Raw genomic sequence first — 109497 nt, 5'->3', positions numbered from 1 at the left:
ACGGCGATCATCGAGAAGCCGGCCATGGTGGCGGCCAGCGGCTGCGCGCCGCCCATCCCGCCCAGGCCGCCCGTGAGGATCCAGCGGCCGGAAGGATCGCCGTTGAAATGCTGGTTGGCCACCGAGAAGAAGGTCTCGTAGGTGCCCTGCACGATGCCCTGGCTGCCGATATAGATCCAGCTGCCGGCCGTCATCTGGCCGTACATCATCAAGCCCTTGCGGTCGAGCTCGTTGAAGTGATCCCAGTTGGCCCAATGCGGCACCAGGTTCGAATTCGCCAGCAGCACGCGCGGCGCGTCGGCGTGGGTGCGGAACACGCCCACCGGCTTGCCCGACTGGATCAGCAGCGTTTCGTTGTCCTCCAGGTCCTTCAGCGAGGCGAGGATCTGGTCGAAGCAGTCCCAGTTGCGTGCCGCGCGCCCGATGCCGCCATAGACCACCAGCGCATGCGGATGCTCGGCCACCTCGGGATCGAGATTGTTCTGGATCATCCGGTACGCCGCCTCGGCGAGCCAGGTCTTGCAGGTTTTCTCGCTGCCGCGCGGCGCGCGGATCACCCGCGTCGGATCGAGACGCGGATCGATGTGCTTGGGATGATTCATGACAGCCCTCGAAAGGAATAAAGCCGGATCGGCACGATCGGCTGCAGCGCAACCGGACAGGCACGAGTCTATCCGGCCAATGTTGTCTAGACAACTCGTTTTCAATAAAAAACGATGCTTCACGGCAGAACTCGGTATTTATCCCGATGCCGCAAAATCAGGCTCGAAACCCCGCAAGGACACAAACGCCAATTCACCGCACGAGCACAGTCGCGCGGCCAACTTGTCTAGACAAATCGAGGAGGAAAAAACGAAGCGCGCCACCGGCGGGCGCGCGATGAAACGGCAGGGAAACGCGGGGAAGGATGCGAAAAAAGCAGTGTGGAAAACCCGTGCTCAGACGCTGCCGGCCAGATGAAAACGCGAGGCCGGGTGCCACAGCTGCACCGAGGTGGCCACCGATTCGCCGACCCAGGTGCGCCGCCACATCATCAGGCAGGGCTCGCCGATCTCCATCGCGAGATGGCGGCGGATCGGCGCGTCGGGCTTGTTGGCGTAGATGCGGAAATCGGCGCGCTGGATCGGCGCGAGCTTCACCATGTAGCGGTTCGGCGTCTCGGCCGTGAAGTCCTGCTCGAGGTAATGCGGAAACACCAGCGGGTTCACGTAGCGATCCTCGTACTGGATCGGCTCGCCCTCCTCGTAATGCACGATCAGCGAGTGGAACACCGGCCCCTTCGACAGGTTCAGCGCGGCCAGCGCCTCCGGGTCCAGGCTGGTGTCGAGCGCGAGCACCTTGGCGGTATGACGATGCCCGCGCGAGACGATCTCGTCGGCGATGTTGCGGATGTCGAGCACGGTCGACTCGACGTCGCGCGGCGCCACGAAGGTGCCCGAGCCCTGCACGCGCTTGAGCACGCGCTCGCTGGTCAGCTCGCGCAGCGCGCGCGACACGGTCATGCGTGCCACGCCGAATTCCTTCACGAGTTCGGTCTCGGAGGGGATCATATCGCCGGGCTTCCAGGTGCCGTCCGCGATATGGCCGATCACATAGCGCTTGATCTGTTCGTAGGCGGGTGCCAGCTTGCGCGCGGCCCGGGGCTGCGTCGCGTCGTCCACTGCGTTTGTCGTCATCGTTATTCTCGACTTCCTTCGTGAGGGGCTATCGGCCCGGCCCCGCGCGCTCGGCTGCGTCAGCCGCCGATCGCGGCCGGCAGCACGTCGTTGGCCGAGGCCAGCGGGCCGCCCGCCGAAGGCGGCGCCGCATCGGCCACCAGGGTGCCGTCCACGGGCCGCACCTTGACCGGATCGGGCAGCGGCGGCGGCTCGCCATGGGCGATCAGGCCGAAGGCCAGCGTGATGTCGTCGGCCAGCGGGCGGTCGTCGCGATAGAACGCGACGTCGTGGCGGATGCGTGCGTAGAGCCGGTCCGTATAGGCCGCGCGCGGCGCCTCGACCGGCTGCAGGTCGTAGGCCTGGGCGGCGGCGAGCAATTCTATCCCAAGTATCCGGCAGCTATTTTCGATCACCGCCAGCGCCTTGAGCGCGGCCGGCGTGGCGTGACAGAGATGGTCCTCCTGCAGGCCCGAGGTGACGCCGCCGTCGAGGCTGGCGGGCGCGGCCTCGCGACGGTTCTGCGCGACCAGCGCGGCCGCCGTGTACTGCGCGATCATGAAGCCCGAGCGCGTGCCGCTGGCCTGCGCGAGAAAGGCCGGCAGGCCGCTGACCAGCGGATTGACGAGCCGGTCGACGCGCCGCTCGGCCATCGCCGCCACCTGGGCGACGGCGATCGTCAGGCTGTCCATCGCCAGCGCGATCGAGGCGCCCACCGCGTGCGCCTGCGAATAGACGCGCGGCGCCTCGGGCGTGCCGGTGACGATCGGGTTGTCGGTGGTCGAGGCCAGCTCGCGATTGACCACCTCGGCGGTGGCCGCCAGCACGTCGCGCGCGGCGCCGTGCACGTGCGGAATGGTGCGCATGCTGAGCGGATCCTGGGTATGCCGCCCCAACGCCGCGGCCAGCAGGCCGCTGCCGTCCAGGGCCGCGCGCATGCGCTCGCCCACGCGGGCCAGGCCCGGCGAGACGCGCAACGCCAGCGAATCGGCATCGAAGGCGGCCATCTGCCCGCCGAGGTTCTCGAAGCTCATCGAGGCAACCGCGTCGGCCCAGTCGAGCAGGCGCTCGGCGCGCCGCAGGGCCAGCGCGGCCAGCCCCGTCACGCAGGGCGTGCCGTTGACCAGGCTCAGGCCTTCCTTGGCCTCCAGCGAGAGCGGCGCGAGGCCGAGCCGTTGCAGCGCCTCGGCACCGCCCAGGCGCTCGCCGCGCCAGCGCACCTGTCCCGCGCCCACGCACACCAGCGCGATATGCGCCATGTGGCTCAGGTAGCCGACCGAGCCCATGGCGGGCACCTCGGGCAGGCAGTCGGCATCGAGCAGCGCCTCCAGCCGCTCGACCACCTCGGCGCGCACGCCCGAATGACCATGCGCGAAATTGTTGATCGCGGCCGCCATGATCGCGCGCGTCTCCTCGCGCCCGAGCGGCGCGCCCACGCCCACCGCGTGGCTCATCAGGATGTTGTGCGAGAGATCGTGCTGGTCGGCCGGCGACACCACCACGTCGCAGAGCGCGCCCACGCCGGTGTTCACGCCGTAGGCGCGGATCCCGCGCGCCACGATCTGCTCGACCAGGTGGCGGGCGGCGGCGATGCGCTCGCGCGCCTCGCCGGACAGGTGCAGCGGTTCCCCGGCGGCGACGGCGGCGATATCGCGCCAGTCCAGCGGGCGATCGGTACGGATGACGGCCATGGCGGTGTCCTGCGGATCAGACGAAAAACGATGTGGGTGAAAGGGCGGCCCCCGCTCGGGGCTCAGTTCGCGTTGCGGTCCTCGTGGCCCGACACGAAGCGGCGGAAGCGTTCCGACTTCTGCTCGCCGAACACCTCGTCGGGCGTGCCGTCGGAATCGACCTGCCCCTGGTGCAGGAACATCACGCGGTTCGACACGTGGCGCGCGAAACCCATCTCGTGCGTCACCACCAGCATGGTGCGGCCTTCGTCGGCCAGCGAGCGCATCACGCGCAGCACCTCGCCCACCAGTTCCGGGTCGAGCGCCGAGGTCGGCTCGTCGAACAGCATCACCTTGGGATGCATGGCCAGCGCGCGGGCGATCGCCACGCGCTGCTGCTGGCCGCCCGACAGATGCGCCGGATAATGGCCGCGCCGCTCGCCGAGCCCGACCTTGGCCAGCAGCGCCTCGGCCTCCTCGACGGCTTGCGCGCGGCTGCGCTTGAGCACGCGCATCGGCCCCTCGATCACGTTCTCGAGCACCGTCATGTGCGACCAGAGGTTGAAGTTCTGGAACACCATGCCGAGCTGCGAGCGCACCCGGTCGACCTGGCGGCGGTCGCCCGGCTGCAGCGTGCCGTCGCGGCGGCGCTTCATCTTCAGTTCCTCGCCGCCCAGCGTGACCGAGCCGTCGTCGGGAATCTCCAGCAGGTTCAGGCAGCGCAGGAAGGTGCTCTTGCCGGAGCCGCTCGCGCCGAGGATCGAGATCACGTCGCCCTCGTGCGCGTCGAGCGAGATGCCCTTGAGCACGTGGTGATCGCCGAACGACTTGTGGATGTTGTGGGCGGACAGCGCCACCGGCTTAGCGGATTGCATGCGTTTCTCCAGGATCAGGCAGGCGTTCAGGGCGCGGCGCGCCGCGTCTCGAGCGAGGCGACGGGCCGCGACACCACGGCGGGCGCGGTGCGCAGGTGGCGTGACAGGCGCGTCTCGAGGAAACCGAGCAGGCGCACCACGACGAAGTTCAGGAACAGGTAGATCAGCGCGGCGCAGACGAATACCTCGGTGGTGCGATAGGTCTGCTGGATGATCTGCTGCGCGACGCCGGTCACTTCCCAGACCGTCACCAGGCTGGCCAGCGCGGTGGACTTGACCAGCAGCACGGCCTCGGTCGAATAGGCCGGCAGGCACTGGCGCAGCGCGATCGGGCCGATCACCCGGCGCAGCAGCGAGAAGCCCGACAGGCCGATCGCGTAACCGGCCTCGATCTGCCCGACCGGCACCGCCATCAGCCCGCCGCGGATGATCTCGGCGGTGTAGCCGGCGGTGCAGAGCGCGAGCGAGAGCACCGCGCACACATAGGGCTCGCGCAGCACCGGCCACAGGAAGCTTTCGCGGATCACGCCGAACTCGCCGAGCCCGTAATAGACCAGGAACATCTGGATCAGCAGCGGCGAGCCGCGGAACACCAGGATGTAGGCGCGCGCGAAACGGTTCGGCAGCCAGTGGCGCGACACGCGCATCGCCACGATCACCAGGGACAGCAGCCCGCCGATCACCAGCGACAGGAAGAACAGGCCCAGCGTGGTCGGCACGGCGGCGATCAACTGCCGCAGGGTGTCGAGCAGGAACGGGAAATCGATATGCATGATGGGAGCCGTCCTGGGTCAGTTGCGGGCGAAGTTGCGCTTGAAGGAGCGGCCCACGTGCGCCTCGGCCTTGCCGAAGATGCGGTTCGAGGCGCCCGTCATCAGCAGGTACAGCACGCCGCCGGCGACGAAGAACAGGAAGTATTCGTGGGTGGAACCGGCCGCCACCTGGGTGGCGCGCAGCAGCTCGGCCAGGCCCGTCACCGAGATCAGCGCGGAATCCTTCAGGCTCAGTTGCCAGACGTTGCCCAGGCCCGGCAGCGCGAAGCGCAGCACCTGCGGGATCAGGATGCGGCGCGCGGCGGTCAGGCGCGGCATGCCGATCGCGCGCGCGGCCTCCAGCTCGCCGCGCGAGACGGCCAGCACCGCGGCGCGGTAGACCTCGGCCTGGTAGGCGCCGGAGATCATGCCCACCGCCACCGCGCCGATCGCGAACGGCGGTACGCCGACGAAGCCGTCGGCGCCGAACCACTGGCCGATGGTGGTGACCAGGCTCGAACCGCCGAAATAGAACAGGTAGATCACGAGCAGCTCGGGCACGCCGCGGAACACCGTGGTGTAGCAGTCGCCGAGCACGCGCAGCAGGCGAAAGCGCGAGAGCTTGGCGGCCGCCACCAGGCCGCCGAACACGGAGCCGATCAGCAAGGCGGACAAGGTCAGCACGATCGTCATCAGCGCGCCGAGCAGCAGCACGCTGCCCCAGCCTTCCGATCCGAAACCGAGCGTGGAGATGAGAGAGGACATGGCGACTACCCCAGGCAAAGCAGGCTACGCGGCAGGCGCGCGCAGCGACATCGGAGTGGCATCGCGCGCGCCGCCGGCGGCCAGGCGCGCGATGCCGCGAGAGCGCGCGAGGCTTACGGCGTCACGTCGGTCTTGAACCACTTCAGCGCGAGCTTCTTGATGGTGCCGTCGGCCTTGGCCGCGGTGATCGCCGAATCGAACTTCGCCTTCAGGTCGGTATCCGTCTTGCGGAACGCCAGGCCCTCGCCCGGGCCCCAGATCGGGCCGGCCACCACCGGGCCGGCGGGCACCACCTTGGTCTTGCCCTGGTTGGCCGTGTAGTAGGTGATGTCGTCGAAGGAGGCGTCGATGCGGCCGTTGGCGAGATCCAGGTCGCGCTCGGGCGCGCTCTTGTAGACGCGGATCGAGGCGACGTCCTTGAAGTTGTTGTTGACGAAGGCCGTGTAGATGGTGCCCGACTGCAGGCCGATGGTCTTGCCCTTCAGGGCGCGGCGCAGGTCCTCGACGGCCGGCGCGTTGCTGCGCGCGTCGTTGTCCAGGCGCAGCGCCGCCACGTTGGGGGCCGACTTCGGCAGGATCTTGGTGTCCGCCACCGCGAAGGTGGCCGGGGTGGCCGCATAGGGCTGCGAGAGCGCGAGGATCTTCTCGCGGTCCGGCGTGATCGAGATCGCATCCATCAGGACATCGAACTTGCCGGCCTGCAGGCCCGGGATCATGCCGTCCCAGTCCTGGGTGACGAGATTGCACTTGAGTTGCGCGTGCGCGCAGAGATTCTCGACCAGCTCGGGCTCGAAGCCGCCCAGCTTGCCGCCGGGCAGCGTCAGGTTCCACGGCGCATAGCTGCCGTCGAGCGCGATCGTCACCGTCTTCCAGTCCTTCGCCTGCGCGGCGCCTGCCATCATCGCGGATCCGAGAACCGCGCCGACCAGCAGCGAAACGAGACGGCTGTGCTTACTCTTCATGTCGACATTCCCCATGGGTTTGGAACTACCTGCCTAAGCTTAACGAGCGATCTTGTATAGACAAGCATGAGTCAACAAAATCACCTTGGCAAGCAATTTCGAGAAAACCGGCGGGGACCTAGGGCATACCCGGAGAAGCTTGTCCAATATGGCTTTCAGACGAATTCGCGTGGTCGATTCCGGTGCAGGATTTCGCCTTGGCGAGGCATGTTCGCCAAGCTGGGGCAAGTCATCTAGTCAACTGAACAAAGCTCGATACTGTTGCCCGAGCGGCCGACGCGCCGCGCGCGGCACGCGCCGGCCCGGTTGCACCGCTCATTGCAACCCGCGCGCGATCACGCGCTCGGCGAAGGCCTCGGCCACACGCGGCAAGGTCCGGCCGCGCCGCTTGACCAGCGCCACCGGCCGCACGAAGGCGGCATCCTCGATCGGCCGCGCCACCAGCTCGGGTTCGGCCAGCACCTCGCGCGCCGAGGCCGGCAGGATGGTCAGGCCCAGCCCGCCGCGCACCATCGCCACCGCCGTCATCATGTAGGTGGGCTCGCAGGCCAGCTCGGGCGTGCAACCCGCGCCGGCCAGCGCCGCGTCCACCACGGCGCGCACGCTGGTGCCGCGCGCGGTCAGCACCAGCGGCTCGGCCGCCACCTCGGCGGCGCTCACCCGGCGGCGCCTGGCCAGCGCGTGAGTGCGCGGGCAGATCACCACCAGCCGGTCCTCGCCGGCATGCAGCACCTCCAGCGTCGGATCGGCCGCCGCGCCGCCGGTCAGGCCCAGGTCCACCTCCTCGCCGCGCACCAGCGCCTCCACGCTGCTGGCCACCCCGTCGCGGATCTCGAAGCGCGCCTGCGGCACCTGCCGGCGGAAGTCGCGGATCAGCTCCGGCAAGGCGCTGGCGGCGAAGGTCGGCAGGCAGGCCAGGCGCACCGTGCCGGCGGTGCCGTCGCCGAGCGCGCGCGCGTCGCGCAGCACCCGTTCCATGTCGTCGAGCGAGCGCTGCAAGAGCGGCAGCAGCGCGCGGCCGGTCTGGGTCAGCGCCACGCTGCGGCTGTTGCGGTCGAACAGGCGCGCGCCGACGGTCTCCTCCAGGCGCCGGATCTGCACCGTCAGCGCCGGCTGCGAGAGGCTCAGCCGCGCAGCCGCGCGCGTGAAGTTGCCGGCCTGGGCGACGGTGACGAAGGCGCGCAATTCGCGAAGATTCAGATCCATAACGGTTCGTGATTGCTGCAATCAAATCATTTCAATTGTCTTATCGCGCTCCAAAACTTACGCTCGCCCTCACCAAAAGACAAGATCGGAGACACCATGATGCTGCCGTTACTGGGGCTCGCCACCATCGTCGTGCTGCTCGGCGCGATCCTCTCGAAACGCATGTCGCCGCTGGTCGCGCTGATCCTGGTGCCGATCGCGGCGGCCCTGCTCGGCGGCTTCGGCCTGCAGACCAGCGGCTTCGTGATCAACGGGCTGAAGAGCCTGGCGCCGGTGGTGGGCATGTTCGTGTTCGCGATCCTCTACTTCGGCGTGATCACCGACGCCGGCACGCTCGACCCGATCATCGACCGGATCCTGCGCGCGGTCGGCACGCGCCCCACCCGCATCGTGATGGGCACCACCCTGCTGGCCCTGCTGATCCACCTGGACGGCTCGGGCGCGGTCTGCTTCCTGGTGACGATCCCGGCCATGCTGCCGCTCTACGACCGGCTCGGCATGGACCGCCGGGTGCTGGCGGCGGCCGTCTCGATGGCTGCCGGCATCAACTTCCTGCCCTGGACCGGCCCGATGATCCGCGCCTCGGCCTCGCTGCACCTGCCGATCTCGGCGCTGTTCAATCCGCTGATCCCGGTGCAGGCGGTCGGCCTGGCCTTCGTGTTCGGCGCGGCCTGGTGGCTCGGCCGGCGCGAACAGCGGCGGCTCGGCGCGGGCCTGGCCGGCGGCGGCGCGATCCCGATGCCCGAGCGCGTGCTGACGGCCGACGAGCAGGCGCTGCGCCGCCCGCGGCTGTTCTGGTTCAACCTGGTGCTGACGGTGATCGTGCTCGGCACGATGGTGGTGATGGGCGAGAAGATCCCGCCCGCGCTGATGTTCATGGTCGGCTTCTGCATCGCGCTGCTGGTGAACTATCCCGATGTCGAGATGCAGCGCCGGCGCATCGACGCGCATGCGCGCGCCGCGCTGATGATGGCCGGCATCCTGCTGGCCGCCGGCGTGTTCACCGGCATCATGCAGGGCAGCGGCATGCTCAAGGCGATGGCCGCCGCCGCGGTCGGTTTCGTGCCGCCCTCGATGGCGGGCCATATCCCCGTCGCGCTGGGCCTGCTGTCGATGCCGCTGAGCCTGCTGTTCGATCCCGATTCCTTCTACTTCGGCGTGCTGCCGGTGATCGCCGAGGTGGCCGGCCAGCTCGGCGTGCCGGCCCTGCATGTCGGCCAGGCCGCCCTGCTCGGCCAGATGACCACCGGCTTCCCGGTCAGCCCGCTCACACCGGCCACCTTCCTGGTGGTCGGGCTGTGCGGCATCGAGCTGGCCGAGCACCAGAAATTCACCTTCCCGCTGCTGTTCGGCGCCTCGGTGGTGATGACGCTGGCCTGCGTCCTGTTCGGCGTGTTCGCCCTGTGAGGCGCGCCGCGATGGCCGTGGCAGCCGGCCGATACCGTCCAACCAAGTCGCGCAAGCGACCGGAATTCCCGTCATGACAGCTTCCGCATCCGCGTCTACCTCCGCCCCCTCCGCCCCGGCCGGCCGGCGCGTCCGGCTCGGCGCCGGCGCCGGCTACTCCGGCGACCGCATCGAGCCCGCCGTCGAGCTGGCCGAGCACGGCGCGCTCGACTACCTGGTGTTCGAATGCCTGGCCGAGCGCACCATCGCGATCGCGCAGCAGGCGCGGCGCGCCGTGCCCGCGCTCGGCTACGACCCGCTGCTCGGCGCGCGCATGCGCGCGGTGCTGCCGGCGGCGGCCGCGCGCGGCGTGAAGATCATCTCCAACATGGGCGCGGCCAATCCGCTGGCGGCCGCGCGCGAGACCGCGCGGATTGCCGCCGGGCTCGGCATCGCCGGGCTCAGGATCGCCGCCGTCAGCGGCGACGACGTGCTCGAGCCGGTGCTGCGCGGCGGCTTGCGTTTCGTCGAATCGGGCGAGGCGGTGGCCGACTATCGCGAGCGCATCGTCTCGGCCAATGCCTACCTCGGCGCCGAGCCGATCGTCGCGGCGCTGGCCGCCGGCGCCGATATCGTGCTGACCGGGCGCGTGGCCGACCCCGCCTTGTTCGCCGCGCCGCTGATCCACGAATTCGGCTGGCGCATGGACGACTGGGCCCGGCTCGGCCAGGCCACCGTGGTCGGCCATCTGCTCGAATGCGCGGGCCAGGTGACGGGCGGCTACTTCGCCGACCCGGGCTGGCTGGACGTGCCGGACCTGGCGCGGCTCGGCTTCCCGATCGGCGAGGTGGCCGAGGACGGCGCGGTGACGATCACCAAGCTGGCCCGCTCGGGCGGGCGCGTCAGCGCCGAGACCTGCAAGCAGCAACTGATCTACGAGATCCACGATCCGGCGCGCTACCTGCAGCCCGACGTGACGGCCGATTTCAGCCGCGTGACGGTGAGCGAGGAAGGCCCGGACCGGGTGCGCGTGACGGGCGGTGCCGGCCGCGCGCGGCCCGATACGCTGAAGGTGTCGGTGGCCTATGCCGACGGCCATATCGGCGAAGGCCAGATCTCCTACGGCGGCCCGGGCGCGCTGGCGCGCGCGCGGCTGGCCGGCGAGATCGTGCGCGAGCGGCTGAAGCTGACCGGCGTGGCGACCAGCGAATTACGCATCGACCTGATCGGCGTCGATTCGCTCTACGGCGCGACTGGCATCGACGAACGCGAGGCACACGACGCGCGCGGCGAGCCGGCCGAGCTGCGGCTGCGCGTGGCCGGCCGGTGCGCGACGGCCGCCGAGGCGGCGCGCATCGGTAACGAGGTCGAGACGCTCTATACCAACGGGCCGGCCGGCGGCGGCGGCGCGACCAAGGCGGTGCGCGAGGTGCTGGCGGTGCAGTCGGTGCTGCTGCCGCGCGAGCAAGTGCGGCCCGTATTCACGATGCTGGAGGTGGACGATGCAACTGCGTGAACTGGCGCATTCGCGCACCGGCGACAAGGGCAATACGCTGAACGTCTCGGTGATCTGCCGCGACGCGCGGGACTATGCGCACCTGCGCGAACACCTGAGCGCCGAGCGCGTGAAGGACTGGCTCGGCGCCTTCGTGCTGGGCGAGGTGGTACGCCACGAGCTGCCGATGCTGGCGGCCTTCAACTTCGTGCTCGGCGAGGCGCTGGGCGGCGGCGTGACGCGTTCGCTCGCGCTCGACGCGCATGGCAAGTCGGTCGGCTCGGTGCTGCTGGCCATCGAGGTGCCGGAGCCGCCGCGCGGCTGAACGACTGAGCTGCGCGCTCAGGAAATGGATCGCGGTGCGTGAGCCAGGGTCATGTTTTGTGCCAGGTCGTGGTTGACCCACAGGGTGGCCCCTTCCCGCTCGAGGATTTCGTCGACCCGATTCATCGAGGCGATCGATCCCAAGGCATCCGCGTTGAAGGCGGGAACGCATCTGCACTGGAAATTGCGGCGGTTGTGGGCCACGTCGCCGCTGAGCAGCACCACGCCGCTGTCCGGCAGGTTCACCATCAGCGAACAATGGCCGGGAGTATGACCGGGCGTCGAGATGATGCGAACGGCGCCGTCGCCGAACACGTCGTGATCGCCCTCGACGATCTCCGTGTCGTTGCCCAGCAGCGATGCATAGAGCTCGGGCTTGAATCCGAACGCACCGGGATCGGGGCCGAACATCGCCTCGTATTCGGCTTTCTGCGCGATCCATCTTGCCCGGCGAAACTGCCTGCAATTGCCCACGTGATCGTAGTGCGCGTGGGAAATGGCGAGTATCGCGATGTCGTCCGGATCCACGCCGATCTCGGCAAGCTGGGACTCGATGGTCCGGTTCACGCTGCCATGAATCCCGTGCGCGATGACTCTTCCTGCCGGCTCCTCGATCAGGTCGTCCTGCGTCCCGGTATCCCACAGCATCCATTGATCCCGATGCCGGATCAGATACGCGTTGCAGCTCAGCGTCATCGGCTTTCCGATATTGAAACCCGGCGAGTAGATCGACGCATCCTCGACCCGAGCGGTACCGCCGTCGAGAATATAGATGCGTTCGACCGATGCCCTGCTTTCCATCGAACACCTCCCGATATCAGGCAAATCTCACGGACAGCTCGCCCAGCCCCTCGATCGACGACACCACCTCGTCTCCGGCCGCGAGCCACCGACGCTGTTCGCGCGGACCCTTTTGCCCCCAGATCACGCCCGGCGGCGTACCCGTGAACACGATGTCGCCCGGCTCGATGCTCATGATGCTGGTCACGTAGCTGACGATCTTCCGGCAATCGAAAATCATGTCGGCGGTATTGCCGTCCTGCACCAGTTCGCCGTTCATCCAGGTGCGCAGCCGCAGCGCGTTCGGGTCCGGCACCCGGTCACGCGTCACCAGCCACGGACCGAGCGGGGCAAAACCGTCGGACATCTTGCCCGCCATGAACTGCGAGGTGATGTTCTGCAGCCCGCGCGCGCTGATGTCATTGCCGATCGCATAGCCGGCAAGCACGGAAAGGGCATCAGCCTCGGGTACGTCGCGGCATCGCTCGCCGAAGATCAGCACCAGCTCTGTCTCGTAGTCGAATTCGCGATCCATTCGCGTGGGCAGCATCACCTCGCCCCGATGGTGATTGAGGGCGTTCGCGTACTTGGCGAACAGCGGCGGCGCCTTGGGAACCGGCGTGCCTGTCTCGGCGGCATGCGCCTGGTAGTTGAAGCCCACGCAGACGATTTTTCGAGGCCGGGTGACGAGCGGTGCAAACACGACATCGGCCGCCTCCAGGCCTGCGTGGTCCCCTTCGGAGCGGACCCGCTCGACGATCGCGCGAACCTGGTCCGCCAGGCCATTCTGGAGCAGGTCGTCCATATCCGCGGGCGCCGGCAGGTTCAGCTCGCGGCCCGCGCGCGTGATGTTCACGATCCTGCCGTCGATCTCCGCGCCGAGCGCCAACGCGCCGTCGACACGCAGATTGGCCAGCCTCAGGTCGAGCGCGCCGACCTTGGCGCCATTTCCAGCGATACCCATGTGCAATCCTCGAACAAGTGCGATGAATGGGGAGCCGCATGACGACGCATGGGGATTTCTCGAAACCGCCCGGCGCGCCGCCACTCTCCTTTGGTGGATTATATCTACGATAGGAGAATTATCAAGGGGACATGATCGGACCGGATTCGTCTTGTTCCGGATCGACCTGGCCGGCGCTCAATTGAAACTTTCTCCCATAGTGGAAGATAATGATCGGCCCTGTAGACTGACACGATGGCCTTGAAAAACGATCGCTCATCCGTCCCTAACGCGAATGCCGATGCATCGAGCGAAGCGGACGAACTCTCCGAAGCCTTCGGCGCCCGGGTGCGCAAGCTCCGTGCCGCCGCCGGGATGACCCTGGAGCAGTTGTCGGATCGTTCAGGCGTGAGCCGCGCCATGCTGTCCAAGGTCGAACGCGGAGAAAAGAGCCCGACCATCGGCATCGCGACCCGCATCGCCCAGAGCCTGCGCACCTCGCTGACGGAACTGGTGGGGGGAAGCGCCTCGAAAGGCGCCACGGTGTTGATGCGCAGGGCCGCCCGTCCGATCTTCCGGGATCCCGAAAACGGTTTCGAGCGGCATATCGTGTCGCCGGCCACTGGCGGTGGACGTGTCGAACTCGTCTATCACCATCTCCCGCCCGGCGTGTCCACCGACCGCCTTCCCGCCTATCCCGAAGGAACCGAAAAGCAGATCGTGGTGACGATCGGCCATCTCGTGGTCGACTTCTTCGACGCCAGGGAGTACCTCGGCCCCGGCGATTCGCTGTTCTTCCAGGCGAACGTCGATCATGCCTTCGTCAACCAGACCGACGAGCCCTGCGGCTACTACATGGTCATATCGCGACGCGATTGAGATCGGAAGACGACGCGACGGACGGTGCGCCGGCCCATCGCCGAAGCGGGTAGCCAACCGCCTTCTCCCCGTGCGGCGCATCCGGCCAGACGCGAACTTCGGATGCGCGCCCGGCGTGCCGAACGCTCGGCAGACCGAACGAATCGGCCTCAGGCCGCCCTCGCCTCAGGCCGCCCTCGCCTCAGCCCGCCCTCGCCTCAGCCCGCCCTCGCCTCGCGCCGCACAGCCTGCGGCGGCACCCCGAAGCCGCGCACGAAGGCCTCGCGCAGATGGCGCCGGTCGCGAAAGCCGGTCTCGCGCGCGATCACCTCCAGCGAATGCGTGCCGCGCTCGATCATCAGGCGCGCCGCCTCCAGGCGCAGGCCCTCGATCGCCTTGGCCGGCGACTGCCCCGTCTCGCTGGTGAACACGCGGCTGAACTGGCGCGGACTCAGGTTCGCCGCGGCGGCCAGCTCATCCACCGAGACGGCGCGATCGAGATGCTGCCGCGCGTAGTTGAGCGCGTTCTGGATGCGATCGGACTTGGGTGCGAGCTCGAGCATCTCCGAATGCTGCGACTGGCCGCCCGAGCGGCGCTGGTGCATCACCAGCTTGTGCGCGACGCTGCGCGCCACCTCGGCGCCGAGATCGTGCTCGACCATCGCCAGCGCCAGGTCGAGGCCGGCCGTCATGCCCGCCGAGGTCCAGACCGGGCCGTCGACGATGTAGATGCGATCGTCCTCGACCTGTACCGCCGGATGCTGCTGCCCCAGTGCGCGCGCATAGGCCCAGTGCGTGGTGGCGCGCCGGCCGTCGAGCAGCCCCGCCTCGGCCAGCATGAAGCCGCCGGTGCAGATTCCGGCCACGCGCCGCGCGCGCAGGCCGGAGCGGCGCAGGAAGGCCAGCAGCGGCCCGGGCGCCGGCACCGCCAGCGGATCGATCACGCCGGCCACGATCCAGGTGTCGACGCCCGCGCGCGGCGACACCGCGCGCGTTTCCACCTGCATGCCCAGCGAGGAGCGTTGCGGGCCGCCCTCGATCGAATAGTTGTCGACCGCGTAGAAAGGCTCGCCGGCGGCCTGGTTGGCCACCTCGAAGATGGTCTGGGTGGCCAGCGCCATCATCTGGAAGCCGTCGCAGAGCAGGTACCCGATTCGATGCATGGCCGTCTCCCGGCGTCGATGTCATGAAAGATGTATTTATACACGATTCAAGACATGGCCGTGGCAAAGCGCTTCGGCCGTGCGAAGCGCAGCCGCGCGGCCGCGATACCGCTGGAACGGAACATCCTTAGCTGAAAAACTTGGTTGGATCGCCGGCGCGCGGCCGCGACCATATCGGGTTGCTTCATATCGGATCAAGGAACACGGATGACCGCCCCCCTGCCCCGCTTCGGCGTCTGGGCGCTCGTGCACGGCTCGCGCGCGGCGCTGCAGGACCCCGACGAACCCTATGACGCCTCCTGGGCACGCAACAAGGCGCTGGTGCTCGAGGCCGAACGGCTCGGCTACGACTCGGTGCTGGTCGCCCAGCACACCGTCAACCCGCACCAGCCCTCGCTCGACCAGCTCGAGGCCTGGACCGCCTCGGCCGCGCTCGCGGCGCTCACCGAGCGCATCGAGATCATCGCGGCCATCAAGCCCTACCTCTATCACCCGGTGGTGCTGGCCAAGATGGCGCAGCAGATCGAGCTGATCAGCGGCGGGCGCTTCGCCATCAACCTGGTCAATGCCTGGAACCGGCCGGAGCTGGAGCGCGCCGGCATCGGCTTCGCCGAGCACGATGCGCGTTACGCCTATGGCCGTGAATGGATCACCGTGGTCGAGGCGCTGCTGCGCGGCGAAACCGTGCGCTTCGCCGGCGAGCATTTCCGCATCGACGACTACGCGCTGCGGCCGACCGATCCCTATCGGGCGCGGCCGCGCATCTACGTGGGCGGGGAATCGGAGCCGGCGCGCGCGCTGGTGGCCGACAAGGGCGATGTCTGGTTCATCAACGGCCAGCCGCTGGAAGCCGTCGAGGCGCTGATCGCCGACGTGGGGGCGCGCTCGCGCCCGGGCGCGGCGGCGCCGCTGCGCTTCGGGCTGTCCGCCTTCGTGATCGCGCGCGATAGCGCGGCGCGGGCCGAGGCGCACCTCGCGCATCTGTTCGCGCTCGCCGAGCGCGACAAACCCTTGCGCGAGCAACAGAAGGCCAACATCGACCCGAACGCGGTGATGTTCCGCACCTTCGCGCAATCGGCGCGCGTCGGCTCGAACGGCGGCACCGCCGCGGGGCTGGTGGGCAGCCACGACCAGGTGGCCGAGCGCATCGTGGCCTTCCATCGCGCCGGCATCGAACTGTTCATGCTGCAGTTCCAGCCCTTCGAGGCCGACATGCGCGACTTCGCCGAGCAGGTGGTGCCGCGCGTGCGCTGGCTGCTGGCACGCTAGCTTCGGGCGCCCGGCCAAGCCGCCGCCGGGCGACGGCGGACTCGGGCGGCGCCCCGTCTCAGAACGGGTTGGCGATCTTGCCGGTGGGCGCCGGCGGCTCGTCGGCCAATTTGGCCGGCAGGTCGGGTACGGCCTTGAGCGTATCGACGATGCTGGCCAGCGCGGCCAGCAGCGCCTGCGCCCGCTTGAGCCCTTCCTGGTCGCGCGCGATCTCGAGATCGCCGCTGATCTGGATGCGCGACGGATCGTTGCTGACCGTCAGCGCGTCGCCGGCGATGGTGACGACGGTGCTGTCGTCGGCAAATGCGGTGAAATTCGCTTTAGACACCGGACAACCCTCCTGGCTTGTTATCCTTCAAACGTTCCGGCACGCCGGGGAAACGCAACCCGCTGGCGGCCTCCAGTTGATGCACGGTCACGATATCGTACCGTTTCGCGTCGCTGTTCTTCACCACGATCGCGAAGGCCATGTTCCGCGACGGCAGGTAGACCAGCTTGAAGATCTCGGTCGGCACGATCACGCGGCTCTCGCCGATGGTCTGCAGTTCGCTGCCATGGAACATCGGGCCCGTCACCACATAGGCCTCGCCGTCGCGCACCGCCATCGCGCGCACCGCCTGCTCGACGCGCGCCCACAGCCGGCGGTTGTTCTGCGGATTCTGCGGGATCATGTTCGCCAGCGAGAAGGACTCGGCCATCGCCTGCGGGTTCCAGCGGTCGCCGGCCGGGCTCATGTGGCCGCGGTCGAAACCGCTGCGGCGATAGTCGGCCAGCGTCGCGCCCTCGCCGGCCGGCAGGCGCCGCTCGGCGAAGAAGCGATTGGTGCGGACCTCGTCCTTCGCTTCGGCCAGGTGCGCGGCGCTCAGGTGCTCGGCCGACCACAGCGGCGTGTGGGTGATGCCCGAGTGCAGCACGGCGAAGTCCGAATAGCAGATCAGCCGGGCCTGCCGGACCATCTTCGGGTTGGTGAGTTCGGGCTCCAGGCCGGCGGGAGAGAATTGCGGACACGACGAAGCGAATGCCGTCGCGGAGATCGACAACGCGCAGAGCGCGGCGAACCATTTCATGTGCGTCTTTTTTCGGGAAAAAAGGGCGCATTGTAATGGAGGGCCCAGGCGGCGCGAAACCGGCGGCCCGGGCCCTTGTGTTGCAAGATGTATCGCGCCGTCAATCGGCGCGGAGGTCGGCCCGCAGGTCGGCGCGGCGAATCCAGCGCAGCAGCTCGCCGCCGCCCGAGAAGTAGTCGATCCTCAGCCAGTCGCCCTCGCGCGCGAGCACGGCGGCGACGTCGCCCTTCACCAGCCAGGCACGCGTGACGGCCTGCATGCCCGGCGCCGAATAGAGTGGCGCGCGCGGGCTCGCGACCGTGACGAAGCCGCGCCAGTCGCGCGCCTCGCCCAGGCTCAAGGTATCGCCCACGGCGATGGTGGGCACGTCGCAGTTCGGCAGATCGCCGAGCGCCTGCACCGTCCATGCGCCCCGCGCGTCCCGCTGCATCACGATGTGGCCGCCGCGCTCGCCCGCGAAGCCGGTGGCGAAATCGAGGCGGCCATGTTCGTCCGGCCGGCCCGTCATCAGGAAACGGCAGGTCGGGTCGCGATCGGGATTGCTGGCCGCCGGCGCGGTGGAAGGATTGTCGAACCAGCCCGTCACGAGGCCGTGGTCGACCGCGAGCCGCAGGCTGCGATAGTCGAGCTGCGCGCCGGGCAGGCTGCGCAACGCGTAGATGCCGGCGCGCGGTTCGCCGCCGGCGCGGGCGGCCGTGCTGCCCGCCAGGGCCAGGGCCGCGGCGAGGACGATGAAGATGCGCTTCACTGGATGGTTCTCCTGCTCTCCCGTTCGGCCGGGCCGCTGCCGGCCCGTGCGTCAAAACGTTTACAATACGACCCCTGCCTGACCTCACCTCGCACGCGCTTCATGACCACTGCCGACCTCACCGACGATCTCCCGCCCCTCCACGAAGACACCCTCTGGCGCGACAACGGCTGGACCGCCCGCGTGATCAAGAACGAGGACGACGACGGCTGGGCGGTGGAGATGATCAAGGACGGCGAGGCCGAGCCGGCGCTGGTCGGCCCCTGGACCATGGGCCGCGACAAGAAGAATCCGAAGCCGCTCGACGCCAATGCGTTCCGCACCCTGGTCAAGACCGCCTCGGAAGTCCTGCGCCGCCACGAGCAGCAGCGCGAGGCGATGCTGCACAAGGAAGTCACGGTGTGGACCGACGAGCGCAGCGTGTCCGTCACGCTCGACATCGTGCCCGACGAGGACCAGCCCTACGCCATCCTGAAGGCCTTCGACGAGAGCGGCGAGCAGTTGGGCCAGGCCACCGTGCAAGCCGGCTTCCGCCTCGACAAGGCCAGCGCGACGCGCTGGATCGCGCGCGACTTCGAACGTCCCGACTGAACCCGCCGCCCTCGTCGATTCCGCTTCAATCCTTCAAGGCATCCTGCAGGGCCTTTTTCTCGGCGCGGCGCGCGGGCGTCGCGTTCTCGCGCGCCGCGCGTGCCTTCAGGAAGGCCTGTTCGTCATACACGCATCCGGCCGCGTAATGGCCTTCGTCGATCGTGAAGGCCCGCAAGGCGTGATCCGCGTCGAGGTCCTTGCGCACGATCGCGTCCTGACCCATCCGCAGCTCGACGCGTAGCCCCTCGCGCGGCACCATCGCCAGCAGGTCCTCGACCGGATGCGCCGAGGCCACCACCAGGAACACCGCGCTGCGGCTGTTCAGCAGCACCGTGTCCGAGCTCACGCCGAGCGTGCTCAGCGCCGGGTCCACCTTCCACGCCACGCCGGGCGCGCCGCCGAGCGTCGTCGCCGAAGGCAGGCCGACCGCGTGCCGGTCGACCTGCTCGTTGAAGGCGGCCAGCCGATCGAAGGAGACGCGGCACTGCACGATCTCGCCGAGCAGCTTGCGCGAATCGGCGGCCGTGGTGACCCCGGTGGCCGTGGCGGCATGCACCGGCGCGGCCAGGCCCTGGGCCAGCGCGATGCCGGCCAGCAGCGCGGCCAGGCGCGGCTTGATCGACGCGCCCATCATTTCACCACGCAATCGGTCAGCGACAGGTAATCGGTGTGCAGGGTGTAGCCGATCGAGCAGATCGCATTGAATTTCGCCCCCACCGGCAGCGCGTCGAGCTTGCGCGCCTCGGCGTCGTCGAAGCCGCTCAGGCGCGCGAGTTCCTCGTCGGGCTGGGACGGGTCGCCCGCCGACAGGATATTGCCGCCCACCAGCGCCTGCGAATGCTCGACCACCACCGCGCTGAAGCGGATCCGCTTGTCGTCGCCGAACTCGGGCAGGCCCGACACCATGTTGTCGTTCTTCGCGTAACGCGAGTACAGCTCGATCAGGCGCACCTTCTTGACGACAGGGGCGGCGTGCGCGACGGGCAGCGCCATCGCCAGGGAAGCGGCCAGCATCGCGCCGGCCGAGACGAGTCGGATTCTCTTTGCAAGCATGCTTGTTCTCTCAGCGTCGGGGTTGTTGTTCTACGCGCCGGCGTCCAGCGGCATGCGGCGCGACGCGTAATGTATCAGAAGGACAAGACATCCATGACCACGCGCCGGCGCCCGCGAACCCGTTGCGCGAGCAAGCAGAAAACGAAACGCGCGACATGCCGTGGGGCATGTCGCGCGTTTCGACGAGGCGACCGGGAAACGGCGGCGCGGCCCGCGCCGCGCCGGTTCAGCAGCCGGTATTCCTCACCCGCTCGACCTCGAGCCCGAACCAGGGGCGCAGGCGCGTGCCGAGCACGTTGCCGGCGAACGCGCAGACCAGCCACAACCAGCCGTGCAGGCTGCCCGAGACGATCCCGCTGAAGTAGGCGCCGATGTTGCAGCCATAGGCCAGGCGCGCGCCGTAGCCGAGCAGCAGGCCGCCCACCACGGCCGCCAGCAGCGAGCGCCGCGGGATGCGCCAGACCGGCGCGTAGCGGCCGGCCAGCGCGGCGGCGGCCATCGCGCCGAGGATGATGCCGATGTCCATCACGGTGGTCACGTCGTGGCTGGCCGGCGCCGACAGCGCGGCCGCGTTCGGGCCCGCGAGCCAGTACTTCCAGCTCGCCACGTCGAGGCCGAGCGAGGCGAAACCCTTGGCGCCCCACAGCGCGAAGGCCGAGGTCACGCCCCAGGGGCGGCCCGACAGCGCGAGCGTGGCGAAGTTGAGCACCGCCAGCGCCACCGCACCGGCCAGCATCGGCCAGGGACCGTGCAGCCAGGGCGAGGCATGCGGCGCGCGCTCGGGCGCGTTGACCAGGCGGCCGTGGCGGCGTTTCTCGATGGCCACGGTCAGCGCGGCGATCGCGGCGAACACCGCGAGGTTCAGCACGATCGCGGGTGCCACGCCGAGCGCGTGCACCAGCGAGAGCGGCTTGAGTTGCGGCATCGAGGTCCAGAACGGCATGTGGGCGGTGGCCACCACCGAGCCGACGATGAAGGCGAGCAGCGTGACGATCATGCGCGTGCTGCCGCCGCCGACCGTGTAGAGCGTGCCCGAGGCGCAGCCGCCGCCGAGCTGCATGCCGATGCCGAAGATGAAGGCGCCGACGATCACCGAGGTGCCGGCCGGCGAGACCAGCCCGACCACCGGCTGCCCGAACAGCGACCCGGCCGACAGCGCCGGGAAGAACAGCAGCACGCCGATCGCGAGCATCAGCATCTGCGCGCGCAGGCCGGCGCCGCGGCCGTCGGCGATGAACACGCGCCAGGCCGAGGTGAAACCGAAGGCGGCGTGGTAGAGCGTCATGCCGAGCAGCGCGCCCACCAGGTAGAGCGCGGCCTGGCGCAGGCTGACGGTCTGCGCGAGATAGATCGCGCCGAGCAGCACCAGCACCAGCGCGATGCCGAGCGGCTTGGGATTGATGGAATCGAAGGCGCGCGGCGCGGGAGCCGGCGACGAGGGCAAGGTCGACATGGGCGGATACGGCGAAAACGTGAGAGGAGGAACGAGCGGACCGGCGAGGCGCGGATCGCGGCCGGCGGGATCGCGGCGCGCGGAATCAGGCGGCCTCGATCGGCCGGGGCGCCGATCGGATGGATCGGGCCGTCCAGGCGGCCGGCCTCGCGCGATCGATGCGAGGGCGGCGGGCCCAGGCTGGCGTAGGCCGGGCGCAAGCGTAGCATGAAACGCCGTTCGCGGCCGGGGCCGGAACGGCGGTGGCGGCGATGGTGGCGGCGGCGCAGGCACGCTGGACGAACGCGCGGAAGTTCAGGCTCGCGATGGTTTGCGGGCCACCACCGTCATGCGAAGCGAATCGTGGTGCACATTCCCGGCGCGTCGATGCCGCCTCGGTGCCGCTTCAGCCTCCTCAGTGCGAGCCGTCGCGCTCGAAGCTGAACAGGCGCTCGGCACGCCGCATGCCGTTGCCCTCGCGATGATCGACCATCACCATGCCCTGGTCGCGTACCGCCCAGCCGGGCCGGGCCAGCACCTCGGCGCGCGGTTGGCTGTCGATGCCGCCCAGCCCCTCGTCGGGCGGCGCGGTGCTGTCGTCGAGCGAGGCGTTCGAATGAATCACGTTGTCCTGCAGCGGCGAGGCCTCGCGACGCGCTTCCTGCCCCTTGCCGTCGACGTCGACGGAATTGTCGGTGCTCGCCATGTTGGCATTGTCGAGCGAGGTGATGCGCGCCGCCGCGCGGCGCACCGGGTCGGCATGCTGGTCGCCGCGTTCGCCTCGCTCGATCGGCGGCAGGCCGGTCGGCGTCTTGCCGGCCACCGTTTCCGGCGTCTGGTTGCGCGCGAAGCCGCTGGCCTGCGCGCTCGCGTCCGGCTGGTCCTTGCCGGCGGCCGGCGTCTTCACCGGGCTCTCGCCGACCTTCTCGTGCTGTTGCTGCGGATAGGGATTCGATTTGACCGGTTTCATTCGGGCTCCTTGCCATCACCGGGATGCAACGCCCCCGGCGTTCGGCTCGATGGTTGCGGGACGGCGCGAGGCGCCGCGGATGGCGGGCGCCTCGCGCTCTGCTCCCACAGATCACGCAAATCGCATGCCGCGCCGGCACGCCGCCAGGCGGCGGCGTCTCGCGTGGCCACTGCCTCCACTACATCCTGGTTTGCAAATCTTCCAGGGACCGGCGCCCTGCTCCGACCCCGCGCCTCAAGGCGCCTCGTCGGGGCGTCGCGTCGGGTCGAAATCGCGCCAGCGGCCATCCTGCCAGTCCCCGTCGCAACGCTCGACCGACAGGGCGCCGGTGGAACGCAGGATCTCCTCGGCGGCGCCCGCATTGGCCTCGTCGACATGCGCGGCCAGCACCACGCCGTGCTCGGTGCGCTCCAGCGTGCCGGTGCCCTCCTCGGCCCGCCCACGCATGCGCGAGAGCGCGCCGCCGAACGCGCCGACGTAGGCGCCGGCCAGCGTGGTGGCGACCGGCACCCACCAGGGCGTGTGCCCGATCGCGTAGATGACCAGCCCCAGCAGCAGCCCGAGCGCGACGCCGCGCAGCGTGCCGGCGATGGCGCCGCGGCCGCCCGGCTTGGCCGCCGAATCGGCATAGACGTCGCCGCCGATCGGAAAGCGCCCGTGCTGGCCGCTCGGGTTGAGGAAGAAGATCGAGATGTCGTCGCGCCGGAATTGCCGGTCCAGCAGGCGGCGCCGGCCGTTCTCGGCGTCGTTGAAGGTGTGGAAGTTGCCTGTCACGATCATCGCCATGATGTCCTCCTGGTTCGAGCCGGCGCCTCGCGCCCCTGCTCTCGATGCCGCAAGGGCCGTGCCGGCTGCGGCACACTCGCCTTCCGGCCTCGCGCGGCACGCGGCTTGCGCGCTCGACGTCGATCCACATGGAACCACCGGGAGGCTCGACCATGATTCGGGTAAGGGAGGTGATGTCGCGCGATGTCGTGTCGGTCGCCGTGCACGACACGATCCGGCACGCGGCGCAGCACATGGCGTATTACGACGTCGGCGCGCTGCCGGTCTGCGAGCGCGGCCGGCTGGTCGGCATCGTGACCGATCGCGACCTCACGGTGCGCGCGCTGGCCGGCGAGGTAGGCCCGGACCAGGCGATCGGCGAGGTGCTCACGCGGCGGCCGGTCTGCTGTCGCGACGACGAGGATCTCGACGCGGTCCAGCAGCGCATGGCCGAGGCGCGCATTCGCAGGACGCCCGTCGTCGACGGGCAAGGCAGGCTGGTGGGCATGCTCTCGCTGGGCGATATCGCGACGCGCGCGGGCGGCGCCTCGCGCGAGGAAGTGTCGAATACGCTGGAGCGGGTCTCGCAGCCGGGACGCTGAGACCAGGCCACGAGCGAGCTTGCAGGACGTGTCGAGCGGAGAAAACCGGGCGGGATCGGAACGGAACCGAGGCGGGGCCGAAGCGGAACGGAAAAGCGGCGCCCGAAGCGGGATCAGTAGGTCGGCAGGCCGATGCAGGCGTTCGGATCGGCCGAGGCGCAGGCGATCGAATAACCAGCCGCGCTGGTGGCCAGCATGTCCTTGCCCGCGTCGAGCGCGTCGCGCACGTCGTCGGGGCAGCGTTCGTAGGTGATGAAGGCGGTGCAGGCAACTGCTGACATCACGACCAGCGAGAAAGCGATCTTTTCGAGTACGACGAAACGGTGAGGCATCCCTCAATCCTCCTTTGAGGCGCCATTCTAGCTCAGCTCAGGGTTTTTACCTAGGGTTTCCACCTAGGGTGGCCTGCATATGCCTCGCGATGCCGCCCGTCCGCCCCGCTGGGTGCGGCGGCGCAAGGCCGCGCCGGACGCGGAGTTGCATCGAGCTGTCGGTTTCACGCAACACGCAGGTGCGCCGGCCGCCGGAAGGAAATGAGGGCGCAAAAACGGAAACGGCGCGAGCCGCCTTCGCGGGACTCGCGCCGTGGAGGCGGCAGGCGGCCCGCCCGGCCCACGGCCTGACGAGCGCGCCGCGCCGGCTCAGATCGCCTTGGTCACCGGCGCCTTGGCGGCCGGATCGGTGGTGCTGATCCGGCCCGTCTCGACGTGGCCGGCGATGCGGCGCAGCCAGGACGGGTTGTCGGCCACCGTGAACTGCAGGTCGTACCACGAGGCACTGCACGACAGGTCCCAATGCGACTCGACGCTCTTGCCGGCCGGGATCGTCAGGGTCCGCGGGGCCTGGCCATAGGCCAGGTCGACCGCCGTCACCGTCATCGCGGCACTACCGCCGTTGGCCAACGTCACGTAGACGTTGCCGTTGGCCACGTCGTAGCAGGTCGTCAGGTCCGGATGCGCGGCGGCCTCGCCCGAGGCCGAGCCGATGAAGCGGCGGAAATAGCCGTTCGGGCCATATACATGCACCACGTAGCCGCCGCCGGCGTCGAGCGCCCAGGTGTCGGAGAGCTGCTTGCCGGCCTCGACCGTGTAGGCGCGCGGCATCGCCGTGGCGTCGTTGGTGTAGACCCAGAAGTGCGCGCCCGCCGTGCCGCCGTTGGCGAAGGTGATGGTGTAGCCGGCGTTGGTCAACTGGCCGTTCACGTGCAGTTCGTAGGGCGTGGCGCGCGCCAGGCGCGTGCCGGGCTCCTGCGCGGCGATGCTCGGCGCGGCGGTGGCCGCCGGTGCCGCCTGCGAGGTCGGCAGCGCGCATTGCAGGTCGGCCGTGGCCACGTAGTTCGCGGTGTTCGGCAGGCTCGGGAAGCTCGCGTCCGACTTGGTGAAATCGAGCGTCGAGCTCAGGTCGCCGCACACCGCGCGGCGCCACGGCGAGATATTGGTTTCCTTCACGCCGAAACGCTGCTCGATGAATTGCAGCACCGAGGTGTGATCGAACACCTGCGAGCTGACGAAGCCGCCTTTCGACCAGGGCGAGACCACGAACATCGGCACGCGCGGCCCCAGGCCGTAAGGCAGCGTGTCGGCGGTATAGGTGCCCTGCTGGGTGGCCGTCACCACGTTGTGGCGCTCCAGCGACACATCCACCGTGCTCGCGCCGACGTTGACGGGCGGATTGGCGATGAAGGTCGGCGGCTGCGGCGGCACCATGTGGTCGAACAGGCCGTCGTTCTCGTCGTACATGATGAACAGGACGGTCTTGCTCCACACCTCGGGGTTCGAGGTCAGCGCGTCGAGGATCGTCGAGATGTAGTTCGCGCCGTACAGCGGCGTGAACTTCGGGTGCTCCGAGTAGGCCGCCGGCGGCAGCAGCCAGGACACCTGCGGCAGCGCGTTGGCCTGCACGTCGGCCTTGAGCTGGTCCAGCGTGCGCGTGCTGTTGCCGCGCTGCTGCAGCGAGGAGCCGGCCGGCGCGTTCACGATGTTCTGGAACGCCGCCAGCATGTTGGTGCCGTAGTTGCCGGTGAAGTTGTCGAAGCCGGTGCCCTGCTGGTAGACCTGCCAGGAGATGCCGGCCTTCTCGAGCCGCTCGGGATAGGTCGTCCACGAGAAGGGCTGGAGCTGGATCGCGTCGAACTGGTTATCGATGTAGTCCGTGTTGTCGAGCAGCGGGCCGCCGCCGGTGGCGAGCGGATCGACCATGCCCGTCATCAGGTACATGCGGTTCGGGTGCGTGTTGCCGGGGATCGAGCAGAAGTAGTGGTCGCAGACGGTGAAGGCATCGGCCAGCGCGTAGTGGAACGGAATGTCGTCCCGCACGTGATAGCCCATCGTCATGTTGGTCTTCTGCACCGCCCACTGGTCGCCGCGGCCGTGGTTGATCGCGCCGTGGGTGGTCGCCCAGGTATGCGGCAGGCCGCCGATGCACTGCGCGTTCACGGCCGGGTTGGTGGTGTCGTAGCGGAACGGCGCAATTACCTTGGTCGGATCTTCCTTGCGAGGCTGGAACCAGACCGGCTGGCCGTTGGGCAGGGTCACCGGGAAGCGGTCGTTGTAGCCGCGCACGCCGCTCAGGTGGCCGAGGTAGTGATCGAAGGAGCGGTTCTCCTGCATGAACACCACGATGTGCTGCACATCCTGGATGGTGCCCGTGACCGTGGCCGGCTCGATGGCCAGGGCCTTGCGGATCGATTCGGGCAACAGCGTGGTGGCAGCGGTGGCGCCCGCCAGGCTGGCGGAGAACTTCAGGAAATCGCGTCGGGATTGGGTGACCATGTGGGGTCCTGATGATGTCGGTCGTCGTGGTGCGGCGCTCAGGATTTCGGCGCCGTGAAGCCGGGCGGGCAATGCAGCTGGGCGGTCGCGACCGCGCCGTTGCCGCAGGCCGCCTTGGGCGGCGGCGCGTTCGGTGTGGCGGGCGCCGACGAGGTGCCGTCGCCATTGCATGCGCCGAGCAGCGCCGCGCTCGCGAGCCTGCCGGTCAGGATCAGGTGCCGTAGTGCCGGCGTCTGCATGGGTTTTCTCCGTCGAATGATATCCGGCGGACGCGGGCTCGCGTCCGGGACGCGGCACCGCTCACCCACGTTGCGCGCGCCGCGTGACGATAATGACCGATTGTTACAGCGCGGTGTTCGAGCCCCGCCAAGCCGAGCCCCGCGGGGCTCGGCGGGTGACATTGGAAGGCTTCTCGGAAGTATTTCGGAAGCGGGACGGGGCAGATCGGGACGGCAGCGGTGGATTCCCCGGCGCGCGAATCGGGGCAAACCCCGCCAGCGTTTCGCCCGCCGCCCCGTTCCGGGATCGAGGCGAATGCACTACGATGTGTGACAGGGTTCCGGCACGCATCGAGACGCTCGCGGCATGCTCGGATCGGCACCCGCATCGGCCACGACATTCAGGGAGACGAGATCGCATGTCCAGCGCCCCCCTTCCCGCTGACGAAGCCTCGCGGCTCGCGAAGCTACGCAGCCTGCAGTTGCTCGACACCCCGGACGAGGAACGCTTCGATCGGATCACCCGGCTCGCGAGACGAATCTTCGATGTGCCGATCGCCCTGGTCTCGCTGGTCGACGAGAACCGCCAGTGGTTCAAGAGCTGCTTCGGGCTCGATGTGCGGGAGACCTCGCGCGACGTGTCTTTCTGCGCGCACGCGATCCTGTCCCAACAGACGCTGGTGATCCCCGACGCCACGCTCGACCCGCGCTTCGCCGACAACCCGCTGGTGACCGGCGCGCCCGGCATCCGCTTCTACGCGGGCCATCCGCTGGCCCTGCCCGACGGCACCAATCTCGGCACGCTATGCCTGATCGACACGCGCTCGCGCGAGGTCGACCCCGACGATCTCGCCCACCTGCGCGACCTGGCCGGACTGGCCGAGCGCGAGGTGGCGGCGGTGCAGATGGCCACGCTCGACGCGCTGACCTCGCTGTCGAACCGGCGCGGCTTCGAGGTGCTGGCCCGGCATGCGCTGAACGCCTGCAAGCGCGGCGGCCGGCGCGCCTCGCTGCTGTTCTTCGACCTCAACGACTTCAAGCAGATCAACGACCGCTACGGCCATGCCGAGGGCGACCGCGCGCTGACCCTGTTCGCGCGCTCGCTGAGCACCGTGCTGCGCGAGATGGACGTGGTCGGCCGGCTCGGCGGCGACGAATTCGTGGCCCTGCTGATCACCTCGCACGAAGTGGACGCGCCCGGCATCGTCGAGCGGCTGCGCGAGAATCTCGACGCGCGCGCCGAACAGGCCTCGCTCGATTACGCTATCCGCTTCAGCGTCGGCCACGTCGACTACGACCCGCGCGAGGATCCATCGGTCGAGCAGTTGCTGGCCGAATCGGACACGCGCATGTACGCGGACAAGCATCGCCGCAAGTCGGGCGGTTCGCGCTGATCGCCTCGGCCGCGCGCCGCGCTCGCCGATTGCCACCGAATCGCGCGAGAATCCCCCCTTGTCCGCTTCATTCGTTCCACCAGGAGTCATTCGATGCAGGTTGCCGCTTCATTCGTCGCCATTCTTTCCGCGCTGATGCTGGGCGCCATGATTCCCGGGCCGAGCTTCGTGCTGGTGGCCCGCAACGCGATCGGGCTGTCGCGCCGCGACGGGCTCGCCACCGCGCTGGGCATGGGCATCGGCGGCCTGGTGTTCGCCGGCATCGCGCTGGCGGGCCTCTATACCCTGCTGCGTTCGGTGGCCTGGCTCTATGTGGGACTGAAGGTGGCGGGCGGGCTCTACCTGCTCTACCTGGCGCTGCAGATCTGGCGCGGCGCGAAGCGCGACTTCGCGTTCGACGCCGATATCGCCCGGCATGGCGGCCAGCCGTTGCGCTCCTTGCGCGTCGGCCTGACCACCCAGCTGAGCAACCCGAAGACGGCGATCTGGTACGGCAGCATCTTCGCGGCGCTGTTGCCCGCGCATCCGCCGCTCATCGCCTACCTGGTGCTGCCGCCGGCCGTGTTCGCGATCGAGATGGGCTGGTACACCATCGTCGCGCTCGGCTTCTCGACGCGCCGGCCGCGCGAGTTGTACCTGCGCGCCCGTGGCGTGATCGACCGGCTGGCCGCCGGCGCGATCGCCGCGCTGGGGCTGCGCCTGATCCTCAACGCCCGCGGCACGGGGCTGTGAGCGCGAGGCCGGCGGCAAGCCGGCCTGGCCCCGCATGCAGCCGAGGCACGCGAAGCCGGGGCCCGGCTCGCGAAATGCCGGCGCGCAGGCCATCGCGCGCCGCCCGTCGCGACGGGCACGCGTTCCACTTCATGGATGACGAGGAATGGCCAGGGTGGCGGCGACGGGCGAAGGCCCGTCAGTGCCGCTTCTGCTGCCGCAGGTCGTCGCGCACGCGCTTGGCGGCCAGCAGGGCGACGTAGTCGAGGATGCGCGCGCCGTCGCGATATTCGGCGAGCGTCTTTTCGTAGAGTTCGGAAACGGTTTCCTTCGGCATGCGGGTTTCGGAGGCGATCGATTCGACGATCTCTTCGACGTTGATCTGCGCGGCCATGTGTTGCGCTCCAGGGGATGGACGAACGAGGGACGGACAATAACGACAACGGGCCCGACGACGGCGGGAAGCACATTGAACGACGCTGCTATCCGTTGCGCAAATTGAATCGCGCTATGGATTTCGCGGTGTCATCGTCGGTAATTGCCCGAGAATCGCGCCAGGAAGCCGGGCGTTAGGCCCGGCGCGGCTCGCGCGCGGTCCGGCCCCGAGCGAGGCATCCCGCGTTCGTCGCGCGCCGTGTTCCGGCCGTCGCACGATGCATGCCTCGCCGCCGCCAGCCACCCGCCCGCGGCGCGAGCGCGGGCGATCTGCCCCCGTGCCGTTTGCCAAAGCCGCCCCAGTCAAGTACCTTGGACGCCGTTTGGCGACCCGCGCCACGTTTCCCGACCGTCCCCACCGGAGGCCGTACCACGATGGATTTCGCCGTTCGCCGCCGCCTCGTCGCGGCTTTGCCCGCCGCCCTGTCGCTCGTCGTCACGCTCGGCGCCGGCCTTGCCGCCGGCAACGCCCAGGCCGCCGACTCGATCACCGTCGCCTCGAAGATCGATACCGAAGGCAGCCTGCTCGGCAACCTGATCGCGCAGGTGCTCAAGTCGCACGGCCTGGCCGTGGTCGACAAGATCAGCCTGGGCGCCACGCCGATCGTGCGCCGCGCCCTCACGTCAGGCGAGATCGACATCTATCCCGAATACACCGGCAACGCCGCGTTCTTCTTCAACAAGACCGACGACCCGGTCTGGAAGGATGCCGCCAAGGGTTACGCCGAAGCCAAGCGGCTCGACTACTCGGCCAACCACCTGGTCTGGCTCGCGCCGGCGCCGGCCAACAACACCTGGGGCATCGCGGTGCTCGGCCCGCTGGCCAGCCAGCAGCACCTGAAGTCCTTCAGCGAGTTCGGCCGCTGGATCGCCGGCGGCGGCAAGGTCAAGCTGGCCGCCTCGGCCGAGTTCGTCAACAGCGCCTCGGCCCTGCCCTCGTTCGAGAAGACCTACGGCTTCAAGCTCAAGCCCGACCAGTTGCTGGTGCTCTCGGGCGGCGACACGGCCGCCACCATCCGCGCGGCCGCCGCGCAGACCGACGGCGTCAACGCGGCGATGGTCTACGGCACCGACGGCGCGATCGCCGCCTCGGGGCTGGTGCTGCTCGACGACGACAAGAAGGTGCAGCCCGTCTACGCGCCCGCGCCGGTGATCCGCGAGGCGGTGCTGAAGGCGCATCCGCAGATCGCCGACTGGCTCAAGCCGGTATTCGCCAGCCTCGACCTCAAGACCCTGCAGACACTCAACAGCCGGATCCAGATCAACGGTGAACCGGCCGCGCACGTCGCCGCCACCTACCTCAAGACCAAGGGCTTCGTGCAATGAGCGAGGCCGCCGCGCCCGCGGCGAACGCTGCCCCCTCCCCGCGCCTCGACCGGATCGGCGTGCTGGTCATGCTGGCCGTGCTCGGCGCGCTGGCCCTGCCCTTCGTGACCTTCCGCGCCAACCGGATCGTGCCGGGCCACGGGCTCGGCGTGCTCGCCGCCTTCCCCGGCACGCTCGCGGCGCTGGCGATCGCCGGCTGGCTGGCGGCGGCCGCCCTCGCGCTGCTGCCGGGCCGGCCGCTGCGGCGCGCGCTGGCGGGCGCGCTCGCGCTGGCCTGGCTCGGCTACTGGCTCGGCGCGGCGCCCGCGCGGCTGGTCGATGCCGATTCGGCCGCGATCGCGCGGATCTCGCCGGCCGCCGGCGCCTGGCTGCTGCTGTTCGCCTTCGCGGTGCTGATCGCCGACGCGCTGGCGCGGCTCGGCCTGTCGCCCGCGCGGCGCGTGCTGGCCCTGGTGGTCGCGCTGGCGGCGGTGGGCGCGGCGCTGGCCAGCGGCATCTGGGACGGCCTGTCGGTGATGCAGGAATACGCGGTGCGCGCCGATACCTTCTGGACCGAGGCGCTGCGCCATCTCGAACTGGTGGCCGGCTCGACCTTCGCCGCCTTCGCGGTGGCGCTGCCGCTGGGCATCGGCTGCGCGCACCGGCCGGCCTGGCGCGCCACCCTGATGCCGGTGCTCAACGTGGTCCAGACCATCCCCAGCATCGCCCTGTTCGGCATCCTGATGGTGCCGCTCGGCCTGCTGGCCGCCCACCTGCCGCTGGCAGCCGCGCTCGGCATCAGCGGCATCGGCCCGGCCCCGGCCCTGGTCGCGCTGTTCCTCTACGCGCTGCTGCCGATCGTCTCGAGCGTGGTGGTCGGCATCGATCGCGTCGATCCCGGCGTGGTGGAGGCAGCCGCGGCAATGGGCATGACGCGCCGCCAGCGCGTGCTCGACATCGAGCTGGCGCTGGCCCTGCCGGTGATCCTGGCCGGGCTGCGCATCGTGCTGGTGCAGAACGTCGGGCTCGCCGCGGTGGCCGCGCTGATCGGCGGCGGCGGCTTCGGCACCTTCATCTTCCAGGGGCTCGGCCAGGCCGCCACCGACCTGGTACTGCTCGGCGCGCTGCCCACCATCGCGCTGGCCTTCGTGATCTCGGTGCTGTTCGACGCCGCGATCCAACTGACACAACTGACGCAACGGAACCCGGCATGATCGAAATCGAAGGCGTGAGCCGCCGCTTCGGCTCGCTGCTCGCGGTGGACCAGGTCTCGCTCGAGATCGCGCCCGGCACCGTCACCGCCCTGGTGGGCGCCTCGGGCAGCGGCAAGTCCACCCTGCTGCGCATGATCAACCGCCTGATCGAGCCGAGCGCCGGCACCATCCGCATCGACGGCGTCGACACCGCCACGCTGCGCGGCGAGACGCTGCGGCGCGGCATCGGCTACGTGATCCAGGGCCACGGGCTGTTCCCGCACTGGAGCGTGGCGCGCAATATCGCCACCGTGCCGACCCTGGCCGGCTGGTCGAAGTCGCGCATCGCCGAGCGCGTCGACGAACTGCTGCACCTGTTCGACCTCGATCCCTCGGTGTATCGCCACAAGCTGCCGCACCAGCTCTCGGGCGGGCAGCAGCAGCGTGTCGGCGTGGCGCGCGCGCTGGCCGCCGAGCCGGCCATCCTGCTGATGGACGAGCCGTTCGGCGCGCTCGACCCGCTGATCCGCGGCAAGGCCCAGGACGACCTGGCGGCCCTGCAGCGGCGCCTGAAGGTCACCGTGGTGCTGGTCACGCACGACATCGACGAGGCGCTGCGGCTGGGCGACCAGATCGCCGTGATGGACGGCGGCAAGCTGCTGCAGGCGGCTCCACCGGCGCAGCTGCTGGCACGCCCCGCGCCGGGCTTCGTGGAGCGCCTGGTGGCCGGCGCGGAACGGCCGCTGCGGCTGCTGGCCTTGACGCCGGTGGCGCGCCTGGCCGAGCCGGGCCAGGCCAGCGGCGCGCCGGTCGACGGCGCGAGTTCGCTGCGCGATGCCTTGTCCGAGCTGCTCTGGCGCGGCGCCGACGCGCTGCCGGTAACGGCACCGCCCGGCGAGCCGGCGCGGCGCATCACGCTCGCGGCGCTGGTGGCGCACGCGCGCAGCGGCGCATGAGCGGCCGCGCCCTCGCCGCCCTGGCGCGGCTCGCCGCGCTGGCCGCCCTGCTGGTGCTGATCGGGCGGCCCGACTGGCTGCAGCCGCTGTTCGCGCCGCTCGCCGAGCACGGCGCGCCGGCCATCTACGACCGCGCGAGCCTGGTCGATCTCACCCTCTCCCACCTGGCGATCGTGGCCGCCTCCAGCCTGATCGGCTCGGCGCTGGCGATGCTGGCCGGGATCGCCGTGACGCGCCCGGCCGGCGCCGATTTCCTGCCGGTGGCGCGCAGTATCGCCAACCTCGGCCAGACCTTCCCGCCGGTGGCGGTGCTCGCGCTGGCGGTGCCGGCGGTCGGCTTCGGCGCCAAGCCGGTGCTGCTCGCGCTGACGCTCTACGGCCTGCTGCCGGTGTTCGAGAGCACCCTCGCCGGCCTGGGCTCGATCGCGCCCGCCACCCTCGAGGCCGCGCGCGGCATGGGCATGAGCGAGCGGCAGCGGCTGCTGTCGATCGAGTTGCCGCTGGCCGCGCCGGTGATCCTCAACGGCGTGCGGCTGGCCGTGGTGATCAACCTCGGCACCGCGACGATCGGCTCGACGGTGGCCGCCAAGGGGCTCGGCGACGTGATCATCGCCGGCCTGCAGACCTCGAACACCGCCTTCGTGCTGCAAGGCGGCGTGATCGTGGCGCTGCTGGCGGTGCTGGTCTACGACGCGCTCGGCTTCGCCGGCCGGTGGCTTGCGCCCGCCCAGGGTGCGGCAGGCGCACGGACGACGCGCGGCTGATCCAGCCGCCGCGCGCCGCGCCATTCGGCGCCGGCACGATCGAGGCAAGGCCGCGGCATTCGCCAGGAACGATTCGCGCCGCGCGCCAATCCGCCGATTTCCCCGCAAAAATCAATCGATCGTTTCATCCATGAATAATCGATGGCGTTTTCCATATTCTCCTATCGATTTTCCGAAATGCTTTCGATCCCGATATTCATCCGTTACTACCTGAAATACGGGAATGAAATCTCTCGTATGACAATTGGTGCGCAAACGATTGACTGATCATCCTCCCGAAATTGCCTGCCCGGCCACGCTTTTAATATTCCAGAAAGCATCCTTGAATTCCTCTACCATCAAGCACTTTCGCCTATGAATAAGCTATTTAGTATCGCCGTGCGATTTTCATGATCGGGGTCAACACTATTCGGGTTCCGGAAGGTAAAGAAAGAAACAAATGTCCCGTTAACGCGATTACGACAGGCACTCGTCACGCCCGTTTTCGTCTCGAACCCCAATTGAAGAGGCCACCATGAAAATTCCCAGGCTGGGCATCAAACATAAACTGCTCGGCGGTTTCGGCATACTCGCGGCGATCGTGGTGGGCGTCTCGGCATTCGCGCTGCATGCGCTCTCGGACGCCAATCTCGCCTTCACCGGCTACACGGCTGGCGTGAACGCGCGCGCCAATACCGCGGCGCAGATCCGCATGGCGGTCGACCGGCGCGCGATCGCGGCGCGTAACCTGGTATTGGTGACCAAGCCCGACGATATCGCCGTGGAAAAAGCCGACGTCGAGCGCGCGCATGCCGACGTGCAGCGCTACCTGGCCCAGCTCCAGTCGCTGCTCGCCAGTGCGAGCGACACCACGCCCGAGGCGCGCCAACTCGCCGCCGACATCGCCAACGTCGAGAGCCGCTACGGGCCGGTGGCGCTGGCGATCGTCCAGCAGGCGCTGGCCGGCCAGCGCGAGGACGCGATCGCCGCGATCGACGACAAGTGCCGGCCGCTGCTGGCAGAGCTGGTGCGCGCCACCGACGCCTACGCGAGCTACACGCGCGAACGCGAGAGCGCGCTCGCGCAGGCCGGCGTGGAACGCTACGACACCGCGCGCAACCTGATGCTGGGGATCTGCGCGGCGGCCCTCGCGCTGGCCGCGCTGGCCGGGGTGGCGATCACCCGCTCGATCACGCGGCCACTGTCCGAGGCGGTGCGCGTGGCGCGCACCGTCGCCGACGGCGACCTGACCAGCCACATCGAGGTGCGCGGCCACGACGAGACGCGCGACCTGCTCGACGCGCTCAATACCATGAACACGCGCCTGGCCGGCATCGTCAGCCGCGTGCGCGAGGGCAGCTCGGGCATCGCGCTGGCGGTGGGCGAGATCGCCGCCGGCAACGTCGACCTGAGCCAGCGCACCGAGGAACAGGCGGCCTCGCTGCAGGAAACCGCGGCCACCATGGAGCAGTTCACCTCGACCGTGCGCCTGAACGCGGAAAACGCCCAGCAGGCCAGCACGCTGGCCAGCAGCGCCTCCGAGGTCGCGCAGCGCGGCAGCCACGCGGTGGGGCGCGTGGTCGACACCATGAACGACCTGGGAGAACGCTCCTCGAAGATCGCCGAGATCACCGGCATGATCGAGGGCATCGCGTTCCAGACCAACATCCTCGCGCTCAACGCGGCGGTCGAGGCGGCGCGCGCCGGCGAACAGGGCCGCGGCTTCGCGGTGGTGGCCAGCGAGGTGCGCGCGCTGGCCCAGCGCTCCTCGGGCGCGGCCAAGGAGATCAAGGAGCTGATCACGGCCTCGGTGCAGACCGTGCAGGACGGCGCCGTGCTCGCCGACGAGGCCGGCAGGACCATGAACGAGGTGACCCAGGCGGTGGCGCGCGTGACCGACATCATGGGCGAGATCGCCGCCGCCTCCTCCGAGCAGAGCCGCGGCATCGACCAGGTCAACCTGACCATCACCCAGATGGACGAGACCACCCAGCAGAACGCGGCCCTGGTCGAGCAGGCCGCGGCGGCCTCGAAGTCGCTGGAGACCCAGGGACGGCAACTCGACGAGACGGTGGCGACCTTCCGGATCGCGCAGGAACGGGCGAGCGGCATCGATGGCCTCGACGGCGGCGAGCGCCGGGCCGGCCGCGCCAACTGGCGCATGGTGCCGGCATGAGCCCCGCGCCCTGCCTGTTTCGCGACGGCGCGAGCCAGGCCGCGCGCGGCGCCCGGCGACGCGGCCTGGCACGGCGCGGCGATGCCCTGCATCACTGCCTGCGGCACGCGCGCTGGCGCGCGCCGCGCGAGCGGCGGCCGATGCCGCGTGCGCTCTGAGGAGCCGCTGCCGGCGCGAGCTCGGGCGTCGGCCCCGGCCGGCAGCGGTCCGCGGCGTCGGAACGAGAAGGCCATCTTCGTTCCGATGCGTTCCGGGCGGCTTGCCCCGAGCGGCGTGATGGCACGCGGCGCGGGGCAGCCGCCTTTTTTTCATGCTGGCGCAAGCGCCCGAACGTGACGATGCCGACGGCGCTCAGCCGGGCCGGGCCGGGCCGCCATTACGGTGCCGTTTTCCGCCACGACCGGAACAGATCGAGCAAGGCTCGACAGGGCGTCGACACGCTCCCTGCCCGCCGCCAGACCGCGCCGACATCCATGGTCGGCACCGTCACGCTCAGCTCGCGGCGGCTGATCCGGTTGCCCTCCAGCGACCAGGGGCGATAAACCAGGTCCGACAGGATCGTGACGCCGTGTCCGAGCGCGACCAGGCTCCTGACCGCTTCGATCGATCGGCTCTGCATCCGGACCCTGGGCGCGATACCGTAGCTTCCCCAGTACCTGCCGACCGTGCGCAGATGCTCGTCCATGTCCAGCAGCAGGTAGTCCTCGCGCGCGACATCCTCGAGCGTGACGCGCGACGCCTCCTGCAGCGGATGATCGGGACGGGTCCACAGGCGGCGGGCGTAGCGAAGGATCGTCTCGTACCTCAGGCCCTCGACTTCCGCCGTGTTCGATACCAGCAGCAGCGCGATATCGAGGCGATCGTCGGCCAGCATCGCCTCGATGGTCTCCCGCTCGCTTTCGACGATGCTCACGTTCAGCTTGCCGAAACGCTCGGCAACGGCCGACATCAGCGAGGGCATCAGGTAGGCCGAGATGGTTTCGGTCACGCCGATGCGAACCTGCCCCGCGACCTGCTCGGGCACCTCCTGCGCCGCCGCGACGGCGCGATCGACCGAGATCGCCGCGTGCTGCACATGACGCAGAAAGCGCTCGCCCGCCTGGGTGAGCCGAACCCCTCTGGAATGACGCTGGAGCAGGGTCGTGCCCACCGCGTCCTCGAGCTTCTTCAAGGCGATCGTCATCGACGACTGGGACACCGCGCAAAGGTTCGCCGACTGGGAAATCTGCCCGGTGTCGGCGACGGACACGAAGTATTCGATCTGGCGCAGGGTGATGGATGTGCTCACGGGCGGAAACCTCGAAGGGCCTGGCTGCGCCGCAACGGCCTTGCCTCGAAGGCCCGAGCGCGGCATCGGATCGAGCCTGGCGATATTGATGAAATATATATCAGGCCATCAAAAGTATGAATTTGCCATGGCCGAGCCGGCCTCCTAGCATGGACGCCATCATGCAGCAGTCGATGCGGGCGGATCGGGATTTCCGAGGAACAGCACGCACGCCCACCATGCCCCAACTCGCTCCAGGCTCCCCATGACCGAACGAATCCGCCTGAATCTCGCCGCGCTGCGCGCGCTCGAAACGGCCGAACGCTGCCACAGCTTCACCGCCGCCGCCAACGAACTCTGCCTGACGCACAGTGCGATCAGCCATCAGATCCGGCAGGTCGAATCGATGCTGGAGACGGCACTGTTTACGCGCACGCAGTCGCGGATGATTCCGAGCACCGCCTGTACGCGGCTGGCCGAGCGAGTGCGCCGGGGGCTGACCGATATCGAATCGGCACTGCAGGAGGCAAGACAGGCCGACCGGCCGCGGCGTCTGTCGCTCAAGCTCAGCGTCATGGCGGACTTCGCGACCGCGTGGCTGATCCCCTCGCTCGAGGCCTTCCACGGCCGGCACCCGCATCTCGATCTCTCGATCTCGGTGCGCCATACCCGCGATGCTTCGGACGCGCAGGAAGCCGATATCGGCATCTGGCACAAGAGCGTCGATCGACACGGATTCCAGTCGCGGAAACTGCTGGAGGATCGGGTGATCGCAGTCTGCACGCCGGGGTTCCTCGACCGGCACCCGCCACTGGCGACGGCCATCGACCTGGTTCGCGTTCCGCTGCTGCGCTTCTCCGGTCGCTCGTGGCAGGAATTTTTTCTTGCCGCCGGTCTCGATGCCGTCGCCCCCGAATCGGGTCCGATGTTCGACGATGCGGCATCGCTGCTGCATGCCGCCCTCGCGGGCCAGGGTGTCGCCATGCTGAGGGAGCGCTTGATCCATCCTTACCTGCGGGAGGGAAAACTGGTGCAGGTCGGGCACACCCGGATCCCCTCCCATCTCGACTACCATCTGTGCTGGCGCGAAGACACGCGCAAGCAGGCCGCCATCCTGCAGTTCGTCGCCTGGCTGGAGGACATGATCCAGCAGACGGGGCAAGCGTCACCGCCGCCACCGCACGACGATCCGACGGATATGCCGGGCATGCCGCGCTTCAGGCGCGAAGCCGCGCGTCGTAGAACGTGACGTCCTCGCCGTCGCGCAGATCCAGCACTTCGCAGCCGGATTCGGTGACCGCGACCACGTGCTCCCAGTAGACGGCCAGCGACTTGTCGGCGGTCTGTGCCGAACGCGTGACGTTGTTCAGGCGGATGCCCGCACCGGATCCGGCGCAAATGAACGGCTCGACCGTGATCACCATGCCCTTCTCCAGCACCCGCCCTTCGTTGATGGACGAGTCGTAGTAGGGAATCAGCCATCCGTCCGCGTGGACCTGGCCGATCGAATGCCCCGTTCCGCTCGGCACGCGCAGCATCGAGAACCCGAACGACTCGACATAGGCCTGCACGCGGCGGGCGATATCCTGCACCTTCGCGCCGGGGCGGACCAGGCTGATGCCCAGGCACATGGCCTGGTATCCGACCGCCATCAACAACCGCGCCTCGGCGCTGGTCTCCTCGCCGACGATCCACATGCGCTGGGTGTCGCCGCACCACCCTTCCTTCTTGATGCTGACGTCGACGCCGAACAGATCGCCCTTCTTCAGCGGCAAGTCGCTCGGTTCGCCGCTGAAGGCATTCTCGTTATGCGCGATCGAGATGCAGGCGTACTGGCTCGAATCGTAGCCGGCGAGATCCTCCCGATCGATTTCCGCGTGGTACTTGTTGACGATCAGGTCGTAGGCCAGGTCGTTGATCTGGCGCGAGCTCACGCCCGGCTGGATATGCGGCGTGAGATCCTGCAGGACCTGGGCAGCAATGCGACCCGCGGCGCGCAGCATCGCGATTTCCTCAGGAGTCTTGATGGAAATTTTGTTGTAATCGATATCGTGGCTCATGTTCTTATCCTGCTTTTCCGGTTGAACGCATGTTGCGATCTCCAAGCGGATCGCAACCTCGTGTCGAGCAGCTGATCCATCGCTTCGACATGGAGGAAGTATTGGATTTCGAGTGCCGCCTCGTCCAACGATAGGTTTTCACAACTGATGTGAAGGATTTTCGCCGTGCCCTGTCGGCATCGCGCCGAATGGCCGGCCTCTGCGTGCGTCGACTCCCAACTCTTATATAAGATATAAGATGTTTGACACACCCTCATGCGACGATTAAAATGCCGTCCGAAGCCGTGCCCGGGGCAGTTCTCGGGGCGTCTGACGCGCCTTCCCCTGAAACACAATGCCAGCAGGTTCCCCCATGCTTGAAAACTATCGCGCTCACGTGGCCGCCCGCGCCGCGCTCGGTATTCCCCCCCTGCCGCTGACGGCTCAGCAAACCGCCGAACTGGTGGAACTGCTGACCAACCCGCCGGCCGGCGAAGAGCAGACCCTGCTCGAGCTGATCACCCATCGCGTGCCTGCCGGCGTGGACGAAGCCGCGCGCGTGAAGGCCGGCTTCCTGGCCGCCGTCGCCAAGGGCGAGGCCGCCAGCCCGCTGATCTCTCGCGCGCACGCCACCGAACTGCTCGGCACCATGCTGGGCGGCTACAACATCCAGCCGCTGATCGAGCTGCTGTCCGACGAGGCGGTCGCCGCCGTGGCCGCCGACGCGCTGAAGAAAACCCTGCTGATGTTCGACCAGTTCCATGACGTCAAGGAACTGGCCGACCAGGGCAACGCGCACGCCAAGGCCGTGCTGCAGAGCTGGGCCGACGCCGAATGGTTCACCAGCCGCCCGGAAGTGCCGCAGAGCCTGACCATCACGGTCTTCAAGGTGACCGGCGAAACCAATACCGACGATCTCTCGCCGGCCCCGGACGCCACCACCCGCCCCGACATCCCGATGCACGCGCTGGCGATGCTGAAGAACACCCGCCCCGGCATCACGCCGGAAGAGGACGGCAAGCGCGGCCCGGTCAAGTTCATCGAATCGCTGAAGGAAAAGGGCCACCTGGTTGCCTACGTGGGCGACGTGGTCGGCACCGGCTCCTCGCGCAAGTCGGCCACCAACTCGGTGCTGTGGTTCACCGGCGAGGACATCCCCTACGTCCCGAACAAGCGCTTCGGCGGCGTGTGCCTGGGCAGCAAGATCGCCCCGATCTTCTACAACACCATGGAAGATGCCGGCGCGCTGCCGATCGAGCTCGACGTCTCGAAGATGGAGATGGGCGACGTGGTCGAGCTGCGCCCCTATGAAGGCAAGGCCTTGAAGAACGGCGAAGTGATCGCCGAATTCCAGGTCAAGTCCGAAGTGCTGTTCGACGAAGTGCGCGCCGGCGGCCGGATTCCGCTGATCATCGGACGCGGCCTGACCACCAAGGCGCGCGAGGCGTTGGGCCTGGCCCCGTCGACGCTGTTCCGCCTGCCGCAGCAGCCGGCCGACAGCGGTCGCGGCTTCTCGCTCGCGCAGAAGATGGTCGGCCGCGCCTGCGGCCTGCCGGAAGGCCAGGGCGTGCGCCCGGGCACCTACTGCGAACCGAAGATGACCTCGGTGGGCTCGCAGGACACCACCGGCCCGATGACGCGCGACGAGCTGAAGGACCTGGCCTGCCTGGGCTTCTCGGCCGACCTGGTGATGCAGTCGTTCTGCCACACGGCCGCCTATCCGAAGCCGGTGGACGTGAAGACCCACCAGACCCTGCCGAACTTCATCAGCACCCGCGGCGGCATCGCGCTGCGCCCGGGCGACGGCGTGATCCACTCCTGGCTGAACCGCATGCTGCTGCCCGACACGGTCGGCACCGGCGGCGATTCGCACACGCGCTTCCCGATCGGCATCAGCTTCCCGGCCGGTTCGGGCCTGGTCGCCTTCGCGGCCGCCACCGGCACCATGCCGCTGGACATGCCGGAATCGGTGCTGGTCCGCTTCAAGGGCAAGATGCAACCGGGCGTGACGCTGCGCGACCTGGTCAACGCGATCCCGCTGTACGCCATCAAGCAGGGCATGCTGACGGTGGCCAAGCAGGGCAAGAAGAACATCTTCTCGGGCCGCATCCTCGAGATCGAAGGCCTGCCGGACCTGAAGGTCGAGCAAGCCTTCGAGCTGTCGGACGCTTCGGCCGAGCGCTCGGCCGCCGGCTGCACGGTGCACCTGAACAAGGCGCCGATCATCGAGTACCTCAACAGCAACGTCACGCTGCTGAAGTGGATGATCGCCGAGGGCTACCAGGATCCGCGCAGCCTGCAGCGCCGGATCGCGGCGATGGAGCAGTGGCTGGCCGACCCGCAGCTGCTGGCACCGGATGCCGACGCGGAATACGCCGCCGTCATCGAGATCGACCTGGCCGACATCCACGAGCCGATCGTGGCCTGCCCGAACGATCCGGACGACGTGAAGACGCTGTCGGACGTGGCCGGCGCCAAGATCGACGAAGTGTTCATCGGCTCGTGCATGACCAACATCGGTCACTTCCGTGCCGCCTCGAAGCTGCTGGAAGGCAAGCGCGACATCCCCGTCAAGCTGTGGGTGGCCCCGCCGACCAAGATGGACCAAAAGCAGCTGACCGAGGAAGGCCATTACGGCGTGTTCGGCACCGCCGGCGCGCGTACCGAAATGCCGGGCTGCTCGCTGTGCATGGGCAACCAGGCACAGGTGCGCGAAGGCGCGACGGTGATGTCCACCTCCACCCGCAACTTCCCGAACCGCCTGGGCAAGAACACCAACGTGTATCTCGGCTCGGCGGAACTGGCGGCGATCTGCTCGCGCCTGGGCAAGATCCCGAGCAAGGAGGAGTACATGGCCGACATGGGCGTGCTCAACGCCAATGGCGATCAGATCTACAAGTACATGAACTTCGACCAGATCTCCGACTTCAAGGACGTGGCCGATACGGTCAAGGCCTGAATGGGTGAATCGCGTGCGGCGTGAGGTTGGCGCTGTCGCGAGGTGAAAAAGGCGCCGCGGGCTCACTGCCCGCGGCGCCTTTTTTGTGCGGTGCGCCAGGGGTCGGCCGGTGCCCGTCCTCCCCGGCAACCCTCCGCGCTTCCGTATACCATCGCGAAACCACCAAACCCCATGAGCCATCCCATGAGCGACCTGTCCGCCTTCCCGATCACGAAAAAATGGCCGGCGCAGCATCCCGACCGCATCCAACTCTACTCGCTGCCCACGCCCAACGGCGTCAAGGTCTCGATCGCGCTGGAGGAACTGGGCCTGCCCTACGAGCCGCACCTGGTGCGCTTCGACGCGAACGACCAGTTCTCGCCGGAGTTCCTGTCGCTGAACCCGAACAACAAGATCCCCGCGCTGATCGACCCGAACGGCCCCGGCGGCAAGCCGCTCGGCCTGTTCGAATCGGGCGCGATCCTGCTCTACCTGGCCGAGAAGACCGGCCAGTTGCTGCCGGCCGATCCGGCCGCGCGCTACCAGACCATCCAGTGGCTGATGTTCCAGATGGGCGGGATCGGGCCGATGTTCGGCCAGCTCGGTTTCTTCCACAAGTTCGCCGGACGCGAGTACGAGGACAAGCGCCCGCGCGATCGCTACGTCGGCGAATCGAAGCGGCTGCTCGGCGTGCTGGAGACGCGGCTGGCCACCAGCACCTGGATCGCCGGCGACGAATACACCATCGCCGACATCGCCACCTTCCCGTGGGTGCGCAACCTGATCGGCTTCTACGAGGCGCGCGAGCTGGTGGAGTTCGAGCACTTCCCGAACGTGGCGCGCGCGCTGGAAGCCTTCGTGGCGCGGCCGGCCGTGCAGCGCGGCCTGACCATCCCGGCGCGCGACTGACACGCGCCCTGCCCGGCCGTCGCGCTCGCGGCGGCGGCCGGCGCTTCGGGCGGGCCCGGTGCCCGCCCCTTCATCATGGCTTCGAAGCCTTCGCGTAGAGCGTCGAATCGGCGAAGCGATCGGTGTCGAGCACGCGCCCGATCAGGATCAGCGCGGTCCGCTCGATCGCGGTGCCGGCAATCTTTCCGACGATATCGGCCAGCGTGCCCGTCACGCGCGTCTCGTCCGGCCAACTGGCGCGATACACCACCGCGACCGGGCAATCGTCGCCGTAATGCGGGCGCACTTCCTCGACGATCCTCGCCAGATGGCGCACACCCAGATGGATCGCCAGCGTCGCGCGATGCGCGGCCAGCCCGCCCAGCGCCTCGCCCTCGGGCAGGGTGGTCTTGCCCGCGTAGCGCGTCAGGATCACCGTCTGCGCCACCTCGGGCAGGGTCAGCTCGACGCCGAGCGTGGCAGCGCAAGCCGCCGTGGCCGTCACCCCCGGCACGATCTCGTAGGGAATCCCGAGCGCCTTGAGGCGCCGGATCTGCTCGCCGATCGCGCCGTACAGCGAGGGGTCGCCGGAATGCACGCGTGCCACGTGCTCGCCGCGCGCGTGCGCCGCGCCCAGCAGCGCGACGATCGCATCGAGATCGAGCTCGGCGGTATTGACCACCGTGTGGGCCTGATGGCCGTCGAGCACGGCCTCGGGCACCAGCGAGCCCGCGTAGAGGATCACCGGGCAACTGCGCACCAGGCGCTGGCCCTTCACCGTGATCAGCTCGGGGTCGCCCGGCCCGGCGCCGATGAAATACACCGTCATCTGTGGTTTTCTCCTTGGGTTCCTTCGCTTGTCGCAGCGCCGGCGCCGGTCGAGCCGCGCCGGCCTGGATTCATGCCTGGCGCAGCGCGGCGAGCGCCTGCGCCAGCGCGGCGGGATCGTCGAAGGCGCGATCGGCCTCGGGCAGCGCGGGGCGCTCGATCATCAGCACCGGCAGGCGCCGCTCGCGCGCCACCTCGAGCTTGGCCTCGGTGGCCGCGCCGCCGCTCATCTTGCTGACCAGCACGTCGACGCCGAGCAGGGCGAACAGCGCGCGCTCGTCCTCGAGCTTGAACGGGCCGCGCGCCGCGATCACCCGCGCGCGCGCATTGCCCGGATGCGCGTCGAGGCAGCGAATCACCCAATGCTGATGCGCGGGGATCTCGTCGAGATGCGCGAGCGGCTCGCGGCCCAACGTGAAGAAGGGCCGCCGATACGGCGCCAGCGCGGCCGTCAAGGCGTCCCAGCCGCTGACCATGCGCCAGTCGTCGCCCTCGCGCGCCCGCCAGGCCTCGCGGCACAGCGCCCACAACGGCGTGCCGGTGGCGCGGCAGGCCTCGGCCGCATTGGCGCTGATGCGCGCCGCATAGGGATGGGTCGCGTCGACCACCAGGCCGATGTCGGCCTCGCTCAGCCAGGCAGCCAGCCCCTCGGCGCCGCCGAAGCCGCCCACGCGCACCGCGCAGGCCAGGTCCTCGGGCACCTTGCCGAGCCCGGCGAGACTGTAGACGTCGGTGGCGGCCAGCGTGCGCGCGAGCTTGAGCGCCTCGCCGGTGCCGCCCAGCAGCAGCACGCGCATCAGGCAGCCTCCCCAATTGGCTTGCGGACCTCGTACAGCGTGACCGGCAAGGCCTGCCGCCAGGTATCGAAACCGCCGAGCGGCGCCGCATTGGCCAGCGCGATACGCGTGAGCGCCCCGCCGTGCTGCTCGCGCCAGGCCAGCAGCGCGGTCTCGGCCTGCAGGGTCACCGCGTTCGCCACCAGCCTGCCGCCCGGCTTCAGCGCGGCCCAGCAGGCGGCCAGCACGCCCGCCTCGCTGCCGCCCCCGCCGATGAAGATCGCGTCGGGCGCCGCCAGCCCGGCCAGCGCCTCGGGCGCGCGGCCCGCGACGATCGCCAGGCCCGGCACGCCGAGCCGCTCGCGATTGAAGGCGATGATCTCGCGGCGCTCGGCATCGGCCTCGATCGCGATCGCCGCGCAAGATGGATGCGCGCGCATCCATTCGATGCCGATCGAGCCCGAGCCGGCACCGACATCCCACAGCAGCTCGCCGGGCGTCGGCGCGAGCCGCGCCAGCGTGATCGCGCGCATGTCGCGCTTGGTCAGTTGTCCGTCGTGTCGATAGGCCTCGTCGGGCAGGCCCGGCGTGAGCGGCAGCGGCGGCGTGTCGGCCGCGCGCACGCAATCGAGCGCCACCAGGTTCAGCGTGGCCACCGTCCCGGCGGGCCAGGCCTGGGCAAGCGCGTCGATGCGCCGTTCGGCCGGGCCGCCCAGGTGCTCGAACACGCTGAGCCGCGTGGCGCCGTAACCTGCCTCGGTGAGCAGCCGCGCGAGCGCGGCCGGCGTGTTGCCGTCGGCGCTGAGCACCAGCAGGCGCCGGCCGTGATGCAGTTGCCGCATGAGCGTGGCCAGCGGCCGGCCCACGCAGGACAGCACCTCCACCTCCTGCAGCGCCCAGCCCAGTCGCGCGGCCGCCAGCGAAACCGAGGACGGCGCCGGCAGCACGCGCAGTTCCTCGGCGGGCAGTTGCCGCGCCAGCGTCGCGCCGATGCCGTAGAACATCGGGTCGCCGCTGGCCAGCACGCAGGTGGGCTCGGGTCGCCGCGCCAGCAGCGCCGCGATCTCGAACGGCCTCGGCCAGGGCTCGCGGCGCGCGCGCAGACAGCCCGGCAGCATCGCCAGATGACGCTCGCCGCCGACCACCACCGCCGCGTCGATCAGCGCGCGCCGGGCCCGCTTGCCGAGCCCCTCGAAACCGTCGTCGCCGATGCCGATCACCGTCAGCCACGCCGTCATGCCCTGCTCTCCATGCCTGTCCCGCCCTCGTCCGATCGCTGTCCCCGATACGCCCGACCCGCCTCGCGCCGGGGCGCGCGGCGTATCTCGGCCAGGTGAAAGCAGGCATAATACAGCCTCGTTCGCCGGCGCCCAATCCGCCCGAAAGCAGCCTGACGAGCCCGATGGCCTGCCCGCCGGCGGTTTTCGACACGCTGCCCGGGCAAGGCGCGGCGTGCCTCGCGGCGCTGCCGCCGGCACGCGCCGCGAGTGCGCCGGCCCTTGCCGGCCCGGCATCGCGATTTGATCCGGTGCGCTTTTTTATCCGTTCCTTGCCCTCCCAAAGCCCGCCCCTTTCCCCCGCCCCGCTGCCTGCCGATCGGCCGGCCGGGCACGCGCGCGCCGTCGATGCGCCGGCCGGCCCGCGTCCGAGCGCCTGCCCGGGCCTGGTGCGGGTGGTGGCGACCGGCGACGGCGGCCTGTGCCGCGTGCGGCTGCCGGGCGGCCGGCTCGACGCGGCCGCGGCCCGGGCGCTGGCGGCAGCGGCGCGCGAACACGGCTCGGGCGTGCTCGACGCGACCAACCGCGCCAACCTGCAGATCCGCGGCGTGCGCGCCGGCCACGAGACGGCGCTGGCCGCCGCCCTGATCGAGGCGGGGCTGGGCCCGCGCGAGGACGACACCACGAACCCCGGCAGCCGTGCAGGCCAGCGGCCGGATCTCGCCGCCGCCGCGCTGCGCGACGACGTCCGCAACGTGATGCTGAGCCCTGCCGCCGGCCGCGATCCGGCCGCGCTGGCGGACACGCGCGCGCTCGGCGCCGCCCTGCTCGACCGACTGCAGGGCGAACCGCGTTTTGCCGCGCTGTCGCCGAAATGCTCGCTGTCGATCGACGGCGGCGAAGCCCTGGCCGAACTCGCGCATCCGCACGACCTGTGGTTCTCGGCCTATCGCGATGCGAGCGGCGCCCTGCGCTACGCGTTCGGGCTGGCCGGCCATGCGCCGGTGGCGGCCGACGATCCGCCGGCGCTGGCCTCGGTCGCGCCCGAACAGGTGGTGGACTGCGCGCATGCGCTGCTGCTGGCCTTCCTCGAACTGGCGCCGAAGGAGGCCAGGCGGATCCGCGACGCGCTCGCGAGCCTGGGCCCCGAGCAGTTGCTCGCGCACGCCGCCGCGCGGCTGGCGCCTGCCCCGCGGCACGACGCGGCGCTCAGGCAATGGCGCCGCGCGCCGGCCGATCTCGCTCGTCGCTTCGGCATCCATGACGAAATAAATGCCGCCACGCGCCAGCTCGGCGGCCAGGTTCCGCTCGGCCGGCTCGACGCGGCGATGCTCGAGGCGCTGGCGGCACTCGCCGAGCGCGACGGCGACGGCACGCTGCGCTTCACGCCCTGGCAAGGCGTGCTGCTGCCGGCCGTGCGCGAGCCGGCAGCCGAAGCCGCGCTGGCCTCGCTGGCCGCGCTCGGCGTGGTCTGCACCGCCGACGCGCCGCTGGCGCACCTGGTGGCCTGCGCCGGCAGCACCGGCTGCGCGCGCGCCCAGGCTGATACCAAGGCCGATGCGCGGGCCCTGGCCGCGCGCCTGGCCGAACACGGCACCGCGCCGCTGGAACTCCACCTGAGCGGCTGCCCGCGCGCCTGCGCGCAGCCCTGGCCCGCCGCCGCGACCCTCCTCGCGGTCGACCCGGGCCGCTACGACCTTTACCGGCGCGACGGCGGCAGCGGCTTCGGCCGGCTCGCCGCGCGCCATCTGACGATCGACCAAGCCGCCGCGATGCTCGCCGCATCGCCGCGCCATCAGGACTGAACCGAATGCTCGACTACCTTCGCGACGGCCAGGAAATCTACCGGCAATCGTTCGCGACGATCCGCTCGGAAGCCGATCTCTCGGCGATCCCCGCCGACCTCGAAAAACTCGCCGTGCGCGTGATCCATGCCTGCGGCATGGTCGACATCGTCGCCGACCTGCGCTTCTCGGCCGGCGCCGGCCAGGCCGGCCGGGACGCGCTGGCCGCCGGCGCGCCGATCCTTTGCGATGCGCGCATGGTGGCCGAGGGCATCACGCGCGCGCGCCTGCCGGCCGCCAACCCGGTGCGCTGCACGCTCGGCGAGGCCGAGGTGCCGGCGCTGGCCGCGCAACTCGGCAACACCCGCTCGGCGGCCGCGCTCGAATTGTGGCGGCCCTGGCTGGCCGGCAGCGTGGTGGTGATCGGCAATGCGCCCACCGCGCTGTTCCATCTGCTCGACATGCTCGATGCCGGCGCGCCGAAGCCGGCCCTGATCCTCGGCTTCCCGGTCGGCTTCATCGGCGCGGCCGAGTCGAAGGCGGCGCTGGCCGCCGACAGCCGCGGCGTGCCCTACGTGGTGGTGAACGGCCGCCGCGGCGGCAGCGCGATGGCGGCGGCCGCCGTCAATGCCCTGGCGACGGAGGTCGAATGAGCCACGGCGAGACTCGCTCCGCAACGAGCCGGCAGGGCGCCGCGCGCGGCCGCCTGTTCGGCATCGGCGTCGGCCCCGGCGACCCGGAGCTGCTGACCCTGAAGGCGGTGCGCCACCTGCGCGCCGCGCCGGTGGTGGCCTACTTCGTCGCCAAGGGCAAGAAGGGCAATGCCTACGGCATCGTCGAGGCGCATCTGCACGAGGCGCAGCTGCAATTGCCGCTGGTCTACCCCGTCACCACCGAGGCGCTCGAGCCGCCGCTCAGCTACGAGCGCGTGATCGCCGACTTCTACGACACGGCGGCCGAGGTGGTGGCCGCGCATCTCGATGCCGGGCGCGATGTCGCCGTGATCTGCGAGGGCGACCCGTTCTTCTACGGCTCCTACATGTACCTGCACGACCGGCTCGCGCATCGCTACGACACCGAGGTGGTGCCCGGCGTGTGCTCGATGCTGGGCGGCGCGGCCGTGCTCGGCGTGCCGCTGGTCTATCGCAACCAGACGCTCTCGGTGCTCTCGGGCGTGCTGCCCGAGGACGAGCTGCGCGCGCGGCTGGCCAAGGCCGACGCGGCGGTGGTGATGAAGCTGGGCCGCAATTTCGACAAGGTGCGGCGCGTGCTAGACGAGCTGGGCCTGGCCGGCCGCGCACTCTACGTCGAGCGCGCCACCATGGCCAGCCAGCGCATCGTGCCGCTGGCCGAGGTCGATCCGATGGCCTCGCCCTACTTCTCGCTGCTGGTGGTGCCGGGGGAAAAATGGCAAGGCTGACGGTGGCACCCGCGATCGTGGTGCTCGGCGCGGGCGCGCTGCCGGTGGCCGAGCGGATCCGCGCGCGCTACCAGGGCGCGACGATCCACGCGCTGGCGGGCCGCGCCGAGGGCGACGTGGCGTTCAGCGAGCTCGGCGCCCACCTGCGCGCGCTCTATGCGCGCGGCAACCCGGTGGTGGCGCTGTGCGCGGCCGGCATCGTGATCCGCTGCGTGGCGCCCTGCCTGGCCGACAAGGGCGTCGAGCCGCCGGTGCTGGCGGTGGCCGAGGACGGCAGCGCGGTGGTGCCGCTGCTGGGCGGGCTGACCGGCGTGAACCTGCTGGCGCGCGAGATCGCCGAGACGCTCGGCATCGCGCCGGCCATCACCACCAGCGGCGAGCTGCGCTTCGGCGCCTGCGTGCTCAATCCGCCCGAAGGTTATGCGCTCGCCGATATCGGTGCCGGCAAGCGCTTCGTTTCCGATCTGCTGGCCGGCGCGAGCACGCGCGTGGACGGCGCCGCGCCCTGGCTCGAGGGCGTCGCGCTGCCGGTCGACGCGGCCGGCTCGCACGCGATCCGCGTCACGCCCCGGCGCGCCGGCGGCGCCGGCTCGGGAGAGCTGCTGATCCATCCGCGCAGCGTGGTGGTGGCGCTGGCCGAAGGGTTCGCGCATCGGGCCGCATCGCTCGCCGCGCCCGCCCAGGCGGCCGATCACGAAGCCGGCGGCGATCCGCTGGCGCGCCGGATACTCGACGCGCTCGCGGCCGCGGATCTCTCGCCGCTCGCGCTGGCGGCGCTGGTCGCGCCGCGCCAATGCATGCGCGAGGCGGCGCTGGCGCGAGCCGCGCGCGAGCTCGGCGTGCCGCTGCGCTTCGTCGCCAGCGAGGCCGACCCGGCCGACACCGCCGCCGCCCTGCTCGACGCCGCGCTCGCGGCCGGCTCGATCGACGCGAGCCCGGCAATCGCCCTCGACGACGACGGCAAGCCTTCGAAGTCCCTCGCGATCGCGATCGCCGAAGCCCCCGTCGACGCCAACCGTCTCGGCCAGGCGCGCGGCTCGCTGACGGTACTCGGCCTCGGCCCCGGCCGTGCCGACCTGCTGGCGCCGGCCGCGCGCCTCGCGCTGGCCGAGGCCACCGACATCCTCGGCTACGCCACCTACGTGCGCATGGCCGGCCCGTTCCGCGCCGACCAGCGCGTGCACGAAACCGACAATCGCGAGGAACTGCAGCGCGCGCGCCATGCCTTCGAGCTGGCCGCGCAGGGGCGCCGCGTGGCGATGGTGTCCTCGGGCGACCCGGGCGTGTTCGCGATGGCGGCGGCCGTGCTGGAAGCGCTCGACGGCGCCGGCGAGCCGGCTTGGGACGAGGTCGCGCTGGAGGTGGTGCCCGGCGTATCCGCCGCGTTCGCCACCGCGGCCGAGGCCGGCGCGCCGCTCGGCCACGACTTCTGCGTGATCTCGCTGTCGGACAACCTCAAGCCCTGGGGCGTGATCGAGGAACGACTCGCGCTGGCCGCGCGCGCCGACCTGGTGATGGCCTTCTACAACCCGATCTCGAAGGCGCGGCCCTGGCAGCTCGATCGCGCGCTGGAGATCCTGCGCGAGATCCGCGCCGCCGACACGGTGGTGGTGCTCGGCCGCGACGTCGGCCGGCCCGGCGCGAGCCTGCGCAGCCTCACGCTGGGCGAGCTGCGCACGGCCGACGTCGACATGCGCACCATGGTGATCGTCGGCTCCTCGAAGACGCGGCGCTTCGCCAGCGCCGAACGCGAGTGGATCTACACGCCACGCTTCTACGACTGAAACGATCGGCATGAAAAAACGGCCGGCGCCGCGCGATGCGGAGCCGGCCGTTGCTTTTCACGACGGCTTCGGGGCGCGCCTCAGGCGCCCGGCGCCAGCCCGTCGATCATCACCTGCCGATGCCCCTGCGAGCAGGGCTCGATCCGCGCCCTCACGCCGAACACCTCGGCCAGGCTTTCCGAGGTCACCACCTCGGCCGGTTCGCCGAAGCGCTCGATGCGCCCGCGATGCAGCAGCATGGCGCGATCGCAGGCGCGCATCGCCGCGTTGATGTCGTGCAGCACCACCACGGTGGCGATGCCGCGTTCGCGCGTGAGCTCGCGCAGCACATGCATCACATGGAACTGGTGGTTGAGGTCGAGCGCCGACAGCGGCTCGTCGAGCAGCAGCACCTGCGGATCGCGCACCAGCGCCTGCGCGATGCCGACCAGCTGCCGCTGGCCGCCCGACAGCTCGTCGAGCGAACGCGCCGCCAGCGCGCCGATCCCGAGCCGCGCCAGCACCGCGTGCGCGAGCGCCAGGTCGCCGGCCGGCGGCTGGCCGCGCAAGGCCGCGTCGCGCGTGGCGCGGCGCGCCACCAGCACCGATTCGAGCACCTGCAGGCGCACCCCGGCCGGCAGCGCCTGGGGCAGGTAGACCACGCTGTGCGAGCGCGCGCTGCGCGCCGACAGCGCGAGCGTCTCGCCGTCCAGCGTGAGCCGCCCGGCGCTGGCGGTGGTGAGCCCGGCCAGCACCCGCAGCAAAGTGGACTTGCCGCTGCCGTTGGGCCCCAGCAGCGCGGTGATCATGCCGCGCGGCAAGGGCCCGGCCGACAGCTCGCGCAGCACCTCGCGGCGGCCGTAGCGCACCGATACGCCGTGAATCGCGAGTCCCTTCATTGCGCGGCTCCCTGCGAACGCACCACGATCGCCAGGAACAGCGGAATCCCCACCAGCGCCGTGACGATGCCCACGGGGATCAGCACGCCCGGCACGATCAGCTTGGAGGCGATCGAGGCCAGCGACAGCATCAGCGCCCCGCACAGCAGGCTGCCGGGCAGGTAGAAGCGATGGTCCTCGCCGAACACGGTGCGCGCGATATGCGGCGCGATCAGGCCGACGAAGCCGATGGTGCCGACGAAGGACACCGCCAGCGCCGACAGCACCGCCACCCGCAGCAGGGTGCCGAGCCGCAGGCGCCGCACGTCGATGCCGAAGCTGGCCGCGCGCTCCTCGCCCAGCCGTAGCGCGGTGAGCGCCCAGGCATTGCGCATCGACAGCGGCAGCGCCACGGCCAGCGCCGCCGCGAGCACGCCGATCTTCTGCCAGTCGGCGCGCGCCAGCGAGCCCAGCGTCCAGAACACCAGGCCCTGCAGCGCATCGGCCGAGGCGATGAACTGCATCAGCTCGACCAGCGCATGGAACGAGAACACCAGCGCGATCCCCATCAGCACCACGCCGGCCGTGCTCATGCCGCGCCAGCGCGCCACCAGGTCCAGCATCATCGCCGAGCCGAAGGCGAACACGAAGGCGTTGGCCGAGATCAGCCAGGTCTGCGGGATGTGCGGCAGCGTCAAGTCGAGCACGATCGCCAGCGAGGCGCCGAAGGCGGCGGCGGCCGACACGCCGAGCGTGTAGGGGCTGGCCAGCGGATTGTTGAGGATGGTCTGCATCTCCGCGCCCGACAGGCCGAGCGCGGCGCCCACCACCAGCGCCATCACCGCGTAGGGCAGGCGGATCTGCCAGACGATCACGAGGTTGGCCGGATCGGCCTGCGCGGGCGCGAACACGGTGCGCAGCAGCGTGGCCAGCGGCAGGCCCGAGGGGCCCGAACCGAGGTCGAACAGCAGCGAGCCGACGATCAGCAGGCTCACCGCCACCAGGCACAGCGCGCGGCGCCGCGTCAGGCGCGCGTAGGCGCGACGCGCCTCGCCGTGGTCGGGCACGGACGCGTCGGCGGCGAGATGTTGCGAGCCGGCCGCGGCCGCCGACGCCGCGCCCGGCGCGGGCGCGCTCATCGCGCCGCCTGCTGGCCGGTGGCCGGCAGCGGCGTGTCGACCCATTCGGTGCCCGTCACCGGCACCGCCAGGAAGCGCCGGTACAGCTCGGCCTGGGTCGCCTTGACGTCGAGCGCCTTGAAGCGATCCGGGTAGAACCACTTCGCGAAGGCCTCGATCGCGATGATGTTGTAGGGCGAGTCGTAGTAGTCGTGGGCGATGCCGTGCACGCGGCCCTCGTGGATCGCCTTGATGGTGTCGAAGCCGGGCCGCGCCACCAGTTGCGCGAGGCTGGCGCGCGCGTCCTGCTCGCTGGTCTGCGCGCCGACGCGCAGCGAGGCCAGCCCCGGCTTGGTGCGCGAGCCGGTGGCGATATAGACGTCGGGCCGCGAGGCGATGATCTGCTCCATGCTCAGGTCGCCGAGCACGCCGGGCAGCAGGTCCGCCGCGATATTGCGGCCGCCCGCGGCGCTGATGAATTCTCCGAAGTTGCCCTTGCCGGCGGTGTGGCAGCAGCCGGCATCCCACACGCCCGCCAGCATGTCGATGAACACCTTGGGCCGCTGCGCCTCGGGAATCGCGCCGACCACCTGCTGCACGCGCGCCAGGTGCTGCTGGTAGAAGGCGAGGTAGTCGCTGGCGGCCTGCTCGCGATGCAGCACCTGGCCGAGCAGGCGGATGCTGGGCAGCGTGTCCTGCATCGGATGCAGGCGGAAGTCGATGAACACCACCGTGGTGCCGGTCGCCTCCAGTTGCTTGACCAGCGCGTTGTAGCGGCTCGGGCCGTGGCCCGCGATGCTGAAGATCGCCACGTCGGGCTTGAGCGCGAGCGCCTTCTCGTCGCTGATGCTGTCCTCGCTGGCGCGGCCGATCAGCGGGATCTCGCGGATCGCGGGGAAGCGCTGTGCATAGGCGTTGAAGCGTTGCGGGTCCATGGTCGGCAGGTCGCCCTGCCAGCCGACGATGCGCGCCAGCGGATGCTGGCCTTCGAGCAGCGCCACCGCCTCGAGCGTGCGGCTCTCGCCGAGCAGGATGCGCTTCGGGTCGGCGGCGGGAATCCGGATCGTGCGCCCGGCCAGGTCGGTGACGGTCGTGGCGGCGGCCGGGGCCTGCGCCATGGCCGGCGAGGCGCAGACGGCGGCACCGCCCAGCACGATGGCGGCGGCCGCCAGGTTCGCGGCGCGGCGCGCCGGCTCGGCGAGCTTCAGGTGGGCGCGGGCCGCGCGGACGAAGCGGGAAATCGACATGGTTGACATCTCAAATGAGAACGATTGCTATTTGTGCGTGGCCGACACTGTAGCGACGCTTTGTAATGTCGGTGTGTTGCGCCGGGCGGCTTTTGTAATGGAATGTGTTGGCACTCCGCGCCTTGTCGCATCGCCTGTCGAAACCTTCGTTTGCCGGGCTCGCGCGGGCCTGGGCATCCCGCTCGCGCGCGGCGGCGGTTCGCGGTAAGGTCGCATCAGCGTCGCCGCCGCGCCTGCCGGCGCCCTCGCCTGCTTCCTGGATCCTCTCTGTCCGTCACGCCCATGACCCTGCGCCTGTGGCCCGACTCGCTGTTCGGCCGTCTCGTGGTGACCCTTGCGGCCGGCATGTTCGCCGGCCAGTTGCTGACCAGCACCATCTGGTTCGACACGCACGATTACCGCACGCTCGAAATCCCCTCGCGGCTGTTCGCGAGCCGGCTGGCCGATACCATCCGCCTGCTCCGGAACGCGCCCGATGCCGCCACGCGCGAAGCCACGCTGGCGCGCCTGTCGGACGCGCGCTACCAGTTGCGCCCGGTCGACACGCCCGAGCCGGCGCGCGCCGCGCCGAACCTGGTGCTGCGCGCCACCGGCGGCCTGATCGCGGGCGTCATCGAACGGCGGCTCGGCCAGCACGTCGAGCTGCGGCTGCTCGATGCCGAGCTGCGCGACGACGCGGGCCGGCATCGCGGCATCCTGAGCCTGTTCGATTCGCGCATGCCGATGGGCGACTTCCATCTGCAACTGCAGGTGCCGGGCCAGGGCTGGCTCGACGTGGTCGCGCACGAGGGGCAGGCCGGCATGCACAGCGAGCCGGGCACGCTGGTGGCCGACTATCTGCTGCGGCTCTACCTGGTGCGCTTCGCGGCAGTCTGCCTGCTCGCCTTCGTGGCGGTGCGCTTCGCGCTGCGGCCCCTGCGCAGCTTCGCGAAGGCCGCCGAGGCGCTCGGCCGCAACATCTACCAGGCGCCGCTCGCCGTCGACGGCCCGCAGGAAGTGCGCAGCGCCGCGAAGGCCTTCAACGCGATGCAGCAGCGCCTGATCGACAGCTTCGGCGAGCGCACGCGGCTGCTGAGCGCCGTCTCGCACGACCTGCGCTCGCCGCTCACGCGCCTGCGGCTGCGCGCCGAGATGCTGCCCGATCCGCGCTGGCGCGAGCGCCTGCGCGGCGACCTGGACGAGATGGAGGCGATGGTGCGCGCCACGCTGGACGCGGTGCAGGGCATCGAGATCACCGAGCCGCGCCAGCGCATCGACATCGATTCGATGCTGGCGGGGCTGGCCGAGGACGCGCGCGATGCCGGCCACGCGGTGCGTATCGAGGGGCATGCCGGCGCGCCCTACCCGGGGTTCGCGCGCAACCTGAAGCGCGGCCTGCAGAACCTGCTGGACAATGCGATCCGCCATGGCGGCACCGGCGAGGACGGCGTCTCGATCCACGTCGACGAGCACGGCGGCTCGCTGCGCATCGTGATTCGGGATCATGGGCCGGGCTTGCCGGATCCGGCGCTGCTGGAGCGTGTGTTCGAGCCTTACTTCCGGGCGGGCGGCCGCGAAGGTCGGCCGGCGCCGGAAGGTACCGGGCTGGGGCTGACCATCGCGCGCGGCATCGCCACCGCGCACGGCGGCACGCTGGCGCTGAAGAATCGCGTGGAAGACGGGCGGATCGCGGGGCTCGACGCGGAGCTGGTGTTGCCGAGGTAGCCGGCTCGCACCAGCGCCGCGATTCGCCAGCGTCGAGCGTCCTCAATCGCCGGTCGGCGCGCGACGGTACCTGGCCACGTACTTCGCCTGGGCAATGACTTTCCCATGCATCTGATAGGCGACGACGGCGGGACTCGCCGCCGGAGCCACGTCGATTCGTGCCACGTCGAGCGCGGACGCCGTCACGACATATCGATGCGATTCCCCCTTGGGCGGGCACGGTCCACCGTATGCGGACTCGCCGAAATCCGTCAAGGTCTCGATCGCGCCCGCCGGCAAACGCTTCGGATTGCCGGAAGCGCCGCTGTCGAGCGACGATTCGGAAGGCGGGATGTTGACCACCTCCCAATGCGTCCAGCCCAATCCTCCGGTCGGCGCATCGGGGTCGAAAATCGTCACGACCAGGCTCTTCGTGCCGCGCGGAACATGAGCCCATGAAATGCGTGGCGATACGTTCTCCCCGTGACAGCCGAAACCTCCATACACCTGCTGGTTCGAGAAGTACCCGTCGCGCAGGCCGTCGATCTCGATCGTGAACGACTCCGCGCGGGCTGCCGCGGGGGTCAGCGCCAGCGCAACGAACGCGCATGCGATGACGGACAGGGAAGCCTTCGGTCTCACGGTCAGTAGTCCCATACCACCGGCACGAAATGGAAGCCCTGGCCCTGCCTGGCCACGTGGCCGATCGAGGGGAACGCGACGTGCGCGGCGGCCAGCAGGGCGCCGGTTTCGGCGGCTTCGTCGAGTAGCGCGACGCGCACCCGCGCCGCCTCTTCGGGATCGTGCTCGAAGCCGTTCTGCCAGTCGGGATGGTCGAAGTTGACCTGGAAGATCGCATCGCCGACGAACGTCAGTTTTTCGCCGTCGGATGCCACGTCCACCACGCAGTGTCCCGGCGTGTGCCCCCCCGTCACGCGCGCCGACACGCCCTTGGCCACCTCCACCGCCTGATCGAACTGGACGATGTTTTCGCCGTAGATCTCCACGAAGGTCGCGGCCGCCTTGCGCAGGGCGGGAGGCACGGTTTCCGGCATCACCGTCTTGCTGAAGTCCGGATCCTGCCAGAACGCCACTTCCCTGGCCGACACGTGAATGCGCACGTCCGGGCGCAGCCTGGCCTTGACGCCGGCAACGTTCAGGCCGCCGACGTGGTCCATGTGCATGTGCGTGATCACGATGTCGGTAATCGCTGCCAGGTCGATACCGGCCGATTCCAGGCGCATCACCGCGCGGCCGGCGCGCGTGAAATATTCGAAACCGTCGCCCACGCCGGAGTCGATCAGGATCAGCCGGTCGCCGCTGCGCACCAGCGCGATATTCAGCGCCCAATCGAACATGTCACGCTGCAGGAAACGGCTGTCGAACCATGCGTTGCGCTCGGCTTCGCCGACGTTGGTCGACATGGTGGAGGTGGGCAGCGGCAGGACGCCGTCGCTGATCAGCACCACGTCGAGCTCGCCCACGCGCACGGCGTAGCGGGAAGACACGAGCTCGCCTGCCTCTTGCCCGCCGAGCCTGGCGATGACCGGCCGCACATTGCGAGTTGTTTCGCTCATTTTCAATCGTCCAGTTGAGTCGTTACGGTGAGCCGCGCTGCACCGCGCGATACGCTTCGCCGGCACGGCCACGAGTGTCGCGCGCTTCGTTTTCCTGCTTGTCGAAAGCGCGCGTGACAGATAGTAGTCAGCGGGCGCGAACGCCAGTAGCACCGCGATTGCCCACCCGACGTTGTCCGGGCGACAACAATCCACCGTGGATGGACGCGGGCGCCTGAAGGGTCGAACTCGCTGCCAGCTTGCGAGTTCGCCGCCGACGCAGGACGCCCCAACTTCGCATCGACGCTACTGGCTGCGCGCCTTGCCTCGAGCGCGGCGCCCGGCGTGTCAGACTGATCGATTCCCGGCGTGTGCCGCGCCGGACCTGTCCATCACGGGCCGCCCGCGCCCCGCTCTCGCGCTCGCCATGATTCGCCTCGATTCCCATCTGCTGCTCGATCCGCCGCCCTACCCGGACCACGGTTACGCGCGGCTCGCCGATCGTCTCAAGCACCTGCTCGCCACGCGCGGCGACCTGCTGTTCATCCAGGCCGAGGCGATGCTCGCGCTGGAGGCGGTGGCGACCAGCCTGGCGCGGCCCGGTCTGGTGGCGCTCAATGTCGTCACCAGTCCCTACGGCGCCTGGTTCGGCGCGTGGCTGCGGCGCGGCGGCGCCAGCGTGCACGAGGTCGCGGCCGAAGCGGGACAGGCGATCGAGATCGAGGCCGTGGCGGCGGCCGCCGAGGCGCTCGGGCACATCGACCTGCTGGCCGCCGTGCATGCCGAATCGTCGACGGGCGCGCTGAACCCGCTCGCGGCGCTGGCCGCGCTGGCGCGTTCGCGCGATGCGCTGTGCGTGGTGGATGCGGTGGCCTCGGTCGGCGGCCACGAGCTGGCACTCGACGCGCTGGGAGTCGATATCGCCGTGATCGGCCCGCAGAAGGCGCTGGCCGGGCCGGCCGGCATCTCGGCGGTGGCACTCAACGCGCGCGCCTGGGAGCGGCTGGCCGCGCCCGCCGATGCGGCGCCTTCCAGCCTGTCGCTGGCCGGGCTGCGCCGCGACTGGCTCGACCGCGGCCGCGGCGCGCTGCCGGGCACGCCCGCGCCGCTCGAATTCCATGCACTGGAAGCCGCGCTCGACCGGATCGAGGCGGAAGGCATCGCGCAGACCGTCGCGCGTCATGCACGGGCCGCGCGCGCCTGCCGCGACGCATTGCGCGCGCTCGGCGTGAGGCCCTGGATCGCGCGCGACGAGGCCGCCTCGGCGCTGATCACCACCGCGCCGGTGCCGCCCGGCATCGACGGCGCGCTGCTGATCTCGCATGCGCGCCGCCACGGTGTCGAGCTCACGCCCGGCGTCGGCGAGATCGCCCCGCGCGTGCTGCGCCTGAACCACACCGGCCTGCGCGCGACCGAGGACGCCGTGCACGCGAGCATCGTCGCCTACGGCAGCGCGCTCGAGCAGCAGCGGCATCCCGTCGATCTCGACGCGGCGGGCCAGGCCATCACCGAGGCCTACGCGGCCGGGTGAGGACGACGCTCGGCGTCGCCCCTGCCCTCGTCAGGCCCCCACCGAATAACGCAAGGCATCGCAGGCATCGGGATCGGTCCAGGCCGGAAACAGGCTGGACGGGTCGTCGAAGCCGTCGGCGATGCGCGCGGCCAGCGCCGGGTTGCGCTGGGCCGCGCCGAACAGGCCCAGCACGTGCGGCGCCGGCGCCATCAGCAGGGAATTGCTCCACTGCACCGTGTAGACGGCCTCGCGCCAGTAGGCGGCGAACGTCGACAGCATCCAGTCATGGCCGAACGGCAGGCTGCCGCGCGCGCTGATCGAGGCCACGTAGCTCGCGCTGCACTTGGCCGCGCTGTTCGCGCCCTGCCCTGTGATCGGATCGTGCAGCACCACCGCGTCGCCCATGCCGAGCACGGCGCGCCCGGAAGGCAGGATGGCGATCGGGTGGCGAACGGTGGGCGTGACCGAGCCGGTCAGCGTGCCGTTCGCGTCGGTCAGCTCGACATAACGGCAGGCATCGAGCTCCCAGGGCGTGAAGCGCCGCAGCAGCTCGAGCGAACGGCTCAGGTGGGCGGTGGCCGAGCGCACGTCGCGCCAGCCGTCCAGCGGGCCGCCCGGCATGGCCTCGAACACCGCCACGTGGCAGGGCCCGGAATGCGTCAGCGCCGGCATCACGAAAATCTCGCCGGCGCCCGGCACGACATTGAAACTGACCGCGTCGGCGGGACCGACGCGGCCGTCGCAATGCAGGAAGGTCAGCGCGAGCGAGCGCTGCGGCCCGCGGAACACCGAGCGCACCGCGTCGCGCTCGAACAGTTGGCCGAGCTCGCCCTTGCCGGTGGCCACCAGCACCAGCTCGTGCGAGGCGGCCAGCTCCTCCAGCATCGCCACGTCGGCGGTGGCGATGCGCACCTCGGCACCCTTGGCGCGCACGCTGCGCAAGGCGGCGGCGAACTTGATGCGCTGGTCGATCGCGGCCGCGCCGCGTGTGAGCGCCCCGCGCCAGGCGATCGCCTTGCCGTTCGGGCTGTGTGGATCGGCCACCGCGAAGCCGATCGCGTTGATCGGCGGACAGGCGTCGCGGCCATGCTCGATGCCGGCCTCGCGCTCGAGCCGCAAGGCGCTGCCGAACAGGCACTGGCTCGACATCACGCGGCCGCGCTCGACGTCGTCCGCATCGCGCTCGGCCACCAGCGTGACCGCGTGCCCGCGCGCGAGCAGCGCCAGGCTGGTCTGCAGGCCCGCCTGCCCCGCACCGACCACCGCGATCCTGCGGCTGGCTCCCGCGGGCAGGGGCTTGTCCACTTCCTTCATTCCATGACTCCGTCTCTTCGTTCAGCGGCGGGCGCCATGCCCGACCTTGCGGGAGCGTCGCGCGCTGGTGTTGTTGCGTGTACCTGATGCTGAACACGCGAGAGCCGGCGATTATTCCGCTCGATCGGCAGAACTCGGAACAGCGGTTCGAAACGGAAAGGACGACAGGAGGGAGGACGGAAGGCGCGGCGGGAAGCAAGGGGAAAGCGAGGGGAATGGTCAGCGGATTGCCCGGCTCATCGTCGCGGCATCGGCGATGCTTCGGATACCGATGGGCTTCGACGAAGCAGGATGGCGCGGTTCGAGGTCCGCGCCGGCTTGCACCGCGCCGGTGCGGCGTGCCGGCGTGGACGAACCGGGCAGGCGGCGGCACGCATCGCGCGCCGCCGCCAGAGGGGAAGCCAACAAGGAAGCGGGGAAAAGCCGGCTCAGCGCACCAGGCCACGCGCGGCGAGATTGCGGAACAAGGCACGCGTGCCGAATTCCCAGGGCGCGACCTCGGTGCACAGCGAGACGCGATTGACCAGCGCGCCCAGCGAGGCGGTCGAGATTCGCACGCTGTCGCCCAGGTGGTGCGTGAAGCCGGCACCGGGCTGGTCGCGGTCCTGGATCGGCGAGAACATGGTGCCGAGGAACAGCATGAAACCGTCCGGGTATTGATGGTGCGTGCCGCAGGTCTGCGCGACCAGGTCGAGCGGATCGCGGCTGATCTCGGACATGTGGCTCACGCCGTCGAGCACGAAGCCGTCCTCGCCCTCGATGCGCAGCGCGACCGAGGCCTGGCGCACCGTGTCGATCGTGAAGCGCGTGTCGAACAGGCGCACGAAGGGGCCGATCGCGCAGGAGGCGTTGTTGTCCTTGCACTTGCCCAGCAGCAGCGCCGAGCGGCCCTCGATATCGCGCAGGTTGACGTCGTTGCCGAGCGTGGCGCCCACCGCCGCGCCGCGCGCATTGACGGCCAGCACCACCTCCGGCTCGGGATTGTTCCAGGTGGAGATCGGCAGCAGCCCGACCTCGCTCGCGAAACCGACCGCCGACATCGGCTGCGACTTGGTGAACACCTCGGCGTCGGGCCCGATGCCGACCTCCAGGTATTGCGACCAGACGCCCCGCGCCTGCAGCTCGCGCTTGAGCTTCATGGCCGCCTCGGAACCCGGCACGACCTGCGACAGGTCGGTGCCGATCGCGTGCTGGATGGTGGCGCGCACTTCCTCGGCGCGGCTCGCGTCGCCGGCCGCCTGCTCCTCGATCACGCGCTCGACCAGGCTGACCGCGAAGGTCACGCCACAGGCCTTGATGGCCTGCACGTCGCAAGGCGCGAGCAGGCGCAGCGCGGGCGACGCCCCGCCATCCAGCTGCGCGGCCAGCAGCTCGCGCGCCGAACCGAGCGATTCGCCCTCGGCCTGCCGGGCGAAGCCGGCCGGGTCCGCCTGGTCGAACAGGTCGGCCGTGGTCGGCGCCGCCGCCGTGATGTCGAACAGCTCGCCGCCGCGCACCACCACCACGCTGGGGCCCTCGAAGGCCGCGGTCTTGCGCCAGACGCGGCCCACCAGCAGCGCGTCGTCGAGATCGGCCGGCAACAGGGCGTCGATCGGGTGGGGGTGGGTCGAGGGGGTCGGGGCGTTCATCGATGTCTCCAGTTTGGGATGCGCACGATGCTACGAGCCCCCTGCCCGGCTGTCCAAGGGGCCGGCGTATAATCCAGCCCGCTGGACACATCGACCGGCGCCGCCGGCCGGCGCCCGCCAACCACGAGGCCGCGATGCCCGACAAACCGACCGACGTGCCCGCCATCGCGCGGGTCCACGACATCCTCGAGGCGCTCAAGACGAGCCGCCGCCCGACCTCCGCGAAGGACCTGCTGGCGCTGACCGGCATGCCGCGCAGCACGCTGTACCTGACGCTGGAGGCGCTGGAGCGGCGCCAGTGGCTGGTCAAGATCGGCGACGGCTACGCGATCGGCGTGGCCCTGTTCGAGATCGGCAGCACCTACCTGCTGGCCGACTTCACGCTCGACGCGTTCCGCCGCGAGGCCGCCTGGTTCGTGGCGAAGCACAACGAGGCGGTGCAGATGGCCGTGCTGGATCGCGCCGAGGTGGTCTACCTGGCGCGCGAGGATCCGTCGCGCGCGGTGCGGCTGGTTTCCGACATCGGCTCGCGGCTGCCGGCGCATTGCTCGGCGCTCGGCAAGGCGCTGCTCGCCAGCCTCGACGACGAAACCGTGCAGATGATCATGCCGGCGCGGCTGCGCGCGCTGACCGAGCATTCGCTCACGCGCCGCGCCGACCTGCTGGCCGCGCTGGCCGAGGTGCGCGAACGCGCCTACGCGATCGAGCGCGAGGAGGCCTGCACGGGGCTGGCCTGCCTGGCCGTGTTCGTGGGGGTGTCCTCGGCGGGCAAGCGGATCGCCGTCAGCACCAGCGTGCCGGTCGACCGGCTCACGCCGCAGCGCGAGACGCGGCTGCTGGTCGACCTGACCACGCTCGCGCAGCGCGTGGCACGCGGGCTGTGACGACGGGACCTTCGCCCTCGCGGCGGCCGCGCACCACGGACGAGGCCAGGGTCCGAAAGTCCGGGAAACGATGCCGCGGGATCGGGCGACTACCGTCCTTCCCCTTGTTCAACTTGATGGGGTGAGGTCGCAGCAAGCGTGGTGGAACTGTCAGGGGCCTTTCGGAAAGACCGTTAGTTGCGATCGATCCGGGAAATCAAATCCTCGGGCCGGCGGCACGAAGCCTCCCACCGGCGCGCCAGACGCTGCGCCCTGCCCAGCCGCACGGCGGCATCGTCGAAGTCGACGAGGTGGATCTCGTCGGCCTGGGCCGGCCGCGAAGGCATCTCGTCGGTGCGCATGTCGCTCAGCAGCCAGAGCGTGCGTGGCGCGCCGGGCCTGCGCCGCGCGATCCGCGCGAGCAGGGATTGCGCCATCGCGATGCCGGCCGACAAGGGCGTGCCGCCACCGCCCGCCACCGGTTCGAGCCAGCGCTCGTTCCACCAGCGCGGCACCGCCGGCCCGAAACGCCGCTCGGCGCCGCGCCCGCCGAAGCCGATCAGCGCCACCTCGGCACGCTCGCGCGCCGCCGCGTCGAACAGCGCGACCAGCAGGCCCTTGGCGAGCGCCAGGCGAGCGCCGTCGAGCATCGAGGCCGAACAGTCGAGCACGAAGCAGTGGAAGGCGCGCGGCTCGCCCGAGCGCGGCCGAAAGCGCAGATGCGCGGCCTCGAGCGGGCCGCCGCGCTTGGCGGCCAGCGTCGCCGGCCACGCGATGCGCGTGCCGGGCAGGCCCTGCCGGGCGGGAAGCTTGCCGTGCCGCCATCGAACCCCGCTGCCTGGCGCGGCGGGGGCAGTCGTTCGATGGCTCAGCGTTTTTTTGAGGGCAGCGGGATCACGCCCTTCACGGCCGTGAGGCCGGCCGGTACGGGCGGCAGGTAGCCCCAGTCGCCGTCCCGCGCGCCGCCGTCGCCGGCTGGCGCCTCGTCTCGCGCGATCGACGAGGCATCACCGCCGCGCGGCGGCGGGTTGGTGCCGCGAGCCGGCTGATCGGTTTGCCGCGACGCGGTTGGCGACGACGTGGGTGACGACGACTCGGCGGCGGCCGACGCCTGCGTGCGGCGATGGCGCAGCACGTCGGCGGCCACGCGTTCGACATGCGCGGCGCTCACCGCCGCCGCGCCCTCGAAGGCGGCCAGCGCCCGCGCGGCGCGCAACATCACCAGGTCGGCGCGCAGCCCGTCGACGGCCGCCTCGATGCAGAGCCGGGCAACCTGCTCGTGCACGCTGTCATCGACCTGCACGCTCGCCAGCGCCTCGCGCGCGCGGCCGATCCGTTCGGCCAGCGCGGCCAGTGCCCCGGCATGCCCGGCGCGAAAGCCCGCCGGATCGAGATCGAAGGCCAGCCGCGCCTTGACGATGCGCTGCCGCTCATCGATGTCGCGACAGTTCTCGAGTTCCACCATCAAGCCGAAGCGATCCAGCAACTGCGGACGCAACTCGCCCTCTTCCGGATTCATGGTGCCGACCAGCGCGAAGCGCGCCGCGTGCGTGTGCGAGATGCCGTCGCGCTCGACCGTGTTGACGCCGCTCGCGGCCGCGTCGAGCAGCACGTCGACCAGGCCGTCGGGCAGCAGGTTGATCTCGTCCACATAGAGCACACCCAGATGCGCGCGCGCCAGCAGCCCGGGCGAGAAACGCACGGCGTTCTCGCCGAGCGCGCCGGCCAGGTCCAGCGTGCCGGTCACGTGCTCGTCGGCGGCGCCCAGCGGCAGCGTCACGAAGCGGCCCCGCGGCAGCAGCTCGGCCAGCGCGCGCGCCGCCGTCGATTTCGCGGTGCCGCGCGGCCCGCTCACCAGCACGCCGCCGATCGAGGGATCGACGGCCACCAGCAGCAATGCCTGCTGCAGCGCGGCCTGGCCGATCAGCGCGGAAAACGGAAACGGCGGCAGGCCGCCGCTCGGGTCGTGCGGGTTCATCGCCGGGTTCCTTCCAGATGCTGTTCGACGGCGAGCAGGCGTGCCTCGAGCTGCTCGCGATAGGCGCCGGGTTGTTGCCAGAGGCCGCGCTGGATCGCTTCGAGCAGGCGCTCGCAGATGCCGTGCAGCGCATGCGGGTTGTGCCGCTCGAGGAAGTCGCGCGTGTCGGCGTCGTTGACGTAGGCGTCAGTGACCAGCGCGTATTGATGATCGGCCACCACGCGCGCGGTGGCGTCGTAGCCGTAGAGATAATCGACGGTGGCGGCCAGCTCGGCCGCGCCCTTGTAGCCGTGGCGCTTCACGCCGTCGATCCACTTCGGGTTGACCACACGCGAGCGGATCACGCGCGCGATCTCCTCGCCGAGCGTGTTCATGCGCGGCGTGTCGGGGCGGCTGTGGTCGCCGTGGTAGAGCGCCGGCTGGCGCCCCGACAGATGGCGGACCGCGACCGCCATGCCGCCCTGGAACTGGTAGTAGTCGTTGGAGTCGAGCAGGTCGTGCTCGCGGTTGTCCTGGTTCTGCACCACTGCGTCGATGCTCGCCAGCCGCGCGCCGAAGGCGTCCTGCGCGGCCTCGCCGGCACTGCCCTGCGCGTAGGCGTAGCCGCCCCAGGACTGGTAGGCCCGGGCCAGGTCGGCGTCGCTCTGCCAGTTGCGCTGGTCGATCAGCTCCTGCAGGCCGGCGCCGTAGCTGCCCGGCCGCGCGCCGAACACGCGCCAGCCGGCGCGGCGTCGCGCCTCCTCGGCGCTCGCGCCGCGCTCGACCAGGGCCGCCGCGTCGCGCCGCACGCGCTCGCGGATCGGGTTCAGGTGGGCCGGCTCGTCGAGCTCGGCGACCGCCTGCACGGCCGCGTCGAACAGGTGCATCAGGTTGGCGAAGGCGTCGCGGAAGAAGCCCGAGACGCGCAGCGTCACGTCGATGCGCGGGCGATCGAAGATCTCGATCGGCAGGATCTCGAAGTCGGTCACGCGGTGGCTGCCGTGCGCCCACTTCGGGCGCACGCCGATCAGCGCGAAGGCCTGGGCGATGTCGTCGCCGCCGGTGCGCATGGTGGCCGTGCCCCATACCGACAGGCCGACCGCGCGCGGATAGTCGCCATGCTCCTGCAGATGCCGCTCGACCAGTTGGTGCGCCGACTTCATGCCGAGCGACCAAGCCGCCTGGGTCGGCACGGCGCGCGTGTCGACCGAGTAGAAGTTGCGGCCGGTCGGCAGCACGTCGGGGCGGCCGCGCGAGGGCGAGCCGCTCGGCCCGGGCGGCACGAAACGGCCGTCGAGGCCGCGCAGCAGATGGCGCAACTCGTCGGCGCCGCAGGCGTCCAGGCGCGGCGCGAGATCGCGCGCGACGCGTTCGAGCACGGCCAGCGTGGCCGGCCAGCGCCCGGCTTCGGCGCGCAGGCGACGCAGCGCGAGCACGTCGGCCGCGTCGTCGGGCGCGTGCCGGGGGGCCAAGCCTTCGGCTACACGGTCGCCCTCGCCTTCGCCCTTATTGCCCTCACCCCTCCCGCCCTCGCCGGCCAGCCCCGCGACGAGCCGCTGCGCCAGCAGTTCGAGCCGCTCGCGGGTGTCGCCGGCATGCCGCCACGGCGTCGTGTCGACCTCGTTCAACTCGGCCGGGCGCGGCCCCTGCCAGGGCGCGGCCCAGTCGGCCGCGAGCGGATCGAAGCCGGCGCCGAGCCGGAGATCGCGCGCGAGCGCGGCGATCAGGCCGGCGTTCGCGCCGAGCCCGTCGCCGACCGGAAAACGCGCCAGCGCGAGTAGCGTGTCGCGGCGCTGGCGCGCCTCGGGCGAGCGGCCGAAGACATGCAGGCCGTCGCGGATCTGCGCTTCCTTCAGTTCGCAGAGCCAGGCGTCGACGCGCGTGAGCAGCGCGTCCTCGTCGTCGCGGCCGCTGGGCTCGGCCAGGCTCAGTTCCTCGTGCAGCCGGTGCTCGACGATGGTGTCGAGGATACTCCGGCGCAGCAGCTTGGCGCGGCGCGGATCGACCATCAGCGCGTCGTAGTATTCGTCGACCTGCCGCTCCAGGTCCTGCAGCGGGCCGTAGTTCTCGGCGCGCGTGAGCGGCGGCATCAGGTGGTCGACGATCACCGCCTGGGCGCGGCGCTTGGCCTGGCTGCCCTCGCCGGGATCGTTGACGATGAACGGGTACAGATGCGGCAGCGGCCCGAGGATCAGGTCGGGCCAGCAGGCCTCGGACAGCGCCACGCTCTTGCCCGGCAGCCATTCGAGATTGCCGTGCTTGCCGACGTGCACGATCGCGTCGATCGCGAATGCGTCGCGCAGCCAGAAGTAGAAGGCCAGATAAGCGTGCGGCGGCACGATCTCGGCATCGTGATAGCTCGCGTAGTCGTTCGCCTCGCGCGTGCGCGCCGGCTGGATCCCGACGAACACCTGCCCCGCGCGCCAGCCGGCGATCGGGAAACGTCCGTGGCGCAGCGTCGGGTCTTGCTCGGGCTCGCCCCAGCGCGCCTCGATCGCCTCGCGCGCGGCCGCCGGCAGCCGCGCGTAACGGCGCCGGTAGGCGTCCATCGCGAGGCTCTGGAAGGCCGGGCGGATCGCCTGCGAGGTCGGGTCGTTGGTCACGCCCTCGGTGAGCCGCGCGATCAGCGCGTCGCCCGTCTCGGGCAGCGCGCCGGCCAGCGTGTAGCCGGCTTCGCCCAGCGCGGCCAGGATGCCGAGCGCCGAGGCCGGCGTGTCGAGCCCCACGCCGTTGCCGATGCGTCCCTCGCTGGTCGGGTAGTTGGCCAGCACCAGCGCGAGCCGCTTGCCCGCGTTCGGCTCGGTGCGCAGCCGGCACCAGCGGCGGCTCAGCTCGGCGACGAAGGCGATGCGCTCCGCGTCGGGCTGGTAGCGCACCACGTCGACCTCGGTGTGCGGGCAGCGATAGGCCAGCCCCTTGAAGCTGACCGCGCGCGTGACGATGCGCCCGTCCACCTCGGGCAGCGCCACGTGCATGGCGATGTCGCGCGCGTGCAGGCCCTGGGGATCGGCGAGCCAGGCCTCGCGGTTGCCGCCCGAGAGGATCACCTGCAGCACCGGCGCGTCGCCGGCCAGCTCGACGGCCGAGGGCGCGTCGATCGCGCCGGCCGCGAAGGCGGTGGTGTTGAGCACCAGCGCGACGCGCTCCGAGGCGACCAGCCGCGCGATCACCTCGCGGCTCGCGGCGTCCTTCAGCGAGGTGACGGCGATCGGCAGCGGGTTGAGCCCCTCGCGCTCGAGCGCCTCGATCAGCGCGTCGAACACGGCCGTGTTGGCGGCCTGCCAGTGCGCCTTGTAGAACAGGATCGCGACCACCGGCGCGCCGCTCGTCCAGCGCGCGTGCCAGTCTTCCACCACGGCCGGCTCGTGCATCGGGTGATAGAGCGCGGCGGCCGGCAGCGGACGCGGCGGCGACGGCGCCTCGCCGACGCCGAGCGCATGGAAGGCGATGCTGCGCAACAGCGCCTGCGCGTTCCAGGCGCCGCCCTCGCGCAGGTAGCGCCACCACTGCCGACACAGCGCCGGGTCGACGGTGCTCCTGGCGACCAGGTTCGGATCTTCCTGCAGGTCGCCGGAAAACATCGCCAACTGCTGGCCGCGCCGTTCGGCCAGCGCGACCGCCTGCTCGATCCCGTAAGGCCAGTAGGCCTCGCCGCCGAGATGGTCGATCACCACCACGCTGGCGTGCTGCAGCACGTCGTCGATATAGAAGTCGACCGAGGCGGGCTGGCGCAGGAAGCTGACGTTGGCCAGCCGCAGGCTCGGGAAACCCTCGCCGAGCAGCGGCACCGCGCTGGCGAGCAGGGACAGCGTGGTGTCCGCCGAGCTGAGGATCACGATCTCGGCGGGACGCTGGTCGATGCGGATCACGCCCTGCGTGTCGTCGACGAAACCGCCCGGCGTGGTGCGCAGCAGATGCATCGGGAGCCTTCGCGCCTCAGGCCGCTTGCACGGCGTCGCCGAGCGCGGCGAGGAAGGCCGCCTGCAGCGCGGCCGCGTCGAGGTCCTCGCCGATCAGCACGAAACGGCTGGTGGCGCCGTCCGCCTCGGTGAGGCGCCGGTCGAAGTAGCTGTCGAAGCGCCCGCCCACGCCCTGGATCACCAGCCGCATCGGCGTGGCCGGCAGCGCCGCGAAACCCTTCACGCGGTAGATCGTGTGCGCATCGACCAGCGCGCGCAGCGCGGCGATGGTCGCCTCGCGCGAGCTCACGCGCGCCTCGACCACCACCGAATCGAATTCGTCGTGGTGATGGTCGGCATCCTCGGCCGAGCCGTGATGATCGTGACGCAGGTGGATGGTTTCCTCGGAGGCCGCGTTCAGGCCGATCAGGGTGGCCAGGTCGAGCTCGCCGCGCTGCGCGCGCACGATCTTCACGTGCGCCGGGATTTCCTCGCGGATCGTCGTCTCCACCGCGGCGAACTGCGCCGCGTCCAGCAGGTCGGTCTTGTTGACGATCACCAGGTCGGCCGAGGAAAGCTGGTCGGCGAACAGTTCGTGCAGCGGCGATTCGTGGTCGAGGTTCGGATCGGCGCGGCGCTGCGCGTCCACCGCCTGCACGTCCTCGGCGAACTGGCCGGCCGCGGCGGCCGGGCCGTCGACCACCGTGATCACGGCATCGCAGGTGAAGCTGTTCTTGATCGACGGCCAGTTGAAGGCCTGCACCAGCGGCTTGGGCAGCGCCAGGCCGGAGGTCTCGATCAGCACGTGGTCGATCTGCTCGCGGCGCTCCACCAGCGCCTCCATCACCGGGTAGAACTCCTCCTGCACCGTGCAGCACAGGCAGCCGTTGGCCAGTTCGTAGAGCTGGCCGGCCGCTTGCGCGCCTTCCTCGCAGCCGATGCCGCAACCCTTCAGGATCTCGCCGTCGATGCCGAGCTCGCCGAATTCGTTGACGATCACCGCGATCCGGCGGCCCGAGGCATTTTCGAGGATGTGGCGCAGCAAGGTGGTCTTGCCGCTGCCGAGGAAGCCCGTGACGACGGTCACGGGGATTTTGCGCATTTGCATGGAATTCGCCTGTCGGTGAGTCGGTGGATGATGCCATCGCGGCGTCGGCACGACGCGCGGGCGGCCTGCCGGTCGTCATGCCGGCCGCCCGGGGACGACGATCATCGACGATGGACTGGCCGGCCGACGCGCCCAGGGCGCGGCCGCGAGGCTGCACGGGAACCCGCGCCGCCACCCGCGACGCTTCCCTGCGGATTCGCCGCCGCGCGCCGCAGGGCCTGGCCCGGGGCTCGCGCACGACTGGCGCTTCCGTGGTTCTGGCCGGTATCCGGGCTGGCGACAGCGCCGCTTCGCCTTCCCGGACGCGTCTCGCGTCCAGTGGCCGGGCCGCGCGCCCGAGCGACTCGGGGCGCGGTGAAGCGGGGCTCGCATCGCTTGCGCGATGCATGCGCTTACCGTTGCGGGGGCAGCACAGGTTGAGATCGTCCGCGGCGCGGCGAGCTTCCCTGTTTCCCGTTCAACTGCGTGCCAAGAGAATCCGCACGCGAGCACCAAAACGCGTGCGAGTGTAGGCGCGGCGTCCAGACGCGTCAAGGCGGCGCGGCCGGCCGCGGCGCGCGATGGGGCGCGCTCGGCGCCGCCGCTCTTTTTGTGCGCCCGCGCCACCGACGCGCCTGCCCGGCAAGCCCCGGCGAGCGCCCTTCCGGCCCCGTCCGCTGTGCTATCGTATGCGCGCGTTCGGTGCCCGCAGTCGCATTCGCGACTGCGGTTAAACGGGAAACAGGGAGCGGCGCGCCGCCAGCCTGTGCTGTCCCCGCAACGGTACGCCGCCGGCGAATCGCGCAAGCGCGACGCGCAGGCCGACTCGAGCCACTGCCGATCGCGGCGGGAAGGCGTCGGCATGACAGGCGGCCAGCCCGGATACCGGCCGACGCAGACGGCGAGCCCGGCTCGCCGGACATGGCACCCGCGTGGGACGGGCGCCATGCGAAATCCGCATCGAGGCACGAAGCGTCGTCGACACCGTGGTTCGCCGTTTTTTTGCCCGCTCGTGTGCCCGTTTGCTTGCACGTTTGTTCGCTCGTTCACCACTCGTCCGCCCAGCATGACCTGCATCGCTCCGGATCGCATCGCCGCGCCGCGCATCGTCGTCGGGGTGGGCTGCCGCGCCGGCAAGTCGCCCGAGGCGATCGAGGCCGCCATCGCCGCCGCGCTCGCGCGCCGACCCGGCCTCGCGCTGGCCGATATCGCCCGCGTCGCGACGCTCGACGCCAAGGCCGCCGAACCGGGCCTGGTGGCCTGCTGCGCGCGCCATGGCTGGCCGCTGGTGGCGATCGCGCGCGAAGCCATCGCCCCCGATGCGCCGCCGGGGGATGGCACGGCCCCGAGCTCGGCCGCCTTCGCGCGCTTCGGCGTCGAGGGCGTGTGCGAGCCCTGCGCGCTGGCTGCCGCGCCGCACGGCCGGTTGCTGGTGCCGAAGACGATCGTCGACGGCGTGACCGTGGCGATCGCCGGGCCCGCCTGAACGCGCGATCATGCCGCCGCCCTGCCCGATGCCCCGATATTTTCCTGCCCGCTTTCCCGTATCCCGAGGACTTCCGACCCGATGAAAACCGATCCCGAATCGCATCAGCGCATGACCGAACGCCGCCGCGCCGGCCATGAAAAGAAACAGGCCGCGGCGACCGTCGAGAAGGGCCTGCTGATCGTCAACACCGGCAACGGCAAGGGCAAGAGCACGGCCGCCTTCGGCATGGCGGTGCGCGTGCTCGGCCACGGCATGAAGCTGGGCGTGGTGCAGTTCATCAAGGGTGCGCTGCACACGGCCGAGCGCGACCTGCTCAACACCTTCGCGGACTGCGATTTCGTGACGATGGGCGACGGCTACACCTGGAACACGCAGGATCGCGAGGCCGATATCGCGACCGCGCGCAAGGGCTGGGACGAGGCGCGCCGGATGATCGAGAGCGGCGACTACCAGATGGTGATCCTCGACGAGCTGAACACGGTGCTGAAGTACGACTACCTGCCACTCGACGAGGTGCTGGCCGTGCTGGCCGCGCGCCCGGCGGCGCTGCACGTGGTGGTGACGGGGCGTCATGCGCCCGACGCGCTGGTGGAGGCCGCCGACCTGGTGACCGAGATGCGGCTGGTCAAGCACCCGTATCGCGAGCAGGGCGTAAAGGCCCAGCGCGGCGTGGAGTTCTGAGCGTGTCCGCAGGCGTGCTGCGCTGCCCGGCGCTGCTGATCGGCGCGAGCGGCTCCGGCCAGGGCAAGACCTCGATCACCGCGGGGCTGGCGCGGCTGCATCGGCGGCTCGGCCGGCGCGTGCGCGTGTTCAAGACCGGCCCGGACTTCCTCGATCCGATGATCCTCGCGCGCGCCAGCGGCGCCGAGGTGCATTCGCTCGATCTCGGCATGGTCGGCGAGGACGGCTGCCGCGCGCTGCTGGCGCAGGCCGCCGCCGAGGCCGACCTGATCCTGATCGAGGGCGTGATGGGCCTGTTCGACGGCACGCCGAGCAGCGCCGACCTGGCCTGCCGCTTCGGCGTGCCGGTGGCCGCGGTGATCTCGGGGAAATCGGTGGCGCAGACTTTCGGCGCGCTGGCCTTCGGGCTCGCGCGTTTCCGGCCGGGGCTGCCCTTCCATGGCGTGCTGGCCAATCGGGTCGGCTCCGAGCGGCATGCCGCGCTGCTGCGCGCCTCGATGCCCGAGGACATCCGCTGGCTCGGCCATCTGCCGGCCGACCCCGGCATCGCGCTGCCGGAACGGCATCTCGGCCTGCACCAGGCCGCGGACATCGCCGACCTCGACGCGCGGCTCGAACGCGCGGCCGATGCCATGGCGCGGACCTCGCTGGCCGAGTTGCCACCGGAAGTGGCATTCGCGTCGCCCGCGCAGCCAGCGCCCTTGCCGCGCTGGCTGGAGGGCCTGCGAGTGGCGGTGGCGCGCGATGCGGCCTTCTCCTTCCTCTACCCGGCCAACCTGGCGCTGCTCGAAGCACTCGGCGCCAGCCTGGACTTTTTCTCGCCGCTGGCCGACGAGGCCTTGCCCGATTGCGACGCGCTGTACCTGCCGGGCGGTTATCCGGAGCTGCATGCGGCACGGCTCGCCGCCAACCGGCGCAGCGCCGCCGGCATCGCCTCGCATGTCGCCGCCGGGCGGCCGGTGCTGGCCGAGTGCGGCGGCCTGCTCTATCTCTGCGAGACGCTGGGCACGGCGGACGGCACCGTTACGCCGATGCTGGGCCTGTTGCCCGGCGCCGCCACCATGCAGCGCCGCTTCACCTCGCTCGGCATGCAGCGGCTCGACACGCCCGCCGGGCCGATGTCGGGCCATACCTTCCATTATTCGAGGCTGCAGACGCCGCTGGCGCCCTCGGCCGTCGCCGTGCGGCCCGACGACGGCGCGCCGGGCGAGGCGGTCTACCGGCACGGCTCGATCGTCGCGACCTACATGCATGCCTATTGGCCGTCGAATCCGCGGGCGCTGGCCGACCTGCTGCTCGGGGCGTGGCCGCCGGCCAGCGCGCTCGCGGCCGGCTAGGCGCGCTCGCCGGCCCCGGCGCGACGCGGCGTGCAAGGTCGCGCCCGAAACCGGCGCGACGTGCCCGCAGCAAGGCGGGAGCCGGCCGCCACCCGCTCAGGCGACGCCGATCAGCACGTCGGCGGGAATCCGCAGCCCCTGGTGCAGCCGGCGGATCATCGCCAGGCTCAGCGGGCGCTTGCCGTTCAGCACTTCGTAGACACGATTGGTATTGCCGATATAAGGCTTGAGGTCGGCGACCGTGAGGCCGCCCTGCTCCATGCGGAACTTGATCGCGGCGATCGGATCGGGCGCGTGCAGGCGAAAACGCGCGTCCTCGTAGCGCTCGACCAGGAACGACAGGATCTCGAGCTTGTCGCCCTCGGGCGTGCCGGGCGCGGGATCGGCATCGACCAGGGCCGAGACTTCGGCGAGCGCCGCCTCGTAGTCCTGCTCGCCACGGATCGGGCGAATCGTAATGTCCATCAGTTCATCTCCACGGTAGCCGCATCCACCCTGTCGTATTCCGCGTGCGTACCGACGAACTTCACGTAGACGACGCCGACCTGCCAGGCAATCGCGACGATCAGCCGATAGGCGTTGCCATGCAGCTTGAACACCACGCGATTGCGCCCGACGAAGCTCGCCGAGGCATAGGCCGCGCGGATCTGTTGCGGCGTGGTCCATCTCGACTTGTCGGCGTCGGCGCACCACGCCAGCATCGACTGGCGCGCCTGCGGATGACGGATGACGAAGGCCTGCAGGGTGCGCTTGGCAACGATACGCATAAGGATGCAGTGAGGATCCATGGTAGTCCCGAAGTGGGACTATTTCAACGCGAATCCGGCGCTGCGTCCATTCGACCAAATGGCCTGCCATTCTCGTCCCTTGCCGGGACAACCCCTTGCAGCAAGGCTTTGCCGCGTCGTCGTGCAGGCCGGGCACGGGCAGGCGCGACGCGATGCCGCTTGAGGAAACGCGGCCCGGAGCAGCGCGCCAGCCCCTAGCGTCGGCGCGAGGCCGCCGCGAAGGCCGGCGGCGCCACGCCGCGATCGAGGGCGGCGAGGCATTCGGCGCAATGACGAACCACGTCGCGCACCATGAAATGCACCAGCGTCGGCGACACGTCGAGCGCGTCGGCCGCGGCCGCCAGCGTCTCCTCGCGCACGCGCACCATCTCGAAGGCGGTCCGGCTGCGCACCGGGACCTCGGTCAGGGCCGCGCGCATCCGTTCGAGGGCGTCGCGCGTCAGCGCGATCGCCTCGGGCGTGGGCTCGGGCGACGGCACGTCGAGCCCCGCCTCCGCCTCGGCACGCCAGTGGGTTTCGAGCGACTGGCGGCGACAGACGTCGATCGAGGCATTGCGCACCATGCGCGTGACATAGGCGAGCGGCTGCCGGATCGCCTCCTGGTTCGGGAAATCGACCAGCCGCAGCAGCACGTCGTGCACCACGTCCTCGGCACGGCTGGCGCAGCCGGTCACCCCCTGCGCGACCTTGACCAGCATCGCGCGATGACACACCAGCGTCTCGACGAGCGCACCGCGGCCGCGCGCCGCGTGCCTGGCGGCCAGGCGCGGCGACATGCGGGCGGATGCGGCGAGGGTCGGTTCCGACATCAGGCATCTCCGTATCGTGGTGGGTTCGGGAAAATCGACTGCGTTGAATTTAATGCAAACGCAAATCATTCTCAATCGTATCGAGAGATTTTTCACGATCCGAAGTCCTATACGAGGGCAAAGCGAGGGCAAGCGGCAAGCGCCGTGCATAACACGCAAGTTTGGCGATTCCACTCGCATCCTCCGCGATCCGAAATCGATCCCCATATAAAAGTCAAAAATTGTCGGAACGCTGGCGACATGGTGCTGTCATCTTTCTCAGCGTCGATTCTCACCGCAGGGTTCCACCCCGCATCGATGGATCATCGTTCGGAGCGGTGTTACCCCGCGTCCCTGGGCCGAACGGAACGTATCGGGCCGCCGCGCGCGGCCCGGCGTCGTACGCCAGAGTGCTGCCGGCCGTGCCGTGTCGCGCGGTTTTCGCGTAGCCAGCCTTTCCCCACCCCTTGCCCTGAACCTGCCTTTTTGAGGATGTGGAGTCCGTTGAGCCCAATTCCCGAAGTTTCGCTTGTCGCCGGCGACCGACACGCCCGCCGGCCCGCCACACCGAATCCTCCCGCGCGCCCCTTCATGCGCCTGCTTCCCGCCGCCGCGGCGCTTGGCGCGATCGCCGCGTTCAGTCTCGCGGTGACGCTGCCCGCGGTCTCGAACACGCCCTCGCCGACCACGCTCGGCGCGGCCAGGACCCCGCAGCAGGTATTCGCCGCCACGCCGTTCCCGAGCGCGCAGCGCTTCGTCACCGATCAGCTGGAGGCCGCGATCGCCTCGCGCGACATGCGTCCCGGCCGCTTCGCCTCACGCTTCGCCGCGGGGCGCAGCCTGCTCGGCGACGGCAGCGAACTGTTCTCGCTCGCCGCGCCCGCGTTCGGCATGGGCGAGCCGCCGCTCGCCACCGGCCTGCGCACCGGCGTCATCACGCATTCCTTCGCGCAGACCCTGCAGCAGCTCGATATCCCGCCCGAGGTTCGCATCCAGGTCGGCGACCTGGTCGCCGCGCAGTTGCGCACCCACGCGGCCGCGCAGACCGGCGACCGCTACCGGATCGCCTACGAGACCACCCACGAAGGCCCGCGCCTGACCGCGATCGAGGTGCGCGCCGCCGGCAAGCGCTTCGGCGCGATGTGGTTCCGACCGCCCGGCGCCGAGCACGGCGCCTTCTACACCTTCGACGGAGCACCGCTGGAGGCGGCGGCGCTGAGCATGCCGGTGCTGGCCACGCGCATCAGCTCGCCGTTCGGCGAGCGCATCCACCCGATCTCGCACCTGCGTTCGCTGCATACCGGCGTCGATCTCGCGGCCCCGCGCGGCACCCGCGTCAACGCGGCGGCCGACGGCGTGGTCGCCTTCGTCGGCGTGGATCCGCACGGCTACGGCCGCTATGTCGTGATCGACCATCCCGATCACTATTCGACGCTCTATGCGCACCTGTCCGCCTATGCGCCGGGGCTCAAGGTCGGCATGACGCTCGCGCAGGGCCAGCGTGTCGGCGCGGTCGGCATGACCGGCGCCGCCACCGGCCCGCACCTGCACTTCGAGGTGCGCATCGCCGATACGCCGGTCGATCCGATCGTCGCGCTGGCCGACGCGAGCAATACGCTCTCGCCAATGCAGCTCGACGCGTTCCGGCGCGACCTGGTCGATGTGCGCACGCAGTTCGCGGCGGCGGCCGGCCCGAACGTCGGCATCGCGATGCTCGATGCCGCGCCGGCCGGCGCCGGGCTCTCGACGCTCGATCCGACGCTGCGCACGCTGTTGCAGACGCCGCAGGTGTCGTCGGCGTCGTGAGGCTTGTGGGAAGCGCAGTTCCCGATCGACAATCGCCAGCTCCGATCCACGATCAAGCTGGCCGACTCAATCCGGAATCCCCCTCGCCATGACCTCCACCCCGCCCGTCGCCCTCGTCACCGGCTCCACTTCCGGCATCGGCGCCGCGATCGCCCGCCGGCTCTCGCGGGATGGTTACGCGATCGTCCTGCACTCGCGCGGTTCGGCCGCCGCAGGCCAGGCCCTGGCCCGCGAACTCCGCTCGGCCGTCTACCTACAGGCCGACCTGGCCGACGATGCCGCGCGCGTGCGACTGGTGCGCGAGGCGATCGCCGCCTGGGGCCGCCTCGACGTGCTGGTCAACAATGCCGGGATCAGCCGCGTGATCCCGCATGCGGACCTGGCGGCGGCCACGCCCGCGATCTGGCAGGAGCTGCACGAAGTCAACGTGGTCGCGCCGTTCCGACTGGTCAGCGAGGCGCAGGCGGCGCTGCGCGAAGCCGCCGCGCGCGGCAGGCCCGGCTGCGTGGTCAATGTCAGCTCGCATGCCGGCGTGCGCCCCAAGGGCGCCTCGATTCCCTATGCCGCGAGCAAGGCGGCCCTGAACCATGTCACGCGCCTGCTCGCGCTGTCGCTGGCACCGGAGATTCGCGTGAATGCGGTCGCGCCGGGCCTGGTCGACACGCCGCTGACGGCCGACTGGACCCAGGCCCGGCAGCTCTGGAAGGAGCGCGCGCCGATGCGGCGCGCCGCCAGCCCCGAGGACATCGCCCAGGCGGTGGCCATGCTGGTCGCCTCCGACTACCTGACCGGCGAGATCCTGCTCTCGGACGGCGGCCTCAACCTCACCTGAGCAACCGTCACGGGCCGCAGTTCGAGCTTCGCGGGACGAAAAAAAAGCCCGCCGTGAAGGCGGGCATCAATCCCAGTCAAGGAGGTGTCACACGAACTACGGGCTCAGAGTAAGCGGCCCGCCTGGCGTGGACAACCAAGCATTTTCGATATCCTTATCGCGCGCCGGCCGCTAAGCACATGGTGCCGCCGGCGCGTCGCCGATGCCGCCCGGGCTCAGGGTTCGTGACGCAGGTAGCCTTCCTTGGCCGGTTCACGCATCCGGAACGAGACGATGAAGGAAATCGCGCAGAGCGCGGTCACGTACCAGTAGAAGGTCGACTCGCTGCCGGCCTGCTTGAACCACAGCGCCACGTATTCAGCGGTACCGCCGAACAGCGCGTTGGCCACCGCGTAGGACAGGCCCACGCCCATCGCGCGCACCTCGGGCGGGAACATCTCGGCCTTGATCAGGCCGCTGATCGAGGTGTAGAAGCTGACGATGGCCAGCGCGATCGTGATCAGCACGAAGGCCGTCACCGGGCTCGTGGTACCGGCGATCGCATGCATCAGCGGCACCGTGCCGATCACGGCCAGGCCGCCGAAGAACAGCATCGAGGTACGCCGGCCGATGCGATCCGACAGCGCGCCGAACAGCGGCTGCAACAGCATGTAGACCAGCAGCGCCGCCGTCATCACGTTGCTGGCCGTCTTCGCGTGCATGCCGCTGGTGTTGACCAGGTACTTCTGCATGTAGGTGGTGAAGGTGTAGAAGATCAGCGAGCCGCCGGCCGTGAAGCCGACCACGGTGAAGAACGCGCCGCGATGCTGCATCACGCCGCGGATCGTGCCGGCATCGCGCGCGCGGCGCGACTCGGTGGTCGAGGTCTCGTCGAGCGACTTGCGCAGCCAGAGCGAGACCAGCGCGGCCAGCGCGCCGACCAGGAACGGGATCCGCCAGCCCCAGGCGCGCAGCTCCTCGGTGCTCAGGAACTGCTGCAGGATCACCAGCACCAGCAGCGCGCAGAGCTGGCCGCCGATCAGCGTCACGTACTGGAACGAGGCGAAGAAGCCGCGCCGCCCCTTCAACGCCACCTCGCTCATGTAGGTCGCGCTGGTGCCGTATTCGCCGCCCACCGAGAGGCCCTGGAACAAGCGCGCGATCAGCAGCATCACCGGCGCCAGCGCGCCGATCTGGTCGTAGGTCGGCATCGCCGCGATCACCAGCGAGCCGCCGCACATCATCAGCACCGAGATCATCATCGCGGTGCGCCGGCCGCGCCGGTCGGCGATCCGGCCGAACAGCCAACCGCCGATCGGGCGCATCAGGAAGCCGGCCGCGAACACGCCGGCGGTGTTCAGCAACTGCGTGGTGGGATTGCCGCTGGGAAAGAAGGCATGCGCGAAATACAGCGCACAAAATGAATAGACGTAGAAGTCGAACCACTCGACGAGATTGCCCGACGAGGCGCCGACGATCGCGAGCACGCGCCGCCGGGTGTCGTGGGGGGCCATGCTGGCCTGATCGGTGAGGTCGGTCATGTAGGTTTGTTTCCTCGATTAGCCTGTGGTGCCGATGACGGTCGCGTCCTGCCGCGCCCGCGGGCAGGATGCGGCGTCGCGCGGCGCCATTCTATCGAAATGAAAGCTTCGGCACCTTCAGGACTGTCCCGAGGTTCGCGCCCGCCTGACGATCGGGCGACAAATGGCGAACGATTGCCCTCCAGGGCCGGATTGCGTCGCCGCCATCAATAATGACCGGCCAAGAAAAAACCAGCCCGCGGGCTGGCTTTTTCTTGGCGGGAGTCGAGGCGGCCGACTCAGACGCGCACCTCGGGCGGCCGGTAGCGGCACTCGTAGCGCTTGCGCACCGTGCCCGACTCGTCGACGCTTTCCAGGAACACGTCGAACTGCCAGAGCCGCGCCATGTGCTTGAGCACCTCGTCGCTGTCGTTCGACAGGTGCCGGTTGTCGGTCATGAAATGGCGCAGCGTGAGGCTGCGGTCGCCGCGCGTGTTGACGGCCCAGACCTGGATGTTCGGCTCGCGATGGTGGATGTCGTATTGCCGGGACAGCGCCTGGCGCACGTACTGGTAGCCGCTGTCGTCGTGGATCGCCGACACCTCGAGCGAGTCGCGCATGTCGTCGTCGAGCACCGAGAACAGGCGCATCTCGCGGATCAGGTGGGGCGACAGGTACTGCGCGATGAAGCTCTCGTCCTTGAAGTTGCGCATCGCGTAGTGCAGCGCCGGCAGCCAGGGGCTGCCCGCCAGCTCGGGGAACCACCGGCGGTCCTCGTCAGTGGGGTTCTCGCAGATGCGCCGGATGTCGCTCATCATCGAGAAGCCCAGCGCATACGGGTTGATGCCGCTGTAGTAGGGCTTGGTGACGGGCGGCTGGTAGATCACGTTGCTGTGCGAGTGAAGGAATTCCATCATGAAGCCGTCCTCCAGCTTGCCCTGCTGGTAGAGCGTATTGAGCAGGGTGTAATGCCAGAAGGTGGCCCAACCCTCGTTCATCACCTGGGTCTGCCGCTGCGGATAGAAATACTGGCCGATCTTGCGCACGATGCGGATCACCTCGCGCTCCCAGGGCTCCAGCAGCGGCGCGTTCTTCTCGGCGAAATACAGCAGGTTCTCCTGCGGCTCGGGCGGGTAGCGGCCCTCCACCTCCTCGTCGGCCAACTCGGGCTTGCGGCCCGGCAAGGTGCGCCACAGCTCGTTGACCTGCGACTGCAGGTAGGCCTCGCGCTCGCGCCGCAGCGCCGCCTCCTTGGACAACGAAGGCTTCTGCGGACGCTTGTAGCGATCGACGCCGTAGTTCATCAGCGCGTGGCAGGAGTCGAGCAGTTCCTCGACCCGGTCGAGCCCGTAGCGCTCCTCGCACTCGGCCACGTAGTTCTTCGCGTAGACCAGGTAGTCGATGATGGCGTGCGCATCGGTCCACAGCCGGAACAGGTAGTTGCCCTTGAAGAAGGAGTTGTGGCCATAGGCGGCATGCGCGATCACCAGCGCCTGCATGGTCAGCGTATTTTCTTCCATCAGATACGCGATGCAGGGGTTGGAGTTGATCACGATCTCGTAGGCCAGGCCCATCTGGCCGCGCCGGTAGCTCTTCTCGGTCGACAGGAAGTGCTTGCCGAACGACCAGTGGCGGTAGTTGACGGGCATCCCGACGGACGCGTAGGCGTCCATCATCTGCTCGGCGCTGATCAGCTCGAGCTGGATCGGATAGACGTCGAGCTCGTATTGCTCGGCGACCTGCGCGATGTGCGTGTCGTACTCCTCGATCAGCTCGAAGGTCCAGTCCGACGGGCACGGCAGCGGCTTGCGTTCGGCGACGTTCATGCGCCCTTCCTTCTGCCCGGATTCGGGCATTACCGGGAGCGGCGACGATGCCTCGGCCGCCTCGTCCGATTCCTCGGGCCGGCGTTCGGGCGCATCGTCGCCCGTGTGGCGCGCCTGGTAACCGCGCGCTTCGTTGTGCAAATGGCGTGTCGTCATACGGCGTTACGTTTCCACATGCTTTTCGAACAGTTCGCGGAACACCGGGTAGATGTCCGCGGCGGACTCGACCTTCTTCATCGCCATATGCGGCTGCGACAGCGCGAGCTGGGCATATTCGAGCCAGAGGTTCTGCTCCTCGGGCGTGACCTGGATATAGGCGAAGTAGCGGGTCTTGGTCAGGATGTCGTTCTCGAGGATCTTGCGGCACTTCGGCGAATCGTCGGTCCAGTTGTCACCGTCCGAGGCCTGCGCACCGTAGATGTTCCACTCGCTGGGCGAATAGCGCTCGTCCATCACCTTGCGCATCAGCTCCAGCGCGCTCGACACCACCGTGCCGCCGCTTTCGGTCGAATGGAAGAAGGTGTCCTCGTCGACTTCCTCGGCGCGCGTGTGGTGGCGGATGAACACCACCTCGATGCGCTCGTAGTTCCGCTTCAGGAACAGGTAGAGCAGGATGAAGAAGCGCTTGGCGAGATCCTTGCGCTGTTCGTCCATCGAGCCCGACACGTCCATCAGGCAGAACATCACGGCCTGGCTCGAGGGTTGCGGCTGCTTCACGCGATTCACGTAGCGCAGGTCGAACGGGTCGATGAAGGGGATACGCCAGATCCGTCCGCGCAAATGATGGATCTGCGCCTCGAGTTCGGCGATCTCGACGCGGCGATCTGCGGTATCTGCCTTCAGCTCCTCGAGCTGCGCCTCCAGCACACGCAGCTCGTTGACGAGCGGCGAGCCGAGCGCGATGCGCCGGCCCAGCGCGCTTCGCAGCGAACGCACCACGTCGATGTTGTTCGGCGTGCCCTCCGCGGCCCAGCCGGCCCGCACGCTCTTCCAGCTCGGCACGGTCAGCAGGTGCGTCTTGACCAGCCGCGGCAGTTCGAGATCGTCGAAGAAATACTGCATGAACTCGTCGCGGCTCAGCTCGAAGACGAAATCGTCCTGCCCTTCGCCCTCGTTGCTGGCCTGGCTGCCGCCACCGCCCGAACCGCCGGGCGGGCGCGGGATCTTGTCGCCGCGGATGTAGTCGGAATTGCCCGGATGCACGTATTCGCGCCGCCCGCCCGACGTGTGACGGAAGGTCGGCTCCGCGATGTCCTTGCGCGGAATGGTGATGCTCTGGGTGCTTTGGATGTCCTTGATGCTACGGTCGCGCACGGCGTCGGACACCGCGCGGCGAATGTAGTTCTTGACGCGACGCAGAAAGCGTTCGCGGTTTGCAATGCTCTTGTTCTTGCCGGCAAGCCTGCGGTCGATGATTTGATGAAGCACTCCCGGTCTCCCGCTCGAAAGTCGATACGCCGGGACGTGCCGCACGATCCGCCGTGCGGCGCGTCGCTCAGGGTGCCCGCGCGCCGCCGGCGCGCGGGCGATGCATCGTGCGTGTCATGAGGACTTGCGCACGCGCAGATACCAGTCGCACAGGAGCCGTACCTGCTTCGGCGTGTAGCCCTTGGCGACCATCCGGTTCACGAAGTCCTCGTGCTTGCGCTGCTCCTCCGCCGATCCCTTGGCGTTGAAGGAGATCACCGGCAGCAACTCCTCGGTGTTCGAGAACATCTTCTTCTCGATCACCACGCGCAGCTTCTCGTAGCTGACCCAGGCCGGGTTCTTGCCGCCGTTGGCCGCGCGCGCCCGCAACACGAAGTTCACGATCTCGTTGCGGTAGTCCTTCGGATTGCTGATGCCGGCCGGTTTCTCGATCTTCTCGAGCTCGGCGTTCAAGGCCGCGCGGTCGAAGCTCTCGCCGGTATCGTGATCGCGGAACTCCTGGTCCTGGATCCAGAAGTCGGCATAGGTCACGTAGCGATCGAAGATGTTCTGGCCATACTCGGAATACGACTCGAGGTAGGCCGTCTGGATCTCCTTGCCGATGAACTCCGCGTAACGCGAGGCCAGCAGGTCCTTCACGAAGGACAGGTATTTCTGCTCGGTTTCCGGCGGGAACTGCTCGCGCTCGATCTGCTGTTCGAGCACGTACATCAGGTGCACCGGATTGGCGGCTACCTCCGAGGTGTCGAAGTTGAACACGCGCGAGAGGATCTTGAAGGCGAAACGCGTGGACACGCCGTTCATGCCTTCGTCGACGCCGCCGTAGTCGCGATACTCCTGGTAGGACTTCGCCTTCGGATCGGTGTCCTTGAGGTTCTCGCCGTCATACACCTGCATCTTCGAGAACAGGCTGGAGTTTTCCGGTTCGTGCAGCCGCGTGAGCGCCGAGAACTGCGCCATCATCTTCAGCGTGCCGGGCGCGCAGACGGCTTCGGCCAGCGAGGAGTTGCGGATCAGCTTCTCGTAGATCTTGATCTCTTCCGACACACGCAGGCAGTACGGCACCTTGACGACGAAGATCCGGTCCAGCAGGGCTTCGTTGTTCTTGTTGTTGCGGAAGGCCTTCCACTCCGACTCGTTCGAGTGGGCGAGGATCACGCCGTCGAACGGGATCGCGCCGAAACCCTCGGTGCCCTTGAAGTTACCTTCCTGGGTGGCGGTCAGCAGCGGATGCAGCACCTTGATCGGTGCCTTGAACATTTCGACGAATTCGAGCAGGCCCTGGTTGGCCAGGCACAGGCCGCCCGAGTAGCTGTAGGCATCGGCATCGTCCTGCGCGAACTGTTCGAGCTTGCGGATGTCGACCTTGCCGACCAGGGAGGAGATGTCCTGGTTGTTCTCGTCGCCCGGCTCGGTCTTGGCGATGCCGATCTGACGGAGGATGGAGGGATAGCGGCGCACCACGCGGAACTGGCGGATATCGCCGTTGTACTCGTGCAGGCGCTTGACGGCCCAGGGGCTCAGGATGCTCTTGAGGTAACGACGCGGAATGCCGTACTGCTCTTCCAGGATCGGGCCGTCCTCGTCGTAGTCGAACAGCCCGAGCGGCGATTCGTTGACGGGCGAACCCTTGAGCGAATAGAACGGCACGCGTTCCATCAGTTGCTTCAGGCGCTCGGCGATCGACGACTTGCCGCCGCCCACCGGCCCGAGCAGGTAGAGGATCTGCTTCTTCTCCTCGAGACCTTGCGCTGAGTGGCGGAAGTACGCCACCACCTGCTCGATCACCTCCTCCATCCCGTAGAACTCGCGAAACGCGGGATAGACCTTGATGACCTTGTTCGCGAAGATCCGCGACAGACGCGGGTCGTTTCGCGTATCGACCTGCTCCGGTTCCCCGATGGCTGCCAACATGCGTTCGCCCGCGGTGGCGTACGCCGATGGATCGTTCTTGCAGAGCGCGAGATACTCTTCGAGCGAGAACTCCTCCTCCCGGGTTTTCTCGAAGCGGTTCGCGAAGCTGCTGTAAATATCCATGCTACCTCCTCGCCTGTGTCTGAAGACGATCTTGCCTTCGTGAGATCACGCCGAAGCAGGACCGTTCAATTTCATCCTAAACCCAATTGCTTTTTTTTTCACGAACAAACTTCAGTCGGAACGTTGTTGTTCGACACTCAGAAAAACCCCGCTTGGACGAGGCATTTTGACTGCCATACAATGTTCCTCCCGATCTTCGCAACGTTGCACACGCGCCCTCTCCTGCTGCAACGAATCCGCTCCTGCATCGGACACGTTCCCCCCTGTTTTCCTATACGGTCGAGCCGGCATTTCGGACGACAGAACGATCGCTTTCGTTACAATTTTTTGCGATTCGGCCCGTCGCTGCGTGATCGCGCGATCGATGCGCCGGACCCTGCGCAGATGACGGCATCGTCACGCTGCGCCGCGCATCACGCAGCACCTTCGCGAGATGAGGAAAATCTCCGATGCGATGTGCCCGCTCCCTCTCGCTCACTCGCTCACGCATGCGCCTCGACAGGAACATGGCGTGCGTTCGCATCGACTCGCGCACGAAGGTGAACAAAGGTGACACACGAAAGCTTGTGCCGTCGTCCATGCACGACGGCACGCGCCGCAAGCGGACTGATCGGCCGTGGCCGTGGCCGGGGTTCCGGATTGCCTCCGCCGACGTCCGAATGATTGGCGCGTCATGCTGAACGATCCACTGCTGTCGCGCGTGATTGTCGAACGAGGCTGGACATGCTCGTGACGAGGATCGAGCCGGTAACGGGATGCACCCAAAACGGGCATGCGCGACCGTGAAGGCGCGGGACGCGTGTCGGCGATCTGCCCCGATAAATATCGTCGCGCCCATGAAAAATCCGGCACGAGGCCGGATTCGGGAACAGGCATTGTGCCGAGCGATGCGGGCGGCGCTAGCCCTGCACTTCCGCGAAGCTCGGAATCGAGGGCTGGGCGCCCGCGCGCGTCACCGACAGGGCGGCGGCCCGCTGGGCGAAACGGATCGCCGCGTCGGGCGCATCACCCGACGCCAGCCGTGCCGACAAGCCACCGATGAAGGTATCGCCGGCGGCCGTGGTGTCGACCGCCTCGACCTTCGGGGCCGGATAGTGGCGCGCCGTGCCGTCCGCCAGCGCGGCGAACGCGCCTTGCGCGCCGAGCGTGACGATCACGTTGCGCGCGCCGGCTTCCCGCAGTTGCCCTGCCGCCGCCTGCGCATCCTCGGGCGTCGCGATGGTCATGCCCGTCAGCGCGGCGGCCTCGAGCTCGTTCGGGATCAGCCAGTCGACCAGCGGCAGCCAGCCGTCCGGCAAGGGACCGAGCACGGGGGCTGGATTGAGCACCACCACGCGGCCATGGCGGCGCCCCGCCTCGAGCGCGGCCTTCACAGCCGGCAGCGGCGTTTCGAGCTGGCAGACCAGCACGTCGGCGGCCGCGATCATGGCCTCATGCCCGGCGATGCCGGCCGGCGTCACCTCGCCGTTGCCGCCCGCCACGATCACGATCGCGTTCTGGCTCGCGTCGTCCACCACGATCAGCGCCACGCCGGTGGCCACGCCCTCGCGGGCGGTCGCCAGCGCGGCGCAATCGATCCCCTCGGCCTCCAGCGCGCCGCGCAGGGCCGCGCCGTTCGCGTCGTCGCCGACGCAGCCGAGCATCGTCACGCGCGCGCCGAGCCTGGCGGCCGCCACGGCCTGGTTGCCGCCCTTGCCGCCCGCCGCCTGCGCGTAACCGTGCCCGCTCAGCGTCTCGCCCGGCTTGGGCAGGCGCGGTGCGCGCACGATCAGGTCCATGTTGAGGCTGCCGACCACGGCAACGTTTCCGCGCGCGGAGGTCGAAACCGGCGTACCGCTCATGCCTGCCCTCCGCCGGCCGCCGCTGGCACGGCGCCGGACGCGCCGCCATAGGGCGCGGTCGATTCGCGCAGCACCAGGCGCGGCGACACCACGCGGCGACGCTTGGCCGGCGCCGAGGCGCCCGCCGAGATCCGCTCGATCAGGGTCTGCGCGGCGATCTCGCCGAGCGCACGCACCGACTGGCCGACCGTGGAGAGTGCCGGATAGGTGTAGCTCGACATCTCGATGTCGTCGAAGCCGATGATCGAGCAGTCGGTCGGCACGCGCAGCCCGCGCTCGGCGGCCGCGCGCAGCGCGCCGATCCCCATCAGGTCGTTGCCGGCGAAGATCGCGCTGGGATGCAGCGCGTCGATCAGCTCGGCCGCCGCGCGATAGCCGCCCAGGCAGGAGAAGTCGCTTTCGGCGATCGCGCCCGGGATGATGTCGATGCCGCGTTCGGCCATCGCGCGGATGAAGCCGTGCACGCGCATCGCGCTCACCGCCGTGTCGACCGGGCCCGTGATGCAGCCGATCCGCGAATGGCCGAGCTCGATCAGGTGGCGCGTGGCCAGGTAGGCGCCGCGTTCGTGGTCGATCTGCACCAGGTCGGCGGACAGCCCCTCGATATTGCGGTCGACGATCACCAGCGGCTCGCGCGAATCGGCCAGGGTCTGTGCCAGCACCGTGTCCTCGCCGGCCGAGGCGATGATCAGCCCGTCGATGCGCTTTTCCTGCAGCACGCGCAGATAGTTTCGCTGCTTGATGGGATCGTCGTCGGAATTGCAGAAGAACACGCAATAACCGCGCGCCGCGCATTGGTCCTCGATGCCGCGCGCCAGTTCGGCGAAATACGGGTTGGTGCTGTTGGGCACCACCAGGCCGATGGTGGCCGTCGAGCGCGCCTTCAGGGATCGCGCCACGGCCGACGGGACGTAGTTGAGCTGGACGATCGCCCGCTCCACCTTGGCCCTCACGTCGGCCGACACCGGCCGCGAATTGTTCACCACGTGCGACACCGTCGTGAACGATACGCCGGCCATGGCCGCCACATCCTTGATCGTCGCCATTCTGAATCCCTCTGGTCTGTCTTTAAGTGCGCGTGCGGCGGCTGCGATAGGTGTCGAGCACGACGGCAACGACGATCACGGCCCCGGTAATGATGCGCTTGGTCGGTTCGTTCGCGCCGATCTGCGCCAGCCCCGCGGCCAGCACCGAGATGATCAACACGCCGAAGAAGGTGCTGATCACCGAGCCGCGCCCGCCCATCAGGCTCGTGCCGCCGATCACGACGGCCGCGATGACCTGCAGTTCGAGCCCGACGCCGGCATTCGGATCGGCCGCTTCGAGACGCGAGATCTGGAACAGCGCCGCAAGCCCCGCGAGCGCGCCCATCAACGCAAACACAATGATTTTATACGGACGAGGGTTCACCCCGGCAAGCCTTACCGCCTCTTCGTTGGTACCGATACCAACCAGATAGCGTCCGAACACGGTGCGGGTCAGCACGAACTGGGCCACGATCATCACCAGCACGGCGATCACGAAGGCCGGCGAGATGCCGAGCGCGAACGGATTGGAGAGGAAATCGAAGGCGTCGCCGATATAGGCGGTGCGCGAGTTGGTGAGCTGGTAGGCCAGGCCGCGCGCGCCTTCCAGCACGCCGAGCGAGACGATGAAGGACGGAATCCGCCAGCCCACCGTGACCGCGCCGGTCAGCATGCCGGTCACGGCCGCCGCGGCGATCCCGAGCAGCGCCGAGGGCAGCGGCCCCCAGTGCCATTTCAGGGCGGCCACGCTGACGAAGGAGGCCGCCAGCGCCAGCACCGAGCCGACCGACAGGTCGATGCCGGCGATGATCAGCACGAAGGTCATGCCGACCGACATCACCACCAGGTCGGGAATCTGGTTGGCGATGGTGCTGAAGGTGTCGTAGGTGAGGAAATGCGAGCTGAGCACCGAGAACAGCGCGATCATCGCGATCAGCGCGCCGGCCAGGCCCAGGTAGTTGGACAGGCCCAGGCGCGTGCCGGACAGGCGCTTGGCGGCCGGCGCGGCCGCGTCGGGCGCGGCCGCCGGGGTGGAATCGGCCGTCTCGCGGCCGGGGACGATGGGTTCGTTCATGAAGAAATTCCTGGGGTCGAATCACCCGCCCCGGAGGACGGGCCTGCGGCCGGCAAGGGCGCGGCGCTGGCATCGCGGCGCGAGAAGCCGGCAAAGGCGGCGGCCAGCAGACTGTCCTGGGTCCAGCCGCCGCGCTCGAACACGGCGCTCATGCGCCCCGCCGACATCACGCCGATGCGATCGCAGATCAGCATCAGCTCGCGCAGGTCGCTGGACACCACCACCAGCGCGCGGCCCTCGCGAGCCAGCGCGCCCATCAGCGCATAGATGTCGAACTTGGCGCCGACGTCGATGCCGCGGGTGGGTTCGTCGAACAGCAGCACGGCCATGTCGTGGGCCAGCCAGCGGCCGATCACGACCTTCTGCTGGTTGCCGCCCGAGAGCTCGCCCACCGTCTGCGCCGGGCCGCGCGTGCGGATCCGCATCGCGTCGATCTGGCGCTGCGCGAGCGCGTGCTCGCGCGCGGTGTCGACCACGCCGGCCCGCGAGATGCGGCCGAGCTGGCCGAGCGAGACATTGGCGGCGATCGGCTGCGACAGCAGCAGGCCCTCGCCCTTGCGGTCCTCGGTGATCAGCGCGATGCCCTGGCGCACCGCGTCGGACGGCGACTGGATCTTCACCGGCCGCGGCGGCGTGCCGATCGACACCGTGCCGCTATCGGCGCGGTCCGCGCCGTAGATCAGCCGCAGCAGCTCGGTGCGGCCGGCGCCGATCAGGCCGGAAATGCCGAAGATCTCGCCGGCGCGCACCTCGAAGGAGACGTCGCGCACCACGCTGCCGCGCGTGAGCCCGGCCACCGCCAGGCGCGGCGCGCCGATCCGGCGCTCGCCGAGATCGATGTGCTCGCCCACCTCGCGCCCGGCCATCAGGGCCACCAGCCGCTCGCTCGAGACCTCGCCCATCGGCCCGACATGGACCAGCCGCCCGTCGCGCAGCACGGCCACGCGCTCGGCCACCCGCGCCAGCTCCTCGAGGCGGTGCGAGATGTAGACCAGCGCCACGCCGCGCGCCTTGAGGCGGTCGATCTGCGCGAACAGCAGCTCGACCTCGCGCGCGGTCAGCATCGCGGTGGGTTCGTCGAGGATCAGCACGCGGCAGTCGCCGATCAGGTTGCGCGCGATCTCGACCATCTGCTGGTGGCCGATGCCGAGCGCGCCCACCGGCGTGTCGGGATCGATCGCGTCGAGCCCGACGCGCGCCATCGCCTCGCGCGCGTCGGCGCGCAGCCGGCCGCGGTCGATCACGCCGAAGCGGCGCGGCAGGCGGTTGAGGAACAGGTTCTCGGCCACCGTCAGGGTGGGCAGCAGGTTCAGCTCCTGCATCACCATGCGGACCCCGAGCGCTTCCGCCTCGTTGCGGCTGGCCGGCGCATAGGCGGCGCCGGCCAGCCGCAAGCGGCCGCCGGTGGGCGTGACCAGCCCACCGACGATCTTCGACAGGGTGCTCTTGCCCGCACCGTTCTCGCCCGTCAGGGCCAGCGCCTCGCCCGCGTGCAGCGCGAGCGAGACGCCGGCCAGCACCGGCTCGGCGTAGGTCTTGCCGACGCCCTCGACCTCGAGCACCGGCGCGGCCGGGGATGCCGCGCCGCTGGGAATCGTCGCCATGCGGGTCACTTACTTCTTGACGACCAGGTCGACCGGCGTCTCGACCGTGCCCGACAGCTCGGCCTGCTTCTTGTGCTCGGCGATCGCCTTGAGCGCCGTGTCGATGCCGAACACCGCCTGCTTGGCCGCGTACTGGTCGGCCGTGGCGAGCACGCGGCCGTCCTGCAGCATCGGCTTGATCGCGTTGATGTTGTCGTAGCCGACCACGTAGACCTTGCCGGCCTTGCCGGCCGCGCGCACCGCCGAGACCGCGCCGATCGCCATGCTGTCGTTGCCGCACAGCAGCGCCTTCAGGTTCGGGTACTCGTTGAGCATGGCCGAGGCCACCGCGTTGCCCTTGTCGATCTCCCACTCGCCCGACTGCAGCGAGACCACCTTGGCGCCCACCGCCTTCATCGCGTCCTGGAAGCCAGCGGTGCGCTGCTGCGCGTTGGTGGTGGTCGACACGCCCTCGATGATGCCGACCTCGTCGCCGGCCTTCAGGTTCTTGGCGAGGTAGTCGCCGATCTTGCGGGCGCCCTTGCGGTTGTCGGGGCCGACGAAGGGCACGTTGAGGTTCTTCGACTTCAGCACGTCCGGATCGAGCCGGTTGTCGATGTTGATCACGATGATGCCGGCGTCGACGGCCTTCTTGACCACCGGCACCAGCGCCTTCGAATCGGCCGGCGCGAGCACGATCGCATCGACCTTGGAGACGATCATCTGCTCGACGATGCGGATCTGGTTGGCGGTGTCGGTCTCGTCCTTGATGCCGTTGGTGACCAGGTCGAACATCGCCGGGTTGTGCTGCTGGTATTCCTTCGCGCCGTTCTCCATGGTCAGGAAGAACTCGTTGGCGAGCGACTTCATCACCAGCGCGACCTTGGGCTTGTGGGCGGCTTGCGCATGGGCGCCGAGCGGCGCGACGGCAATGGCGGCGCCGGCGAGCGCGGCGGCGAGAACACGGCGGCGAATCTGGAAGTCCATGCGAAATCTCCTCACTGTGTATGCCCGGTTGCCCCGGGTGTCGTTTTCATGTTGAGCAAACGTTTGCCGTGGTACGTGCGTCAAATCGGGAAAATACGCCCTGGAAGCGGCGTGAACAGGAGGCGCGAGCGATTGCCGGCAGTCGATTTCACCCATCTCGTGCATCCCGTCCGTTTTTGTTCGTACCGGGAAGCGCCAATGCTGTACCGATCGTGCCGATTACGCAACGGGGTTTTTACCGATTCCGGGATTGTGGGGATCTTGCAAGGCAAGCGCAAGACAGGACGTGGCCCCGGCGAACGGCAGGTGGGCGGCGAGCCGGAACGGCTCGCGCGATGAGCGATGCGAACCCGAGGACGAGGCGCGCCGCTCCGCCCTCGCCGCTCAGACGGCGGTTTCCTTCAGTTGCGCGGCGATCTCGGCCTCGGTCAGATGCGGCGCAAACATCTCCAGCAGCCTGTAGGCATAGGAGCGCAGGAAGGCGCCCTTGCGCAGGCCGACCCGCGTCGTGCTGGCCTCGAACAGGTGCTGCGTGTCGAGCGCGACCAGGCCCGAATCGCGCTGCGCGTCGTAGGCCATCGCCGCCACCACGCCGATGCCCATGCCGAGCTCGACATAGGTCTTGATCACGTCGGCGTCGATCGCGGTCAGCACCACGTCGGGCACCGCGCCCACCTTGGCGAAGGCCTGGTCGATATGCGAGCGGCCGGTGAAGTCCTGGTCGTAGGTGATGATCGGATACTCGGCGATCTCCTCGGGGGTGAGGTTGGCGCGACCGACCAGCGGGTGGTCCTTCGGCACCACCACCACGTGGTGCCAGGAATAGCACGGGAAGGTCACGATGTCGGGATAGCGGTCCAGCGCCTCGGTCGAGATGCCGATGTCGGCCTCGCCGCTGAGGATCATCTGCGCGATCTGCTGCGGGCTGCCTTGGCGCAGCGCCAGGTGCACCTTGGGGAACACGTCGGTGAACTGGCGGATCACCTTGGGCAGCGCGTAGCGCGCCTGCGTGTGGGTGGTCGCCACCACCAGGTGGCCGCTGTCCTGGTCGGCGTACTGGCGCGCCACGCGACGCAGGTTCTCGGCGTCCAGCAGCATCCGCTCGATCAGTTGGTGCACCGCCTTGCCGGGCTCGGTGAGGCCGGTCAGGCGCTTGCCGCGACGGATGAAGATGTCGACGCCCAGCTCGTCCTCGAGATCCTTGATCTGCTTCGAGACGCCCGACTGCGACGTGTAGAGCACGTTCGCGACTTCCGTCAGGTTCATGTTCTGGCGTACCGCTTCCCGGACGAAGCGCAATTGCTGGAAATTCATGGGTCAGCCTCTCAGGGGCGTTGTCGTTATCGATGAGGAAGGATGCGACGGCACTTCAGCGCGCCGGGAACACGCGCGCGCTGCGGGCCACCGCGGTGGCGCCGTCGCCCACGCCGAGCGCCAGCGCGCGCCAGGTTTCGCGATCGAGCTCGGCTTCCAGCAGCGCGCCGCCGGCGCGCGGCGCGAGCTCGATGCGCACCGAGCCGCCCAGCGGCACCACCCGTCGCACGTCGACGGCGATGCCGTCCGAGCGTGCGTCGGCGTGCGCCACCACCTGCAGGTCGTGCGGGCGCACATAGGCGTGCGCGCGGCCGGAGAAATCGGCGGCCACCGCGATCGGGCCGCTCGCGCCGTCGGCCACGAAACCATCGCCGTGCACCACGCCGTCGAGCCGGTTGGCCGCGCCGAGGAACTCGTAGACGAAGGCGCTTTGCGGATGGTCGTACACGTCCTGCGGGCTGCCGACCTGCTCCACGTGACCCCGGTTCAGCACCACGATGCGGTCGGCCACTTCCAGGGCTTCCTCCTGGTCGTGGGTGACGAAGATGGTCGAGATGTGCAGGTCGTCGTGCAGGCGGCGCAGCCAGCTGCGCAGCTCCTTGCGCACCTTGGCGTCGAGCGCGCCGAACGGCTCGTCGAGCAGCAGCACCTTGGGCTCGACCGCCAGCGCGCGGGCCAGCGCGATGCGCTGGCGCTGGCCGCCCGAGAGCTCGGACGGATAACGCGGCGCGAGCCAGTCGAGCTGGACCAGCTTGAGCAGCTCGTGCACCTTCTCGCGGATCACGGCTTCCGAGGGCCGCTCGCCGCGCGGCTTGACGCGCAGGCCGAAGGCGACGTTCTCGAACACCGTCATATGGCGGAACAGCGCGTAGTGCTGGAACACGAAGCCGACCTGGCGCTCGCGCGCGCCCACGTCGGCCACGTCCTGCCCCTGCAGCACGACCTGGCCCGCGTCGGCGTGTTCCAGGCCGGCGATCACGCGCAGCAGGGTGGTCTTGCCGCAGCCGGACGGCCCCAGCAGCGCGACCAGCTCGCCGGGCGGGAAATCGAGAGAAACATCGTCGAGCGCCGTGAAGTCGCCGAATTGCTTGTGCAGGTTGCGAACGGTGATACCCATCTGGTGTGCCTCTTCAGGAATGCGAGGCGGCGCTGGCGCGCGCGTCCGCGAGTTCGGCCGACATCCGGCGTTCGGCGAGCAGCTTCAGCGCGAGCGTCACCAGCGCGAGCAGGGCCAGCACCGATGCCACCGCGAAGGCGGCCGAAAAGTTGTATTCGTTGTAGAGAATCTCGACGTGCAGCGGCATGGTGTCGGTCTGGCCGCGGATATGGCCGGACACCACCGATACCGCGCCGAACTCGCCCATCGCGCGCGCATTGCAGAGGATCACGCCGTACAGCAGGCCCCAGCGCACGTTGGGCAGGGTCACGCGGCGGAAGATCTGCCAGCCCGAGGCGCCCAGCACCCGCGCGGCCTCCTCCTCGTCGTTGCCCTGCGCCTGCATCAGCGGAATCAGCTCGCGCGCGACGAACGGGAAGGTCACGAAGATGGTCGCCAGCACGATGCCGGGCACGGCGAAGATGATCTGCACGTCGTGCGCTTCCAGCCAGGGGCCGAGCCAGCCCTGCGCGCCGAACAGCAGCACGTAGACCAGGCCCGAGATCACCGGCGAGACCGAGAACGGCAGGTCGATCAGGGTGGTCAGGAGCGCCTTGCCGCGGAACTCGAACTTGGCGATCGCCCAGGAGGCGCAGACCCCGAACACCAGGTTCAGCGGCACCGCGATGGCGGCCACCGTGACGGTCAGCACGATCGCCGACCAGGCATCCGGATCGGCCAGCGACTCGAAATAGAAGCCGATGCCCTTGGCCAGCGCCTGCGCGAACACGGCCGCGAGCGGCACCACCAGGAAGCCGGCCAGGAACAGCAGCGCGATGCCGGTCAGCACCCAGCGCGTGAGGCGCGATTCGGCCACCGGATCCTGGCGACGCGCGGCCCTGGCGCGCGGCGCGGCGGCGGCCGGCAGCGCGGAACTGCTCGATTCGCGGCTCATTGCGCACCTCCGGCCACGGCACCCGCGGCGGCGACGACCGGCGCCGGGCCGCTCGCGCCGCGGCTGGTACGGCGCTGCAGCAGCCACTGCAGGGTATTGATCAGCAGCAGCATCAGGAAGGACACCACCAGCATCACCACCGCCAGCGCGGTGGCGCCGGCGTAGTCGTACTGCTCGAGCTTGGTGATGATCAGCAGCGAGGTGATCTCGGACTTCATCGGCACGTTGCCGGCGATGAAGATCACCGAGCCGTATTCGCCCAGCGCGCGCGCGAAGGCCAGCGCGAAGCCGGTCAGCAGCGCCGGCAGCACGGCCGGCAGCACCACGCGGCGGAAAGTCAGCCAGCGCGAGGCGCCCAGGCAGGCGGCGGCCTCCTCCTGCTCGCGCTCGAAATCCTCGAGCACGGGCTGCACGGTGCGCACCACGAAGGGCAGGCCGATGAAGGTCAGCGCCACCAGCACGCCCAGCGGCGTGAACGCCACCTTGATGCCGAGCGGCGCGAGATACTGGCCGAGCCAGCCGTTCTGCGCGTAGACGGCGGCCAGCGAGATGCCGGCCACCGAGGTCGGCAGCGCGAACGGCAGGTCGACGATCGCGTCGACCAGGCGCTTGAGCGGAAACCGGTAGCGCACCAGCACCCAGGCGACCAGGAAGCCGAACACGGCATTGATCACGGCGCCGCCGAGCGCGGACAGGAAGGTCAGCCGGTAGGAGGCCAGCACGCGCGCCGAGGTGGTGGCGGCCACGAACTGGTCCCAGCTCAGCGTCGCCGTCTTCAGGAAGGTGGCGGCGAGCGGGATCAGCACCACGAGGCTCAGATAGGCCACCGTGATGCCGAGCGTCACGCCGAAGCCGGGCAGCGCGCTCGGCTTGCGGAAGGTGTACGTCGTCATGCGAAATGCGCTTCCTTGGTTGACATGGGATGCGCGGCCGCCGGAAGAATCCGGCCGGCCGCGCGTTCGATCGTCGTTATGTCGGGCCGCGCGTGCCGGTTGCGGGCCGCGCGGCCTCGATACTGCCGTCCTGCCTTTGCGTCTTTCCGACTTCCGCGGCCGGGCGGTTCACCGTTCAGCGGCACGCCGCCCGCCGCTCAAGCCACGTGCGCAGCGCTTACTGCGGCTTGTAGATCGAATCGAACACACCGCCGTCGGCGAAGTGCGTCTTCTGCGCGTTGGTCCAGCCGCCGAAGGTGTCGTCCACCGTGTAGAGCTTGAGCTTCGGGAACTGCTTGGTCAGCTCGGCCGGCACGTCCTTCGAGCGCGGACGGTAGTAGTTGCGCGCGGCGATCTCCTGGCCTTCCTTGCTGTAGAGGAAGTTCAGGTAGGCCTCGGCCAGCTTGCGGTCGCCCTTCTTGTCCACCACCTTGTCGACCACCGCCACCGGCGGCTCGGCCAGGATGCTGACCGAGGGCACCACGATCTGGAACTTGTCCGGGCCGAATTCCTTCAGCGACAGGAAGGCCTCGTTCTCCCAGGCGATCAGCACGTCGCCGATGTCACGCTGCACGAAGCTGGTGGTCGCGCCGCGTGCGCCCGAATCGAGCACGCCGGCATTCTTGTAGAGCTTGGAGACGAAATCCTTGGCGCTCTGCTCGTTGCCGCCCGGCTTGTGCAGCGCATAGGCCCAGGCCGCCAGGTAGTTCCAGCGCGCGCCGCCCGAGGTCTTCGGGTTCGGCGTGACGATCGACACGCCCGGCTTGATCAGGTCGTCCCAGTCCTTGATGCCCTTCGGATTGCCCTTGCGCACCAGGAACACGATGGTCGAGGTATAGGGCGAGGCGTTGTCGGGCAGGCGCTTCTGCCAGTCCTTGGCGACCAGGCCCTTGTTGGCCAGCGCGTCGATGTCCCAGGCCAGCGCCAGCGTGACCACGTCGGCCTGCAGCCCGTCGAGCACCGAGCGCGCCTGCGCGCCCGAGCCGCCGTGCGACTGCTTGAAGTTGACGGTCTCGCCGGTCTTGGCCTTCCATTCCTTGCCGAAGGCCTGGTTGACGTCCTGGTACAACTCGCGGGTCGGATCGTAGGAGACGTTCAGCAGCGTGGTGTCCGCCAGTGCGTGCGTGGCGGCGCCCAGCGCCACCGCGCCGAATGCCAGTGTTGCGACCAGGCGGCGGACGCCGCCAGCCAGCCCCGTGTTGCGCTTGACCATCCGATGATCTCCAAAGGTTCGTGGGTCGTTATTAGCAATGTCAGGGCAGTCTAGCGAACGGCTTTCATCATTAAAAATAATCGTTCCTCATTTTTTAAGAAGCAAAAGTGGTAAAGACCGCCCGGCGGACGGTTGAGGCATCGAAACCGCCGTTCTGACGTCGCTCGATCGCGTCGGAACCGACGTCATAGCGACGAACTTCAAGTAACGCTTGAAATTCCCGAACTACTGTATAAAAATACAGATCACTGTCTATCCATACAGTTGACCATGACCAAACTCACCGCACGCCAGCAGCAAGTGTTCGACTTGATTCGTCGCGCGATCGAGCGCTCGGGCTTCCCGCCCACCCGCGCGGAAATCGCGGCCGAGCTGGGCTTCAGCTCGCCGAACGCGGCCGAGGAACACCTGCGGGCGCTGGCCCGCAAGGGCGTGATCGAGCTGGCCGCCGGCGCCTCGCGCGGCATCCGCCTGCTCGGCGACGACGCCCCGCACCAGCTCACGCTGCCGCACGCGGCGCTGATGCAGCTCTCGCTGCCGCTGGTCGGCCGCGTCGCGGCAGGTAGCCCGATCCTCGCGCAAGAGCACATCTCCCAGAACTACACCTGCGATCCCGCGCTGTTCTCCAGCAAGCCCGATTACCTCTTGAAGGTGCGCGGGCTGTCGATGCGCGACGCCGGCATCCTCGACGGCGACCTGCTCGCCGTGCAGAAGCGCAGCGAGGCCAAGGACGGCCAGATCATCGTCGCGCGGCTCGGCGACGACGTCACCGTCAAGCGCCTCAAGCGTCATTCCTCCGGCATCGAACTGATCGCCGAGAACCCCGATTACGAAAACATCTTCGTGAAGGCCGGCAGCGCCGAGTTCGCGCTGGAAGGCATCGCCGTCGGCCTGATCCGCTCCGGCGAATTCTGATCCCGGGCGCTGCGGCGCCATCCATCCTGCTGGTGCGCCGTGCGCGCACTGGCCGAGTATTGCCTGCGCGTTGTGCTGCGCATCGTCCTGTGCTTTGCCTTGTTTCCTCCGCTCGACCTGGAGAACGCCATGGAACGCCTCGCCCGCCTGCTGCCCTTCCGTCAATTCGGCCGCCTGCGTCACCTGCGGGGGCGCATGCCCTGCGCACCGCTCGGCAGCGCCGCGCCCGACGCCGTCGCGCCGGCGCCGGCCGCCGCGGTGGCGGAGCAGGCCTCGCTGCTGCCCTCGGCCCTGCCGGCCTTCGCGCGCGTCTCGCTCAACGCGGGGCTGCATCATGCGGAACCGGCACGGCGCGCGCCGGTGCGCGTCTACCACGGGCCGTCGCGCCTGATCATGGTGGGCACGATCGATGCGGTGTGCCGCATGATCGATCGATGCATCGCCGAGGAACGTTCGGCCGTCTGATACGTCTCTAGCTAGAGTCCGTATCCCATGGAGGCCTGGTGCCCCTCTCCCCCTCCCGCGGCGGCCGGTTCAAGCCGCTCCTCGTCGTCGCCCTCGCGCTGCTGGTGCTGGCGACGATCGTTTATGCCTATGCCTCGCCCTATCTCGCGCTGCGCGAGCTGAAACAGGCCGTCGACACGCGCGACGCCGAGGCGATCAGCCGCCATGTCGACTATCCGGCCCTGCGCGCGAGCCTCAAGCAGCAGTTGACCGAGGAGTTGATGCGGCGCATCGACCTGCAGCGGCACAATAATCCGCTGGCGATGCTGGGCGCGGTGATCGGCTCGGCGCTGATCGGGCCGCTGGTCGATGCCTATGCGACGCCCGAAGGCGTGGCCGCACTGCTCAGCGGCCTGCCGCCCAAGGCCGATCCGGGCGAGCATCCGCCCTCGCTCGACCAGCCCGCGCCCACGGCCGCCGCGCCTGCCGGCCAGGGCAGCGCGCCGCCGGCCGCGCCGAGCCCGGCAGCACCGGCACCCACCAGCGGTAGCAACGCAGGCAAGCCCGCGGCGCCGCAGGCGAGCGCGGCCTATAACGGGATCGACGAATTCGTCGTCGTGTATCGGAAGGATGTCGATGGCGCGCGCTATGCGGCGATCTTCCGGCGCAGCGGGCTGTTCGGATGGAAGCTCAGCGCGATCGATCTGCATCGCTGAGCATGTCGCGCCGGCAGGCGCGACGAGGAAGTGAATCATGGCGTTCATGCCGGTTGCCTCAACCGGCATGGCGCCGTTCCGGGCGGCTTAGTCCGCCCGTCCACGGATACCCTGATCTATGCAGCGCCGCTGCCGGCGAGAGCCGCTTCGCGCTCCTTGGCCCGCTCCTCGCGCTGCTCGTCCGACGAAGAGCAGGCCACCAGGATGCTGCAGGACACGCGGTCGAGCAGTTGCGTATTGCCCGCGCCCATCCACCAGCGCGACAGGCCGCTGCGACAGCGGTGGCCGACCACCACCAGGTCGACATTCAAGGCCTTCGCGAGGTTCGCGATCTCCTCGATCGGATAACCGAAGGCGAAATGGCCTTGCGCCTGCACGCCGCGCTCGGTCAGCCAGTCCACCCCTTCCTGCAGGATCTCGCGCGCCGTCTCCTCGAAGCGGCCGCAGGCGACGTCGGTCAGCAGGCCCGCGCTTTGCGCGATGGTCGAGCGCATGTCGACCACCGACAGCAGGTGTGTCTCGGCCTTCAGCTCGAGCGCGAGATCCGCGCCGCAGCGCAGGGCCTTGCGGCCCTCGAGCGTGCCGTCGTAGCACAGCAGGATTTTCTGGTAACTGGCCATGATCGCCTCCATCGCGACGTCGGGTCGTTGATTCATCATCGTGCGCCGCAATTCAGGATGCAAGGGATGGAAAACACCCACAGGCGATTTCCGTATCGACGGCACGCCGATGCCGCATCGCGGTGCAGGCTTGCACGATCCGGGCGCCGCCCAGGAGCCGAAATCGGGACTCGATGCACTAGAATGGCCGCTTCGTGTCGACTCTTACGCCGCCCTGCCCATGTCCGTCGCCCCGATCGAATTCCAGCAGGTCAAAAAACATTTCGGCGACAAGCTCGTCGTCGACGGCCTGTCGTTCAACGTGCAGCGCGGCGAGTGCTTCGGCCTGCTCGGGCCGAACGGCGCCGGCAAGACCACCACGCTGCGCATGCTGCTCGGCATCACCTGGCCCGACGCGGGCACGATCCGGCTGTGCGGCGAGCCGGTGCCGTCGCGTGCCCGGCACGCGCGGCAGCGCGTCGGCGTGGTGCCGCAGTTCGACAATCTCGATCCCGACTTCAGCGTGCGCGAGAACCTGCTGGTGTTCAGCCGTTATTTCGGGCAATCGGCGCGCGAGGCGCGCGCGCTGGTGCCCTCGCTGCTCGAATTCGCCAAGCTCGAGAGCAAGGCCGACGCGAAGGTCGGCGAGCTGTCGGGCGGCATGAAGCGCCGGCTCACGCTGGCGCGCGCGCTGGTCAACGATCCCGACGTGCTGGTGCTCGACGAACCGACCACCGGGCTCGATCCGCAGGCGCGGCACCTGATGTGGGAGCGCCTGCGCTCGCTGCTCGCGCGCGGCAAGACCATCCTGCTGACCACCCATTTCATGGAAGAGGCCGAGCGGCTGTGCGACCGGCTCTGCGTGATCGAGGCCGGGCGCAAGATCGCCGAGGGCGCGCCGCCGGCGCTGATCGAAAGCGAGATCGGCTGCGACGTGGTGGAGATCTACGGCCCCGATCCGCAAGCCTTGCGCGAGGAGCTGGCGCCGCTCGCCTCGCGCGCCGAGATCAGCGGCGAGACGCTGTTCTGCTATGCCGACGATCCGGCGCCGTTGATCCAGGCCCTGCGCGGCCGCGCCGGGCTGCGCTACCTGCACCGGCCCGCCAATCTCGAGGATGTGTTCCTGCGGCTCACCGGCCGCGACATGCAGGACTGAACGATCGATGGATACCCGCCACCACGCCGCCACCGGCACCCACGCGAACCCGCAACCGGGCTCGCGCTTCGCGATCGCCCTGCCCGCCAATGCCGTCAACTGGATGGCCGTCTGGCGCCGCAACTACCTGGTCTGGAAAAAGCTGGCCTTCGCCTCGATGATCGGCAATCTCGCCGATCCGATGATCTATCTGTTCGGGCTGGGGCTGGGGCTCGGCCTGATGGTCGGCCATGTCGACGGCGTGTCCTACATCGCCTTCCTGGCGGCCGGCACGGTTGGCTCGAGCGTGATGATGTCGGCCAGTTTCGAGGCGATGTATTCGGGATTTTCGCGCATGCACGTGCAGCGCACCTGGGAAGCGATCATGCATACGCCGCTCGCGCTCGGCGACATCGTGCTCGGCGAGATCGTCTGGGCCGCCAGCAAGGCGATGCTGTCGGGCACCGCGATCATGCTGGTGGCGAGCCTACTCGGTTACGCCGCGTTTCCGTCGCTGCTGGCGGCGCTGCCCGTGATCGCGCTCGCGGGGCTCGCGTTCGCGAGCATCGCGATGGTGGTGACGGCGATCGCGCCGTCCTACGACTTCTTCATGTTCTACCAGACGCTGGCGCTCACGCCGATGCTGCTGCTCTCGGGCGTGTTCTTCCCCGTCTCGCAGTTGCCCTCGCTGGCCCGGCATGCCGCGCACGCGCTGCCGCTGGCCAATGCCGTCGACCTGATCCGCCCCGCGATGCTGGGGCGGCCCGCCGAGGACGTCGCCCTGCATGCGGGCGTGCTGGCCGCCTATGCGCTGGGCGGCTTCGTGGTTTCCGCCTGGTTGTTCCGGCGGCGCATGATGCGCTGAACGCCCTGCCCGCCGCCAGGCGCGGCGGCATGGCGGCCGACGCCGGGCACCAGCAACGGCGCTCAGGCGTCGTCGTCGCCCCAGGGCATCTCGACGTCGGTCAGGAAAGCCACGGTGGCGATCGGGCCACCTTCGTGGCGGCCGAGCTTGCCGTCGGCGCGATGCCATTCGACGCGGAACATGGTGCCCGGATCGTCGGCCATCAGGTACACCGAGCGCAGTTCCTCCTCGTCCGCTTCCTCGACGGGACCGTCGAACGAGACGCGCATCCGCTGCGGCCACAGGCCATTGGCCGGGTCATAGATGCGCTCGCCCTGCGGGATGTCGATGCTGGCCTCGACGCCGATCGTCGAGGAAGCCTCGATGATCATCTTGCCGAGCGCGTTCAGGACGGCCGTCGCGCGCGCGGAATTGGCCTGGCGGATCGCGAGGTCGCCCCGCGTCAATGCCTGTTCGAGTTTCGGGTGAATCTTCTGTTGCTTCATGCGTAATCCTGATTGCTTCGGGGAATGCCGCCGCGAGCTCGCGACGGCGGTCGAATCTTCGTGTTCATGCTGGATGGCGCGATGGCGCAAACCGCCATCGTCACCTGCCGGCCGGTCAGAAACCGAGCGCCACGGCCGCGAATCCGCCCGCGATGCCGAAGGCGACCACCAGCGCCGCGACCAGCAGCAACGTACGTGCCGGGAACGAGCGCCACAGCATCGCCAGCGAGGGCACGCTGACGGGCGGCAGCGTCATCAGCAGCGCCGCAGCCGGGCCGACGCCCACGCCGAGCGCCAGCATCGCCTGCACGATCGGCACCTCGCCGGCGGTCGGGATCACGAACAGCATCCCGGCCAGCGCGAAGGCGACGATCCACAGCACCGCATTGCCGACGTCGGCGCCCACGTGCGGGAACAGCCAGGCGCGCGCCGCGCCGAGCAGCAGCACCAGCACGATGTACTCCGGGATCAGGCGCAGCGTCATGCGGGCCAGCAGCTTGATCCAACGCACGAAGGCATTGCCCTCGGCCTGCTGCCCGGCGGCCAGTCGCGCCAGCGTGGCCTCGTCGACCGGCCGCGCGTCGCCGACAGCCAGGCGGTTCAGCAGGTAGCCGATGCCGAACACCATCGCCACGCCGAACACGATCCGCAGCGCCGTCCATTGCCAGCCCAGCACGAAACCCATGAACACCAGCGTGGCCGGGTTCAGCACCGTGTTGCCGAGCCAGAACGCCACCGCGCCGCCCGGCGAGGCCTGGCGCGCGCGCAGGCCGGCCACCACCGGCGCCGCGCAGCAGGTGCACATCATGCCCGGCAGGGACAGCAGGCCGCCCGCCAACACGCTGCCGAAACCGGTACGGCCCAGCAGGCGCGCGATTGCGCGGGCCGGCAGCAGCGCCTGGATCGCCGAGCCGAGCAGTAGGCCCAGCACCATCGCCTGCCAGATCGCCTTGCCGTAGGCCCAGGCATAGTCGAGCGCGGCCTGCCACGACGGCGAGGGCGCGCTGGCGGCGCTGCCCATCAGGATCGATTGCCCGATCGAATGATGCTCGGCCGCGACGAAGGCGCGGTGGTAATACGGCGACCACTTCACGTAAAAGAGCCCGACGATCGCGATCAGCGCGAACGTCACCCAGCCAAGCGCCGGGGAGGAGGTGGTGGTGGAGCGGTTCGTGTTCATGTACGTCGCGGCGTGCGGATTCGTTGTCGATGGCGGGCTCGCTCGGCCCGCCCTGCCGGGGCCCGGCGCGCGATGATGCCCAGGCGCCCGACGGCGCCGGCCACCGATTGCACCGGATGCGCGGCGAAACGCGGATTATCGCATGCGGCACGCATCCAGCGACGTTGCGACGCGATCGATGTCGATCGCGATGCGTCGACGGCGTCCGCGGCGCCGGCCGCCCGGCCAGGGCAGCCGTCGCGGCGGCTCAGCGCGAGGCGAAGGTATCGCAGTCGCGCACGTCGCCGCGTTGCATGCCGCGGCGCAGCCAGGCCACGCGCTGCTCGCTGGTGCCGTGCGTGAAGGCATCGGGCACCACATAACCCTGGCTGCGGCGCTGCAGCGTGTCGTCGCCGATCGCGGCGGCCGTCTTCAGGCCCTGTTCGAATTCGCCCGGCTCGATCAGTTGCCGGTTGGCCTGCTGCGCGTTGTAGGCCCACACGCCGGCGAAACAGTCGGCCTGCAGCTCGAGCCGCACCGACAGCCGGTTCGCCTGCGTCTCGGTCAGCCGCTGGCGCGCCGCGTCGACGCGATCCGAGATGCCGAGCAGCTTCTGGACATGGTGGCCAACCTCGTGCGCGATCACGTAGGCCTGCGCGAAATCGCCGCCCGCGCCGAATTTCTGGCGCAGTTCGTCGTAGAAACCGAGATCGATATAGACCTTGCGATCCGCCGGGCAGTAGAACGGCCCCATCGCGGTCTGGCCGGTGCCGCAGGCGGTCGGCGTGGCGTGCTCGAACATCACCAGCGTGGGCGGGGAATAGTCGCGATGGAGCTGACTCGGGAAGATGCCCGACCAGGTGCGTTCGATATTGCCGAGCACCTTGCGGGTGAAGATGGCGCGCGGGTCGTCGCGCCGGGCATTCGATTGCGGGTTGGAAGGCGCCGGCGCCTGGCCCGCCTGCTGGCCTTGCAACATTGCCGCGCCCTGCAGCACGACGCGCGGATCGATGCCGAACAGGTAGGAAGCAGCCAGCGCGACCACGATCGTACCGATGCCGATCGTCGCGCCCCGCCCCGATCCCCCGAAGCCGCCGCGGCGGTCCTCGACATTCCGGCTTTCGGCTTCGTCATCGAGACGCATCGTCGCTCCGCTCATCAAGGCCGCGGCTGCCGGGACGCGCCGCGAGATGCCCGAAGTATAGTCAAGCGGAAGACACGCGAGACACCCGTCGTGCCGGCGGGTTTATTCGGGACGCTGGATGAAGCAGGTTGCCGAACCCTGGGCAACGATCTTGTCGTCGGGCGTCTTGATCGTGCCTTCGGCGACGCCGAGCGTGCGCGACAGATGCGTGACGCGCCCCTCGGCGATCAGCTCGACATCGCGCGGCACCGGGCGCAGCATCTTCACATGCAGGTCGACCGTGCCGTAACCCACGCCCTGGTCGAGCATCGAATGCACCGCGCAACCCGTCACCGAATCGAGCACCGTGGCCGCGAAGCCGCCATGCACGCCGCCCAGCGGATTCAGGTGCCGCTCGTCGGCGCGCGCGGTCATCCGGACATAACCGAGTTCGACCGAATCGATCTGCATCGGCATCGTCTCGGTGATCGACGGCGCGGGCACATTCCCGGCCTGGGCGGCGCGCAGCAGGTCGATACCGGAAAAATCGAGCGGTTTCATGGCGTTTCTCCTCGTGGTCCGGCGGGAACAATGCCGTAGTTAGTTCCAAAACAGAACGCATTATTCTTTGCAGGTTTGGCAGTGTCAACGCGGGGATTACCGGTTCGAGTGTCCGTTCTATAATCGAACTCACTTTTGCAGTCGATCGGAGCAGGTATGAAATGGGACGAGGTGGGCGAGATTCCGTGCTCGGTGGCGCGCACACTGGCCGTGCTGGGCGATCGCTGGACCATGCTGGTGCTGCGCAACGCCTTCTTCGGCGTGCGGCGCTTCGATGCCTTCCAGGCCCAGCTCGGCGTTACCAGGCATGTGCTGGCCGAGCGGCTGGCGCGGCTCGTCGACGAGGGCATCTTCGTCAAGCTGCGCTACCAGGAACGCCCACCGCGATATGAATACAAGCTCTCCGAGAAGGGGCGCGACCTGTACCCGGTGCTGCTGGCGCTGACCGCCTGGGGCGATCGCTGGAAGGACGAAGGCGCGGGGCCGCCGGTCCTGCTGCGGCATCGCAGTTGCGGCCATCTCGTCAAGCCGGTGATGGTCTGCTCGGAATGCGGGGAACCGCTCGATCCGCGCGAAATCGAGCCCTTGCCGGGCCCGGGCCTGCAGTTGACGCCGGTCGGTGAGACACATTGAGCGGCTTTGCGCGCGGGCAATCGGGACGTCGATCGGGCTGCCCTGCTGGCCAGGCAAGCGCCGCGCGGGGATTAAATCCGAGGAATTAACAATCGATACAAATATGCACAATCGAAACGCGAGGTGCCGTTGGCACGTCACCTATACTGTCTGAGCGTCGTCTCCTCGTGCCAAAGGATCGATCGCAAAGAAAGCCCCGGCCGCTTCGCGGTTCGGGGCTTTCACCATTTCGGGCGCCGGCATGCGTACGAGACGACGCTGGCGACCCTGACGACGCGCATAAAAAAGCCCGCTTCGGTTTTGACGAAGCGGGCCAAACTCAAAGCAGCCGAGGCAAGTCAGCTACGTGATGAAGGATAGCGGCAAGTCACGCAAAATCCTTTGCCCTATTCCGCGAGAATTTGCGGGAAATCAATTTCGAGGCGCGGAAGTTCGCTTGGGCGTGCAGGGGTTCGGGGGATGTGCTGTTTCGAGTCGGGCCATCGGGACATTCGAGCGCATCGCGACGAGCTGGAAACGGCTCGGAACGTCGTTTTCTCGTCGCCTTATAATGTCGCCTTCGCGCCTCATTGCGCGATAAGCCACCGCGAGACCCCGTCCGGCGGCAAAGCAATACACGGCCGCGCACCACCCCGATTCACTCGACTGGATTCAGTTGGAAAGCAGGAAGATTCAATGAAAGCTACACCTCGGCGCCTGTCGGTTGCACCGATGATGGATTGGACCGACCGTCATTGCCGGTCGCTGCACCGGTCGATTTCGCGCCATACCTGGCTCTATACCGAAATGGTGACGACCGGCGCCCTGCTGCACGGCGACGTCGCGCGCCATCTCGCGTTCACGCCCGAGGAGGCGCCGGTCGCCCTGCAATTGGGCGGCAGCGAACCCGAGGACCTGGCGAAATCGGCCCGGCTAGGCGAGAACTGGGGTTACGACGAAATCAACCTCAACTGCGGCTGCCCTTCCGAGCGCGTGCAGCGCGGCGCGTTCGGCGCCTGTCTGATGAACGAACCGGCGCTGGTGGCCGATTGCGTGAAGGCGATGCGCGACGCCGTGTCGATCCCGGTGACGGTCAAGCATCGGATCGGCGTCGACGCGGTCGAGGATTACGCGTTCGTGCGCGATTTCGTCGGCACGGTCGCCGAAGCAGGCTGCGAGGTATTCATCGTCCATGCGCGCAACGCGATCCTGAAGGGGCTCTCGCCGAAGGAAAACCGCGAGATCCCGCCGCTCAAGTACGACTACGCCTACCGCCTCAAGCAGGATTTCCCCGATCTCGAGATCCTCATCAATGGCGGCATCACCACGCTGGACGAAGTCGAGACGCACCTGCAGCACGTCGACGGCGTGATGCTGGGCCGCGAGGCCTATCACAACCCCTTCGTGCTGGCCGAGGTCGACGCGCGTTTCTACGGCGCCGCCGGCCCGGCGCCGACGCGCGAGGAAATCGAGGATCGGCTGATCGCCTATTGCATCGACGAAGTCGCGCGCGGCAACTACCTGGGCGCAATCGTGCGCCACGCGCTCGGCCTCTACCGCGGCGTGCACGGCGCGCGCGGCTGGCGTCGGGTGCTGTCAGACAGCAAGCGCCTGGCGCGCGGCGACGTCGCGGCGATCTTCGCCGAGGCGCGCGCGCACCTGAGCGCGCCGTTCGAAACTCGCTTCGAACCCGCCCCGGCAGAAAATTTTTAAAAAGGGACTAGACAAGGCGAAAACCTGTCCATATAATCTTGTTCTTCGCTGCTGAAACAAAACAACGGCAACGAAACAGTGGTGGCTGTAGCTCAGTTGGTAGAGTCCAGGATTGTGATTCCTGTCGTCGTGGGTTCGAGTCCCATCAGCCACCCCAACAAATTCAAGCACTTGCGGTAGATTCAAGCCGACGTGTTACAGGTTTTGGAACTTGAGGTTCCAAAATTTGGAAGATAAAAGCCCGCTCTGTGCGGGCTTTTTGCTTTCCTGCCTCCCTGCCGATCACTGGTACACTGTATAACCATACAGTGCGAGGCGATCGTGGCAGCCCCGATGATCAAGTTGACACCGCCGCCAGGAACGAAGGGTTCCTGCTGGCGCTGTGAGCACTGGGCCGGCAATGTCATCGCCGGATGCCATTGCACATGCTTGCGAGACCCTGGGCGACCGCTCGTCGGCGGCAACCCTATGCACGGCTGCGTCTACTGGTCGCTCTCGCCCGGCCTCGACGGCATGACCGATCAGGAAGCCGATGCCGCGGTGCGGACTTCCAGAGCGGTGCGGACGACCGAGTAGCCGTCGTCGTAGAGGCGCTGGCGCGTGGCCAGCGCCATGTCGCGGTCGAACGAGCTTGCATAGCCAGTCGGCACGTCGACGATCGTCGCCCCGCTCTGCCGGTCCGCCGCCATCCGAGCAGTTTCGTTCGACGCCAGCATCAGGTCGATGATCCGAGGCGCCAGCACGCGCAGCCCGTAGTTGACCCCGGGCGGCAGATCCTTATCGTCAGATCTCAGGAAGACACCGAAACGCGGAACCCGATCGACGACCAGGTCGCTGACCGGCATGTTGTCGGTCGTGCCGCCATCGACCAGCAGCGCGCCGCCAGCCTCGACCGGTGCGAAAACGAACGGGATCGATGCGCTGGCTCGCGCGGCCAGCGCAATCGGCACATCGGACGTGCGATCGCGCGAGAACTGAAATTCCCGCTCGGTCAGCAAGTCGGACGCGATGACCTTCAGGTCGACGTCGAGCTGCGCGAACGTGAGGCCGCCCGTGACCTCGGTCAGGAACGCCAGAAGACGATCACCACTGCACAGCGCCCGGTGCCGCAGCATCGACCAGGCCGAAAAGCGCATCATCGGCGACCAGTCGGTTTCCATCGCCAGGCGGCGCATGTCGGAAAGCGGCACGCCGGCGGCGAACAGCGCCGCGACGATCGAACCGCCGGACGTGCCGGCGATCTCGATGACGGTGTAGCCCGCGTCCACGATCGCCTGCAGCGCGCCGACGTGCGCGCCGAGGCGGAAGCCCGAGCCGCTCAGCGCGACACGGAGCGGCTTCATTGCGGCGCGCTCGCGGCGGCGGACGCCGAACTGACCGGCGTGGTGGCCACCGCCGGCGGGAAGGCCGTATCGATCAGCCCCTTCACGGTCCCGATCGCCAGGATCGCCGTCGTCTTCTGGTCGGCCGGCAGGCTCGAAGCCTTCACGATCTGGATCAGCAGCGGCGCGGCCGCCGACGAGATCGTCTGCACGTTGACCTGCGTCACCGTCGCGCCGGCCTGGCAGACGGCGTCGACGGCCGGCCCGACCTTTTGGTTCAGCGTGTCTGCAGCGCCCCCGGTGAACAGCCCGGCCGTCGACAGCGTGTCGAGCTCGGCGGTCAGCAGCGGGCAGACGTTGGCCGCGACCTGTGCCGGCGTCTGTTTCGGAACGGTCCCGCACGCGGCGAGCAGGAGCATGGACGCGGCAACGCCTGCCGCGAGCAGCATTTTCATCTTCATGAGGTGGTTTCCTTACGGGAGGGTCTTCAGTGCCGCAGCGGCCGCTGTTGCGGCAGCGCCGACGGCGTCGGATGCGGCAGCCGCCGCGGTGGCTTGCCCCGCGAAGGCCTGAACGTCGGTCTCGTGGAGCGTGATGCTGTAGGTGTCGGGCGACGTGTGCTGGAACTTGGCGTCGACGGTGGCCATCTGCTTGCCGTTCCAGACTCGCAGCACGCAGCAACCTGTCGGCGTGCCGCCCGGGTCGGTGGTGGGCCCGATCTCATAGCGTGCGATGCCGGCATACTCGAGCGACGAGCAGCCGGCCAGCGCCAGCCACGCGGCGAGCAGAAACGCGCGACGGATCACTGGATCGTCGGCGCCGGCGCCGCCTGCTGAGCAGCCGAAACCGGCGCAGGTTGCACCTCGGCGCGCGGTACCGTATCCACGGATGCGGCGGCCATTGTCGGGGTGGCGTCGCCTTCGACCAGGGCTGCGATCATCGGCTTTGCAACTGGGCCGGTCGTCGCGTGGTAGATGCCGAGGCCAGCCAGGGTGTAGCCGATCGCATCGACCAGGGATTGCGCCGGCACGAAATGCAGCAGCACGAGCGCCAGCCATGCACCGAAGAGCAGGACGGCCGCAAGGAACTTCATCCACGGGTTCATGTGGAACTACCTCCAGAAATGCCGCAGTCGCGGCGGGTCAAGTTGAGGCGCCGAGGGCAGCTTTACAGCTATCCCAAAGCGCCAGGCGGTCGGCCATGCCGTTCGGCGTGGCAACTGAGCGTGGATTGCCCAGGTTGATTGCGCGGCTGATCGAGAGGAAATCGCCGGTGTCGGCGAAAGCGCTGAGCGCGTTGTCCGCCCAGAACTGGGCCGCTGCGAGCACGGCGACCGACGGCGAGCTTATCTGGTCCGGGTTGCCTTCCAGGTCGACGCCGATCTTCTGGCCCATGACACGGAAGTTGTAGCGGCCGGTGATCTGCAGCAGGCCACCGCCGCGGTAACGGAACCCGTCGCCTGGCTGCGTGTTGCCCAGCTCGGCCGCCTTTGCGGCCGGCGGGTCATACGCACGTTGGGCGGGCGTCGGCCCCCAGATCTCGCGAAGCCAGAGGAAGCGGCCACACTCATGGCCGCACTGCGCTAGAAAGGCAGCCTGGCGCGCCGGCGAGTCGATCGCATAGAGCGCCATCGCGGCCGAAAGCGGATCGGCCCACGGCGTCGCGCGCTCAAGCGGAATCTGAAGCGCGCTCGCAAGGATGTCGGGGGTCATTTGTTGGTCTTCCCGTCGAGGCCGCCTACGCGGAACTCCAGCACCGTCAGGCGCCGATCATTGCTCTGCTGGTCGGTCGCCGCCTTGTCTTGCAAACGCGCGAGCTGCGCATCCCGGGCATCCTTCGCTTTCGCGATATCGTCGGCCCACGGATGCCATTGCGAGTACAGGCCGCCGGCGGCGAGAAATAGGAGGCTTCCCAAGCTGGCGACCCATTTCCAGGCACGCCGAGCGCCCGCGATCTCCACCTTTATCGGCTCGAGCTCCACCTTCCGCAACTCGTCGAGCGCTTCGTCGATCCGGTCCGTTTTGCCAAGAGCTACTTCAGCCTTGCGATCGACTGCAACAACATCTCGCTCGAGGTTGGCCACACGCGTATGCACGACATGCATCGCGTCGACCTTTCCCTTCATCTCCTTGATGTCGTCGACCACGCCGCTGATGCGCTCGACCAGCACTGCAATGGATTCGCCAGAAACCATCGATTCATCCATCCTTCCCCCGGAAAATGAAAAGCCGCCCGAAGGCGGCTTTTTGCTGGACCAGCTTGTAATTAGTTACCGGCGCACAGGAACTGCACTACGTCGGTCCCCGTGCCGCTCAAAGCGAACGAGGTCCCGGAGGTTTGCGAGACACGCACCGCGTTGGCCGCCGTCGTGTCGGTGGCCGTGCATGCATAGCTGGTCGACGAGGTATAGGCGGCGGCGC

107 protein-coding genes, 1 tRNA gene and 2 riboswitches (2 of these 110 cut by a window edge) are annotated in these 109497 nt (G+C 69.3%); of the genes, 39 read left to right on the top strand and 69 right to left on the bottom strand.

The genetic code is table 11. From position 1 onward, the window contains the following. Positions 1–602: the beginning of a urocanate hydratase gene (gene hutU, locus BM43_RS33260; protein WP_036051610.1), read on the bottom strand. 1087 nt of this gene lie to the left of the window's left edge; the window shows 602 of its 1689 coding nt (coding positions 1–602); the start codon lies at positions 600–602; its stop codon lies off the left edge, out of view. Here hutU and BM43_RS41015 point away from each other — a divergent pair. After that, positions 601–960, top strand: a complete 360-nt coding sequence (locus BM43_RS41015; protein WP_144417721.1) for a hypothetical protein — start codon at positions 601–603, stop codon at positions 958–960. The two genes, hutU and BM43_RS41015, sit on opposite strands and share 2 nt — an antisense overlap. Here the strand turns inward: BM43_RS41015 and hutC are convergent. From hutC to BM43_RS33225, 7 genes are all read right to left on the bottom strand, one after another. Beyond that, positions 939–1676, bottom strand: a complete 738-nt coding sequence (gene hutC / locus BM43_RS33255) for a histidine utilization transcriptional repressor HutC (RefSeq protein ID WP_036051611.1) — start codon at positions 1674–1676, stop codon at positions 939–941. The genes BM43_RS41015 and hutC overlap by 22 nt on opposite strands. 59 nt (positions 1677–1735) lie before the next feature. Then, on the bottom strand, positions 1736–3346 hold the full coding sequence (locus BM43_RS33250) for an HAL/PAL/TAL family ammonia-lyase (protein ID WP_036051613.1): 1611 nt from the start codon (positions 3344–3346) through the stop codon (positions 1736–1738). A gap of 62 nt (positions 3347–3408) precedes the next feature. Next, positions 3409–4200 carry an ABC transporter ATP-binding protein gene (locus BM43_RS33245; RefSeq protein ID WP_036051615.1) on the bottom strand — a complete coding sequence of 264 codons (792 nt, stop codon included), beginning with the start codon at positions 4198–4200 and terminating at the stop codon, positions 3409–3411. Positions 4201–4226: 26 nt separating this feature from the next. Next, positions 4227–4973: an ABC transporter permease gene (locus BM43_RS33240; protein WP_036051618.1), complete on the bottom strand. Its 747-nt coding sequence runs from the start codon at positions 4971–4973 to the stop codon at positions 4227–4229. 18 nt (positions 4974–4991) lie between these two features. Continuing rightward, on the bottom strand, positions 4992–5717 hold the full coding sequence (locus BM43_RS33235) for an ABC transporter permease (RefSeq protein ID WP_013697952.1): 726 nt from the start codon (positions 5715–5717) through the stop codon (positions 4992–4994). A 113-nt stretch (positions 5718–5830) separates the two neighbouring features. Further along, the gene (locus BM43_RS33230) at positions 5831–6679 is read right to left on the bottom strand and encodes a transporter substrate-binding domain-containing protein (RefSeq protein ID WP_036053466.1); all 849 of its coding nucleotides are present in this window, start codon (positions 6677–6679) and stop codon (positions 5831–5833) included. Between the two features lie 315 nt (positions 6680–6994). After that, positions 6995–7885: a LysR family transcriptional regulator gene (locus BM43_RS33225; protein WP_036051620.1), complete on the bottom strand. Its 891-nt coding sequence runs from the start codon at positions 7883–7885 to the stop codon at positions 6995–6997. A gap of 99 nt (positions 7886–7984) precedes the next feature. On the opposite strand from BM43_RS33225, the gene BM43_RS33220 reads away from it, so the two are divergent. The 3 genes from BM43_RS33220 (at position 7985) to BM43_RS33210 (ending at position 11091) form a co-directional block, all read left to right on the top strand. Then, positions 7985–9292, top strand: coding sequence for a CitMHS family transporter (locus BM43_RS33220; RefSeq protein WP_036053467.1), 1308 nt, complete (start codon positions 7985–7987; stop codon positions 9290–9292). Positions 9293–9365: 73 nt separating this feature from the next. Continuing rightward, positions 9366–10787 carry an acyclic terpene utilization AtuA family protein gene (locus BM43_RS33215; protein ID WP_036051622.1) on the top strand — a complete coding sequence of 474 codons (1422 nt, stop codon included), beginning with the start codon at positions 9366–9368 and terminating at the stop codon, positions 10785–10787. After that, a complete protein-coding gene (locus BM43_RS33210; RefSeq protein ID WP_036051624.1) occupies positions 10774–11091 on the top strand; it encodes an AtuA-related protein in 318 nt (105 codons plus the stop codon). Before BM43_RS33215 ends, BM43_RS33210 begins: the two co-directional genes overlap by 14 nt. 17 nt (positions 11092–11108) lie before the next feature. Here the strand turns inward: BM43_RS33210 and BM43_RS33205 are convergent, their stop codons facing one another. After that, positions 11109–11891 (bottom strand): N-acyl homoserine lactonase family protein, encoded by a 783-nt coding sequence (locus tag BM43_RS33205; protein ID WP_036051628.1) that lies wholly within the window; start codon positions 11889–11891, stop codon positions 11109–11111. Positions 11892–11907: 16 nt separating this feature from the next. Continuing rightward, positions 11908–12834, bottom strand: coding sequence for a fumarylacetoacetate hydrolase family protein (locus tag BM43_RS33200; protein WP_036051632.1), 927 nt, complete (start codon positions 12832–12834; stop codon positions 11908–11910). A gap of 234 nt (positions 12835–13068) precedes the next feature. Between BM43_RS33200 and BM43_RS33195 the strand changes: the two genes are divergently transcribed. Beyond that, positions 13069–13692, top strand: a complete 624-nt coding sequence (locus BM43_RS33195; RefSeq protein WP_036039023.1) for a helix-turn-helix domain-containing protein — start codon at positions 13069–13071, stop codon at positions 13690–13692. A 197-nt stretch (positions 13693–13889) separates the two neighbouring features. Here BM43_RS33195 and BM43_RS33190 read toward each other — a convergent pair whose 3' ends face one another. After that, positions 13890–14834: a GlxA family transcriptional regulator gene (locus BM43_RS33190; protein WP_036051635.1), complete on the bottom strand. Its 945-nt coding sequence runs from the start codon at positions 14832–14834 to the stop codon at positions 13890–13892. Between the two features lie 47 nt (positions 14835–14881). Further along, positions 14882–15022: a hypothetical protein gene (locus BM43_RS41460; RefSeq protein WP_155308259.1), complete on the bottom strand. Its 141-nt coding sequence runs from the start codon at positions 15020–15022 to the stop codon at positions 14882–14884. A gap of 19 nt (positions 15023–15041) precedes the next feature. Here BM43_RS41460 and BM43_RS33185 point away from each other — a divergent pair, with 19 nt between their 5' ends. Then, positions 15042–16103 carry an LLM class flavin-dependent oxidoreductase gene (locus BM43_RS33185; protein ID WP_013697942.1) on the top strand — a complete coding sequence of 354 codons (1062 nt, stop codon included), beginning with the start codon at positions 15042–15044 and terminating at the stop codon, positions 16101–16103. Positions 16104–16161: 58 nt separating this feature from the next. On the opposite strand, the gene BM43_RS33180 is transcribed toward BM43_RS33185, so the two are convergent. From BM43_RS33180 to BM43_RS37720, 3 genes are all read right to left on the bottom strand, one after another. After that, positions 16162–16431 carry a hypothetical protein gene (locus tag BM43_RS33180; RefSeq protein WP_013697941.1) on the bottom strand — a complete coding sequence of 90 codons (270 nt, stop codon included), beginning with the start codon at positions 16429–16431 and terminating at the stop codon, positions 16162–16164. Continuing rightward, positions 16424–17170 carry a DNA/RNA non-specific endonuclease gene (locus tag BM43_RS33175; protein WP_025098805.1) on the bottom strand — a complete coding sequence of 249 codons (747 nt, stop codon included), beginning with the start codon at positions 17168–17170 and terminating at the stop codon, positions 16424–16426. Before BM43_RS33175 ends, BM43_RS33180 begins: the two co-directional genes overlap by 8 nt. Before the next feature lie 100 nt (positions 17171–17270). After that, on the bottom strand, positions 17271–17918 hold the full coding sequence (locus BM43_RS37720) for a hypothetical protein (RefSeq protein WP_052409304.1): 648 nt from the start codon (positions 17916–17918) through the stop codon (positions 17271–17273). A gap of 102 nt (positions 17919–18020) precedes the next feature. On the opposite strand from BM43_RS37720, the gene BM43_RS33165 reads away from it, so the two are divergent. Beyond that, positions 18021–18509 (top strand): hypothetical protein, encoded by a 489-nt coding sequence (locus tag BM43_RS33165; RefSeq protein ID WP_036051638.1) that lies wholly within the window; start codon positions 18021–18023, stop codon positions 18507–18509. Between the two features lie 25 nt (positions 18510–18534). On the opposite strand, the gene BM43_RS33160 is transcribed toward BM43_RS33165, so the two are convergent. The 5 genes from BM43_RS33160 to BM43_RS33140 all read right to left on the bottom strand — a co-directional run bounded on the left by BM43_RS33160 (position 18535) and on the right by BM43_RS33140 (position 22750). Continuing rightward, a complete protein-coding gene (locus tag BM43_RS33160) occupies positions 18535–19143 on the bottom strand; it encodes a hypothetical protein (RefSeq protein ID WP_144417720.1) in 609 nt (202 codons plus the stop codon). Then, positions 19140–19562, bottom strand: coding sequence for a hypothetical protein (locus tag BM43_RS33155; RefSeq protein ID WP_025098802.1), 423 nt, complete (start codon positions 19560–19562; stop codon positions 19140–19142). Before BM43_RS33155 ends, BM43_RS33160 begins: the two co-directional genes overlap by 4 nt. Before the next feature lie 226 nt (positions 19563–19788). Further along, complete coding sequence (locus BM43_RS33150; protein ID WP_036051642.1) at positions 19789–21015, bottom strand: YeeE/YedE family protein; 1227 nt, start codon at positions 21013–21015, stop codon at positions 19789–19791. Between the two features lie 394 nt (positions 21016–21409). Next, entirely contained in the window at positions 21410–21964 is a 555-nt protein-coding gene (locus tag BM43_RS33145; RefSeq protein WP_036051645.1) for a DUF3005 domain-containing protein, read from the bottom strand. Positions 21965–22198: 234 nt separating this feature from the next. Next, positions 22199–22750: a hypothetical protein gene (locus BM43_RS33140; protein WP_036051646.1), complete on the bottom strand. Its 552-nt coding sequence runs from the start codon at positions 22748–22750 to the stop codon at positions 22199–22201. A 152-nt stretch (positions 22751–22902) separates the two neighbouring features. Between BM43_RS33140 and BM43_RS33135 the strand changes: the two genes are divergently transcribed. Next, positions 22903–23331, top strand: a complete 429-nt coding sequence (locus BM43_RS33135; RefSeq protein ID WP_036051648.1) for a CBS domain-containing protein — start codon at positions 22903–22905, stop codon at positions 23329–23331. Between the two features lie 113 nt (positions 23332–23444). On the opposite strand, the gene BM43_RS33130 is transcribed toward BM43_RS33135, so the two are convergent. The 3 genes from BM43_RS33130 to BM43_RS33120 form a co-directional block, all read right to left on the bottom strand. Next, on the bottom strand, positions 23445–23663 hold the full coding sequence (locus tag BM43_RS33130) for a hypothetical protein (RefSeq protein WP_013697934.1): 219 nt from the start codon (positions 23661–23663) through the stop codon (positions 23445–23447). 309 nt (positions 23664–23972) lie between these two features. Next, complete coding sequence (locus BM43_RS33125; RefSeq protein ID WP_036051651.1) at positions 23973–26102, bottom strand: phosphocholine-specific phospholipase C; 2130 nt, start codon at positions 26100–26102, stop codon at positions 23973–23975. 38 nt (positions 26103–26140) lie between these two features. After that, the gene (locus tag BM43_RS33120) at positions 26141–26341 is read right to left on the bottom strand and encodes a hypothetical protein (RefSeq protein WP_042286841.1); all 201 of its coding nucleotides are present in this window, start codon (positions 26339–26341) and stop codon (positions 26141–26143) included. A 398-nt stretch (positions 26342–26739) separates the two neighbouring features. Between BM43_RS33120 and BM43_RS33115 the strand changes: the two genes are divergently transcribed. After that, entirely contained in the window at positions 26740–27714 is a 975-nt protein-coding gene (locus tag BM43_RS33115; protein ID WP_036051656.1) for a GGDEF domain-containing protein, read from the top strand. Positions 27715–27807: 93 nt separating this feature from the next. Next, entirely contained in the window at positions 27808–28446 is a 639-nt protein-coding gene (locus tag BM43_RS33110; RefSeq protein WP_036051657.1) for a LysE family translocator, read from the top strand. Between the two features lie 178 nt (positions 28447–28624). Here BM43_RS33110 and BM43_RS33105 read toward each other — a convergent pair whose 3' ends face one another. After that, on the bottom strand, positions 28625–28819 hold the full coding sequence (locus BM43_RS33105) for a DUF3562 domain-containing protein (RefSeq protein ID WP_025098794.1): 195 nt from the start codon (positions 28817–28819) through the stop codon (positions 28625–28627). Between the two features lie 416 nt (positions 28820–29235). On the opposite strand from BM43_RS33105, the gene osmF reads away from it, so the two are divergent. The 6 genes from osmF (at position 29236) to BM43_RS41455 (ending at position 35391) form a co-directional block, all read left to right on the top strand. Beyond that, a complete protein-coding gene (osmF, locus tag BM43_RS33100; protein ID WP_036051659.1) occupies positions 29236–30186 on the top strand; it encodes a glycine betaine ABC transporter substrate-binding protein OsmF in 951 nt (316 codons plus the stop codon). After that, a complete protein-coding gene (locus BM43_RS33095; protein ID WP_036051662.1) occupies positions 30183–31379 on the top strand; it encodes an ABC transporter permease in 1197 nt (398 codons plus the stop codon). The genes osmF and BM43_RS33095 overlap by 4 nt, the downstream gene beginning before the upstream one ends. Beyond that, the gene (locus tag BM43_RS33090; RefSeq protein WP_036051665.1) at positions 31376–32314 is read left to right on the top strand and encodes an ABC transporter ATP-binding protein; all 939 of its coding nucleotides are present in this window, start codon (positions 31376–31378) and stop codon (positions 32312–32314) included. The genes BM43_RS33095 and BM43_RS33090 overlap by 4 nt, the downstream gene beginning before the upstream one ends. Next, positions 32311–33078 carry an ABC transporter permease gene (locus BM43_RS33085; RefSeq protein ID WP_036051668.1) on the top strand — a complete coding sequence of 256 codons (768 nt, stop codon included), beginning with the start codon at positions 32311–32313 and terminating at the stop codon, positions 33076–33078. The genes BM43_RS33090 and BM43_RS33085 overlap by 4 nt, the downstream gene beginning before the upstream one ends. Before the next feature lie 514 nt (positions 33079–33592). After that, on the top strand, positions 33593–35233 hold the full coding sequence (locus tag BM43_RS33080; protein WP_036051670.1) for a methyl-accepting chemotaxis protein: 1641 nt from the start codon (positions 33593–33595) through the stop codon (positions 35231–35233). Then, positions 35230–35391 carry a hypothetical protein gene (locus BM43_RS41455; protein WP_155296499.1) on the top strand — a complete coding sequence of 54 codons (162 nt, stop codon included), beginning with the start codon at positions 35230–35232 and terminating at the stop codon, positions 35389–35391. The genes BM43_RS33080 and BM43_RS41455 overlap by 4 nt, the downstream gene beginning before the upstream one ends. Before the next feature lie 218 nt (positions 35392–35609). Here BM43_RS41455 and BM43_RS33075 read toward each other — a convergent pair whose 3' ends face one another. Beyond that, positions 35610–36521, bottom strand: coding sequence for a LysR family transcriptional regulator (locus BM43_RS33075; RefSeq protein WP_036051672.1), 912 nt, complete (start codon positions 36519–36521; stop codon positions 35610–35612). A 244-nt stretch (positions 36522–36765) separates the two neighbouring features. Between BM43_RS33075 and BM43_RS33070 the strand changes: the two genes are divergently transcribed. After that, positions 36766–37749, top strand: coding sequence for a LysR substrate-binding domain-containing protein (locus BM43_RS33070; protein ID WP_063769129.1), 984 nt, complete (start codon positions 36766–36768; stop codon positions 37747–37749). Here BM43_RS33070 and BM43_RS33065 read toward each other — a convergent pair. Then, positions 37718–38560: a M24 family metallopeptidase gene (locus BM43_RS33065; protein WP_042283450.1), complete on the bottom strand. Its 843-nt coding sequence runs from the start codon at positions 38558–38560 to the stop codon at positions 37718–37720. The two genes, BM43_RS33070 and BM43_RS33065, sit on opposite strands and share 32 nt — an antisense overlap. 352 nt (positions 38561–38912) lie before the next feature. Between BM43_RS33065 and acnB the strand changes: the two genes are divergently transcribed. Further along, complete coding sequence (gene acnB / locus BM43_RS33060) at positions 38913–41498, top strand: bifunctional aconitate hydratase 2/2-methylisocitrate dehydratase (protein ID WP_036051674.1); 2586 nt, start codon at positions 38913–38915, stop codon at positions 41496–41498. Positions 41499–41681: 183 nt separating this feature from the next. Then, positions 41682–42386, top strand: coding sequence for a glutathione S-transferase N-terminal domain-containing protein (locus tag BM43_RS33055; RefSeq protein WP_036051676.1), 705 nt, complete (start codon positions 41682–41684; stop codon positions 42384–42386). Positions 42387–42459: 73 nt separating this feature from the next. On the opposite strand, the gene cobM is transcribed toward BM43_RS33055, so the two are convergent. The 3 genes from cobM to BM43_RS33040 form a co-directional block, all read right to left on the bottom strand. Then, complete coding sequence (gene cobM, locus BM43_RS33050) at positions 42460–43194, bottom strand: precorrin-4 C(11)-methyltransferase (protein ID WP_025098775.1); 735 nt, start codon at positions 43192–43194, stop codon at positions 42460–42462. Between the two features lie 70 nt (positions 43195–43264). Further along, positions 43265–43990 (bottom strand): cobalt-precorrin-6A reductase, encoded by a 726-nt coding sequence (locus tag BM43_RS33045; protein ID WP_036051677.1) that lies wholly within the window; start codon positions 43988–43990, stop codon positions 43265–43267. Beyond that, on the bottom strand, positions 43990–45207 hold the full coding sequence (locus tag BM43_RS33040) for a bifunctional cobalt-precorrin-7 (C(5))-methyltransferase/cobalt-precorrin-6B (C(15))-methyltransferase (RefSeq protein ID WP_036051679.1): 1218 nt from the start codon (positions 45205–45207) through the stop codon (positions 43990–43992). The genes BM43_RS33045 and BM43_RS33040 overlap by 1 nt, the downstream gene beginning before the upstream one ends. A 347-nt stretch (positions 45208–45554) precedes the next feature. Between BM43_RS33040 and cobG the strand changes: the two genes are divergently transcribed. From cobG to cobJ, 4 genes are read left to right on the top strand one after another with little or no spacing between them, the layout of a single operon-like run. After that, complete coding sequence (cobG, locus tag BM43_RS33035) at positions 45555–46991, top strand: precorrin-3B synthase (RefSeq protein WP_036053474.1); 1437 nt, start codon at positions 45555–45557, stop codon at positions 46989–46991. A gap of 5 nt (positions 46992–46996) precedes the next feature. After that, a complete protein-coding gene (locus BM43_RS33030) occupies positions 46997–47623 on the top strand; it encodes a precorrin-8X methylmutase (protein ID WP_013697915.1) in 627 nt (208 codons plus the stop codon). Next, positions 47620–48390, top strand: a complete 771-nt coding sequence (locus BM43_RS33025) for a precorrin-2 C(20)-methyltransferase (RefSeq protein WP_042283464.1) — start codon at positions 47620–47622, stop codon at positions 48388–48390. Before BM43_RS33030 ends, BM43_RS33025 begins: the two co-directional genes overlap by 4 nt. Continuing rightward, positions 48378–50174: a precorrin-3B C(17)-methyltransferase gene (cobJ, locus tag BM43_RS33020; RefSeq protein WP_080741947.1), complete on the top strand. Its 1797-nt coding sequence runs from the start codon at positions 48378–48380 to the stop codon at positions 50172–50174. Before BM43_RS33025 ends, cobJ begins: the two co-directional genes overlap by 13 nt. Before the next feature lie 80 nt (positions 50175–50254). Here the strand turns inward: cobJ and BM43_RS33015 are convergent, their stop codons facing one another. From BM43_RS33015 to BM43_RS33005, 3 genes are read right to left on the bottom strand one after another with little or no spacing between them, the layout of a single operon-like run. Then, on the bottom strand, positions 50255–51052 hold the full coding sequence (locus BM43_RS33015) for an ABC transporter ATP-binding protein (protein ID WP_036051681.1): 798 nt from the start codon (positions 51050–51052) through the stop codon (positions 50255–50257). Beyond that, positions 51049–52170 (bottom strand): FecCD family ABC transporter permease, encoded by a 1122-nt coding sequence (locus BM43_RS33010; RefSeq protein ID WP_080741948.1) that lies wholly within the window; start codon positions 52168–52170, stop codon positions 51049–51051. The genes BM43_RS33015 and BM43_RS33010 overlap by 4 nt, the downstream gene beginning before the upstream one ends. Continuing rightward, positions 52167–53396 carry an ABC transporter substrate-binding protein gene (locus BM43_RS33005; RefSeq protein WP_036051683.1) on the bottom strand — a complete coding sequence of 410 codons (1230 nt, stop codon included), beginning with the start codon at positions 53394–53396 and terminating at the stop codon, positions 52167–52169. Before BM43_RS33005 ends, BM43_RS33010 begins: the two co-directional genes overlap by 4 nt. Positions 53397–53678: 282 nt before the next feature. Between BM43_RS33005 and BM43_RS33000 the strand changes: the two genes are divergently transcribed. Then, the gene (locus BM43_RS33000) at positions 53679–55100 is read left to right on the top strand and encodes an ATP-binding protein (RefSeq protein ID WP_036051684.1); all 1422 of its coding nucleotides are present in this window, start codon (positions 53679–53681) and stop codon (positions 55098–55100) included. 42 nt (positions 55101–55142) lie between these two features. On the opposite strand, the gene BM43_RS32995 is transcribed toward BM43_RS33000, so the two are convergent. Continuing rightward, positions 55143–55736: a YbhB/YbcL family Raf kinase inhibitor-like protein gene (locus tag BM43_RS32995; RefSeq protein ID WP_036051685.1), complete on the bottom strand. Its 594-nt coding sequence runs from the start codon at positions 55734–55736 to the stop codon at positions 55143–55145. Further along, positions 55724–56656: an MBL fold metallo-hydrolase gene (locus BM43_RS32990; protein ID WP_036051686.1), complete on the bottom strand. Its 933-nt coding sequence runs from the start codon at positions 56654–56656 to the stop codon at positions 55724–55726. Before BM43_RS32990 ends, BM43_RS32995 begins: the two co-directional genes overlap by 13 nt. A 406-nt stretch (positions 56657–57062) precedes the next feature. On the opposite strand from BM43_RS32990, the gene BM43_RS32985 reads away from it, so the two are divergent. Continuing rightward, on the top strand, positions 57063–58166 hold the full coding sequence (locus tag BM43_RS32985) for an aminotransferase class V-fold PLP-dependent enzyme (RefSeq protein ID WP_036051687.1): 1104 nt from the start codon (positions 57063–57065) through the stop codon (positions 58164–58166). A gap of 30 nt (positions 58167–58196) precedes the next feature. Here the strand turns inward: BM43_RS32985 and BM43_RS32980 are convergent, their stop codons facing one another. Further along, a complete protein-coding gene (locus tag BM43_RS32980) occupies positions 58197–59462 on the bottom strand; it encodes a styrene monooxygenase/indole monooxygenase family protein (RefSeq protein ID WP_042283470.1) in 1266 nt (421 codons plus the stop codon). 428 nt (positions 59463–59890) lie between these two features. Then, complete coding sequence (locus tag BM43_RS32975) at positions 59891–61090, bottom strand: fumarylacetoacetate hydrolase family protein (RefSeq protein ID WP_036051689.1); 1200 nt, start codon at positions 61088–61090, stop codon at positions 59891–59893. Between the two features lie 134 nt (positions 61091–61224). Here BM43_RS32975 and BM43_RS32970 point away from each other — a divergent pair, with 134 nt between their 5' ends. Further along, positions 61225–61974, top strand: coding sequence for an IclR family transcriptional regulator (locus tag BM43_RS32970; protein WP_013697903.1), 750 nt, complete (start codon positions 61225–61227; stop codon positions 61972–61974). A gap of 173 nt (positions 61975–62147) precedes the next feature. Here the strand turns inward: BM43_RS32970 and BM43_RS32965 are convergent, their stop codons facing one another. The 4 genes from BM43_RS32965 to cobW form a co-directional block, all read right to left on the bottom strand. Next, positions 62148–62744 carry a vWA domain-containing protein gene (locus tag BM43_RS32965; RefSeq protein ID WP_036051691.1) on the bottom strand — a complete coding sequence of 199 codons (597 nt, stop codon included), beginning with the start codon at positions 62742–62744 and terminating at the stop codon, positions 62148–62150. Positions 62745–62821: 77 nt separating this feature from the next. After that, a complete protein-coding gene (locus BM43_RS32960) occupies positions 62822–63931 on the bottom strand; it encodes a magnesium chelatase ATPase subunit I (RefSeq protein ID WP_036051693.1) in 1110 nt (369 codons plus the stop codon). Continuing rightward, the gene (gene cobN / locus BM43_RS32955; RefSeq protein WP_036051694.1) at positions 63928–67830 is read right to left on the bottom strand and encodes a cobaltochelatase subunit CobN; all 3903 of its coding nucleotides are present in this window, start codon (positions 67828–67830) and stop codon (positions 63928–63930) included. Before cobN ends, BM43_RS32960 begins: the two co-directional genes overlap by 4 nt. A 16-nt stretch (positions 67831–67846) precedes the next feature. Further along, positions 67847–68917, bottom strand: a complete 1071-nt coding sequence (gene cobW, locus BM43_RS32950; protein WP_013697899.1) for a cobalamin biosynthesis protein CobW — start codon at positions 68915–68917, stop codon at positions 67847–67849. Positions 68918–69159: 242 nt separating this feature from the next. After that, positions 69160–69428, bottom strand: a riboswitch (cobalamin riboswitch). Between the two features lie 150 nt (positions 69429–69578). Beyond that, positions 69579–69804, top strand: a riboswitch (cobalamin riboswitch). Positions 69805–69962: 158 nt separating this feature from the next. Here cobW and BM43_RS32945 point away from each other — a divergent pair. The 3 genes from BM43_RS32945 (at position 69963) to BM43_RS32935 (ending at position 72403) form a co-directional block, all read left to right on the top strand. Beyond that, a complete protein-coding gene (locus BM43_RS32945) occupies positions 69963–70382 on the top strand; it encodes a cobalamin biosynthesis protein (protein ID WP_013697897.1) in 420 nt (139 codons plus the stop codon). 81 nt (positions 70383–70463) lie between these two features. Further along, a complete protein-coding gene (gene cobO / locus BM43_RS32940) occupies positions 70464–71066 on the top strand; it encodes a cob(I)yrinic acid a,c-diamide adenosyltransferase (protein WP_036051695.1) in 603 nt (200 codons plus the stop codon). A gap of 14 nt (positions 71067–71080) precedes the next feature. Beyond that, positions 71081–72403, top strand: a complete 1323-nt coding sequence (locus BM43_RS32935) for a cobyrinic acid a,c-diamide synthase CobB (RefSeq protein WP_088555523.1) — start codon at positions 71081–71083, stop codon at positions 72401–72403. A 96-nt stretch (positions 72404–72499) separates the two neighbouring features. Here the strand turns inward: BM43_RS32935 and BM43_RS32930 are convergent, their stop codons facing one another. The 3 genes from BM43_RS32930 to BM43_RS32920 all read right to left on the bottom strand — a co-directional run bounded on the left by BM43_RS32930 (position 72500) and on the right by BM43_RS32920 (position 74000). Next, complete coding sequence (locus BM43_RS32930) at positions 72500–72862, bottom strand: helix-turn-helix domain-containing protein (protein WP_025098050.1); 363 nt, start codon at positions 72860–72862, stop codon at positions 72500–72502. 5 nt (positions 72863–72867) lie between these two features. Then, a complete protein-coding gene (locus tag BM43_RS32925) occupies positions 72868–73170 on the bottom strand; it encodes a type II toxin-antitoxin system HigB family toxin (protein ID WP_036051698.1) in 303 nt (100 codons plus the stop codon). A 215-nt stretch (positions 73171–73385) separates the two neighbouring features. After that, positions 73386–74000 carry an RNA polymerase factor sigma-70 gene (locus tag BM43_RS32920; protein WP_036051699.1) on the bottom strand — a complete coding sequence of 205 codons (615 nt, stop codon included), beginning with the start codon at positions 73998–74000 and terminating at the stop codon, positions 73386–73388. Positions 74001–74471: 471 nt separating this feature from the next. Between BM43_RS32920 and BM43_RS32915 the strand changes: the two genes are divergently transcribed. Then, on the top strand, positions 74472–75785 hold the full coding sequence (locus BM43_RS32915; RefSeq protein ID WP_036051701.1) for a M23 family metallopeptidase: 1314 nt from the start codon (positions 74472–74474) through the stop codon (positions 75783–75785). Positions 75786–75873: 88 nt separating this feature from the next. Continuing rightward, complete coding sequence (locus BM43_RS32910; RefSeq protein ID WP_036051702.1) at positions 75874–76617, top strand: SDR family NAD(P)-dependent oxidoreductase; 744 nt, start codon at positions 75874–75876, stop codon at positions 76615–76617. 215 nt (positions 76618–76832) lie between these two features. Here BM43_RS32910 and BM43_RS32905 read toward each other — a convergent pair whose 3' ends face one another. From BM43_RS32905 to BM43_RS32840, 14 genes are all read right to left on the bottom strand, one after another. Further along, positions 76833–78137 (bottom strand): MFS family transporter, encoded by a 1305-nt coding sequence (locus BM43_RS32905; protein ID WP_025098055.1) that lies wholly within the window; start codon positions 78135–78137, stop codon positions 76833–76835. 278 nt (positions 78138–78415) lie between these two features. Beyond that, positions 78416–80098, bottom strand: coding sequence for a SpoVR family protein (locus tag BM43_RS32900; protein WP_036051703.1), 1683 nt, complete (start codon positions 80096–80098; stop codon positions 78416–78418). 6 nt (positions 80099–80104) lie between these two features. Further along, positions 80105–81370 carry a YeaH/YhbH family protein gene (locus BM43_RS32895; RefSeq protein ID WP_013697887.1) on the bottom strand — a complete coding sequence of 422 codons (1266 nt, stop codon included), beginning with the start codon at positions 81368–81370 and terminating at the stop codon, positions 80105–80107. A 114-nt stretch (positions 81371–81484) separates the two neighbouring features. Further along, positions 81485–83407 (bottom strand): PrkA family serine protein kinase, encoded by a 1923-nt coding sequence (locus tag BM43_RS32890; protein ID WP_013697886.1) that lies wholly within the window; start codon positions 83405–83407, stop codon positions 81485–81487. Positions 83408–84306: 899 nt separating this feature from the next. Next, the gene (gene rbsK, locus BM43_RS32885) at positions 84307–85248 is read right to left on the bottom strand and encodes a ribokinase (protein WP_036051705.1); all 942 of its coding nucleotides are present in this window, start codon (positions 85246–85248) and stop codon (positions 84307–84309) included. Beyond that, positions 85245–86294, bottom strand: coding sequence for a LacI family DNA-binding transcriptional regulator (locus tag BM43_RS32880; protein WP_036051707.1), 1050 nt, complete (start codon positions 86292–86294; stop codon positions 85245–85247). The genes rbsK and BM43_RS32880 overlap by 4 nt, the downstream gene beginning before the upstream one ends. Positions 86295–86316: 22 nt before the next feature. After that, positions 86317–87348 carry an ABC transporter permease gene (locus tag BM43_RS32875; RefSeq protein ID WP_013697883.1) on the bottom strand — a complete coding sequence of 344 codons (1032 nt, stop codon included), beginning with the start codon at positions 87346–87348 and terminating at the stop codon, positions 86317–86319. Continuing rightward, on the bottom strand, positions 87345–88952 hold the full coding sequence (locus BM43_RS32870; RefSeq protein WP_036051708.1) for a sugar ABC transporter ATP-binding protein: 1608 nt from the start codon (positions 88950–88952) through the stop codon (positions 87345–87347). The genes BM43_RS32875 and BM43_RS32870 overlap by 4 nt, the downstream gene beginning before the upstream one ends. Positions 88953–88961: 9 nt before the next feature. Continuing rightward, the gene (locus BM43_RS32865; protein ID WP_025098062.1) at positions 88962–89918 is read right to left on the bottom strand and encodes a sugar ABC transporter substrate-binding protein; all 957 of its coding nucleotides are present in this window, start codon (positions 89916–89918) and stop codon (positions 88962–88964) included. Between the two features lie 384 nt (positions 89919–90302). After that, complete coding sequence (locus BM43_RS32860; RefSeq protein ID WP_013697880.1) at positions 90303–91232, bottom strand: CysB family HTH-type transcriptional regulator; 930 nt, start codon at positions 91230–91232, stop codon at positions 90303–90305. 55 nt (positions 91233–91287) lie between these two features. Further along, the gene (locus BM43_RS32855) at positions 91288–92349 is read right to left on the bottom strand and encodes a sulfate/molybdate ABC transporter ATP-binding protein (protein ID WP_013697879.1); all 1062 of its coding nucleotides are present in this window, start codon (positions 92347–92349) and stop codon (positions 91288–91290) included. A 13-nt stretch (positions 92350–92362) separates the two neighbouring features. Next, entirely contained in the window at positions 92363–93283 is a 921-nt protein-coding gene (cysW, locus tag BM43_RS32850) for a sulfate ABC transporter permease subunit CysW (RefSeq protein WP_036051710.1), read from the bottom strand. Beyond that, a complete protein-coding gene (cysT, locus tag BM43_RS32845) occupies positions 93280–94176 on the bottom strand; it encodes a sulfate ABC transporter permease subunit CysT (RefSeq protein ID WP_036051711.1) in 897 nt (298 codons plus the stop codon). Before cysT ends, cysW begins: the two co-directional genes overlap by 4 nt. 217 nt (positions 94177–94393) lie before the next feature. After that, positions 94394–95428, bottom strand: a complete 1035-nt coding sequence (locus BM43_RS32840) for a sulfate ABC transporter substrate-binding protein (RefSeq protein ID WP_013697876.1) — start codon at positions 95426–95428, stop codon at positions 94394–94396. A 270-nt stretch (positions 95429–95698) separates the two neighbouring features. Between BM43_RS32840 and lexA the strand changes: the two genes are divergently transcribed. From lexA to BM43_RS32825, 3 genes are all read left to right on the top strand, one after another. After that, complete coding sequence (lexA, locus tag BM43_RS32835; RefSeq protein ID WP_013697875.1) at positions 95699–96343, top strand: transcriptional repressor LexA; 645 nt, start codon at positions 95699–95701, stop codon at positions 96341–96343. Between the two features lie 129 nt (positions 96344–96472). Beyond that, positions 96473–96808, top strand: a complete 336-nt coding sequence (locus BM43_RS32830; protein WP_036053484.1) for a hypothetical protein — start codon at positions 96473–96475, stop codon at positions 96806–96808. A 38-nt stretch (positions 96809–96846) separates the two neighbouring features. After that, positions 96847–97503, top strand: a complete 657-nt coding sequence (locus BM43_RS32825) for a DUF2939 domain-containing protein (RefSeq protein ID WP_036051712.1) — start codon at positions 96847–96849, stop codon at positions 97501–97503. A gap of 116 nt (positions 97504–97619) precedes the next feature. Here the strand turns inward: BM43_RS32825 and BM43_RS32820 are convergent, their stop codons facing one another. Further along, positions 97620–98123 carry a universal stress protein gene (locus tag BM43_RS32820; protein WP_013697872.1) on the bottom strand — a complete coding sequence of 168 codons (504 nt, stop codon included), beginning with the start codon at positions 98121–98123 and terminating at the stop codon, positions 97620–97622. 220 nt (positions 98124–98343) lie between these two features. On the opposite strand from BM43_RS32820, the gene nodI reads away from it, so the two are divergent. Both nodI and BM43_RS32810 read left to right on the top strand, forming a co-directional pair. After that, positions 98344–99258 carry a nodulation factor ABC transporter ATP-binding protein NodI gene (gene nodI, locus BM43_RS32815; RefSeq protein ID WP_013697871.1) on the top strand — a complete coding sequence of 305 codons (915 nt, stop codon included), beginning with the start codon at positions 98344–98346 and terminating at the stop codon, positions 99256–99258. Positions 99259–99265: 7 nt separating this feature from the next. Further along, positions 99266–100102, top strand: a complete 837-nt coding sequence (locus BM43_RS32810; protein WP_036041187.1) for an ABC transporter permease — start codon at positions 99266–99268, stop codon at positions 100100–100102. A 62-nt stretch (positions 100103–100164) separates the two neighbouring features. On the opposite strand, the gene BM43_RS32805 is transcribed toward BM43_RS32810, so the two are convergent. From BM43_RS32805 to BM43_RS32790, 4 genes are all read right to left on the bottom strand, one after another. Then, on the bottom strand, positions 100165–100587 hold the full coding sequence (locus BM43_RS32805) for a hypothetical protein (protein ID WP_013697869.1): 423 nt from the start codon (positions 100585–100587) through the stop codon (positions 100165–100167). Positions 100588–100702: 115 nt separating this feature from the next. After that, positions 100703–101767 carry a permease gene (locus tag BM43_RS32800; RefSeq protein ID WP_036051714.1) on the bottom strand — a complete coding sequence of 355 codons (1065 nt, stop codon included), beginning with the start codon at positions 101765–101767 and terminating at the stop codon, positions 100703–100705. Positions 101768–102014: 247 nt separating this feature from the next. Beyond that, a complete protein-coding gene (ypfJ, locus tag BM43_RS32795; protein WP_042283484.1) occupies positions 102015–102890 on the bottom strand; it encodes a KPN_02809 family neutral zinc metallopeptidase in 876 nt (291 codons plus the stop codon). A gap of 102 nt (positions 102891–102992) precedes the next feature. Then, the gene (locus BM43_RS32790; protein WP_013697866.1) at positions 102993–103430 is read right to left on the bottom strand and encodes a PaaI family thioesterase; all 438 of its coding nucleotides are present in this window, start codon (positions 103428–103430) and stop codon (positions 102993–102995) included. Positions 103431–103586: 156 nt separating this feature from the next. On the opposite strand from BM43_RS32790, the gene BM43_RS32785 reads away from it, so the two are divergent. From BM43_RS32785 to BM43_RS32775, 3 genes are all read left to right on the top strand, one after another. Beyond that, positions 103587–104063: a winged helix-turn-helix transcriptional regulator gene (locus BM43_RS32785; protein WP_013697865.1), complete on the top strand. Its 477-nt coding sequence runs from the start codon at positions 103587–103589 to the stop codon at positions 104061–104063. 675 nt (positions 104064–104738) lie between these two features. Further along, a complete protein-coding gene (gene dusA / locus BM43_RS32780) occupies positions 104739–105755 on the top strand; it encodes a tRNA dihydrouridine(20/20a) synthase DusA (RefSeq protein WP_036051716.1) in 1017 nt (338 codons plus the stop codon). Between the two features lie 81 nt (positions 105756–105836). After that, positions 105837–105912: transfer RNA gene (locus BM43_RS32775), tRNA-His, on the top strand. A gap of 364 nt (positions 105913–106276) precedes the next feature. Here BM43_RS32775 and BM43_RS32770 read toward each other — a convergent pair. The 7 genes in view from BM43_RS32770 to BM43_RS32740 are tightly spaced (at most 59 nt apart) and all read right to left on the bottom strand, a layout consistent with a single transcriptional unit that may run on beyond the window. Then, complete coding sequence (locus BM43_RS32770) at positions 106277–107098, bottom strand: patatin-like phospholipase family protein (protein ID WP_042283491.1); 822 nt, start codon at positions 107096–107098, stop codon at positions 106277–106279. After that, positions 107095–107532, bottom strand: a complete 438-nt coding sequence (locus tag BM43_RS32765) for a hypothetical protein (RefSeq protein WP_144417719.1) — start codon at positions 107530–107532, stop codon at positions 107095–107097. The genes BM43_RS32770 and BM43_RS32765 overlap by 4 nt, the downstream gene beginning before the upstream one ends. An 18-nt stretch (positions 107533–107550) precedes the next feature. After that, on the bottom strand, positions 107551–107883 hold the full coding sequence (locus tag BM43_RS32760; protein ID WP_042283494.1) for a hypothetical protein: 333 nt from the start codon (positions 107881–107883) through the stop codon (positions 107551–107553). Beyond that, entirely contained in the window at positions 107880–108182 is a 303-nt protein-coding gene (locus BM43_RS32755) for a hypothetical protein (RefSeq protein ID WP_045577499.1), read from the bottom strand. Before BM43_RS32755 ends, BM43_RS32760 begins: the two co-directional genes overlap by 4 nt. 37 nt (positions 108183–108219) lie before the next feature. Beyond that, a complete protein-coding gene (locus BM43_RS32750; RefSeq protein WP_042283499.1) occupies positions 108220–108789 on the bottom strand; it encodes a glycoside hydrolase family 19 protein in 570 nt (189 codons plus the stop codon). Continuing rightward, complete coding sequence (locus BM43_RS32745) at positions 108786–109283, bottom strand: hypothetical protein (RefSeq protein WP_111946381.1); 498 nt, start codon at positions 109281–109283, stop codon at positions 108786–108788. The genes BM43_RS32750 and BM43_RS32745 overlap by 4 nt, the downstream gene beginning before the upstream one ends. Positions 109284–109342: 59 nt before the next feature. Next, on the bottom strand, positions 109343–109497 hold the 3' end of the coding sequence (locus BM43_RS32740; RefSeq protein WP_042283504.1) for a pectate lyase family protein. 1801 nt of this gene lie beyond the right edge of the window; 155 of the gene's 1956 nt are visible here — the last part of the coding sequence; the start codon falls outside the window, past its right edge — the gene reads right to left on this strand; it ends in the stop codon at positions 109343–109345.

The sequence above is a fragment of the Burkholderia gladioli genome, from assembly GCF_000959725.1.
GTDB classification, from domain to species: domain Bacteria; phylum Pseudomonadota; class Gammaproteobacteria; order Burkholderiales; family Burkholderiaceae; genus Burkholderia; species Burkholderia gladioli.
Note: the sequence above shows the minus strand (reverse complement) of the source record. Positions and strands in the feature narration are given on the sequence as shown.

What these genes read in the sequence shown, in the direction of transcription:
- BM43_RS41015 (WP_144417721.1), top strand. Translation starts at nt 601, where the DNA reads ATGACAGCCCTCGAAAGGAATAAAGCCGGATCGGCACGATCGGCTGCA.
- hutC (WP_036051611.1), bottom strand. Translation starts at nt 1,676, where the DNA reads ATGACGACAAACGCAGTGGACGACGCGACGCAGCCCCGGGCCGCGCGC.
- BM43_RS33250 (WP_036051613.1), bottom strand. Translation starts at nt 3,346, where the DNA reads ATGGCCGTCATCCGTACCGATCGCCCGCTGGACTGGCGCGATATCGCC.
- BM43_RS33245 (WP_036051615.1), bottom strand. Translation starts at nt 4,200, where the DNA reads ATGCAATCCGCTAAGCCGGTGGCGCTGTCCGCCCACAACATCCACAAG.
- BM43_RS33240 (WP_036051618.1), bottom strand. Translation starts at nt 4,973, where the DNA reads ATGCATATCGATTTCCCGTTCCTGCTCGACACCCTGCGGCAGTTGATC.
- BM43_RS33235 (WP_013697952.1), bottom strand. Translation starts at nt 5,717, where the DNA reads ATGTCCTCTCTCATCTCCACGCTCGGTTTCGGATCGGAAGGCTGGGGC.
- BM43_RS33230 (WP_036053466.1), bottom strand. Translation starts at nt 6,679, where the DNA reads ATGAAGAGTAAGCACAGCCGTCTCGTTTCGCTGCTGGTCGGCGCGGTT.
- BM43_RS33225 (WP_036051620.1), bottom strand. Translation starts at nt 7,885, where the DNA reads ATGGATCTGAATCTTCGCGAATTGCGCGCCTTCGTCACCGTCGCCCAG.
- BM43_RS33220 (WP_036053467.1), top strand. Translation starts at nt 7,985, where the DNA reads ATGCTGCCGTTACTGGGGCTCGCCACCATCGTCGTGCTGCTCGGCGCG.
- BM43_RS33215 (WP_036051622.1), top strand. Translation starts at nt 9,366, where the DNA reads ATGACAGCTTCCGCATCCGCGTCTACCTCCGCCCCCTCCGCCCCGGCC.
- BM43_RS33210 (WP_036051624.1), top strand. Translation starts at nt 10,774, where the DNA reads ATGCAACTGCGTGAACTGGCGCATTCGCGCACCGGCGACAAGGGCAAT.
- BM43_RS33205 (WP_036051628.1), bottom strand. Translation starts at nt 11,891, where the DNA reads ATGGAAAGCAGGGCATCGGTCGAACGCATCTATATTCTCGACGGCGGT.
- BM43_RS33200 (WP_036051632.1), bottom strand. Translation starts at nt 12,834, where the DNA reads ATGGGTATCGCTGGAAATGGCGCCAAGGTCGGCGCGCTCGACCTGAGG.
- BM43_RS33195 (WP_036039023.1), top strand. Translation starts at nt 13,069, where the DNA reads ATGGCCTTGAAAAACGATCGCTCATCCGTCCCTAACGCGAATGCCGAT.
- BM43_RS33190 (WP_036051635.1), bottom strand. Translation starts at nt 14,834, where the DNA reads ATGCATCGAATCGGGTACCTGCTCTGCGACGGCTTCCAGATGATGGCG.
- BM43_RS41460 (WP_155308259.1), bottom strand. Translation starts at nt 15,022, where the DNA reads ATGAAGCAACCCGATATGGTCGCGGCCGCGCGCCGGCGATCCAACCAA.
- BM43_RS33185 (WP_013697942.1), top strand. Translation starts at nt 15,042, where the DNA reads ATGACCGCCCCCCTGCCCCGCTTCGGCGTCTGGGCGCTCGTGCACGGC.
- BM43_RS33175 (WP_025098805.1), bottom strand. Translation starts at nt 17,170, where the DNA reads ATGAAATGGTTCGCCGCGCTCTGCGCGTTGTCGATCTCCGCGACGGCA.
- BM43_RS33165 (WP_036051638.1), top strand. Translation starts at nt 18,021, where the DNA reads ATGACCACTGCCGACCTCACCGACGATCTCCCGCCCCTCCACGAAGAC.
- BM43_RS33160 (WP_144417720.1), bottom strand. Translation starts at nt 19,143, where the DNA reads ATGATGGGCGCGTCGATCAAGCCGCGCCTGGCCGCGCTGCTGGCCGGC.
- BM43_RS33155 (WP_025098802.1), bottom strand. Translation starts at nt 19,562, where the DNA reads ATGCTTGCAAAGAGAATCCGACTCGTCTCGGCCGGCGCGATGCTGGCC.
- BM43_RS33150 (WP_036051642.1), bottom strand. Translation starts at nt 21,015, where the DNA reads ATGTCGACCTTGCCCTCGTCGCCGGCTCCCGCGCCGCGCGCCTTCGAT.
- BM43_RS33145 (WP_036051645.1), bottom strand. Translation starts at nt 21,964, where the DNA reads ATGAAACCGGTCAAATCGAATCCCTATCCGCAGCAACAGCACGAGAAG.
- BM43_RS33140 (WP_036051646.1), bottom strand. Translation starts at nt 22,750, where the DNA reads ATGGCGATGATCGTGACAGGCAACTTCCACACCTTCAACGACGCCGAG.
- BM43_RS33135 (WP_036051648.1), top strand. Translation starts at nt 22,903, where the DNA reads ATGATTCGGGTAAGGGAGGTGATGTCGCGCGATGTCGTGTCGGTCGCC.
- BM43_RS33130 (WP_013697934.1), bottom strand. Translation starts at nt 23,663, where the DNA reads ATGCCTCACCGTTTCGTCGTACTCGAAAAGATCGCTTTCTCGCTGGTC.
- BM43_RS33125 (WP_036051651.1), bottom strand. Translation starts at nt 26,102, where the DNA reads ATGGTCACCCAATCCCGACGCGATTTCCTGAAGTTCTCCGCCAGCCTG.
- BM43_RS33120 (WP_042286841.1), bottom strand. Translation starts at nt 26,341, where the DNA reads ATGCAGACGCCGGCACTACGGCACCTGATCCTGACCGGCAGGCTCGCG.
- BM43_RS33115 (WP_036051656.1), top strand. Translation starts at nt 26,740, where the DNA reads ATGTCCAGCGCCCCCCTTCCCGCTGACGAAGCCTCGCGGCTCGCGAAG.
- BM43_RS33110 (WP_036051657.1), top strand. Translation starts at nt 27,808, where the DNA reads ATGCAGGTTGCCGCTTCATTCGTCGCCATTCTTTCCGCGCTGATGCTG.
- BM43_RS33105 (WP_025098794.1), bottom strand. Translation starts at nt 28,819, where the DNA reads ATGGCCGCGCAGATCAACGTCGAAGAGATCGTCGAATCGATCGCCTCC.
- osmF (WP_036051659.1), top strand. Translation starts at nt 29,236, where the DNA reads ATGGATTTCGCCGTTCGCCGCCGCCTCGTCGCGGCTTTGCCCGCCGCC.
- BM43_RS33095 (WP_036051662.1), top strand. Translation starts at nt 30,183, where the DNA reads ATGAGCGAGGCCGCCGCGCCCGCGGCGAACGCTGCCCCCTCCCCGCGC.
- BM43_RS33090 (WP_036051665.1), top strand. Translation starts at nt 31,376, where the DNA reads ATGATCGAAATCGAAGGCGTGAGCCGCCGCTTCGGCTCGCTGCTCGCG.
- BM43_RS33085 (WP_036051668.1), top strand. Translation starts at nt 32,311, where the DNA reads ATGAGCGGCCGCGCCCTCGCCGCCCTGGCGCGGCTCGCCGCGCTGGCC.
- BM43_RS33080 (WP_036051670.1), top strand. Translation starts at nt 33,593, where the DNA reads ATGAAAATTCCCAGGCTGGGCATCAAACATAAACTGCTCGGCGGTTTC.
- BM43_RS41455 (WP_155296499.1), top strand. Translation starts at nt 35,230, where the DNA reads ATGAGCCCCGCGCCCTGCCTGTTTCGCGACGGCGCGAGCCAGGCCGCG.
- BM43_RS33070 (WP_063769129.1), top strand. Translation starts at nt 36,766, where the DNA reads ATGACCGAACGAATCCGCCTGAATCTCGCCGCGCTGCGCGCGCTCGAA.
- BM43_RS33065 (WP_042283450.1), bottom strand. Translation starts at nt 38,560, where the DNA reads ATGAGCCACGATATCGATTACAACAAAATTTCCATCAAGACTCCTGAG.
- acnB (WP_036051674.1), top strand. Translation starts at nt 38,913, where the DNA reads ATGCTTGAAAACTATCGCGCTCACGTGGCCGCCCGCGCCGCGCTCGGT.
- BM43_RS33055 (WP_036051676.1), top strand. Translation starts at nt 41,682, where the DNA reads ATGAGCGACCTGTCCGCCTTCCCGATCACGAAAAAATGGCCGGCGCAG.
- cobM (WP_025098775.1), bottom strand. Translation starts at nt 43,194, where the DNA reads ATGACGGTGTATTTCATCGGCGCCGGGCCGGGCGACCCCGAGCTGATC.
- BM43_RS33045 (WP_036051677.1), bottom strand. Translation starts at nt 43,990, where the DNA reads ATGCGCGTGCTGCTGCTGGGCGGCACCGGCGAGGCGCTCAAGCTCGCG.
- BM43_RS33040 (WP_036051679.1), bottom strand. Translation starts at nt 45,207, where the DNA reads ATGACGGCGTGGCTGACGGTGATCGGCATCGGCGACGACGGTTTCGAG.
- BM43_RS33030 (WP_013697915.1), top strand. Translation starts at nt 46,997, where the DNA reads ATGCTCGACTACCTTCGCGACGGCCAGGAAATCTACCGGCAATCGTTC.
- BM43_RS33025 (WP_042283464.1), top strand. Translation starts at nt 47,620, where the DNA reads ATGAGCCACGGCGAGACTCGCTCCGCAACGAGCCGGCAGGGCGCCGCG.
- cobJ (WP_080741947.1), top strand. Translation starts at nt 48,378, where the DNA reads ATGGCAAGGCTGACGGTGGCACCCGCGATCGTGGTGCTCGGCGCGGGC.
- BM43_RS33015 (WP_036051681.1), bottom strand. Translation starts at nt 51,052, where the DNA reads ATGAAGGGACTCGCGATTCACGGCGTATCGGTGCGCTACGGCCGCCGC.
- BM43_RS33010 (WP_080741948.1), bottom strand. Translation starts at nt 52,170, where the DNA reads ATGAGCGCGCCCGCGCCGGGCGCGGCGTCGGCGGCCGCGGCCGGCTCG.
- BM43_RS33005 (WP_036051683.1), bottom strand. Translation starts at nt 53,396, where the DNA reads ATGTCGATTTCCCGCTTCGTCCGCGCGGCCCGCGCCCACCTGAAGCTC.
- BM43_RS33000 (WP_036051684.1), top strand. Translation starts at nt 53,679, where the DNA reads ATGACCCTGCGCCTGTGGCCCGACTCGCTGTTCGGCCGTCTCGTGGTG.
- BM43_RS32995 (WP_036051685.1), bottom strand. Translation starts at nt 55,736, where the DNA reads ATGGGACTACTGACCGTGAGACCGAAGGCTTCCCTGTCCGTCATCGCA.
- BM43_RS32990 (WP_036051686.1), bottom strand. Translation starts at nt 56,656, where the DNA reads ATGAGCGAAACAACTCGCAATGTGCGGCCGGTCATCGCCAGGCTCGGC.
- BM43_RS32985 (WP_036051687.1), top strand. Translation starts at nt 57,063, where the DNA reads ATGATTCGCCTCGATTCCCATCTGCTGCTCGATCCGCCGCCCTACCCG.
- BM43_RS32980 (WP_042283470.1), bottom strand. Translation starts at nt 59,462, where the DNA reads ATGAAGGAAGTGGACAAGCCCCTGCCCGCGGGAGCCAGCCGCAGGATC.
- BM43_RS32975 (WP_036051689.1), bottom strand. Translation starts at nt 61,090, where the DNA reads ATGAACGCCCCGACCCCCTCGACCCACCCCCACCCGATCGACGCCCTG.
- BM43_RS32970 (WP_013697903.1), top strand. Translation starts at nt 61,225, where the DNA reads ATGCCCGACAAACCGACCGACGTGCCCGCCATCGCGCGGGTCCACGAC.
- BM43_RS32960 (WP_036051693.1), bottom strand. Translation starts at nt 63,931, where the DNA reads ATGAACCCGCACGACCCGAGCGGCGGCCTGCCGCCGTTTCCGTTTTCC.
- cobN (WP_036051694.1), bottom strand. Translation starts at nt 67,830, where the DNA reads ATGCATCTGCTGCGCACCACGCCGGGCGGTTTCGTCGACGACACGCAG.
- cobW (WP_013697899.1), bottom strand. Translation starts at nt 68,917, where the DNA reads ATGCAAATGCGCAAAATCCCCGTGACCGTCGTCACGGGCTTCCTCGGC.
- BM43_RS32945 (WP_013697897.1), top strand. Translation starts at nt 69,963, where the DNA reads ATGACCTGCATCGCTCCGGATCGCATCGCCGCGCCGCGCATCGTCGTC.
- cobO (WP_036051695.1), top strand. Translation starts at nt 70,464, where the DNA reads ATGAAAACCGATCCCGAATCGCATCAGCGCATGACCGAACGCCGCCGC.
- BM43_RS32925 (WP_036051698.1), bottom strand. Translation starts at nt 73,170, where the DNA reads ATGCGTATCGTTGCCAAGCGCACCCTGCAGGCCTTCGTCATCCGTCAT.
- BM43_RS32920 (WP_036051699.1), bottom strand. Translation starts at nt 74,000, where the DNA reads ATGTCGGAACCGACCCTCGCCGCATCCGCCCGCATGTCGCCGCGCCTG.
- BM43_RS32915 (WP_036051701.1), top strand. Translation starts at nt 74,472, where the DNA reads ATGTGGAGTCCGTTGAGCCCAATTCCCGAAGTTTCGCTTGTCGCCGGC.
- BM43_RS32910 (WP_036051702.1), top strand. Translation starts at nt 75,874, where the DNA reads ATGACCTCCACCCCGCCCGTCGCCCTCGTCACCGGCTCCACTTCCGGC.
- BM43_RS32905 (WP_025098055.1), bottom strand. Translation starts at nt 78,137, where the DNA reads ATGACCGACCTCACCGATCAGGCCAGCATGGCCCCCCACGACACCCGG.
- BM43_RS32900 (WP_036051703.1), bottom strand. Translation starts at nt 80,098, where the DNA reads ATGACGACACGCCATTTGCACAACGAAGCGCGCGGTTACCAGGCGCGC.
- BM43_RS32890 (WP_013697886.1), bottom strand. Translation starts at nt 83,407, where the DNA reads ATGGATATTTACAGCAGCTTCGCGAACCGCTTCGAGAAAACCCGGGAG.
- rbsK (WP_036051705.1), bottom strand. Translation starts at nt 85,248, where the DNA reads ATGAGCGGTACGCCGGTTTCGACCTCCGCGCGCGGAAACGTTGCCGTG.
- BM43_RS32880 (WP_036051707.1), bottom strand. Translation starts at nt 86,294, where the DNA reads ATGGCGACGATCAAGGATGTGGCGGCCATGGCCGGCGTATCGTTCACG.
- BM43_RS32875 (WP_013697883.1), bottom strand. Translation starts at nt 87,348, where the DNA reads ATGAACGAACCCATCGTCCCCGGCCGCGAGACGGCCGATTCCACCCCG.
- BM43_RS32870 (WP_036051708.1), bottom strand. Translation starts at nt 88,952, where the DNA reads ATGGCGACGATTCCCAGCGGCGCGGCATCCCCGGCCGCGCCGGTGCTC.
- BM43_RS32865 (WP_025098062.1), bottom strand. Translation starts at nt 89,918, where the DNA reads ATGGACTTCCAGATTCGCCGCCGTGTTCTCGCCGCCGCGCTCGCCGGC.
- BM43_RS32860 (WP_013697880.1), bottom strand. Translation starts at nt 91,232, where the DNA reads ATGAATTTCCAGCAATTGCGCTTCGTCCGGGAAGCGGTACGCCAGAAC.
- BM43_RS32855 (WP_013697879.1), bottom strand. Translation starts at nt 92,349, where the DNA reads ATGGGTATCACCGTTCGCAACCTGCACAAGCAATTCGGCGACTTCACG.
- cysW (WP_036051710.1), bottom strand. Translation starts at nt 93,283, where the DNA reads ATGAGCCGCGAATCGAGCAGTTCCGCGCTGCCGGCCGCCGCCGCGCCG.
- cysT (WP_036051711.1), bottom strand. Translation starts at nt 94,176, where the DNA reads ATGACGACGTACACCTTCCGCAAGCCGAGCGCGCTGCCCGGCTTCGGC.
- BM43_RS32840 (WP_013697876.1), bottom strand. Translation starts at nt 95,428, where the DNA reads ATGGTCAAGCGCAACACGGGGCTGGCTGGCGGCGTCCGCCGCCTGGTC.
- lexA (WP_013697875.1), top strand. Translation starts at nt 95,699, where the DNA reads ATGACCAAACTCACCGCACGCCAGCAGCAAGTGTTCGACTTGATTCGT.
- BM43_RS32830 (WP_036053484.1), top strand. Translation starts at nt 96,473, where the DNA reads ATGGAACGCCTCGCCCGCCTGCTGCCCTTCCGTCAATTCGGCCGCCTG.
- BM43_RS32820 (WP_013697872.1), bottom strand. Translation starts at nt 98,123, where the DNA reads ATGGCCAGTTACCAGAAAATCCTGCTGTGCTACGACGGCACGCTCGAG.
- nodI (WP_013697871.1), top strand. Translation starts at nt 98,344, where the DNA reads ATGTCCGTCGCCCCGATCGAATTCCAGCAGGTCAAAAAACATTTCGGC.
- BM43_RS32810 (WP_036041187.1), top strand. Translation starts at nt 99,266, where the DNA reads ATGGATACCCGCCACCACGCCGCCACCGGCACCCACGCGAACCCGCAA.
- BM43_RS32805 (WP_013697869.1), bottom strand. Translation starts at nt 100,587, where the DNA reads ATGAAGCAACAGAAGATTCACCCGAAACTCGAACAGGCATTGACGCGG.
- BM43_RS32800 (WP_036051714.1), bottom strand. Translation starts at nt 101,767, where the DNA reads ATGAACACGAACCGCTCCACCACCACCTCCTCCCCGGCGCTTGGCTGG.
- ypfJ (WP_042283484.1), bottom strand. Translation starts at nt 102,890, where the DNA reads ATGCGTCTCGATGACGAAGCCGAAAGCCGGAATGTCGAGGACCGCCGC.
- BM43_RS32790 (WP_013697866.1), bottom strand. Translation starts at nt 103,430, where the DNA reads ATGAAACCGCTCGATTTTTCCGGTATCGACCTGCTGCGCGCCGCCCAG.
- BM43_RS32785 (WP_013697865.1), top strand. Translation starts at nt 103,587, where the DNA reads ATGAAATGGGACGAGGTGGGCGAGATTCCGTGCTCGGTGGCGCGCACA.
- dusA (WP_036051716.1), top strand. Translation starts at nt 104,739, where the DNA reads ATGAAAGCTACACCTCGGCGCCTGTCGGTTGCACCGATGATGGATTGG.
- BM43_RS32770 (WP_042283491.1), bottom strand. Translation starts at nt 107,098, where the DNA reads ATGAAGCCGCTCCGTGTCGCGCTGAGCGGCTCGGGCTTCCGCCTCGGC.
- BM43_RS32765 (WP_144417719.1), bottom strand. Translation starts at nt 107,532, where the DNA reads ATGAAAATGCTGCTCGCGGCAGGCGTTGCCGCGTCCATGCTCCTGCTC.
- BM43_RS32755 (WP_045577499.1), bottom strand. Translation starts at nt 108,182, where the DNA reads ATGAACCCGTGGATGAAGTTCCTTGCGGCCGTCCTGCTCTTCGGTGCA.
- BM43_RS32750 (WP_042283499.1), bottom strand. Translation starts at nt 108,789, where the DNA reads ATGACCCCCGACATCCTTGCGAGCGCGCTTCAGATTCCGCTTGAGCGC.
- BM43_RS32745 (WP_111946381.1), bottom strand. Translation starts at nt 109,283, where the DNA reads ATGGATGAATCGATGGTTTCTGGCGAATCCATTGCAGTGCTGGTCGAG.